Origin of the sequence: Comamonas odontotermitis (assembly GCF_020080045.1) — a bacterium.
Classification (GTDB): Bacteria; Pseudomonadota; Gammaproteobacteria; order Burkholderiales; family Burkholderiaceae_C; genus Comamonas; species Comamonas odontotermitis.
The window spans coordinates 5,001-118,041 of the sequence record NZ_CP083452.1 but is presented as its reverse complement, the minus strand read 5'-3'; the positions used below and the strand labels follow the sequence as shown (position 1 = coordinate 118,041).

103 protein-coding genes, 2 tRNA genes and 3 rRNA genes (2 of these 108 only partly in view) are annotated in these 113,041 nt (G+C 62.7%); 48 read left to right on the top strand and 60 right to left on the bottom strand.

Going from position 1 to position 113,041, the window contains the following annotated elements:
- The 8 genes from LAD35_RS20820 to LAD35_RS20785 form a co-directional block, all read right to left on the bottom strand.
- Positions 1 to 894, bottom strand: the 5' portion of a protein-coding gene (locus LAD35_RS20820) for an ABC transporter substrate-binding protein (protein ID WP_224153147.1). 405 nt of this gene lie to the left of the window's left edge; 894 of the gene's 1,299 nt are visible here — the first part of the coding sequence; the start codon lies at positions 892 to 894; its stop codon lies off the left edge, out of view.
- Between the two features lie 81 nt (positions 895 to 975).
- Complete coding sequence (locus LAD35_RS20815; protein WP_224153146.1) at positions 976 to 1,998, bottom strand: ABC transporter ATP-binding protein; 1,023 nt, start codon at positions 1,996 to 1,998, stop codon at positions 976 to 978.
- A gap of 137 nt (positions 1,999 to 2,135) precedes the next feature.
- A complete protein-coding gene (locus LAD35_RS20810) occupies positions 2,136 to 2,330 on the bottom strand; it encodes a DUF2905 domain-containing protein (protein ID WP_184705277.1) in 195 nt (64 codons plus the stop codon).
- Positions 2,331 to 2,379: 49 nt separating this feature from the next.
- Complete coding sequence (locus LAD35_RS20805) at positions 2,380 to 4,005, bottom strand: amidohydrolase (RefSeq protein WP_224153145.1); 1,626 nt, start codon at positions 4,003 to 4,005, stop codon at positions 2,380 to 2,382.
- Positions 4,006 to 4,093: 88 nt separating this feature from the next.
- The gene (locus tag LAD35_RS20800) at positions 4,094 to 5,026 is read right to left on the bottom strand and encodes an ABC transporter permease (protein WP_224153144.1); all 933 of its coding nucleotides are present in this window, start codon (positions 5,024 to 5,026) and stop codon (positions 4,094 to 4,096) included.
- A gap of 13 nt (positions 5,027 to 5,039) precedes the next feature.
- Positions 5,040 to 6,095, bottom strand: coding sequence for an ABC transporter ATP-binding protein (locus tag LAD35_RS20795; RefSeq protein ID WP_224153143.1), 1,056 nt, complete (start codon positions 6,093 to 6,095; stop codon positions 5,040 to 5,042).
- Between the two features lie 157 nt (positions 6,096 to 6,252).
- Entirely contained in the window at positions 6,253 to 7,386 is a 1,134-nt protein-coding gene (locus LAD35_RS20790) for an ABC transporter substrate-binding protein (protein ID WP_224153142.1), read from the bottom strand.
- A 255-nt stretch (positions 7,387 to 7,641) separates the two neighbouring features.
- Complete coding sequence (locus tag LAD35_RS20785; protein WP_224153141.1) at positions 7,642 to 8,610, bottom strand: TauD/TfdA dioxygenase family protein; 969 nt, start codon at positions 8,608 to 8,610, stop codon at positions 7,642 to 7,644.
- 366 nt (positions 8,611 to 8,976) lie between these two features.
- Between LAD35_RS20785 and LAD35_RS20780 the strand changes: the two genes are divergently transcribed.
- Positions 8,977 to 9,915, top strand: coding sequence for a hypothetical protein (locus LAD35_RS20780; RefSeq protein ID WP_224153140.1), 939 nt, complete (start codon positions 8,977 to 8,979; stop codon positions 9,913 to 9,915).
- Between the two features lie 35 nt (positions 9,916 to 9,950).
- Here LAD35_RS20780 and LAD35_RS20775 read toward each other — a convergent pair whose 3' ends face one another.
- Entirely contained in the window at positions 9,951 to 11,090 is a 1,140-nt protein-coding gene (locus LAD35_RS20775) for a class I SAM-dependent methyltransferase (protein ID WP_224153139.1), read from the bottom strand.
- Positions 11,091 to 11,102: 12 nt separating this feature from the next.
- Between LAD35_RS20775 and LAD35_RS20770 the strand changes: the two genes are divergently transcribed.
- The 7 genes from LAD35_RS20770 to LAD35_RS20740 all read left to right on the top strand — a co-directional run bounded on the left by LAD35_RS20770 (position 11,103) and on the right by LAD35_RS20740 (position 16,079).
- Positions 11,103 to 11,879 carry an SDR family oxidoreductase gene (locus LAD35_RS20770; RefSeq protein WP_224153138.1) on the top strand — a complete coding sequence of 259 codons (777 nt, stop codon included), beginning with the start codon at positions 11,103 to 11,105 and terminating at the stop codon, positions 11,877 to 11,879.
- Between the two features lie 28 nt (positions 11,880 to 11,907).
- A complete protein-coding gene (locus LAD35_RS20765; protein ID WP_224153137.1) occupies positions 11,908 to 12,282 on the top strand; it encodes a dihydroneopterin aldolase in 375 nt (124 codons plus the stop codon).
- 4 nt (positions 12,283 to 12,286) lie between these two features.
- Positions 12,287 to 13,285, top strand: coding sequence for a tRNA 2-thiocytidine(32) synthetase TtcA (ttcA, locus tag LAD35_RS20760; RefSeq protein ID WP_224153136.1), 999 nt, complete (start codon positions 12,287 to 12,289; stop codon positions 13,283 to 13,285).
- 188 nt (positions 13,286 to 13,473) lie between these two features.
- Complete coding sequence (locus LAD35_RS20755) at positions 13,474 to 14,151, top strand: hypothetical protein (RefSeq protein ID WP_224153135.1); 678 nt, start codon at positions 13,474 to 13,476, stop codon at positions 14,149 to 14,151.
- Between the two features lie 4 nt (positions 14,152 to 14,155).
- Entirely contained in the window at positions 14,156 to 14,797 is a 642-nt protein-coding gene (locus LAD35_RS20750; RefSeq protein WP_224153134.1) for a histidine phosphatase family protein, read from the top strand.
- Positions 14,798 to 14,842: 45 nt separating this feature from the next.
- Positions 14,843 to 15,031: a hypothetical protein gene (locus LAD35_RS20745; protein ID WP_224153133.1), complete on the top strand. Its 189-nt coding sequence runs from the start codon at positions 14,843 to 14,845 to the stop codon at positions 15,029 to 15,031.
- An 85-nt stretch (positions 15,032 to 15,116) separates the two neighbouring features.
- On the top strand, positions 15,117 to 16,079 hold the full coding sequence (locus tag LAD35_RS20740) for a LysR family transcriptional regulator (RefSeq protein ID WP_224153132.1): 963 nt from the start codon (positions 15,117 to 15,119) through the stop codon (positions 16,077 to 16,079).
- 71 nt (positions 16,080 to 16,150) lie between these two features.
- Here LAD35_RS20740 and ruvB read toward each other — a convergent pair whose 3' ends face one another.
- The 4 genes from ruvB to ruvA form a co-directional block, all read right to left on the bottom strand.
- Complete coding sequence (ruvB, locus tag LAD35_RS20735) at positions 16,151 to 17,230, bottom strand: Holliday junction branch migration DNA helicase RuvB (protein ID WP_224153131.1); 1,080 nt, start codon at positions 17,228 to 17,230, stop codon at positions 16,151 to 16,153.
- A gap of 27 nt (positions 17,231 to 17,257) precedes the next feature.
- Positions 17,258 to 19,135 (bottom strand): trypsin-like peptidase domain-containing protein, encoded by a 1,878-nt coding sequence (locus LAD35_RS20730; RefSeq protein WP_224153130.1) that lies wholly within the window; start codon positions 19,133 to 19,135, stop codon positions 17,258 to 17,260.
- A 203-nt stretch (positions 19,136 to 19,338) separates the two neighbouring features.
- Complete coding sequence (locus tag LAD35_RS20725) at positions 19,339 to 20,817, bottom strand: trypsin-like serine protease (protein WP_224153129.1); 1,479 nt, start codon at positions 20,815 to 20,817, stop codon at positions 19,339 to 19,341.
- Between the two features lie 207 nt (positions 20,818 to 21,024).
- Positions 21,025 to 21,597 carry a Holliday junction branch migration protein RuvA gene (gene ruvA, locus LAD35_RS20720; RefSeq protein ID WP_224153128.1) on the bottom strand — a complete coding sequence of 191 codons (573 nt, stop codon included), beginning with the start codon at positions 21,595 to 21,597 and terminating at the stop codon, positions 21,025 to 21,027.
- Positions 21,598 to 21,754: 157 nt separating this feature from the next.
- On the opposite strand from ruvA, the gene LAD35_RS20715 reads away from it, so the two are divergent.
- The 3 genes from LAD35_RS20715 (at position 21,755) to LAD35_RS20705 (ending at position 24,300) form a co-directional block, all read left to right on the top strand.
- Positions 21,755 to 22,714, top strand: coding sequence for a PhoH family protein (locus LAD35_RS20715; protein WP_224153201.1), 960 nt, complete (start codon positions 21,755 to 21,757; stop codon positions 22,712 to 22,714).
- Positions 22,715 to 22,782: 68 nt separating this feature from the next.
- Positions 22,783 to 23,241: an rRNA maturation RNase YbeY gene (ybeY, locus tag LAD35_RS20710; protein ID WP_224153127.1), complete on the top strand. Its 459-nt coding sequence runs from the start codon at positions 22,783 to 22,785 to the stop codon at positions 23,239 to 23,241.
- A gap of 309 nt (positions 23,242 to 23,550) precedes the next feature.
- Complete coding sequence (locus LAD35_RS20705) at positions 23,551 to 24,300, top strand: sulfite exporter TauE/SafE family protein (protein ID WP_224153126.1); 750 nt, start codon at positions 23,551 to 23,553, stop codon at positions 24,298 to 24,300.
- Here the strand turns inward: LAD35_RS20705 and LAD35_RS20700 are convergent.
- Entirely contained in the window at positions 24,278 to 24,748 is a 471-nt protein-coding gene (locus tag LAD35_RS20700) for a transcriptional regulator (protein WP_224153125.1), read from the bottom strand. The genes LAD35_RS20705 and LAD35_RS20700 overlap by 23 nt on opposite strands.
- A gap of 141 nt (positions 24,749 to 24,889) precedes the next feature.
- On the opposite strand from LAD35_RS20700, the gene LAD35_RS20695 reads away from it, so the two are divergent.
- Positions 24,890 to 26,926, top strand: a complete 2,037-nt coding sequence (locus LAD35_RS20695; protein ID WP_224153124.1) for a site-specific DNA-methyltransferase — start codon at positions 24,890 to 24,892, stop codon at positions 26,924 to 26,926.
- 238 nt (positions 26,927 to 27,164) lie between these two features.
- On the opposite strand, the gene LAD35_RS20690 is transcribed toward LAD35_RS20695, so the two are convergent.
- The 12 genes from LAD35_RS20690 to LAD35_RS20635 form a co-directional block, all read right to left on the bottom strand.
- Positions 27,165 to 28,079: a LysR family transcriptional regulator gene (locus LAD35_RS20690; RefSeq protein ID WP_224153123.1), complete on the bottom strand. Its 915-nt coding sequence runs from the start codon at positions 28,077 to 28,079 to the stop codon at positions 27,165 to 27,167.
- A 112-nt stretch (positions 28,080 to 28,191) separates the two neighbouring features.
- On the bottom strand, positions 28,192 to 29,367 hold the full coding sequence (locus LAD35_RS20685) for an acyl-CoA dehydrogenase family protein (protein WP_224153122.1): 1,176 nt from the start codon (positions 29,365 to 29,367) through the stop codon (positions 28,192 to 28,194).
- A gap of 16 nt (positions 29,368 to 29,383) precedes the next feature.
- The gene (locus LAD35_RS20680) at positions 29,384 to 29,779 is read right to left on the bottom strand and encodes a cupin domain-containing protein (protein WP_224153121.1); all 396 of its coding nucleotides are present in this window, start codon (positions 29,777 to 29,779) and stop codon (positions 29,384 to 29,386) included.
- Positions 29,780 to 29,861: 82 nt separating this feature from the next.
- Entirely contained in the window at positions 29,862 to 30,836 is a 975-nt protein-coding gene (locus LAD35_RS20675; protein ID WP_224153120.1) for a Bug family tripartite tricarboxylate transporter substrate binding protein, read from the bottom strand.
- Positions 30,837 to 31,021: 185 nt separating this feature from the next.
- Positions 31,022 to 32,500 (bottom strand): N-acyl-D-amino-acid deacylase family protein, encoded by a 1,479-nt coding sequence (locus LAD35_RS20670; RefSeq protein WP_224153119.1) that lies wholly within the window; start codon positions 32,498 to 32,500, stop codon positions 31,022 to 31,024.
- A gap of 23 nt (positions 32,501 to 32,523) precedes the next feature.
- Positions 32,524 to 33,531 carry a MurR/RpiR family transcriptional regulator gene (locus LAD35_RS20665; protein ID WP_224153118.1) on the bottom strand — a complete coding sequence of 336 codons (1,008 nt, stop codon included), beginning with the start codon at positions 33,529 to 33,531 and terminating at the stop codon, positions 32,524 to 32,526.
- Positions 33,532 to 33,704: 173 nt separating this feature from the next.
- Positions 33,705 to 34,976, bottom strand: coding sequence for an amino acid deaminase (locus tag LAD35_RS20660; RefSeq protein WP_224153117.1), 1,272 nt, complete (start codon positions 34,974 to 34,976; stop codon positions 33,705 to 33,707).
- A gap of 10 nt (positions 34,977 to 34,986) precedes the next feature.
- Positions 34,987 to 36,006 (bottom strand): ABC transporter ATP-binding protein, encoded by a 1,020-nt coding sequence (locus tag LAD35_RS20655; protein ID WP_224153200.1) that lies wholly within the window; start codon positions 36,004 to 36,006, stop codon positions 34,987 to 34,989.
- Between the two features lie 2 nt (positions 36,007 to 36,008).
- Positions 36,009 to 37,073, bottom strand: a complete 1,065-nt coding sequence (locus LAD35_RS20650) for an ABC transporter ATP-binding protein (protein WP_224153199.1) — start codon at positions 37,071 to 37,073, stop codon at positions 36,009 to 36,011.
- Between the two features lie 62 nt (positions 37,074 to 37,135).
- The gene (locus LAD35_RS20645) at positions 37,136 to 38,041 is read right to left on the bottom strand and encodes an ABC transporter permease (protein ID WP_224153116.1); all 906 of its coding nucleotides are present in this window, start codon (positions 38,039 to 38,041) and stop codon (positions 37,136 to 37,138) included.
- A complete protein-coding gene (locus tag LAD35_RS20640; RefSeq protein ID WP_224153115.1) occupies positions 38,041 to 38,991 on the bottom strand; it encodes an ABC transporter permease in 951 nt (316 codons plus the stop codon). The genes LAD35_RS20645 and LAD35_RS20640 overlap by 1 nt, the downstream gene beginning before the upstream one ends.
- A 30-nt stretch (positions 38,992 to 39,021) precedes the next feature.
- Positions 39,022 to 40,596 (bottom strand): ABC transporter substrate-binding protein, encoded by a 1,575-nt coding sequence (locus tag LAD35_RS20635; protein ID WP_224153114.1) that lies wholly within the window; start codon positions 40,594 to 40,596, stop codon positions 39,022 to 39,024.
- A gap of 135 nt (positions 40,597 to 40,731) precedes the next feature.
- On the opposite strand from LAD35_RS20635, the gene LAD35_RS20630 reads away from it, so the two are divergent.
- From LAD35_RS20630 to LAD35_RS20620, 3 genes are all read left to right on the top strand, one after another.
- Positions 40,732 to 41,118, top strand: coding sequence for a RidA family protein (locus LAD35_RS20630; protein WP_224153113.1), 387 nt, complete (start codon positions 40,732 to 40,734; stop codon positions 41,116 to 41,118).
- Between the two features lie 133 nt (positions 41,119 to 41,251).
- Positions 41,252 to 42,220 carry a 2-dehydro-3-deoxygalactonokinase gene (locus tag LAD35_RS20625; RefSeq protein ID WP_224153112.1) on the top strand — a complete coding sequence of 323 codons (969 nt, stop codon included), beginning with the start codon at positions 41,252 to 41,254 and terminating at the stop codon, positions 42,218 to 42,220.
- The gene (locus LAD35_RS20620) at positions 42,217 to 42,855 is read left to right on the top strand and encodes a 2-dehydro-3-deoxy-6-phosphogalactonate aldolase (RefSeq protein ID WP_224153111.1); all 639 of its coding nucleotides are present in this window, start codon (positions 42,217 to 42,219) and stop codon (positions 42,853 to 42,855) included. The genes LAD35_RS20625 and LAD35_RS20620 overlap by 4 nt, the downstream gene beginning before the upstream one ends.
- 72 nt (positions 42,856 to 42,927) lie before the next feature.
- On the opposite strand, the gene LAD35_RS20615 is transcribed toward LAD35_RS20620, so the two are convergent.
- The 3 genes from LAD35_RS20615 to LAD35_RS20605 form a co-directional block, all read right to left on the bottom strand.
- Positions 42,928 to 44,682, bottom strand: a complete 1,755-nt coding sequence (locus LAD35_RS20615) for a dipeptidase (RefSeq protein WP_224153110.1) — start codon at positions 44,680 to 44,682, stop codon at positions 42,928 to 42,930.
- 117 nt (positions 44,683 to 44,799) lie between these two features.
- Positions 44,800 to 45,744: a LysR family transcriptional regulator gene (locus tag LAD35_RS20610; protein ID WP_224153109.1), complete on the bottom strand. Its 945-nt coding sequence runs from the start codon at positions 45,742 to 45,744 to the stop codon at positions 44,800 to 44,802.
- 15 nt (positions 45,745 to 45,759) lie between these two features.
- Positions 45,760 to 46,734 carry a quinone oxidoreductase family protein gene (locus LAD35_RS20605; RefSeq protein ID WP_224153108.1) on the bottom strand — a complete coding sequence of 325 codons (975 nt, stop codon included), beginning with the start codon at positions 46,732 to 46,734 and terminating at the stop codon, positions 45,760 to 45,762.
- A gap of 181 nt (positions 46,735 to 46,915) precedes the next feature.
- Here LAD35_RS20605 and LAD35_RS20600 point away from each other — a divergent pair, with 181 nt between their 5' ends.
- Positions 46,916 to 47,464, top strand: coding sequence for a hypothetical protein (locus tag LAD35_RS20600; protein WP_184708821.1), 549 nt, complete (start codon positions 46,916 to 46,918; stop codon positions 47,462 to 47,464).
- A 144-nt stretch (positions 47,465 to 47,608) separates the two neighbouring features.
- Positions 47,609 to 49,306 (top strand): hypothetical protein, encoded by a 1,698-nt coding sequence (locus LAD35_RS20595; RefSeq protein ID WP_224153107.1) that lies wholly within the window; start codon positions 47,609 to 47,611, stop codon positions 49,304 to 49,306.
- Between the two features lie 115 nt (positions 49,307 to 49,421).
- Here LAD35_RS20595 and LAD35_RS20590 read toward each other — a convergent pair whose 3' ends face one another.
- From LAD35_RS20590 to dbpA, 4 genes are all read right to left on the bottom strand, one after another.
- Complete coding sequence (locus LAD35_RS20590) at positions 49,422 to 50,435, bottom strand: hypothetical protein (RefSeq protein ID WP_224153106.1); 1,014 nt, start codon at positions 50,433 to 50,435, stop codon at positions 49,422 to 49,424.
- 295 nt (positions 50,436 to 50,730) lie between these two features.
- Positions 50,731 to 51,225, bottom strand: a complete 495-nt coding sequence (gene dtd, locus LAD35_RS20585; protein WP_224153105.1) for a D-aminoacyl-tRNA deacylase — start codon at positions 51,223 to 51,225, stop codon at positions 50,731 to 50,733.
- Positions 51,226 to 51,346: 121 nt separating this feature from the next.
- Positions 51,347 to 52,276, bottom strand: coding sequence for a cation diffusion facilitator family transporter (locus LAD35_RS20580; protein ID WP_224153104.1), 930 nt, complete (start codon positions 52,274 to 52,276; stop codon positions 51,347 to 51,349).
- 48 nt (positions 52,277 to 52,324) lie between these two features.
- Entirely contained in the window at positions 52,325 to 53,737 is a 1,413-nt protein-coding gene (gene dbpA, locus LAD35_RS20575; protein WP_224153103.1) for an ATP-dependent RNA helicase DbpA, read from the bottom strand.
- A 131-nt stretch (positions 53,738 to 53,868) separates the two neighbouring features.
- On the opposite strand from dbpA, the gene LAD35_RS20570 reads away from it, so the two are divergent.
- The 3 genes from LAD35_RS20570 (at position 53,869) to LAD35_RS20560 (ending at position 59,007) form a co-directional block, all read left to right on the top strand.
- The gene (locus LAD35_RS20570) at positions 53,869 to 55,353 is read left to right on the top strand and encodes an AMP nucleosidase (protein WP_224153102.1); all 1,485 of its coding nucleotides are present in this window, start codon (positions 53,869 to 53,871) and stop codon (positions 55,351 to 55,353) included.
- Positions 55,354 to 55,693: 340 nt separating this feature from the next.
- A complete protein-coding gene (locus LAD35_RS20565; RefSeq protein WP_224153101.1) occupies positions 55,694 to 57,379 on the top strand; it encodes a tannase/feruloyl esterase family alpha/beta hydrolase in 1,686 nt (561 codons plus the stop codon).
- 290 nt (positions 57,380 to 57,669) lie between these two features.
- Positions 57,670 to 59,007: a hypothetical protein gene (locus LAD35_RS20560; protein ID WP_224153226.1), complete on the top strand. Its 1,338-nt coding sequence runs from the start codon at positions 57,670 to 57,672 to the stop codon at positions 59,005 to 59,007.
- Between the two features lie 140 nt (positions 59,008 to 59,147).
- Here LAD35_RS20560 and purT read toward each other — a convergent pair whose 3' ends face one another.
- Positions 59,148 to 60,377, bottom strand: a complete 1,230-nt coding sequence (purT, locus tag LAD35_RS20555; RefSeq protein ID WP_224153100.1) for a formate-dependent phosphoribosylglycinamide formyltransferase — start codon at positions 60,375 to 60,377, stop codon at positions 59,148 to 59,150.
- Positions 60,378 to 60,503: 126 nt separating this feature from the next.
- On the opposite strand from purT, the gene LAD35_RS20550 reads away from it, so the two are divergent.
- The 10 genes from LAD35_RS20550 to LAD35_RS20505 all read left to right on the top strand — a co-directional run bounded on the left by LAD35_RS20550 (position 60,504) and on the right by LAD35_RS20505 (position 67,432).
- A complete protein-coding gene (locus LAD35_RS20550; RefSeq protein WP_224153198.1) occupies positions 60,504 to 61,400 on the top strand; it encodes a 3-hydroxybutyryl-CoA dehydrogenase in 897 nt (298 codons plus the stop codon).
- A gap of 45 nt (positions 61,401 to 61,445) precedes the next feature.
- On the top strand, positions 61,446 to 61,820 hold the full coding sequence (locus tag LAD35_RS20545; RefSeq protein ID WP_224153099.1) for a hypothetical protein: 375 nt from the start codon (positions 61,446 to 61,448) through the stop codon (positions 61,818 to 61,820).
- 61 nt (positions 61,821 to 61,881) lie between these two features.
- Positions 61,882 to 62,685 carry an HpcH/HpaI aldolase family protein gene (locus tag LAD35_RS20540; protein ID WP_224153098.1) on the top strand — a complete coding sequence of 268 codons (804 nt, stop codon included), beginning with the start codon at positions 61,882 to 61,884 and terminating at the stop codon, positions 62,683 to 62,685.
- Positions 62,686 to 62,887: 202 nt separating this feature from the next.
- The gene (locus LAD35_RS20535; RefSeq protein WP_224153097.1) at positions 62,888 to 63,358 is read left to right on the top strand and encodes a MarR family winged helix-turn-helix transcriptional regulator; all 471 of its coding nucleotides are present in this window, start codon (positions 62,888 to 62,890) and stop codon (positions 63,356 to 63,358) included.
- 35 nt (positions 63,359 to 63,393) lie between these two features.
- Positions 63,394 to 63,804, top strand: a complete 411-nt coding sequence (locus LAD35_RS20530) for an organic hydroperoxide resistance protein (protein WP_184708797.1) — start codon at positions 63,394 to 63,396, stop codon at positions 63,802 to 63,804.
- Positions 63,805 to 64,208: 404 nt separating this feature from the next.
- Positions 64,209 to 64,538, top strand: a complete 330-nt coding sequence (locus LAD35_RS20525; protein ID WP_224153096.1) for a DMT family transporter — start codon at positions 64,209 to 64,211, stop codon at positions 64,536 to 64,538.
- Positions 64,539 to 64,599: 61 nt separating this feature from the next.
- Positions 64,600 to 64,938, top strand: a complete 339-nt coding sequence (locus LAD35_RS20520; protein ID WP_184708793.1) for a tRNA-binding protein — start codon at positions 64,600 to 64,602, stop codon at positions 64,936 to 64,938.
- Positions 64,939 to 65,023: 85 nt separating this feature from the next.
- Positions 65,024 to 65,776 (top strand): hypothetical protein, encoded by a 753-nt coding sequence (locus LAD35_RS20515; protein WP_224153095.1) that lies wholly within the window; start codon positions 65,024 to 65,026, stop codon positions 65,774 to 65,776.
- Between the two features lie 147 nt (positions 65,777 to 65,923).
- Entirely contained in the window at positions 65,924 to 66,847 is a 924-nt protein-coding gene (locus LAD35_RS20510; protein ID WP_224153094.1) for an aspartyl/asparaginyl beta-hydroxylase domain-containing protein, read from the top strand.
- A gap of 105 nt (positions 66,848 to 66,952) precedes the next feature.
- The gene (locus LAD35_RS20505) at positions 66,953 to 67,432 is read left to right on the top strand and encodes a glutaredoxin family protein (protein WP_224153093.1); all 480 of its coding nucleotides are present in this window, start codon (positions 66,953 to 66,955) and stop codon (positions 67,430 to 67,432) included.
- Between the two features lie 61 nt (positions 67,433 to 67,493).
- Here the strand turns inward: LAD35_RS20505 and rpoN are convergent, their stop codons facing one another.
- The 8 genes from rpoN to LAD35_RS20465 form a co-directional block, all read right to left on the bottom strand.
- Positions 67,494 to 69,128 (bottom strand): RNA polymerase factor sigma-54, encoded by a 1,635-nt coding sequence (rpoN, locus tag LAD35_RS20500; RefSeq protein ID WP_224153092.1) that lies wholly within the window; start codon positions 69,126 to 69,128, stop codon positions 67,494 to 67,496.
- Positions 69,129 to 69,230: 102 nt separating this feature from the next.
- Positions 69,231 to 70,007, bottom strand: coding sequence for an LPS export ABC transporter ATP-binding protein (gene lptB / locus LAD35_RS20495; RefSeq protein ID WP_377779608.1), 777 nt, complete (start codon positions 70,005 to 70,007; stop codon positions 69,231 to 69,233).
- A 23-nt stretch (positions 70,008 to 70,030) separates the two neighbouring features.
- Positions 70,031 to 70,699 carry a lipopolysaccharide transport periplasmic protein LptA gene (lptA, locus tag LAD35_RS20490; protein ID WP_224153090.1) on the bottom strand — a complete coding sequence of 223 codons (669 nt, stop codon included), beginning with the start codon at positions 70,697 to 70,699 and terminating at the stop codon, positions 70,031 to 70,033.
- A 293-nt stretch (positions 70,700 to 70,992) separates the two neighbouring features.
- Complete coding sequence (locus LAD35_RS20485; RefSeq protein ID WP_224153089.1) at positions 70,993 to 71,637, bottom strand: thiol:disulfide interchange protein DsbA/DsbL; 645 nt, start codon at positions 71,635 to 71,637, stop codon at positions 70,993 to 70,995.
- Between the two features lie 57 nt (positions 71,638 to 71,694).
- Positions 71,695 to 72,417 carry an SPOR domain-containing protein gene (locus LAD35_RS20480; protein WP_224153088.1) on the bottom strand — a complete coding sequence of 241 codons (723 nt, stop codon included), beginning with the start codon at positions 72,415 to 72,417 and terminating at the stop codon, positions 71,695 to 71,697.
- Between the two features lie 26 nt (positions 72,418 to 72,443).
- A complete protein-coding gene (gene argS, locus LAD35_RS20475) occupies positions 72,444 to 74,150 on the bottom strand; it encodes an arginine--tRNA ligase (protein WP_224153087.1) in 1,707 nt (568 codons plus the stop codon).
- A gap of 36 nt (positions 74,151 to 74,186) precedes the next feature.
- Positions 74,187 to 74,633 carry a DUF2214 family protein gene (locus LAD35_RS20470; RefSeq protein ID WP_224153086.1) on the bottom strand — a complete coding sequence of 149 codons (447 nt, stop codon included), beginning with the start codon at positions 74,631 to 74,633 and terminating at the stop codon, positions 74,187 to 74,189.
- Positions 74,630 to 75,562, bottom strand: a complete 933-nt coding sequence (locus LAD35_RS20465) for a LysR family transcriptional regulator (RefSeq protein ID WP_224153085.1) — start codon at positions 75,560 to 75,562, stop codon at positions 74,630 to 74,632. The genes LAD35_RS20470 and LAD35_RS20465 overlap by 4 nt, the downstream gene beginning before the upstream one ends.
- A 143-nt stretch (positions 75,563 to 75,705) precedes the next feature.
- Here LAD35_RS20465 and LAD35_RS20460 point away from each other — a divergent pair, with 143 nt between their 5' ends.
- Positions 75,706 to 76,950 carry a sensor histidine kinase gene (locus LAD35_RS20460; protein WP_224153084.1) on the top strand — a complete coding sequence of 415 codons (1,245 nt, stop codon included), beginning with the start codon at positions 75,706 to 75,708 and terminating at the stop codon, positions 76,948 to 76,950.
- Positions 76,951 to 76,971: 21 nt separating this feature from the next.
- Positions 76,972 to 77,658, top strand: a complete 687-nt coding sequence (locus LAD35_RS20455; protein WP_224153083.1) for a response regulator transcription factor — start codon at positions 76,972 to 76,974, stop codon at positions 77,656 to 77,658.
- Positions 77,659 to 77,827: 169 nt separating this feature from the next.
- Here the strand turns inward: LAD35_RS20455 and LAD35_RS20450 are convergent, their stop codons facing one another.
- Both LAD35_RS20450 and LAD35_RS20445 read right to left on the bottom strand, forming a co-directional pair.
- Positions 77,828 to 78,187 carry a hypothetical protein gene (locus tag LAD35_RS20450; protein WP_224153082.1) on the bottom strand — a complete coding sequence of 120 codons (360 nt, stop codon included), beginning with the start codon at positions 78,185 to 78,187 and terminating at the stop codon, positions 77,828 to 77,830.
- Between the two features lie 419 nt (positions 78,188 to 78,606).
- The gene (locus tag LAD35_RS20445; RefSeq protein ID WP_224153081.1) at positions 78,607 to 78,966 is read right to left on the bottom strand and encodes a hypothetical protein; all 360 of its coding nucleotides are present in this window, start codon (positions 78,964 to 78,966) and stop codon (positions 78,607 to 78,609) included.
- Between the two features lie 447 nt (positions 78,967 to 79,413).
- Here LAD35_RS20445 and LAD35_RS20440 point away from each other — a divergent pair, with 447 nt between their 5' ends.
- From LAD35_RS20440 to LAD35_RS20425, 4 genes are all read left to right on the top strand, one after another.
- A complete protein-coding gene (locus tag LAD35_RS20440; RefSeq protein ID WP_224153080.1) occupies positions 79,414 to 81,609 on the top strand; it encodes a malate synthase G in 2,196 nt (731 codons plus the stop codon).
- A 178-nt stretch (positions 81,610 to 81,787) separates the two neighbouring features.
- A complete protein-coding gene (locus LAD35_RS20435) occupies positions 81,788 to 82,480 on the top strand; it encodes a CsgG/HfaB family protein (RefSeq protein WP_224153079.1) in 693 nt (230 codons plus the stop codon).
- A gap of 5 nt (positions 82,481 to 82,485) precedes the next feature.
- On the top strand, positions 82,486 to 82,860 hold the full coding sequence (locus LAD35_RS20430) for a DUF4810 domain-containing protein (RefSeq protein WP_224153078.1): 375 nt from the start codon (positions 82,486 to 82,488) through the stop codon (positions 82,858 to 82,860).
- Between the two features lie 64 nt (positions 82,861 to 82,924).
- Positions 82,925 to 83,530 carry a DUF799 domain-containing protein gene (locus tag LAD35_RS20425; RefSeq protein ID WP_396022798.1) on the top strand — a complete coding sequence of 202 codons (606 nt, stop codon included), beginning with the start codon at positions 82,925 to 82,927 and terminating at the stop codon, positions 83,528 to 83,530.
- 116 nt (positions 83,531 to 83,646) lie between these two features.
- Here LAD35_RS20425 and LAD35_RS20420 read toward each other — a convergent pair whose 3' ends face one another.
- Genes LAD35_RS20420 through LAD35_RS20410 form a run of 3 tightly spaced genes read right to left on the bottom strand, consistent with a single transcriptional unit; the run spans position 83,647 to position 87,164 of the window.
- A complete protein-coding gene (locus LAD35_RS20420; RefSeq protein WP_224153077.1) occupies positions 83,647 to 83,829 on the bottom strand; it encodes a hypothetical protein in 183 nt (60 codons plus the stop codon).
- Entirely contained in the window at positions 83,826 to 85,013 is a 1,188-nt protein-coding gene (locus LAD35_RS20415; protein ID WP_224153076.1) for a PepSY-associated TM helix domain-containing protein, read from the bottom strand. The genes LAD35_RS20420 and LAD35_RS20415 overlap by 4 nt, the downstream gene beginning before the upstream one ends.
- A gap of 3 nt (positions 85,014 to 85,016) precedes the next feature.
- Positions 85,017 to 87,164 (bottom strand): TonB-dependent siderophore receptor, encoded by a 2,148-nt coding sequence (locus LAD35_RS20410; RefSeq protein ID WP_377780319.1) that lies wholly within the window; start codon positions 87,162 to 87,164, stop codon positions 85,017 to 85,019.
- A 173-nt stretch (positions 87,165 to 87,337) separates the two neighbouring features.
- Between LAD35_RS20410 and LAD35_RS20405 the strand changes: the two genes are divergently transcribed.
- Positions 87,338 to 88,174 (top strand): ChaN family lipoprotein, encoded by an 837-nt coding sequence (locus LAD35_RS20405; RefSeq protein WP_224153075.1) that lies wholly within the window; start codon positions 87,338 to 87,340, stop codon positions 88,172 to 88,174.
- A 75-nt stretch (positions 88,175 to 88,249) separates the two neighbouring features.
- Here LAD35_RS20405 and LAD35_RS20400 read toward each other — a convergent pair whose 3' ends face one another.
- From LAD35_RS20400 to LAD35_RS20370, 7 genes are all read right to left on the bottom strand, one after another.
- Positions 88,250 to 89,245, bottom strand: coding sequence for a Bug family tripartite tricarboxylate transporter substrate binding protein (locus LAD35_RS20400; protein WP_224153074.1), 996 nt, complete (start codon positions 89,243 to 89,245; stop codon positions 88,250 to 88,252).
- Positions 89,246 to 89,325: 80 nt separating this feature from the next.
- Positions 89,326 to 90,900, bottom strand: coding sequence for a galactarate dehydratase (gene garD, locus LAD35_RS20395; RefSeq protein ID WP_224153073.1), 1,575 nt, complete (start codon positions 90,898 to 90,900; stop codon positions 89,326 to 89,328).
- 10 nt (positions 90,901 to 90,910) lie between these two features.
- Positions 90,911 to 92,206 (bottom strand): TRAP transporter large permease, encoded by a 1,296-nt coding sequence (locus LAD35_RS20390; protein WP_224153072.1) that lies wholly within the window; start codon positions 92,204 to 92,206, stop codon positions 90,911 to 90,913.
- 17 nt (positions 92,207 to 92,223) lie between these two features.
- Positions 92,224 to 92,706, bottom strand: a complete 483-nt coding sequence (locus LAD35_RS20385) for a TRAP transporter small permease (RefSeq protein ID WP_224153071.1) — start codon at positions 92,704 to 92,706, stop codon at positions 92,224 to 92,226.
- Positions 92,707 to 92,822: 116 nt separating this feature from the next.
- Entirely contained in the window at positions 92,823 to 93,788 is a 966-nt protein-coding gene (locus tag LAD35_RS20380) for a TRAP transporter substrate-binding protein (RefSeq protein WP_224153070.1), read from the bottom strand.
- Between the two features lie 75 nt (positions 93,789 to 93,863).
- Complete coding sequence (locus tag LAD35_RS20375; protein ID WP_224153069.1) at positions 93,864 to 94,775, bottom strand: SMP-30/gluconolactonase/LRE family protein; 912 nt, start codon at positions 94,773 to 94,775, stop codon at positions 93,864 to 93,866.
- Positions 94,772 to 95,602, bottom strand: a complete 831-nt coding sequence (locus LAD35_RS20370) for an NAD-dependent epimerase/dehydratase family protein (protein ID WP_224153068.1) — start codon at positions 95,600 to 95,602, stop codon at positions 94,772 to 94,774. Before LAD35_RS20370 ends, LAD35_RS20375 begins: the two co-directional genes overlap by 4 nt.
- 65 nt (positions 95,603 to 95,667) lie before the next feature.
- Here LAD35_RS20370 and LAD35_RS20365 point away from each other — a divergent pair, with 65 nt between their 5' ends.
- The 11 genes from LAD35_RS20365 to LAD35_RS20315 all read left to right on the top strand — a co-directional run bounded on the left by LAD35_RS20365 (position 95,668) and on the right by LAD35_RS20315 (position 107,243).
- Entirely contained in the window at positions 95,668 to 96,474 is an 807-nt protein-coding gene (locus LAD35_RS20365) for a FadR/GntR family transcriptional regulator (protein ID WP_184708732.1), read from the top strand.
- Positions 96,475 to 96,759: 285 nt separating this feature from the next.
- Positions 96,760 to 97,734: a Bug family tripartite tricarboxylate transporter substrate binding protein gene (locus LAD35_RS20360; protein ID WP_224153067.1), complete on the top strand. Its 975-nt coding sequence runs from the start codon at positions 96,760 to 96,762 to the stop codon at positions 97,732 to 97,734.
- 55 nt (positions 97,735 to 97,789) lie between these two features.
- Positions 97,790 to 98,698 carry a 5-dehydro-4-deoxyglucarate dehydratase gene (gene kdgD / locus LAD35_RS20355; protein WP_224153195.1) on the top strand — a complete coding sequence of 303 codons (909 nt, stop codon included), beginning with the start codon at positions 97,790 to 97,792 and terminating at the stop codon, positions 98,696 to 98,698.
- A 47-nt stretch (positions 98,699 to 98,745) separates the two neighbouring features.
- Positions 98,746 to 99,732, top strand: coding sequence for a 2-hydroxyacid dehydrogenase (locus LAD35_RS20350; protein WP_224153066.1), 987 nt, complete (start codon positions 98,746 to 98,748; stop codon positions 99,730 to 99,732).
- 23 nt (positions 99,733 to 99,755) lie between these two features.
- Positions 99,756 to 101,093: an enolase C-terminal domain-like protein gene (locus LAD35_RS20345; RefSeq protein ID WP_224153065.1), complete on the top strand. Its 1,338-nt coding sequence runs from the start codon at positions 99,756 to 99,758 to the stop codon at positions 101,091 to 101,093.
- Between the two features lie 70 nt (positions 101,094 to 101,163).
- Positions 101,164 to 102,612: an aldehyde dehydrogenase family protein gene (locus tag LAD35_RS20340; RefSeq protein WP_224153064.1), complete on the top strand. Its 1,449-nt coding sequence runs from the start codon at positions 101,164 to 101,166 to the stop codon at positions 102,610 to 102,612.
- Complete coding sequence (locus LAD35_RS20335) at positions 102,609 to 103,586, top strand: DMT family transporter (protein WP_224153063.1); 978 nt, start codon at positions 102,609 to 102,611, stop codon at positions 103,584 to 103,586. Before LAD35_RS20340 ends, LAD35_RS20335 begins: the two co-directional genes overlap by 4 nt.
- 57 nt (positions 103,587 to 103,643) lie before the next feature.
- Positions 103,644 to 104,606: a DHH family phosphoesterase gene (locus tag LAD35_RS20330; protein WP_224153062.1), complete on the top strand. Its 963-nt coding sequence runs from the start codon at positions 103,644 to 103,646 to the stop codon at positions 104,604 to 104,606.
- The gene (locus LAD35_RS20325; RefSeq protein WP_224153061.1) at positions 104,603 to 104,845 is read left to right on the top strand and encodes a cysteine-rich CWC family protein; all 243 of its coding nucleotides are present in this window, start codon (positions 104,603 to 104,605) and stop codon (positions 104,843 to 104,845) included. The genes LAD35_RS20330 and LAD35_RS20325 overlap by 4 nt, the downstream gene beginning before the upstream one ends.
- Before the next feature lie 104 nt (positions 104,846 to 104,949).
- A complete protein-coding gene (locus LAD35_RS20320; RefSeq protein ID WP_224153060.1) occupies positions 104,950 to 106,419 on the top strand; it encodes an MFS transporter in 1,470 nt (489 codons plus the stop codon).
- A 56-nt stretch (positions 106,420 to 106,475) separates the two neighbouring features.
- Complete coding sequence (locus LAD35_RS20315) at positions 106,476 to 107,243, top strand: class II glutamine amidotransferase (RefSeq protein ID WP_224153059.1); 768 nt, start codon at positions 106,476 to 106,478, stop codon at positions 107,241 to 107,243.
- A gap of 62 nt (positions 107,244 to 107,305) precedes the next feature.
- On the opposite strand, the gene sstT is transcribed toward LAD35_RS20315, so the two are convergent.
- From sstT to LAD35_RS20285, 6 genes are all read right to left on the bottom strand, one after another.
- Positions 107,306 to 108,523 (bottom strand): serine/threonine transporter SstT, encoded by a 1,218-nt coding sequence (sstT, locus tag LAD35_RS20310; protein WP_224153058.1) that lies wholly within the window; start codon positions 108,521 to 108,523, stop codon positions 107,306 to 107,308.
- Positions 108,524 to 108,653: 130 nt separating this feature from the next.
- Positions 108,654 to 108,766, bottom strand: a 5S ribosomal RNA gene (rrf, locus tag LAD35_RS20305).
- Positions 108,767 to 108,914: 148 nt separating this feature from the next.
- Positions 108,915 to 111,791 (bottom strand): 23S ribosomal RNA (locus tag LAD35_RS20300).
- A gap of 406 nt (positions 111,792 to 112,197) precedes the next feature.
- Positions 112,198 to 112,273: transfer RNA gene (locus LAD35_RS20295), tRNA-Ala, on the bottom strand.
- 157 nt (positions 112,274 to 112,430) lie between these two features.
- Positions 112,431 to 112,507 (bottom strand) — tRNA-Ile (locus LAD35_RS20290).
- Positions 112,508 to 112,694: 187 nt separating this feature from the next.
- Positions 112,695 to 113,041 (bottom strand): 16S ribosomal RNA (locus tag LAD35_RS20285); it runs 1,184 nt beyond the window's last position.
- Together the 16S, 23S and 5S rRNA genes with 2 tRNA genes alongside form the textbook arrangement of a ribosomal RNA operon.

The following is a 113,041-nucleotide window of genomic DNA, read 5'->3' as shown; positions in this document are numbered from 1 at the left end:
GATCTGGCCCACGCCGAAATCGAACTTGGCGTTGGCCTTCAGGTTGGTCAGGTTGCCGGTGGTGGTAATGATGATGGCGGCCTTCTTTTCCATGAAGTCCTTGGGGGTGGTGCCCCACTCGACCACGCCCTTCGGATGCACGCCTTCCTTGGTCAGGTTGACCCAGAAATCCAGTGCCTCGATGACCTTGGGGTTGTCGAAGGTGACCTTGGTGCCCGCCTCGTTGGCCAGCAGCACGTCGTTGGGGGTGGTCAGGGTCTGCAGCATCCAGTAGGCAAAGCCGGTGGATGGAATCTGGATGCCGTACTGCGTGACGTTGCCATTGACATCTTTTTTGGTGAGCTTCTTGGCAGCCTCGTTCAGCTCCTTCCAGGTGGCGGGGGCCTTGTTCGGGTCCAGCCCCGCTTCCTTGAAGGCATCCTTGTTGTAGTACATCACCACCGTCGAGCGCTGGAAAGGCACGCCCCAGGTCTTGCCGCCGGTCTGGCTGTTGGCCATGAAGGCCGGGTAGAAGCCCTTGAGCCAGGCCTTGTCGGCGTCGGTCTTCACAAAATCGTCAATCGGCGCAATGGCGTCTTCGTCGATCAGCGTGAACATGTCGGTGGACAGCAGCACCGAGGTGGCTGGCGCCTTGCCCGATTTGTTGGCCGTGAGCGCCTTGACGATGGTTTCCTGGTAGGTGCCCGCATAGATCGGCGTGATCTTGTACTGGGGATGCGCCTTGTTGAAATCCGCTGCATAGCCGTCGATCACCTTGGTGATCGGGCCACCCACGGCCACCGGGTAGTAGAACGGCACTTCCAGCGGATCGGCTGCGTGGGCGACCGTGGCGGTCAGGCCCAGCATGGCGGCGCTGGTGGCGAGAATGGTTTTCAAGAACGTATGGCGTTGCACGGGATCACTCCTGTTATCGGCAAAAAAGCAAAGGGCGAAAGACCAAAAAGGTCAGAAAAGGGAACCGAAAGCTGGGCGGCCTCACTGCATGCGCCGGCCTTCGGCGTCAAAAAAGTGCATGTCTTCCACCTGCCAGGCCAATGGCATGGCCTGCCCGGTACTGTTGTGGTGCTGGCCGGGCGCGCGCACGGTGATCTGCTCGCTGCCGATTGCGCAGCGCAGCACCACATCGGCGCCCAGGTATTCCTGCCCGGCAAGCTGTGCGCTCACGCCGCCCTGCCCCAGCGCCACGGCTTCGGGCCGCAGGCCCAGCCAGGCAGCGCCCAGCGGCGCGGCCAGGCGCACGTCGCTGCCGGCAATGGCACCGTCGTCGAGCTTGAGCAGGTTCATGGCAGGCGTGCCGATGAAGCGCGCTGCGAACGTGGTGGCGGGCCGCGCATACATGTCGCGCGGCGCGGCGCATTGCTCCACCCGGCCCTGGTGCAACAGCACCACCTGGTCAGCCATGCTCATGGCTTCGGCCTGGTCGTGCGTCACATAGACCACCGTCAGCCCCAGGCGCTGCTGCAGTTCGCGCAGCTCGGCGCGCATCTCCTGGCGCAGTTGTGCATCCAGGTTCGAGAGCGGCTCGTCCATCAGGCACACATGGGCTTGCGCCACCAGCGCCCGCCCGAGCGCCACGCGCTGCTGCTGGCCGCCCGAGAGCTGACCGGGCCTGCGGTCGAGCAGGTGCGACAGGCCCAGCAGATCAGCCGCGTCCTTGAGGCGCTTGTCGGCTTCGGCCTTGGGCACCTTGCGCACCGACAGGCCAAAGCCGATGTTCTCGGCCACGCTCAGATGGGGGAACAGCGCATAGTTCTGGAAGACCATGGCAATGCCGCGCTGCGCTGGCGGCAGATGGGTGACGTCCTTGCCGCCGATCAACACCTTGCCGGAGGTTGCGCTCTCCAGCCCCGCAATGATGCGCAAGGTGGTGGATTTGCCGCAGCCCGATGGCCCTAGCAGCACGCAGAAGCTGCCCGGCGCGATCTTCAGATCCACGGAATGCAAGGCCGTGGTGTTGCCCCAGGACTTGGCAACCTGCGTTAACTCAATGGATGACATCACCCCAGTGTATGAAGGTACGATGACAATTTGTTTACAAACTTTCCCGCATATCCGTGCGATATCAAGGCGCAGACATTCTCAGCCGCCTTTCGCATGCGTCACGAATATGACAGTTTCAAGCCGAAGGGCAGCCACTACAGGTACCTGGCAATGCCCGCCGCCAGCATGCTCAGCAACACCGTGGTGGCAATCGGTAGCCAAATCTTTTTCCCAAAGACCGTGATCTCGAAATCGCCCGGAAGACGCCCGAGGCCGATCTTGCGCAGCAGCGCAGAAAAGCCGTTGAGCAGCAACAGAGCAAGAAAGACGACGATCAGCCAGCGGAACATGGCTGCCATGTGTAGAACTTTCGCAGCCTTAAGAACGTATTTACGATCTCTACGCAGCCGCGTACACCTGCTCGCCAGCCACCCAGGTGGCATCGACACGCAGCGTGCCAATGTCTGCCACAGGCACGCTGAAGATGTCGCCGCTCAGCACGGCAAAGCTCGCTTCAAAGCCCGGGGCGATCTGGCCGAGTTGCCCGTCAAAGGGCGAGAGGCTGGCTGCGCGGGCGGTGTAGAGCAGCACGGCCTGCGGCACGGTCAGCGCCTGGCTGTCCACGATGGGCGCGCCGTTGTAGGCGCGGCGCTGCACGGCTGCCTGGATGGAGACGAAGACATTGTCCGGATCGGCCCAGGTGGTGGCCGGTGCATCGGACGACAGCGCCACGTGCGCAATCTGCTGGTAGAAGGTTTTGAGCGCGTAAGACTGCTCAAACTCCGCATCGACCAGGTTCTCGGTATAGGCGTCGTACTCGGCAAACATGAAGATGATCTGCGTGGCCACGCCCCATTGCATGGGCATGGCGTTCATCTGCGCAATCTGCGCGGGCTTGAGCAAGGTGGCGTGCTCCAGCCGCACCGACGGGATGCCGCCAGGCAGCCAGGGCTGCTTGTCGGCAAAGAAATCGATCACCAGTTGCAGCGCGGCATCGCCCATGGCGTGCACGGCCATTTGCGCGCCGTTGGCCCGCGACCATTCGTAGGCCTGCTCCAGCGCCGCGCTGGTGAGCAGCGACATGCCAAAGAGGCTGCCGGTTTGGCTGCCAGTATGTTTGTAGGCGCAACTGCACCAGGCGGTCTTGCCAGAGATGGAGCCATCGGCAAACAGTTTGATGCCTGCAATCTTGACGCGCCCCTCCTTTTGCGCGGCCTGCAGGCCTGCCAGCAGATCGCCCTTGCAGGGCTCCCACGAAAAATACAGCGCCGCCTGCTGCCGAAAGCCTGCCTGCGCTGCATCGCGGTACACATAGAGGTGGTGAAACGGCTGGGTGAAGGCCATCATGTCGGTCACGGCGACGATGCCGCGTTCGCTGAAGCGCTGCGAGGTGCGCGCCAGGCTGCCCACGGCCTGCGCGTAATCCTGCACGGCCTTGGCGCGCTGCACCACGCTGTTGGCGGCCAGCTCGGTCAGCACGCCGTTGGGCGTGCCGTCTGCGTCGCGGCCAAAGTGGCCGCCAATGGGATCAGGTGTCTCCCGGCCAATGCCTGCCAGCTGCAATGCCCGGGTGTTGCAGATGCCCGAGTGGCAGTCGGAGCGCCCCACATAGACCGGTTGCGTGGTGGAGACTTGATCGAGGTCATGCCGCGTAGGCGTGCGCCCTTCCTTCAGCTTGGATTCGTCATAGCCCCAGCCTTCGATCCAGTCGTTCGGGCCCATGCCCGCCTTGGGGTGTTTGCGGAGCGCGGCAATCAGGCCCGGAATGTCTTCGACCAAGGGTACGGTGCAGGGCACCGCATCCACAATCTGCGACAGGAACGTGGGGTGGGTGTGCACATCGATGAAGCCCGGCACGACAGTCTTGCCCTGCAGATCGACCTGCAAGTCTGCGGCGGGCTGCTGGACATCGCCTGCATGACCCACCCAGGTGATCTTGCCGCCTCTGGCGGTAAAGGCGGAGACAAACTCGGTTTCGCTGCGCCCGGTGAAGACTTTGGCATTGGTGAACAGGCAGGAAGACATGGCGGAGGCGGTGGTTCAGAAAGCTGCAAAAAAGCGGACAAGGTACTCAAGCAACCATTGTCCGCGAATCCACCACCCGATAACCGGTTTACCGCTGCACGCCCCAGCGCCTGACGGTGACCCGCTCCAGCTGGTGAAAGCCCAGCGTTTCCACCAGAAGACCAATGATGATGACCAGCGCCAGCCCGGCGAACACCTGGTCGGTGTAAAGCTCGTTGCGGCTTTGGAAGATGTACCAGCCCAGGCCCCCCTTGCCCGATGAGGCGCCGAACACCAGCTCTGCCGCGATCAGGGTGCGCCAGGCAAAGGCCCAGCCAATCTTGAGCCCCGACAGGATGGAAGGCAGCGCCGCAGGCACCAGAATCTGCAGCACGTAGCGCACACCGCGCAGGCCATAGTTGCGGCCCGCCATGCGCAAGGTGTCGGGCACGGACTGAAAGCCCGCGTAGGTGGCCAGCGCCAGCGGCCAGAGCACCGAATGCACCAGCACCACCAGCAGGCTGCCTTGCCCCAGGCCAAACCACAGCAGCGCCAGCGGCAGCAGGGCAATGGCGGGCAGCGGGTTGAACATGCTGGTCAGGGTGGTGAGCAGATCACGCCCCCACTGGCTGGAGACGGCCAGCACCGTGAGCAGCAGCGCCCCCGCCACACCCAGCACATAGCCTTGCACCAGAATGCCGAGCGACACCGCCGCCTTGGCCAGCAGCTCGCCATTGGCCAGATCGCGCACCAGGGTGGCGGCGGTCTGGGTGAAGGTGGGCAGCAGCAGATCGTTGTCCTGCCAGCGGGCGGCTACCTCCCATACCAGCGCCAGCACGGCCAGGATGATGGCCTTGCGCAGCAGCGGGTGCTGCAACAGCCTTGTCGCCAGCGGCAGCGCGCGCGCCTGGATGTCGGCGGGCGCAGCAGGCAGCGCGTATTCGGCCTCGGGCCGGATGGGCGGCTGCTGCGGGCCGCTGCCGGATGCAGAGGAAGGTGCGCCGCCGGAAGGGGTGATTGCGGCAATCGTGACGAATGTCATGGGAGGATACCTTTCATGCCGCGCGGCGCAGGCCGCCGCCCTGGGTATGGGGGATGTCTTTAGCCACTGGCTCAGAGCTGGCGGGCGCATCGTCGTCCGCATGGATAGCAAGCTCTTCGTCAAACAGCAGCCGGTGAATGCGCTGGTGCGCGGCCTGGAAGGCGGCGCTGCCGCTGCTGGCCAGATCAAAGCTGTGGGCGTTGATCTCGGCGCGCAGGCGCCCGGGGTGCGGCGAGAGGATGGCGATGCGGTTGCCCACCACCAACGCCTCTTCGATCGAGTGGGTGACGAACACCAGGGTGAAGCGCAGCTCGTCCCACAGCGCCAGCAGCTCCTCCTGCATGCGGCGGCGCGTCAGCGCGTCGAGCGCGGCAAAGGGCTCATCCATCAGCAGCACCTGGGGGTGCATGGCCAGCGCGCGCGCAATGGCCACGCGCTGCTTCATGCCGCCTGAGAGCTGGTGCGGGTGCACATCGGCAAAGCGGGCCAGGCCCACCTTGTCCAGGTACCAGTCGGCGCGTTCACGGGCCTCTTGCCGGCTGGCACGGCGCGAGGCGAGCAGCGGAAACATCACGTTCTCGCGCACGGTCTTCCACGGCGGCAGCTGGTCAAATTCCTGAAACACCATCACCCGGTCCGGCCCCGGGCCGTGCACCGGCGTGCCGCCCAGGCGAATGGCGCCCTCGCTTACCGGCACAAACCCCGCCATGGCCTTGAGCAAGGTGGATTTGCCACAGCCCGAGGCGCCCAGCAACACAAAACGGTCGGCCCCGTGCACGCCAAAGCTCACCTGGTGCGTGGCCCGCACCACGCGCTCGCGGGTGGTGTAGTCGATGCTGACCCGGTCCACCTCCAGCAGGGCGCCACTGCGCTGCGGCTCCGAGCCCGCTTGTGGATAAGTTTGTGCAGAAGCCGAGAGGCGACCCGCCAGCTCCGCCTCTGCCTGGCTGGCAAAAGGCTCGGCCGCGCTGCGCAGCCAGGCAGAGGCCCCCACGGCCACATCGCTGTCCTGCCCGCCTGCATCACGCCCCAGACCACCCAGATTTCCAAAAGCAAAATTTCGCCACATATATCTGTTCTCCATCATGCTGTGCGCCGCAAGCAGCACATCCAACCGGCGTCGCCCATCTGCGAGACAGCGAGGAAGCGCCGCCGCGCACCGAGGCTGTCGTCTCCCTGCCCGCTTTGCGCAAGCAAGGCGAGAGCGCCTCAGAGGGGTGCTCCGATCAACTCCCTCCGGCAATGCGTGGGTCGTCAAAGAAGTAATCCTTGGCGGCTTCCGGCCGGGTCTTGATGACGCCGACCTTGTACAGAAACTGGCCCAGGCCCACCGTGTTCTGCGGCTGGATGATGAACTGCACCAGCGGGTTCTTCAGAATCTGCAGTACCAGTGCCTTGTCCACCTTGCCGCCGCCACCGCTCTTCAAGAAGATGTCGGCCGCCTTGTCCGGGTTGGCCTTGATGAACTGTGCCGATTCGTCGAGCGCATCGACAAAGGCGCGGTAGGTCTTGGGGCTCTCCTGGCGGAACTTCTCGGTTGCGTACAGCACCGTGGATGAAGCGGGGCCGCCCAGCACGTCGTAGCTGTTCAGTACGATGCGGGCGTTGGGGTTGCCCGCCAGCTCCAGCTCCTGGAAGGGCGGGTTGCCAAAGTGCGCGCTGATCTCGGTGCCGCCCTTGATGATGGCTGCCGCTGCATCCGGGTGCGGCAGGGCCACCTGCAGCTTGTCGAGCCGCTGGTATTCCTTGTCGCCCCACAGCTTGGCCGATGCGTACTGCAGTACGCGCGACTGCACCGAGACACCCACCGCCGGTGTGGCGATGCGGTCCTTGTCGGTGAAATCGGCAATCGTCTTGACGGCCGGGTTGTTGCTGACCAGGTAATACGGAAAATTGCCCAGCGACGCCACGCCCTTGACGTTCTGCTTGCCCTTGGTGCGATCCCACAGCGTGAAGAGCGGCGCAACCCCTGCCCCCGCGATATCGACGTTGCCGGACAGCAGCGCGTCATTGACCGCAGGCCCGCCCGAGAACTGCAGATAGTTGACCTTGATGTCCACGCCCTGGGCCTTGCCGTGCTTCTCGATCAGCTGCTGGTCCTGCGCCACATTGAGCAGCAGGTAGACGATGCCGTACTGCTGGGCAATGCGCAGCTGGCCTTCGGCCGCCTGCGCCACGCCGGTGCCCAGCCCCCACAGCAGTGCCGTGGCGGCCAGCACGGCGGCCGCGTTCTTGCGGGCACCACGCAGGGCGCGGCGGCGGCTGGCGGCAGAGGATGGCTGCGCGCTGTCCGCTATGGTTTTTGAATGTTCTTGCTTCGATTGGCGAGCGGTAGGCGCCCATTGGTTGTTGAATTTCATGGCTTAAATACGATGCGAGGGGTAAATGGCCCCGGCAGGCGCACCTTGCGAAGTGCGAGGAGGCGCGTGAAGGTACGTGCCGGGGGCAGGGCGTCAATCGCCGCGAAGAGGCAGGAGGTGAAAGCCGTTGAGGGGCCGCAATGGCCGCGCTTTCCATCTGGCATCAACACGCGGCAGCCATGCACATCGACATCAAAAACAGGAGCTGCCCGCGCTTGCTGGATGGGCGCGATAGGTTGTTTTCATTCAAATTCTTCATACCGGCACATCGCCTTCGATGGTGGTGCGGTAAAGCTTGCGGCGCTGCCCCTCGGGCACGCCGGTGGCCAGGTGCAGCACGGCGCGGTTGTCCCAGAACAGCAGATCGTGCGGCTGCCAGTGGTGGCGGTACACAAACTGCGGCTGCGTGCTGTGCGCAAACAACTCGGCCAGCAGCGCGTCGGACCTGGCCTGCGGCAGCCCGACGATGCGGGTGGTGAAATGCTCGCTGACAAAAAGCGCCTTGCGCCCGGTTTCGGGGTGCGTGCGCACCACCGGGTGAATGGCGGGCTTGACCTCGGCCACCTGCTCATCGCTCAGCTTGGGGCGGAACGGGTTGCGCGCGCGCAACTCTTCGTACTTGAGCAGATAGCTGTGCTCGGCAAGCAGGCCCGCCAGTTGCTGCTTGAGCGTGTATGGCAGCGCGTCGTAGGCTGCCACCTGGTCGGCAAACAGGGTATCGCCGCCCACCTCGGGCAGCTCCTGCGCGTGCAGGAGCGAACCCAGGGCTGGCTTGGGCTTGTACGACAGGTCGGAATGCCAGTACGCCCCGGCATCCCCCAGCCCCGTGGGCTGGCCGCCTTCGATGATGTTGGAGACCACCAGAATCTCGTCATGCTGATCGAGCTTGAAATTGCGCAGCACATGGCGCTGCAGCGGGCCAAAGCGGCGGCTGAACGCAATGTGCTCGGCCGGGGTGATGCGCTGGTTGCGATACACCACCACGCTGTGCTGCAGGTGCGCCTCGTGTAGACGGGCAAAATCGTCGCTGCCAAGCGGCTCGGCCAGATCGAGCCCCGCCACCTCCACCCCCAGGCGGCTGCTGGCGCCATCGGGCTGGCTGATGGGGCGCACTTCAAACGCGGGACCGGCAGCGCGCGCTGGCGCCTGGCGCAGGGCCGAGTCCGGCACCGGGCGGCGGAAGGAGAACGGGTGAGCGGTCAGGGCATCGAACAGGGCAGACATGGCGGCTTCCTCAAGGGGCGGTGGCAAATCCATCGCGGTGATGCCACTGTAGAAGCCACTCCATAAAAGCAAAACGAATAAAAATGGCTATCTTTATGCAAATTTTGCAGAATGCGGCCGTACCCCTGCCTGCCTCGTCATCGCCCTTTCATGTTGGGCAGCCATACTGGAGGCTGCCGGTGCGCAATGAGCCATTCTGTACGGCACCAGACGCCCGCCTCGCCTGCTCCGCGTGCGGCGCTGGCGCGGTATGTCAGGGCTCTGCACCGGAAGCCAGCGAATGCTTACCAATTTTCGTCAAAAAGGCAGGTTAATTGCCACTCATAACGACATAATGCATTTCATTCCTCCATGAATGCGTGTGTTATGACGAATTTCACCCCATCTTCGCCTCCATCCACGGCCCAGAGTCGGCGCCAGTTTGTCCGCCAGATGGCTGCGGGCGCCTTGCTGACCGCCGGGGCGGGCCTGGGGGCTGGACAGGTGGGCGCCGCGCAGGAGCGCCTGTTCGCCAATCCGTGGTTCAAGACCATGCAGCGCAGCCTGGGCGACAACACGCAGGTGGCCCTGCTGTGGTGGACGGTGGCCACGCACGTACAACGCGCAGCCCATACCATGGGTTGCGCCCTCGGACAGCAGCGGCTGGCGGATATGGAGTGGGAAACCCTGTTTCAGGTCAGCATCGACCAGGATGCCCGGCAGTTCCATCTGCTGCCAGCCATCCAGCAAAGCTATGTACAGCCCTGGGGTCTGGCTGCAGAGGCCGCCTGGAACACACTCGACGCCACCTTGCAGGCCCGCTGGACGATGTGGCTCAACTCTGACCTGGCCGCGCCTGTCTTCAACAGCCTGCGTGCCGAAGAAATCACCCTCTCCTGGGGCCAGCCCAACTGGCCGATCGACCCGAGAAGCGGCATGGTGGTGGCAGCCCCGATGCTGGCGGCAGCCCATGCGCTGCGCCAGTTGGGCATGCACCATGCCGTCACCGAGGTGATCCGCCAGCTCGATGCCGGCGTCGCCCAGGCCTGGCTGCAATTGCACCCCGGGCGCCAGCTGACGGTGGACGACCGCCGCTGGCTGCACCCGCTGGCATCGGCATTGCAGCAACTGGCTCCGGTCATCACCCAGGGCTTGGCGCAAACCGCCAACCAGCAGTGGCCCCAGCGCATCGACTGGCTGCAAGGCCCGCTGGGCATGGTGCCTGCCCAGTGCAGTTTTGTGACGCGCGGCGTCGTGGCCGCGCCCATGCTGTCCGCCGATTTTGTGCCCACCACGCTGGGACGCTACTGCAGCAGATTGGGATAACGCCCTCCGCCCGGGCTCGGAACGTGTTGATGTTCTCAGAGCCGGTGCATCCGGTCGCCCTGCACAAAACCTGCGGCATCCCAGAATGGCACGCCCTTGGCCAGCATGATGGCCTTGAAGAACTCGCCCATCTCGTGCTCCAGCATCAGCTTGGCGGCCTTGCTGCGGGCGATGACGTCGAGCGTCTCCATCTTGGCGGCCAGCCCGCAGTTGATGAGGAAATGCGCCTGGCTGGTGTAGCCCAGCACGTCAAAGCCCGCATCCTGCGCTGCCACGGCAATGCCGGTGAAGTTGACGTGGGCCGTGAGGTCCTTGAGGCCGATCAAGGCGAGTGGGTCGCTGTCCACCTGGTGCAGGTGGTGGCAGACCAGGGTGCCCATGTGGCGTTGCGGGTGGTAGTACTCGCTCTCGCCAAAACCATAGTCGATGAAGATGGCCGCGCCGCGCGTCATGCGGTCGCCCAGGGTGGCGACAAAGGCTTCGGCCTGGGGATGGATTTCGGTCAGATAGTCGGCATCGGCAGGCAGATCGGGCTCCACCGGCGGGCGCAGTGCGGTGGGGCGCTCGGCCCAGCCGAAGCTGATGGCGTCGCCCTCTTGCGCGGCCACCACCACGCCGCGCTCCAGCCAGACGCCCTGGCGGCGCAGCAGCAGCTTGACGGGCATGGCATCGAGCACCTCGTTGCCCACCACCACGCCCTGCAGTTGCGCAGGCAACTCACTCGCCCAACGCACTTTATCGCCAAAGCGGGCCAGCCGCTCCTGCTGGCGCGCGCGCAGGCTGCCCGACAGATCGACAATGGTGTAGCCCGTGCAGGCATCGCCCAGCGCAGACAACATCTGCTCGGCGAGCGCACCCGTGCCCGCGCCAAACTCCCACACCTCGCTCGTCTGGGTATGGGCAAAGGCGTCCTGCACCTGCGCGGCCACCAGCTCGCCAAACACGGGCGAGAGCTCGGGCGCGGTGACAAAGTCGCTGCCCTCCTCAGGCATCACACCGAACTTGCTGCGCGTATTGGCGTAATAGCCCAGGCCCGGCTCGTACAACGCCATGCGCATGAACTCATCAAAAGCCAGCCAGCCGCCAGCCTGGGCAATAGCCTCAGCTGCGCGTTTGGCGAGCACAATCGTTAAACTAGAGGGTTCTGTATTCACCCCCCTATTGTCGCTGTTCATACAGTGCCTGCCATGCCTTTGCCCTCTTCGACCCCACGCACCGTACTGGTCACCGGCGCTGCCAAGCGCCTGGGGCGGGCCATTGCGCTCGATCTGGCCGCCCACGGCTGGCAGGTGGCCGTGCACTACCGGGGATCGAAGGCAGACGCTATCGAAACTGCAGCTGCTTGCGCAGTGCTATCGGGCGCCAGCGGCCATTTTGATGCAGATTTTGAGGACGAATCGGCCGTGCGCGCGCTGCTGCCCCGGGTGGTAGATCAGCTCGGGCCGGTCGATGCCGTGGTCAACAGCGCCTCGCTCTTCGAGCACGACACGGCTGCAGACTTTGGCTACGCCGCACTGGAGCGCCACATGCGCAGCAACACGGGCGCGCCGCTGGTGCTGGCCCAGGTGCTGCACCAGCACATCGCCCAGCGCGGCGGCAATGCGCAAGGCGTGGTGGTGAACCTGCTCGACCAGAAGCTGTGGAACATGAACCCCGACTTCGTCAGCTACACGCTCAGCAAGGCCGCGCTGGAGGCAGCAGGCACCCTGCTCGCGCAGGCGCTCGCGCCGCTGCTGCGCGTGGTGGGTGTGGCCCCGGGCCTGACCCTGACCAGCGACTACCTGACAGACGACAAGTTTGAAGCCCTGCACCGCATGAGCCCGCTGGGCCGCTCGTCCACCCCGGATGATGTGGCAGCCACCGTGCGTTTTGCGCTGGAGAACCGGTCGATCACCGGCACCACCTTGCTGGTGGACGGCGGCCAGCACCTGATGCGGTTTGACCGCGATTTTTCGATGATGTGACGGCAACAACGCCACAACGTCTGCTTTTATGACAACATTTGACACCGGGTTGCAAACCCTGACGCTGACCGGCCTGCGCTTTGATGCCAATCTGGGCATCCTCGCGCACGAGAAGGTAGACCCCCAGCCCATCCAGGTCGATGCCGAGCTGAACCTGGGCCAGCAGCCGCTGGCCCCCAGCGACGACGACATCATGCATGTGCTGGACTACCGCAAGGTGCGCCAGATCATCATCGACGAATGCACGGCCGAACACGTGAACCTGCTGGAGACCCTGATTGGCAAGCTGGCGCAGCGCCTGATGCTGCTGCCCAATGTGCGCGGCGTGCGCATCAAGATTGCCAAGCTGGAGATTTTTGACGATTGCGAAGTTGCAATCCGCACCGAAACCGGACAATGGTGACCCCATGAACGCACCCACTGACACCGCACAACTGCAAGCTGCCGCCAGCCAGGGCTGGAATTTTGACGACGAGGCCGACCAGGCCGAAGGCCAGGCGGGCGATGCCGTCTCGAACGAGAAGCGCCTGAAGATCCAGCGCGAGAACCACAAGCTGGAAAAGCGCCTGTGCCGCGAAGTGGCCCGCGCCATTGGCGACTACAACATGATCGAGGACGGCGACAAGGTGATGGTCTGCATGTCCGGCGGCAAGGACAGCTACACCCTGCTCGACATCCTGATGAAGCTGCGCGCCCGCGCACCGATCAAGTTCGACATCGTGGCCGTCAACCTCGACCAGAAGCAGCCGGGCTTTCCCGAGCATGTGCTGCCCGAGTACCTGAAAAGCGTGGGCGTCGATTTCCACATCGAGAATCAGGACACCTACAGCGTCGTCAAGCGCGTGGTGCCCGAGGGCAAGACCACCTGCGGCCTGTGCTCGCGCCTGCGCCGCGCCATCCTGTACAAGGTGGCCGATCAGCTGGGCTGCAACAAGGTGGCCCTGGGCCACCACCGCGACGACATCGTGCAGACCTTGATGCTCAACATGTTCCACGGCGGCATCATGAAGGCCATGCCCCCCAAGCTCGTGAGCGACGACGGCAAGCATGTGGTGATCCGCCCGCTTGCCTATGTGCCCGAAAAAGACACCGAGCGCTGGGCGCAGTACCGCGATTTCCCGATCATCCCCTGCAACCTGTGCGGCAGCCAGGAAAACCTGCAGCGCCAGATGATCGGCGACATGCTGCGCGAATGGGACAGAAAGCACCCCGGCCGCGTGAACAACATGTTCCGCGCGCTGCAGCATGTCATTCCCACCCATCTGGCCGACACCAAGCTGTATGATTTTCAGAATGCCAAGCCCACCGGCGTGGCCGATGAAAACGGCGACAAGGCGTTTGACCACGACGAATTGCCCGCCGCCCCCAGCCTGCCCGGCGGCATGCAGGTGATCCAGCTGGGCTGACACACCATGGCCTTGCAGCATCCACGCTCTCCCCGGACTGACAGATGCTGCGCCTTGTACTACCGCGTCCTTTTGCATGCGCTGCGCCCTCTGGGGCCGGCGCATTTGCTTTTGGTGCCGGGCGCGGGTGCCCCGGAGGTTGGCATACAGGCGGAGAATCTCCAGAATCGCGTTTTGAAGGAGGCGATATGAACCTATCCCTACCAGGCGGCCAGACCGGCAGCCTGCATCGCAGTGTGCTTGCCTGCACATTGCTGCTCTCGGCCCTGTGGCTGACCGGTTGCGCCAGCGTGCGCAATGTGGAAAGCGAAGTGCAGAGCTATTCCACACTGGCCGAGTTGCCCAAGCCCCCCACCTACCGCCTGCAGCTCCTGCCATCGCAGCAGGCGCAGGGCACCGCCTTTGACAACGTGGTGCAGCAGGCGCAAACCTCGCTCGCAGGCGTAGGCCTGCAGCGCGATGATGCCCAGGGCACCCTGGTGGCCCAGATTGCCGCTGAGGCGCGTTACATTCCTGACAGTTGGCTGCTGCCCGGCAGCCCCTATGCACCCTATGGCCCCTACGGCGGCTTTGGCTGGGGCGCCGGGTTTGGCTGGCGCGGCGGCATGATGTGGCGCGACACCGGCCCCTCGCTGCACTACCGCGCCGTGCAACTGACCTTGCGCGATTTCCAGACGCAGCAGGTGGTGTACGAAACCTCGGCCCGCTACGAAGACGTGTGGGTGGACGACAAGGTGATCTACCGCATCCTGTTCGACTCTGCACTCAATGGCTTTCCCAAGCCGCCCACTGGCGTGCGCAAGGTGACCGCCACCGTGGGAGCGCCCCCTGCAGGCAACGCCGCACCAGCGGTAGTGAAACCCTGACGACATGAACGCCACCCGGATCATTGCCATTCGCCACGGCGAAACCGACTGGAACCTCGGCGCCCGCATCCAGGGCCACACCGACATCGCACTCAACGGCACGGGCCGCAGGCAGGCCCTGCAGATGGCGGCCGCCCTGGCCGACGAGCCGCTGCACCACATCTACAGCAGCGATCTGCAGCGTGCGCTCGCCACGGCGCAGGCCCTGGCAGATGCCAACGGCGCCCCGCTGACCATCGACGCACGCCTGCGCGAACGCTGCTTTGGCAGCTATGAAGGCCAGCGCTTTGCCGATATCGAAGTCTCCGACCCCGATGCTGCACTGCGCTGGCGCAAACGCGATCCGGCCTTTGCACCGCCCAGCGGAGAATCCCTGCAGGATATGCAGGCACGCGTAGCCCATGCCGTCGACGCACTGGCCCGGCAGCACCTGGGCCAGCAGATTGCCATCGTGGCCCATGGCGGGGTGCTCGACACCCTGTACCGCCTGTCCACACGCCAGGGCCTGCAGGCTCCCCGCACCTGGGAGCTGGCCAACACCAGCATCAACCGCCTGCTCTGGACCCCCGACAGCGGCCTCGCCCTGGTGGGCTGGGGAGACACCAGCCACCTGCAGCAGACCGGTCTGGACGAACTGGCCGGGTGATGCAGCCGGATGATGCGGTCGGGGTGGGCCCTTTTGCAGAAACGGATGGCGGCGAAGCAAGTATTAACAATTTTCAATGAGGGGTGCGCCCAACCATTGCTTTTGTGCACATCAGCATCATTTGCGATTCAAGAAGAGATTCCGATGGAATTACCGCAATTTATCTCCAATGGCGATATGAAAATCGATGTATATTTGCAATTGAACGCAGGAATAACACTCGATTACTTTTGACAAAACATGCTGCTTGCACCTGGAGGCGCCCAGTGCCACCATGCCGCAGCATGCCTGCTTGTCGTACTGAACCGATCTGGCTTTTATGACCGACGCTGAACCGCCTCGCAAATCTGCACCAACGCCCTCGCTGCGCCAGTTGAGCTGCTTCAAGGAGGTGGCCAATCACCGCAGCTTCAGCCGTGCCGCGCAAGCGCTCTCCATGAGCCAGCCCGCGTTGTCGTCGGCGATCCGGGAGCTGGAGAACCTGCTGGGAACACCTTTGTTCGACCGCAGTACCCACCATGTGCGGATGACACCCGCAGGCGAGGCCGTGCGCCCGCAGGTGGAGTGGATGATCAACAACTTCGTTCAGGGCGTGCAGGATCTGCAGCAGTTGCTCAAGTACCAGGCCGACACGGTACGCGTCAGCTGCATTCCGTCGGCCATCCATCTGCTCGCCCCATGGCTGGCGATCTGGCAAAAGGAAAATCCGATGGTTGACCTGCAGTTGCAGGACCTGCGCAACGAGGATTTGCTGCAGTCGGTGGCCAATGGGGGCTCCGACATCGGCCTGGGCCTGGAGTTCACCGTGCCCTCGACCGTGGATACCCAGTTCGTTACCGAAGACGAAGTGATGGCCGTGATGCCCGCCAGCCACCGCCTGGCCAAGATGCCCGAGCTGCGCTGGACGGACCTGAACGACGAGCCGCTCGTCATCCTCTCGCGCGGCAGCACCTATGAAATGATCGTGTCGGTGCTGGAGCAACAGGGCGTGGGCATCAGCCACACCGAAACCCTGACCTACACCGAATCGCTGTACGCCCTGGTGCGCAGCGGCCTGCGCATCGGCCTCATTTCGCGGCTCTACACCCAGTGCCACGTCGACAACGACCTGGTCACCATGCCGCTGAAGGCGCCCCTGCTGTCGCGCCGCATCTGCCTGATGACGCGCAGCGCCCATGGCAACCGCCGCCCGGTGGTGCAGCAATGCTGGGATTACCTGTGCAGCAACATGGGCAGCAGCGTGCCCAGCCCCAAGACCAGCAAGCGGGGCCACGGCCTCTGAACACGGGCTGCGGTGAGCGCCGCAGCGCTGCGTTCACACCTTCTGGCTAATGAAGGTGCAGCCCGCCCGGCCTACACCAGCGAGCCTTGGCCGCCCTGCCCTGGCGCATCTCCCCCAGCCAAACCCAGGTGCCGGTAGGCGGCCTGCGTGGCGATGCGGCCACGCGGCGTGCGCTGCAAAAAGCCTTGCTGGATCAGGTAAGGCTCGATGACATCCTCGATCGTGCCGGGCTCCTCGCCAATGCTGGCCGCGATATTGTCCAGCCCCACGGGCCCTCCGTCGAAGCGGTGAACCACCGCCTCCAGCAGCTTGCGGTCCATGATGTCGAAGCCCAGTGGGTCCACATCCAGCATGGCGAGCGCACGGTTGGCCATGTCCTGCGTGATGCGTCCATTGCCTTTGACATCGGCGTAATCGCGCACCCGGCGCAGCAGCCGGTTGGCAATGCGCGGGGTGCCGCGCGAGCGCCGCGCAATCTCCTGCCCGCCTTCATCGTCAATCGGCGTGTTCAGCAAGCCGGCACTGCGCATCACGATCTTTGTCAGCTCGGCCGTCGTGTAGAACTCCAGCCGGGCCACGATGCCAAAGCGGTCGCGCAGCGGATTGGTGAGCATGCCGGCGCGCGTGGTGGCTCCCACCAGGGTGAAAGGCTGCAGATCGAGCTTGATCGAGCGGGCCGCCGGGCCTTCGCCGATCATGATGTCGATCTGGTAATCCTCCAGCGCGGGGTAGAGAATTTCCTCCACCACCGGAGAGAGGCGGTGAATCTCGTCGATGAAGAGCACATCATTGCGCTCCAGATTGGTGAGCAGCGCCGCCAGGTCCTTGGGCTTTTCCAGCACCGGGCCGCTGGTCTGGCGCAGATTGACACCGAGTTCTGCCGCGATGATGTGCGACAGGGTGGTCTTTCCGAGACCGGGTGGGCCAAACAGCAGCACATGGTCCAGCGCCTCGCTGCGCTTCTTGGCCGCACCGATGAAGATCTCCAACTGCTCGCGTGCCTTGGCCTGGCCCACGTACTCGTCCAGCAGCTTGGGACGCAGCGCGCGCTCCAGCGCTTCTTCCTGTGATGAGGTCGGGCTCGCAGAGATCACCCGGCTGTCAGGCTGTTTGGTGAAAGAAGTGTCGAAAGAATCGGTGTGGATGGTCATGTGTCAGCAGCGTGCGCCGCGATCCGGTCACGGCGCAGCCCACACATAATAAGCCAGTCCGTCGTACAAAAGGTCCGGATTGCCCAGCCAGGCATCGCGCATTGCAGGATCGAGCGCATAGTGGTGGGCGCCGGTGCTGTACTGGTAGGAGCGGTAGACCGGCACCGCGCCATCGCCGCCCTGCTCGGGGACCCACCAGGCAATGCCATCTTCCTGCCATGACGGGTGGTATTGCCGCACGAACTGGCGCTCGGCCTCGCTGGTGGTGTAGAAATGGGCCACCACCTCAGGATTGAAATAGCGGTACACCGCCAGCATCCGGGGACGCTGCTGGGCAGATGCGTAGAACGCAATCCCCGTGTAGTGGAGTGCGTCCGGCAGCCCGGCAATCACCGCATCGCGCTCCTCGGCGGAGATCGTATAGAAATCCGCGCCAGACCTCGGAATATGGAAGCGGTAGACCGGCGCCGCCATGCTGCTGTGCAATGCAGCCGATGTGCCCAGCCAGGGCGAAAAGGTGCTGGCAACCGCCTGATCCAGGCGCCCATACACCACACCATTGGCGGGGCACCAGTTGTCGCCCCCCGTCAAGGTGCCCACCACGCGGCCATCGACGAACAGGGCCGATCCACTGCTTCCCCCTTCTATGCCGCCGCTGTCCACGGCCACGCGGTAGAACCCGCCATCCACCGCGGCGCCAGGAGTACAGCTGAGGGATGGTCGGGAAACGGTGTAGTCAAGATAGCAGGACGCCAGCTCCTGAATTCGGCCTTTGGTGATCATCTGCATATCCCCGTGCGGATGGTGAAGGCCTGCCGCCGCTGTGGCCATAGGCAGAGCTAAGGCATCCCAGCCCGCAAACAGGGCACCGGCAGGCGGGGCTTCATTGAGCTGGAGCAGCGTCATGTCATTGCCATAGCTGGTCGCCAGCCAGCGTGCGCCGCCATAGCGCTCGGTATGGCTGGCAGCCAGGTTCTCACTGTTGCACGACTGCGAGTAATAGAACCACATGGTCTGCAGCGTGGACGCCATGGCTTGGTCCCTCGCACAGTGCGCTGCTGTCAGCACATAAGGCGTTTGGTCCTGCTTGAGGTTATTGACCAGGGTGCCGGTGCACTGAAAGGTGTTGGTGCCGTTCACATACACCATGCGGATCACCGCGTCCCGCTGGTCCAGCAAGGCGGCCTGGCAGTTCACATCCTGCTGGCAATTGTTGGAGAGCCGCTTGGCAGGCTCTGCCTGCGCTGGCGCCAGCGGCGTGGGAGGCTCCACCACTTGCGACACCCACGGAACAGCGAGTGCAAGCTGCGCGTCGTCTACTGTCGCAGGCAACAGGATTTCCAGTACCGACGTGGGGCCCAGATCCGGCGTCCACCACGTACGCGCACCGGTGGCAGGGTCGAGCGGCAGGCGCTCCAGCAGCGCTGCGCCGGTTACTTCATAGCTGGCTGGGGACTGCGGCGAGGCATACATGCGAAACACCGCCGCCTCGGGCAATGCAGTAAACACGACTCCCAGCCGCAAGCCATAGGCACCATCAGGCGCCCATTGCAGGGCTGCAGCCCGGCCCCCATTGGGCAAACGGTTCCATGCCAGCAAATTGCGCGTCTGGTCTGGCGTCTGCAAGCTGGCAAGTGGTCGCCCTACACCAATCTGACGTGCGCCATCCGCTTGCAGCAACTCTGCCTTGGCTGCATCCCAAGGCGGCATCTCGACCTGGGCCACCCGGCTCGCCACCAGAGCAGTTGCATGCCTGAGTACGCCAGTACCCTCCTGCGGCTCCATACGAAGCGCATCCACTTGCACACCGGCCTGAGCCGACGATGCAACCACGCCCAACCAACACAATGCCGCCAGCAATGCGCCGCGACGCAACCCCAAAAACACTGCACAAAAAGACATCATGGCCTCCTCCTCAGTGCTCGTCACAGTACCAGCGCAGCCCCTCCCCCTATCGTGAACAATTTGCCCATAGATGGCAATTTAGACCCACCTCAAATAAATAGCAAACACCCACACCAATAGAAAAGTAAATCTGGATACGAAAAGAAAAAAGGACCTGCAAACAGGTCCTTTTGACATTGATACCTTGTGATTGACGGCGGCACTCAGCCTGCCAGCCAGCTCCAGATCTTGCTGTTGAAGACCTTGTCGAAGCGGCCATAGTTGTCCGTGCCATTGAGCGCAGTGCACGCGCTGGAGCCGCCATACAGGGTGCCGATGACCCGGCCATTGCTGAACAGGCCCGATCCGCTGCTGCCGCCTTCGGTCACGCCCTGGCTCCAGCGCACGGAGTAGAAATTGCTCTGTGCATCGCCTGCGGGGCACGAGACGCTGGTGCCTCCGGCCGAGACGCAGTTCGTGTAGCCATTGATGGCGCCCACGCTGTACTTCAGCAGATCGCCGTCCGGGTGGTGCAAGCCGTAGATGGCGGTGCCTTCCGTGGCGGTGTTGCGCGCATCCCAGCCTGCCAGCGTCACGCCTGCAGGTGGCGTGTCATTGAGCTTGAGGAAGGACGAATCCGTGCTGGCCGTGGCATACAGCAAGGTGGCCCCGCCATTGCGGCTGGCAAAGGTGCCCGGAATGCCCGAATTGCAGCTGCTCGAACGGTAGAACCAGCTGGTCTGCAGCGTTGATGCCGAGGTCTGCGTCGAGATGCAGTGGTTTGCCGTCAGGAAATACGGGGTGAAATCCTTCTTGGTGTTGTTGACCAGCGTACCGGTGCACACATACGAAATGCCGTCGGCAGCGACGTAGACCATGCGCGCCACGGCGTTGCGCTCCAGCTGGTAATTGCTGGTGCAGCTGGCATCCAGATTGCAGGCGCCGGCCTTCTTCTCCACGTCGGCCATCTCTGCCTCGGTTGGTAGGGACAGGTTCTGGTAGATGTGCGAGACCGAAGGGATCGCAATGCGCACCGCCTCGGCAGCCGTGCCCGCAGGCAGCACGACTTCCAGCGTGGCATTGCCTGCGCCCACATCGGGTGTCCACCAGGTGCTTGCAGCCTGGCCACCCTCGCCTGCCTTGCGGTTCTGCGCCAGCAGCGCATTGACGGAGGCGCCGCTCACCTGCACCACCGCATCGGGGTGCTCGTCGCTGTAGATGCGCAGTTGCGCGGCATCGGGCAGGCTGTCGACCAGCACGCCCATACGCAGTCCATATGCGCCTTCGGACGCGATATGCACGGCGGCAGCGGTGCGGCCGTCCGGCAATGGCTGCCATTGCAGCGCCGCCTGGGTCTTGGCAACCGATGTGGTCTGCGCCACCGCGCGCGGCACGCCGATCTGCATGGCAGGCTGGCCCAGCCCCGCCTGCTCGGACTTGGTGGTGTCGAGCTGCGGCAGCGCGATGCGCGTGCTGCGCAGCGTCACGCCCAGGGGTTGCACCTGGGTTTCGGCCTGGGCCTGGGCCTTGGAGCCCGGCAGCACGATCGAATCCAGCACGAAGGCAGTGGGGCTGGTGGGTGTTGTCGGATTACCACCATTGTCGTCGTCGCTGGAGCCACCGCCGCACCCTGCGACGGCCATCACTGCGGCAATGCCGCAGGCCCACGCCAGGCCACGCATTGCGTGCTTGGAATTGTTCATGGTCTTGCTACCTCTCGTTGTTGCCATATCAAAGGAAACCTGTGCCGAACCCGCAGGCCCGCGCGCCGCTTCAGAACGTGTTTACGATCTCCTCGCGCCGCGACAGTGATTTTGCGGGATGGGATGCGAGGCGCAGCGTGCAGCCAATAGCCCACCTATTGGCAAGCGCTGCAACGATGCAGACCGCCCGCAAAATCACTGTTCCGGTCATTTTGCCAGGGCCTTGAGCGCCTGCTTGATACCCTCTGCCACGCCGATGTCGGCCGGCAACACCTTGAGCGCGGCTGCCGCATCCTTGTCACTGTAACCCAGCGCGATCAGCGCCTGCAGGATATCAGCCTGCGCGTCGTTCACCGCCACCGCCTTGGCGCCAATGTCTGCGCCCAGCTTGCCCTTGAGCTCCAGCAGCAGGCGCTCGGCGGTCTTCTTGCCGATGCCCGGCACCTTCACCAGGCGCCCGGCCTCTTGCAGCGACACAGCCTGCGCGAGGTCATTCACCCCCAGGCCGCTCAGGATGGAGAGCGCCGTGCGCGGGCCCACGCCCGATATCTTGATCAACTCGCGGAAAGTCTGGCGCTCCTGCGCCGTACCAAAGCCGTAGAGCAGCTGCGCATCCTCGCGCACGATGAACTGGGTCAGCACCACCACCTTCTCGCCCACAGCAGGCAGGTTGTAGAAGGTGCTCATGGGCACCTGCACCTCGTAGCCCACGCCGTTGCAATCCACCATCACTTCGGGGGGGTTCTTTTCCACCAGGGTTCCGCTCAATCGGCCTATCATTCGTATCTTTCCTTGTTACGGCTCATGCAAACCAGGCTCCGGCAGGACGGCTGCCTGATGACAACGGACAATGCGCTGCGTGCATTCTGGTCTGCCTGAGTTGCGCCTGTTTTGTGCCAAGGCACAAGCATACTGATTTTTGGATGGAACCCACCGCGTGATCCTGCGCCACACCTTTACGCCCCACGACAACAACCGCCTGTCCAACCTGTGCGGCCCGGCCGACGCCCATCTGCGCCAGATCGAAACCCATCTGGCCGTGAAGATTGCGCACCGCCACGAGCAGTTCAAGATCGACGGCCCCAAGGCCGCTGCGAATGAGGCGCTGGAGCTCCTGCAGGCCTTGTACGAGATGGCGGATGGCCCGATCAGCGAAGACCATATCCAGCTGATGCTCGCGGGCGACGCCGAGCTGATGACCGCGCCCGAAGGCGCCATGGTGCTCAATACCCGCCGCGCCGACCTGCGCGCGCGCACCCCCAACCAGAATATCTACCTGGAAAACATCGCCGCGCACGACATCACCTTCGGCATCGGCCCTGCCGGCACCGGCAAGACCTACCTCGCCGTGGCCTGCGCGGTCGATGCGCTTGAGCGCAGCAACGTGCAGCGCATCGTGCTCACGCGCCCCGCTGTCGAGGCGGGCGAACGCCTGGGCTTTCTGCCCGGCGACCTGTCGCAGAAGGTCGATCCCTACCTGCGCCCGCTGTACGACGCCCTGTACGACCTGATGGGCTACGACAAGGTGCAAAAGGCCTTCGAGCGCAACGCCATCGAGATTGCGCCGCTTGCCTTCATGCGCGGGCGCACCCTCAACAACTCCTTCATCATCCTGGACGAGGCGCAGAACACCACGCCCGAGCAGATGAAAATGTTCCTCACCCGTATCGGCTTTGGCGCCAAGGCCGTGGTGACGGGCGATGTGAGCCAGATCGACCTGCCCAAGGGCCAGATGAGCGGCCTGATCGATGCCGAACAAGTGCTCAAGCGCGTCAAAGGCATTGCGGTGACCCGCTTTACCAGCGCCGACGTGGTGCGCCACCCGCTGGTGGCCCGCATCGTGGACGCCTACGACAAGCAAAGCCGCCCGGCGCGCGCGCACAGCCGCAGAGACTGAGAACTCACAAATCAATAGCTGGTAGCGCAGAACCCACCTGCGCCAGCCGCCAAAAACATTCAAAAACCATGGCACTGAACCAACTCACCCTCTCCCTGCAGTTTGCCCGCTTTGACGGCGTGGCCGAGCACCGCGCCGCGCTGGGGCGCAGCCAGGTCACGCGCTGGATCCGCCACGCGCTGGCCGATGACGCCGAAATCACCGTGCGCATCGTGGATGCGGAAGAAGGCCAGGCACTCAACCGCGAATACCGCAAGAAGGACTACGCCACCAATGTGCTGACCTTCGACTACCAGCAGGAACCCATCGTGCTGGCCGATCTGGTGCTGTGCGCCCCGGTGGTCGCGCGCGAAGCCCAGGAGCAGAACAAGACACTTGAGGAGCACTACGCCCACCTGCTGGTGCACGGCACCCTGCACGCCCAGGGCTGGGACCACGAAACCAGCGAGCAGGACGCCCAGGAGATGGAAGACTACGAAACCGCCATCATGCAGGAGCTGGGGTTTGAAGACCCCTACAAGAAATAAAAATAGAAAGTAGAAGAATCTGACCTGCAGCACATGCCTGTCATGCGCACCAACTCCTGATTCTGTAGCAAAAACAGGCCTGTGGCTTGCAGCATTCAGCCCGGGTACCGGTAAGCAGTAATGACTTTTGCGCGACCAATCCAATGGTCGCAGCGCAGCATTCGCACCTAGAATCCTCCTAAAACAGCCTGCACCCTCCGTCGTCGTTCCGCAAGACGGCGCTGGGAAGCGGCCCGCTGCGCACGGCAGGTGCCTGCCAGACATGTGGCACAAGGCCCCTGCGCAGCCTCTACAACAGGAGACTCCCCCATGGCCGATATCGCAATCCTGCTGGCTGCCGCCTTTGTGGCTGGCGCGCTCAATGCCGTCGCCGGTGGCGGCAGCTTTCTCACCTTGCCGGCACTCGTGTTCACCGGCGTGCCCCCTGTGGTGGCCAATGCCACCGGCACGGTTGCACTGCTGCCGGGCTACGCGGCAGGTGCCTGGGGCTTCAAGGATGACATGGCATCGCCGCCCGGCCTGTCCATGAAGGCCGTGGTCGTACTGGCGCTGGCGGGGGGAGCGCTGGGCGCGGCGCTGCTGCTGTTCACCCCCGACGCCACCTTCCGCAAGATCGTGCCCTGGCTGCTGCTGGCTGCCACGGCCATGTTCGCCTTTGGCCCGCAGCTGCGCGCCTGGGCTTCGCGCCGCAATGGCGGAGGCGCGGGTACGCCGTCGGCGATGAAGGCCGGGCTGGGCATGCTGGCTGTCTCCATCTACGGGGGCTACTTCAATGGCGGCCTGGGCATTCTGCTGCTGGCCTTGCTCGGCCTGCTGGGCCAGACCAACCTGCATGCCATGAACGGCACCAAGAATCTGGTCTCCGCCCTCCTGACCGCCATTGCCGTCGCCATCTATGCCGCAGGCGGCGTGGTGCAGTGGAAGCAGGCGCTGATCATGATGGTGGCAGCCACCCTGGGCGGTTACCTGGGCGCGCGCGTGGCACGCAAGATTCCGCCCTCATGGCTGCGGGGCGGCATCGTGACCACCGGCCTCGTCATGGCTGCGCTTTTTTTCTGACAGCGGCGTCCGCCGCCACTTCATAGGCAGGCGAAGGCTCGGCGGCCATCACCTCTGCATTGCCGTGCACCTTGGCGAACGTGAGAATCACCTCGCGCACCACCTTGCGCTGCGGCGGAGGCAACTGCAGGAATGCATCAAAAGCCTCGCGCTCCAGATAACCAACGCCCACATCCCAGCGCTGCCGGTATTCCTGCGCCGAGCGGCGTACCTCTTCCCCAAAACGCAACACTTCCGGCTCGATCTTGAGCAGGCTCGCCAGCACCACCAGCTTGTCCTGCGCGGGGATTGATTCGCCCTTGAGCCACCGCGACACCGCCTGAAACGTGACGGAGCGGCCCCAGTAGTGGGTGTTGAACAAGGTCAACAGCACACCGGGCCTCGGCTCCAACCCTGCCGCCTGCATCGCATCGCGCAGTCGTTGGGCAAATTCAAGCTTGTTATCCATCCCCTGAAATTAAAGTTCTGTAGAATTCAGATTCAACTTCTTGTTGAAAAATATATTGAATTATCACTTTAATCGATAGATCGCGTGCTCTCGGTCATTCGAATCCCCACTCGGATGCAAGCAAGGTGCCGCCCAGTACCCATGCCCCAGTCACTCATCGAACAGCTTCCGAACATCATTGCCCAGGGACGCAGGCAAGCGCAGCGCATCCTTGAAAGCCTGGACACCTGTGAGCGCGTTCGCCTCCAGACGCGCGAAGTGGTGCGGCCAGATGGCAAAGGCGCCTGCGCGGACGCCCGCCCACCCGGCCCGCGATGGATGAACCGCCTGATCCATGGCGACAACCTGCTGGCCATGGCGGCGCTGCTCGCAGGCGACGAGGAGACACCCAGCCTGCGCGGCAAGGTCGACCTGATCTACACCGACCCGCCTTTTGACAGCAAGGCCGACTACCGCACCAGGGCCACCTTGCCCGGCATTGAACACGAACACCGCCCCACCGTCATCGAGCAACTGGCCTTCTCGGACACCTGGAGCGAAGGCACGGCCGCCTACCTTGCCATGATCACGCCGCGCTTGATTCTGATGCGCGAGTTGCTGGCCGACACCGGCTCGATCTACGTGCACCTGGACTGGCATGTGGGGCACTACGTCAAGATCGTGATGGACGAAGTCTTTGGCAAGGACGCCTTCCTCAATGAAAACATCTGGCACCGCGCGGCCACCGTCGGGAGAATGGGGCCAGAGCACCAGCGCAAGTTCGACAGTGTCACCGACGGCATCTACCTGTACAGCAAGAGCGGTCGCCACACCTTCAACCAGCTGCGGCGGGCACTGAACAGCCAGCAGGAGGCCGCCTACAACAAGGTGGAAGCGGCCACCGGCCGCAGATTCAAGCTGGTGACACTGGGCAACTACTGCGAGGCAACCATCCAAAGCATGCATGCGCAAGGCCTGATCCATGAAACACCGTCAGGCAGCCGGTACAAGAAGTACTACCTGGACGAAGCCAGCGAGGTGATTGGCAACCTCTGGACGGACATCAGCACCTCCACCGCCTCGCGCGCGAGCGAAAGCGTTCACTACGCCACCCAGAAACCCGCCAAACTGCTGGAGCGGATCATCCAGGCCTCCTCTGCCGAAGGCGCCCTCGTCCTTGACGGATTCGGCGGCTCGGGCACCACCGCAGCCGTCGCGCAAAAGCTGGGGCGCCGTTGGATCAGCATTGATATCGGCAAGCCCGCGTGCATGGTCACCCGCAAGCGCCTGATGTGCCAGGGTGCAGAACCATTTGCCTGCCAGACCATCGCCAGCTACCCGGAGGAAGCCGCCCGGGCCCATTTTGGCAAGCGCGATTTCTGCGTGGACGAACTCTCGCAGATGGTGCTGTCGCTGTATGGCGCGGCCCCGTTGCCGCCGGGCCTGCACCCGCAGTACCCACTGGGGCAGGTCGCGCGCCGCGTCACTTCGGGCGCGCAAGGTGGCAAAACCTTGGTGCTGGCCGACAGCCCCGACAGGACAACCTGCGCTGCCACATTGCACATGGCCCAGTCCCTGCGCGATCACCTGCCCGGCAGTTGGAACCGATGGGGCCGCTGGGACCGGGTGGTGGTGCTGGGCTGGAATTTCGAGCCCTCAATCAGCCAGACGATCACCGCGCTCCATGACAGCCGTCTCGAAGTGCTGGCCATTCCACCCGATCTGCTCGACTGCCTGCACAGAAAGGGCGGCGTAGACAGGTTGCGCGGCCAAGTGCGGTTCTCGTCACTGGCACACCTGACATTGCACCCCGTGCAATGCCAGCCGCAGGGCCTGCACGACATTCTGTCCGTGCGCCTGAAAGACTATGCACTGCTCTCGCCAGACGCCATCCCCCTGCAAGGCGCCAACCGCGCCAAGCTCCAGGCCGTGGCCCGTGCCGAGCCGTTGGCCTTGATCGAGTATTGGTCCGTCGACCCCAGTTATGACGGGCGGGTCTTCCGGCCCGCCTGGCACGACTACCGGGGCAACACCGCCCATGTGGCCCGCATTGCCAACGGCAGTGATGCGCTGCGCGTGAGCGCACAAGCCATATTGACCGTGCCTGCACATGCCCCGCCGCGCGTGGTGTGTGTGCGGGCGGTGGATGTCTTGGGATTCGAAGCAGAAGTCACCACCATCCTGGGCGCACCGCTCTGAGAACGTGTTTACGATCTCTACGCAGCCGCGTTGGAGTGCAATCGGGATGAGTTCGAAGCGCTGGGCCACAGCTTGCACCGGGGTGCAAGCAAGGGCCAGCGCGCAGAAATCGCCCGATTTCACTCCAACCCAGAGGGACAGTGGGTTTGCGGGCGCCCCGCAAAGCCACTGTCGCGGCGCGAGGAGATCGTAAACACGTTCTGAGCCTGGCACCGCTGCTGCAATGCAGCAAGCACCGCTATTGCGCCGTGGGCGCCTGCCCCTCGGCAGCAGGCCCGCGCACCACGTCAATGAACGCCTGCAGCGGCGCCGATACCGCCTGCGGATGCCACACAAAGGCCCCTGCCGTATGCGCAGCCAGGCTGTTGCTGCTTTGCAGTGGCACAAAACGCACGCCAGCCATGCCCGCGCGCTGCAGGCACGAAGGCACCAGCGCCACGCCCTGGCCGATGGCCACGAGGGCAATTACCGTGAGCCACTGGCGCACCGCATGGCTGGTGCGGGGGTGAATGCCTGCGTTGTGCAGGCAGGCGATGACATTGTCGTAGTTGGCAGGGCTGACCTCGCGCACAAACATCACAAAGCGCTCATGCGCGAGGCTGCGCAGGTCAATGCTGGCCTGCTGCGCCTGGGGGTGCGCCTCGGGCAGGCAGCACACCAGGGTGTCGGGGGCGAGAGGCCACAGCGCCAGCCCCGGCGCGGGCGTGATGATGTTGACGAAGCCACCCTGCAGCTGGCCGCGCGCAATGGCTGCCTGCTGCTCGGTGGTGGACATTTCGTGCAAGGTGATGTCGATATCGGGGCGCTGGGCGCCAAAGGTCTGCATCACGCGCGGCAGGTCGCGGTAGATCATCGAGCCGGTCACGCCGATGGCCAACTGCCCCTGTTTGCCCTGCGCCACATTGCGCGCCACATCGGCGGCGCGCTGTATCTGCCCCAGCACCAGGCGCGCCTCGATCAGAAACGCAGCGCCCGCATCGGTCAGCCGCACCTGCTTGGCATCGCGCTCCAGCAGGCGCACGCCCAGGTCTTCCTCCAGCGATTTGATGGCGACCGACAGCGGCGGCTGGGTGATGGCCAGGCGCTCGGCGGCACGGCCAAAATGCAGCTCTTCGGCCAGCACCACAAAGTAACGCAGCAGATGGGTTTTCATCTGCGTATCATGCCCCAGCCTGTGCAGCCCCGCCGGTTTTCGACGGGTTGAAGGCCCTGTGGCGCGCGTATCCATCGTGACCGCCTCGCCCGGCGTACCAGTCAGCAATACATCAATACGACTTGGGCAGGCCCAGCACCTTCTCGGCAATGAAGCACAGGATGAGCTGCGGGCTCACTGGCGCGAGGCGCGGAATCCAGCTCTCGCGCATGTAGCGCTCCACATGGAATTCCTTGGCGTAGCCCATGCCGCCATGCGTGAAGATCGCCGTCTCGCAGGCGCGAAAACCCGCCTCTGCCCCCAAGTACTTGGCCGCATTGGCCTCTGCGCCGCAGGGCTTGTGCTGGTCGTACAGCCAGGCGGCCTTCATGGCGAGCAAAAAGGCGGCTTCCAACTCGATCCAGCGCTCGGCCAGCGGGTGCTGAATGCCCTGGTTCTTGCCGATGGGGCGGTTGAACACCTCGCGCTCACCGGCGTACTTGGCAGCGCGTGAGAGCGCAGCGCGCCCCAGGCCGATGGCTTCGCAGGCAATCAGGATGCGCTCGGGGTTCATGCCGTGCAGGATGTACTCAAAGCCTCGGCCCTCCTCTCCAATGCGGTCTTCCACCGGAATGCGCAGGCCGTCGATGAAGAGCTGGTTCGTGTCCACGCACTTGCGGCCCATTTTGGGAATCTCGTGCACTTCGATCTTGCTGCGATCAAAGTCGGTGTAGAACAGCGACAGGCCTTCGGTGCCCTTGCATTCCTCCACCGGCTTGGTGCGCGCCAGCAGCAAGATCTTGCTCGCCTCCTGCGCAGTGGAGATGAACACCTTCTGGCCGTGCACCAGGTAGTGATCGCCTTCGCTGTCCGTGCCGCGCACGGCGCGGGTCTTGAGCTTGAGCGTGTTGAGGCCGGTGTTCGGCTCGGTCACACCAAAGCAGGCCTTGTCCTTGCCCGCGATCAGCGGCGGCAGCATGCGCGCCTTCTGCTCCTGCGTGCCGTACACCACGACCGGGTGCAGGCCAAAAATGTTCATGTGCACGGCAGAGGCCCCCGAGAGGCCCGCGCCCGTGGCGGAGATGGTGTGCATCATCAGCGCCGCCTCGGTGATGCCCAAACCCGCGCCGCCAAACTCCTCGGGCATGGCAATGCCCAGCCAGCCCGCATCGGCCAGCGCACGGTAGAAGGCCTCGGGAAACTCGCCGTCGTCATCGCGCGCATGCCAGTAATCGGCATCAAACGGTGCGCAGACTTTCTCGATGGCATCGACGATCTGCTGCTGCTCTTCGGTCAGTGCGAAATCCATGGTGTGTTCCTCAATATCAGTGGCCGGAGCCTTCCGGGCGACGGACGCGCGCCGGGTTTTCGCCATAGGGCGGGCTGTAGATCACCAGCAGCTTCGCGGGCGTGTCGCTGGTGGTCTGGAAGATGTGCATGGCATCGGCAGGAAAAAAGCAGGTATCGCCCGGCACCATCTCGAACGATTCGCCCTCGACCTCGACATGCGCCGTACCCTCGAGCAGGTAGCAGGCCTGCTCCATGCCCGGGTGGGCATGCGGCAGCGCACCGCCCCCCTTGGCGATTTCGCCCAGCACCACCTCCATGTGCTGCGCGCCCACATTGGCGCTGCTGACGAGGCGGCGGTTGAAGGTGCCGGTGTGGTTGGCCGGGCTGTACGCCGGCACATCGGCGGCGCGGATCAGGTATTTGGAAACCATGGTGAGGACAACCGAATTACTACAAAATCAATAGCTAATGGCGCCTGATGGGAAAGCGCCAAGGGCTGTTTTCATTCAAAATTCACTGCGCAGGAATGTCTGCCTGCTTGACCAGCTTGCCCCAGTACTGCAACTGGTCGGCCACATAGGTGGCGAACTCCTGCGGCGTCTTGGTGGGCCAGACCTCGAAGCCGATCACCGCCAGCTGCTTCTGCACCTCGGGGTCGGCCAGCACGGCCTGCAGCTCGGTGTTGATCTTGTTCACCACGGCGGGCGGCGTGCCCGCAGGCGCAAAGATGCCGTTCCACGAAGTGATGTCAAAACCCGGCAATGTTTTGCCGACGGGTGGCACGCCCGGCAACTGCGACGAGCCCTTGGCCGCCGTCACGCCCAGCGCGCGCACCTTGCCCGCCTTGAGCATGCTGCCGCCCGAGCCCAGATCCACCACATACATCTGCACCTGGTTGCCCATCAGGTCAGTCAGCGCCTGCGGGCTTGATTTGTATGGCACGCCCACGATGTCGGTCTTGGTCAGAAAGCGCAGCGTCTCGGACGCCACGAGCGAGGTGCTGTTGGGCGTGGCGTACGAAATCTTGCCCGGATGGGCCTTGGCGTAGTCGATCAGCTCCTGCACCGACTTGATGGGCGAATCCACGTTCACCGCCAGCGCGAACGGCAGCTCGCCCACACGGGCGATGGGCGTAAAGTCCTTGATCGGGTCGTACTTGAGGTTCTTGACCAGCCAGGGATTGGCCGAATGCGAGGTGTTGGTGGTCATGAACAGGGTCTGCCCATCCGGCTTGGCCTTGAGCACCGCCGCCACGGCAATCTGCGCATTCGCGCCCGCGCGGTTGTCCACAATGACCGGCTGCCCCAGCCGCTCGCCGAGCTTCTGCCCCACGGCGCGCGCCACCGCGTCGGTGCCGCTGCCTGCCGCGAACGGCACGATCATCGTGATCGGAGCACTCGGGTAGCTCCCCTGGGCGCGGCTCACCGGCGCAGTCACAGCCGCAGCCAGCGCGGCGGCTGCCCATACCATTGTCTGGCGTCGTTGCATCGTGTTGTCTCCTGTGCAGTTGTGCTTGAGCCTCTGTGGGCTTTATCGATGGTGCAAGGTTTGACGATTCACGTCCAATGTTTTGTAAGGATGGTTTGATTCACAAATCGAATGATTGACCGGGTGTGCCACCAGCAACAAAAAGCGCCCTCGTGGGGCGCTGCTGCATTCGGGTAGCCAGCCGGTCAGGCCGTGGCGCGGCGCACAAAGCGCCCGCCGCGCTGGGGCAAGGCCCCATCTTGCTCGGTATAGCTGAGCACCCCGTTGACCCAAACTGCCTCCACCCCCGCGCTCAGTTGCTTGGGGTCTTCAAACGTGGCGCGGTCCTGGATGCGCGCCGGGTCGAACACCACCACATCGGCCGCCTTGCCAGCGGCCAGCACGCCGCGCCCGGCCAGGCGAAAGCGCTGCGCCGACAGCCCCGTCATCTTGTGGATGGCCTGCGCCAGGCTCAGCACGCCCTTGTCGCGCCAGTACATGGCCAGCACGCGTGGGAACGCCCCCCACAGGCGCGGGTGCGGGCGCTCGTCGTTGGGCAAGCCGTCCGAGCCGATCATCGACAGCGGGTGGGTGATGACGCGCTGCACGTCGTCTTCGCGCATCTGGAAATAGCAGGCATTGCCCGGCTTGAGCTGCACGCAGGTGTCGTACTCGCTCTGCCCCCACGCAGCCGCAATATCGCGCAGGTAGCGGCCCGCCACCTCGGGGTGGGTTTCGCTGCGGGTGATGAGGATATCGATCACGCCATCCACCAGGTCTTCGCGCAGCACGGTGGAGCCCGCCGTGTACGGGTACACGTCCATCGACAGCTCCTGCTGCTGGGCCAGCTTTTCGGCCAGCGGCAAGGTTTGCAGCGTGCGGCCCCAGTTGGCCGAGCCCGCACACTTGTGGTGCGACAGCACCAGAGGCAGCCCCGATTGCTGGGCCGTGCCTGCCGCCTCCAGCATGGCTTCCAGAATGCCTTCCAGCTCATCGCGGATGTGCGTGGCGTACACGCCGCCATGGCGGGCCGCCTCGGTCGCCACTGCCACCAGCTCCTGCATGTCGGCTGCATAGGCTTCGCGGTAGAAAATGCCGCTCGACAGGCCCAGGGCCCCCGCCTCCATGGCTTCGCGCATGTCGGCCGCCATTGCTGCGCGCTCGGCCTCGTTGGCAGGCCGGTTCAAGTCGGACATGTGCTTGATGCGCAGCGCCGTGTGGCCCAGCAAAGCCGCAATATTGATGGCAGGCTGCGCTGCATCCACAGCCGCTGCATAGTCTTTCATGGTGGAAAAGCGGAACTGCCGGTCGCCCAGCAGCGACAGCGGCGCCATCGGCGCATCGGTCACCACCGGCGCCAGCGAAATGCCGCAGTTGCCGGCAATCACCGTCGTCACCCCTTGCGAGAGCTTGGGCAGCATGCCCGGGTTGTTCAGCGCGGCAGCGTCGTCGTGGGTGTGCACATCGATGAAGCCCGGGGCAATCACCTTGCCGCTGCAGTCAATGGTCTGCGGGTCCTGCTGCTGCCAGGCCGCCACAGCCTCGGCCAGGGCCGCATCGGCGGGTGCATCTTTCGCAAGCACGCCCACAATGCGATCGCCTTGCAACCATACGTCGCCCACAAATTCGGCGCTGCCGGTGCCATCTACCACCAGACCATTCTTCAACCACACTTTGCGATCCATGCTCTGCTTTCCAAAAGCTCTCTTCAATCCTGCTTGCGCGCCTGCTTGCGGCCCTGGCCGCCGTCCTTTTGGGCGCTGGCGCTTTTCTTGCGCGGCACGGGTGCGGGCTCTGCGCCCAGCGCTGCGCTGCGGCGCTGCTGCGCGGGCTGCTGAAAACCCATGTATTCGTAGCTGTCGAAACCATGGGTTTCGAGCAGCCGCTTGTACTGCTGCATGCCGGTGATGACGCGCGGGCCCAGAATCTGCGCCAGCCGCACCATCAGAATCTCGATCACCACCAGGTGCGCCAGATAGGCCTCGGTGCCCACGCGCATCACCGCATCCTGCGGCACGGTGACGGCCAGCACATGGTCGGCCAGCTCGGCCAGCGGCGTGCCCGGCTGGGTCAGCGCCACCACCGTGGCGCCCTGCTGGCGTGCAAACTGCGCGGCCTCCAGCGTGAAAGGCATGCGCCCCACGTGCGAGATGACAAAGGCCACGCCCTTCTTGCCCAGCGTCGAGGCCGACACCAGCTGCTGGTGCGCATCAAAGATCGCGTTCGATGTCAGCCCCAGGCGGAACAGGCGGCTTTGCAGCTCCTGCGCCATGAAGGACGATGCGGCGCCTACCGAATAGCAGTCGATGCGCGTGGCCGCTGCCATCTTGGCCGCCACCTCGTCGATCAACGCGGCATCGAGCTTTTGCCCCAGGTTGGCAATCGCGCCCGCTGCGGCATGCACGATCTTGCTGACCACATCGCCCGTGGAGTCGTCCTCGCGCACACTGCGGTGCAGGTGCGAACCCGACACTGCCAGCGTCTGCGCCAGCGCCACCATGAACTCGCGCACCGAGTCATAGCCAAAGCGGCGGCACATGCGCACGATGGTGGGCATGGACACATGGGCCTGCGCAGCCAGCTGCTCCACCGTGGCGAGCACAGCAGCGCCCGGGTCTTGCAGGATGACATCAATCACCTGGCGCTGCGCCAGCGGCAACGCGGACTGCTGCTGCTGCAGCACCTGCAGGGTGAGAGCCGGACGATTCATCACCATGTCAACCATCCATGGCGTAGCGCATGAGACGGGCATGGCCCATGCGCGGGCAGCCGAGCAAGGGCCGGGGCCGGCCGCGCCGCCCCGCAGCGAGGGCTGCGTCCCCCTTCCCATGCGCCGCATGAGAGAAGGGGGAAGGCGCACAGCGCCTCAGGGGGTTGTATTCTGCACATTCAGAACCTTGTTTCGATGGCATCCACCAGGTTCCAGGCGTCGTCCACCACGGCAATCCAGCGCCACTTGTCAAACGTGGTGCAAGGGTGCGAGATGCCCAGCGACACGCGATCGCCCACGGCGGGCGCGCCCTGTGTGGGATCGAACCGCAGGTAGGCGTGCTGGTCGTTGAGCGCGCTGATCTTCCAGCCGGCAGGCGCGGCCTGCGCCGTGGTGCTGCCGCGCACGGCAAGGCGCTGCACCGAAGGCATCTCCAGGTCGTACGAGATATCGCGGCGGCCGCAGGTCAGCAGCGCCAGGCCCGGCTCGGGCACGGACTGCACCACCGACCAGACCTCCAGCGCCGCCTGCAGCGAACCCTGCAGGCCTTCGCGCTGCTCCACCAGCTTGAGCAAGCGCTGGTAATTGCCATGGTCGTGGGTGATGTAGCAGCCCGAGCGCAGCACGCCCATGAAGCTGCGCGACAGGCCCGCGCCCTGCAACAGCGGCACCACCAGGTCGAAAATGGCTGAGCCGCCCGCGCTCAGAATCGGCTGCGCATCGGGCAGCAGGCCCTGCGCATCGCAGGCCTTGGCAATATCCACCACGCGGTGCACCATCTCGGCCACCGCTGGCACATCATGCGCAGAATTGCATTGGGCCAGCCCCCCCTCGTAGCATTCGATACCGCCCAGGCGCGCCGCTGGCGATGCATGCACGGCCTGCGCCAGCGCCACGGCTTCCTCCAGCGTGCGCACGCCAGTGCGCTGGCCAGGAATGCCCACTTCGATCAGCACATCGAAGGCGCGCTGGCTGCCACGGGCCTTGGCCCAGTCTTCAATGCAGCGCAGCTGCGCAATCGAATCGACGAGAAACCACACCCGCAGATCGCTGTGCCGCGCCAGCAGGGCATCGAGCCCATCCAGGTCGGCAGGCGCCACCACCTGGTTGGCGATGATGGCACGGCGCATGCCCGCCTCCACCCCAACTGACAACTGGTAGATCGTGGCAAAGGTCAGGCCCCAGGCGCCGCCCTTGAGCTGCATGTCAAACAGCTGGGGCGACATGGTGGTCTTGCCATGCGGCGCAAACTGGATGTTGCGGCGCGCGGCGTAATCCTGCATCCAGCGCGCGTTGTGCTCCAGCGCCGACCGGCGAATGACGGCCAGCGGGTACGGCAGGTCATCACGCAGCACATTCCAGCCGCGCGCGGCCAGTTGCGAGGCCTGCATGGGCGCAGCGGTCAGTGGATAGCTCTTGCAGCGGTGGTCCACAACAAAATCGGGTTGCATCTCAAACTCCTCAGTCTTGTACTTTCCAGCAGGCCTGCAGGTGGCCCGTATGGCTGCCGCCCACGGCACGCAGCTGCATATCGGCCTGCGCACATTGGCTCTCCGCCTGCGGGCAGCGGGTACGGAACACGCAACCACTGGGCGGATTCTTGGGGCTGGGCAGGTCGCCGGACAGCAGCGGAATCGTGCGGCGTTGCGCCGGATCGGGAATCGGCGCAGCCGCCAGCAGCGCCTGTGTATACGGATGGCGTGGCCGGGCGTACAGGGTCTCGGTGGGAGCAACCTCCACCACGCGGCCCAGGTACAGCACCACCACGCGATCACACAGGTATTCCACCACATCCAGATCGTGGGAAATGAACAACAAGGTCAGCCCCAAACGGTCTTTCAGATCGCCCAGCAGGTTGACCACCTGTGCCTGGATCGACACATCGAGCGCCGACAGCGGCTCGTCCGCCACGATGAAGCGCGGCTGCACGGCCAGCGCACGGGCAATGCCGATGCGCTGGCGCTGCCCGCCCGAAAACTCGTGCGGAAAGCGCTCGGCATGCTCGGGCCGCAGGCCCACCTGCTCCAGCAGCTCTTCGACGCGCTTTTGCCGCGCTGCGCCAGTCGCCATGCCGTGGGTGGACAAGGCCTCGCCCAGCACATCGCGGATGCGCATGCGCGGGTTCAGGCTGGCATACGGGTCCTGAAAAATGATCTGGATATCGGAGCGCAGGGGCCGCAGCTCGCGCTGGCTCAGGTGCGCCAGATCAACCACCTTGCCGTCCTTGCGGTACTGCAGGCTGCCGGCGGTGGGCTCGATCAGGCGCGTGAGCAGACGGCCAATCGTGCTCTTGCCCGAGCCCGACTCGCCCACCAGGCCAAGTGTTTCGCCTGGAAAGATGTCGAACGAGACGTTGTCGACCGCGCGCACCGGGTGCGCGCCCGAGCCAAATTGCTTGCTCAGCTGCTGGATGCGGACCAGCGGCTCTGCGGCGGCGGCTTCGGGCGCACTGCCAGCGGCGCGGTCCAGGGTATCGGTCATGCTCATGCGCTTTCTCCCGCGCGGATGCAGCGCACCTGGCGCGCGGGCCAGCTGTCTGCGTTCAATACATCCAGGCCCGGCATGGCGGCTTCGCAAGCGGGCAGCTTCAGGCTGCAGCGTGGTGCAAAGGCGCAACCGGGAGGTGGGCTCAGCAGGCTGGAGACCTGGCCGGGAATGGCGTCAAGCCTGCGCTTGGGCACGAAGGCGGGCTTGCCGCCTGCGCGCATGGCAGAGGCGGCAGCCTCCAGCTCGCGCTTGCGCGCCATGCCCGGCAGGCAGCCCAGCAGGCCCTGGGTGTAGGGGTGCTTGGGCGCGGCAAACAGATCGTGCACGCTGGCGGTCTCAACAATGCGGCCGGCATACATCACCGCAATCGCATCGGCGTACTGCGCCACCACGCCCAGGTTGTGGGTCACAAACAGAATGCTCATGCCCGTCTCCTTCTGCAACCGCCCCATCAGCGCCAGAATCTGGGCCTGGATCGTCACATCGAGCGCCGTGGTGGGCTCGTCGGCGATCAGCAAGGTCGGGTTGCAGGCCATGGCCAGTGCAATCATCACCCGCTGGCGCATGCCGCCCGAGAGCTGGTGCGGATACTCATGCACGCGCTGTGCCGCAGCCGGAATCTCGACCAGTTCCAGCATGCGCTGCGCGTGCTTCAGCGCCCCGGCCTTGTCCAGCCCCATGTGCAGGCGCACCGATTCGGCAATCTGCTCGCCCACGGTAAGCACCGGGTTCAGGCTGGTCATCGGCTCCTGAAAGACCATGGCCATTTCATTGCCGCGCAGCGCGCGCAGGGCGGCATGGTCCAGCCGGAGCAGATCGACCGTGCGGCCATCGCGCAGCACAAAATGCGCCTCGCCCTGCACCTGCGCGTGCGAGGTCTTGGCGTGCAGGCCCATCAACGACAGGCTGGTGACGGATTTGCCCGAGCCCGACTCACCCACCAGGGCCAGCGTCTGGCCCGGCATGATGCGAAAGCTCACATCCGAGACGCTTTGCACCCGCCCGCCATCGGTGGCGAACGAGGTCGACAGCGAGCGCACATCAAGCCGTGGCGTGGCCATGGCGGGCTGCTGAGCGCTGGCTGCGTGGGCTGCAACAGCAGCGGTTTGCGTGGCGGTGCTCATCATGATTTCTTCTTCAGCTTGGGGTCGAGCAGGTCGCGCACGCCGTCGCCCAGCAGTTGCAGCGACAGGGCCGTGAGCACAATGGCGATGCCGGGTGTCAGGATCGTCCAGAAGGCCTTGTCCGCGTATTCCAGGCTGCCGGCGATCATGGTGCCCCAGGTGGGAATCTCGGGCGGCACGCCCACGCCCAGGAACGACAGGCCCGCCTCGGCAAGGATGGCATAGGCAAAGATGAAGGTGACCTGCACCAGCACCGGCGAGAGCAGGTTGGGCAGGATGTGACGCCACAGGATCATCGGCGTGCTCACGCCCAGCGCCTTGGCCGCATCGACAAACAGCAGCTCGCGCAGCACCAGGGTCGATGCACGCACCACGCGCGCCACCCGGGGCGTATAGACGATGGTGAGCGCGAGAATCACGTTCCACAGCGAAGCGCCCAGGATGGACACGAGCGCAATGCCCAGCAGAATGTCGGGGAAGGCCATCATCGCGTCCACCAGGCGCATCAGCGGCGCATCGAGCCTGCGAAAGTAGCCTGCCAGCATGCCGATGAGGGTGCCCAGCACCACTGCGCCCAGCGCGGTGAAAAAGCCGATCATCAGCGAATAGCGTGCGCCGAAGATGATGCGCGCCATCACGTCGCGGCCCAGCTCGTCGTTGCCCGCCCAGTGCGCCCACGACGGCGCATGCAGGCGCATGCTGATGTTCATGTCATTGGGGTCGGCATCGGTCAGCAGCGGGTAGCACACGGCAGTCGCCACGATCAGGAGCAGCACGATGGCGCTGGCCAGCACGATCTTGCGGGCAAACAGGCGCTTCAAGGTTTTCACCCATGCAGCGCTCGCCCAGCCTGCGCCAGCAGCTACAGAAAGAGGAGTGGATGCGGAGGAGGTTGGTGCGTTCATCACTTGCTCTCCAGGCGGATGCGCGGATCGACCACGGTGTACAGCAGGTCGATGGCCAGGTTGATGAACACGTAGATGGCAGCAATCACCAGCAAGGTGCCCTGGATGACCGGGTAGTCGCGCCGCAGCACGGCGCGCACCACCAGGTTGCCCACGCCCGGCAGGTTGAACACGGTCTCGGTCACCACGGTGCCGCCGATCATCAGCGCGAGCGTGAGGCCCAGCACGGTGACGATGGGCACCAGCGCGTTGCGCAGCACATGCTTGCACAGCACCACGCCCTCGGCCAGACCCTTGGCGCGGGCGGTGCGTACGTAGTCTTCACCCAGAATGTCGAGCACCGAAGCACGGGTGAAGCGGATGATCAGCGCCGAATTGAGCACGCCCAGCACCAGCGCGGGCAGCAGCAGGTGCTGCAGGCGCTGGGCCAGCGTCGAATCCGGGTCGCCATAGCCCGACGCCGGAAACCAGCCCAGGTGCACGGCAAAGATCTGGATCAGGATGAGCCCGAACCAGAAGCTGGGAATGCTGGCGCCCAGCATGGCCACGGTGCTGACGATCTGGTCTGCCCAGCTGCCGCGCCACACGGCCGCAGCCATGCCGCAGGGCACGCCGATCAGCGCTGCAATCGATACCGCAAACAGCGCGAGGAACAAGGTGGGCTCGGCACGTTCGAGCAGCGCATGGGTGACCGGCATCTGCAGAAACAGCGACTGCCCCAGATTACCCTGCAGCACCTGGCCGATCCACAGCACGAACTGGGTGGTGAGCGGCTTGTCCAGCCCGTACTGCACGCGGGCGGCAGCAATATCAGCAGCAGTGGCCTGGTCGCCCAGCAGCAGGGCCACCGGGTCACCCGACGCAAGGCGCGTGAGCAGAAACACCAGCACGGCGACGATGGCAAGCACCACCAGCGCGCCGCCCAGGCGCTTGAGTAAGAAATGCAGCATGGAAAACCTCGGAGCCTCTGGGCGCGCTGTTTACTTGGCGAGCGACGTGTTCCAGAAGAACGGCCACGGCATGGCGGTATAGCCTTGCAGCTTGGACGAGCGCGCCGACAGCGCGTTGAACTTGCCCACTTCCACAAACGGCACTTCGTCGTAGATCAGGCCCTGCACCTTGCCCCACAGCGGTCCGCGCTTGGCCACATCAGGCTCGCTGTTGAACGCGGTGAGCGCCGCCTTCTTGGTGTCGGTTTCCCACCAGCCGGGGGCGCCGCTGCCCATTTGTGGGGGCGAGAGCATGGGCTCGGGGAACAGGCCCGAGTGCGTCACATACACATCCCACAGCTTGGCGTCGTTGCGGCGCTGCACCAGCGTTGCCCAATCCACCACCTGCAGATCGGTCTTGAAGCCTGCGCGCTTGAGGTGCTCGGCCATCACCAGCGCCATGTTGTAGTGGAACTCGTACTGGCGGCTGGCCATGATGCGGATCGGCTCGGCCTTGTAGCCCGCCTTGGCAGCCTGGTCCTTGGCCACTTGTGGATTCTTCTGGTTGTACTGCTTGGCACCGGCGTCCGAATAGTACGGTGTGCCCTTGGGGAAGAAATTGGGCTCGGCGGTGAAGAAGCGCTTGTCGCCAAAACCGGCCTGCAGCATCTCGGCCGGGCCCATGGCCGTCTGCGCCGCCAGGCGCAGCTCCTTCTTGGCGAGCACGCCTTCCTTGGTGTTGAAGACGATGTAGGGGAAACCGAAATTCTGCGTCACGATGGGTACCACGTTCGGCGCGCCCTTCTCGATGCGCCCCATCGACTCGACCTGCAGCAGGTCGGAGTACTGGAACTGGCCCGACAGCACGCCCTCCACCCGCGTGGTGGCGTTGGGCACGGGCACAAAGCGCAGTTCATCAAGCAATGCCTCGCGCTTGCCCGCGTAACCGCTTGCCGGCTCGCTGCGGGCCGCATATTTGTCAAAGCGCGCCAGCACGGTGAACTGGTCTGGCTTGCGCTCCTTGAGCTTGTAGGGGCCCGTGCCGATGAAATCCTTGAGCACCGGCGCAATCGCCTCCTTGGGCATGATGCCTGCCATGCCGCTGGGCATGGCCAGGTGCGCCAGCAGCGGCGCGTACACGGCCTTGAGCTTGATCTCGACCGTAGTGACATTCTTGGCCGTCATGCTGGCAATTTCCTGCGCCACGGCCTTGCCGCGCGCCGACACATCCATCCAGCGCTGCAGCGAAGCCACCACGTCATCGGCCGTCATGTCCTTGTCGTTGTGGAACTTGACGCCCTTGCGCAGGGCAATGGTGTAGGTGAGGCCATCGGCCGAGATGGTGGGCATGCCTTCAGCCAGCATCGGCTTGATGTTCCACTGCGCATCAAAGGTGTAGAGCGGCTCGAACACGTGCTGCATGATGGTACCCACCAGATCGGTGGAGCTGACCATCGGGTCGAGGCTCTGCGGCTCACCAATCATCGCCAGGTTGGCAGCACCGCCCTTGGCGCCCGCCTGCGCCCAGGCGCTGCCCGCCGGCAGGCTGGCGCAACCTGCCGCCACCAGGGCGGCAGCCAACAGTTGGCGACGTGATGTCCGGGGAAGCAGTGCGAAGGCGTTCATGGTGCGGGCTTTCATCAAGGGCGTTTAATAAGGAAAATTCTTTACATCACAACCCCTAAAAACCGGCCTTTCGTCAAAACATTGACAGTTTTTGGTGTTGTTGATGTAATATCTTTACACAAAGGAGATGAAACCATGCCAGTAGTTACCCTAGGCCAATCCCCCTTCGCGTCCGACCGTCTGGCGCGCCCGCTCTCGCCCGCCGTGCGCGCTGGCGACTTTGTTTTCGTATCGGGCACCGTGCCGACCGACGACCAGGGCCAGGTCGTGCAAGGCGGCATCGAAGCGCAGACGCGCCAGGTCTTCAAGCGCCTGGAAGAAGCGCTGGCACTGGCTGGCTGCACGCTGCAGGATGTCGCCAAGGTCAATGTCTGGCTTGACGATCCGCGCGATTTCGGCAGCTTCAACCGCGTGTACATGGAATGCTTTGGCGAGCACCGCCCCGCGCGCTCCACGGTCGAATCGCGCCTGATGATCGACGCCAAGGTCGAGATCGATGTAACGGCGTACAAGCCGCTGTGATGTGCCACGGGCAACGCGGCCCACGAGCGCTGTAAGGGTCTTACACGCGACGCCGCTTTGCAGCACCCACTTCTACAATCCGCACCAGCGCCTGCACCGAACGCTGGTGCGTTGTTTTTTCTGAGCTCGCCCCATGCCTCGTCCACCCTCCTTCACCGCCCGCACACCGGGCGATAACCGCCCGCGCCTCATTGCCATCGACTGGGGAACCACCTCGCTGCGCGGCGTGCTCATCGATGCGCAGGGCCACATTGCACAGCAAAGGGCCTTGCCGCAAGGCATTCTGCAGGTGGAACCCGGCGGCTTTGCCGCGGCCTTTGACAGGCACTTTGGCGACTGGCTTGCGCTGCAGCCCGATATGTGCCTGCTCTCGGGCATGGTCGGCAGCCGCCAGGGCTGGCAGGAAGCCGCCTATTGCCCCTGCCCCGCAGACTTTGGCGCGCTGTGCAGCCAGCTGCTGTGGCTGGAAGTTGCACATGGCATTCCCACCGCCATCGTGCCGGGCATGAGCGTGGTGCCGCAGGCCGGGGTAGATGCAGCGCATGGCGTGCCCGATGTAATGCGTGGTGAAGAGATTCAGTTGATTGGCGCGCTGCAGCTGATGGGGCAGGACAGCGGCCTGCTGGTGCTGCCCGGCACACACAGCAAATGGGTGCAGGCGCAGGGGCGCAGCATCACCGGTTTCAAGACCTTCATGACCGGCGAGCTGTTTGCCGTGCTGGCCCAGCACTCCATTCTGGGCAAGACGCTGGACAGCAGCGCGCCGCTGGAAGAAACCGCATTTGCACAGGGCCTGGAGCGTGCACGCAGCAGCGATGCGCTCAGCCACCTGCTGTTTGGCACGCGCGCCCTCAGCCTGTTTGGGGCGCTGAGCCCCGCGCAATCGGCCAGCTACCTCTCGGGCCTGTTGATCGGCCAGGAAATGGCCACCATGCAGCCTGCTGCCGGTACGCGCGTTGCGCTGATCGGCTCTTCTGCACTCGTGCAGCGCTACACGCTGGCATTGCGCCACGCGGGCTGCGAGGCCGTGGCCTTTGGCGATGAAGCCACCTGGGCCGGCCACCAGGCCATTTACCAATATCTGACAGGTACCCTATCATGAATCTGCTCACCCGTTTTCAGACCCTGCAGGCGCAACTGCCGCTGATCGCCATTCTGCGCGGCCTGCAGCCTGCCGAGGCGGTAGAAATCGGCGCCGCGCTGCACAGCGCAGGCTTTGGCCTGTGGGAGGTGCCGCTGAACTCGCCCGATCCGCTTCGCAGCATTGCCGCCATGCGCGCCGCCTATCCCGATGTGCTGGTGGGCGCAGGCACGGTACTGACGGCGCAGCAGGTGCGCGATGTGCATGCTGCAGGCGGCCAACTCATCATCTCGCCCAATTGCAACCCGGCGGTGATCGATGAATCGGTCAAGCTCGGCCTCATCAGCCTGCCCGGGGTGCTGACGCCCACCGAGGCGTTCACGGCGCTGGCGCATGGCGCGCATGGCCTGAAGATCTTCCCTGCCGAGCTGGCTTCGCCCGCTGTGGTCAAAGCCCTGCTGGCCGTGCTGCCACAAGGCACCGGCATCTACCCCGTGGGCGGCATCTCGCCCGACAACATGGCGCCGTGGCTGCAGGCCGGTGCAGCTGGTTTTGGCATCGGTTCATCGCTGTTCAAGCCCGGCAAGACGGCCGCGCAGGTGGCCGCCGATGCGCAGGCGTTTGCCAGCCACTACCGGGCTCTGCACAAGGCCTGAGCCTTCGCTTTCCAATAAAAAGGCCCGCTGCGCTGGTGAAGCGCGCGGGCCTTGCTACTAAAAACGGAGTGATTACTGCATCGACTGCAGGTTGCCGATGCGCACCAGCATTTCGGTGAACATCTGCATGTCGGCCTGCAGGTCAGGCAGCTCCTTGTACTCCAGCGCGTTGTGCGCGGTGTACTTCTTGCCAGGCATGGCGGGGCCAAAGTTGATGGCGTTGGGCATCAGCTTGGCGGTGGTGCTGCCAGCGGTCGGCACCGGCTTGGCGTCCAGCCCCGTGGTATCGCCAAAGATGTTCAGCAAGGTTGTCAGCCACGCGCCCTTGGGGTCGCGCGCCATCCAGTTGCCTTGGGTGTAGTCGATCTTCACCGGCACCTTGGCAGCGGCACTCCAGTTGGCAATGCCCTTTTCCACTTCGGCCTTGAGCTGCTCGGGCGTCTTGCCGCGCGGCATGCGGGCGTTGGCCGTCACCTCCAACTGGCCGCCTGCCGCCTTGATGAAGTTGGGCGAAATAGTGAGCGGGCCCATGAAGTCATCGGCATACGCCAGCCCCAGGCCCTTGCCAAAATAATCCAGCCCGTACACGCCGTTGATGTAGCGCACCGCATCGCTGTACTGGTTGCGCGCCACCAATGGCTGCGCGCCGTCGGCCATCAGACTCTGCTGCAGGAACATCGCCAGGCGCGGCACCGGGTTCACGCCCTCTTCGGGGCGCGAGCCGTGAGCCGAGTTGCCGGTGACCTTGATGTCGATCTTGTTGGCGGCAGGCGCAATATCGATGCTGAACTTGCCGTACTGCTGGTTCTGCGCCACATAAGCATCCTTGGCCGCCTGCAGTTTCTGCGCGACGGCTGCCAGTGCAGCGGCGTTACCCGCCTCGATGCTGGCCGTTGCGGTCTGCGCAATCGCGTTCGATGAAGCCGCACCCACCATGGCGGTGATTGCGGGCTGCTGGCCGTCGGTCTTCACATCGGCAAAAAAGGCCTTGATCGCGCCCGTACCCTTTTCGGCCACCACGGCCGGGTATTTGCTGTCTAGCACAATGTTGTACTCGGGCAATTGGGTCTTGGCGCGGTAGTACTTCATGGCGTCGCCACCGGTTTCCTCGGTGGTTTCGATCATGAGGCGAATGCCGCGCTGCAGCGGCAGCTTGGCGTCTTTCACCGCCTTCATGGCGTACATCACAGTGGCAATCGATCCCTTGTCGTCAATCGTGCCACGCCCGTACAGCTTGTCGCCAATGCGGGTGACCTTGAAAGGATCAAGCTGCTTGCCGTCGATCACCCATTCCGCAGGCACCACGGGCACCACATCGGCATGGGTGAGGATGCCGAACTCCTGCCCCCCGGCCTGTGCCGCCGTCGCCGGTAGGGTCACTTCAAAAATGCGGTTGTCCACGTTGCGGTACTGCAGGCCAAAGTCCTTGGCCATCTTTTCCACCAGCGCGCCAAAGTCGATGATGGCCTGGCTGTCGTGTGGTGCAACCTTGGCGTCGCGCACGGTCGGCAGCGCCACCATTTGCGTGATGCTGCCCAGTACCTGGGTTTCCTGCGTCAGCCGCGTGTACAGCCCCAAGAGGCGCGCCACATTGGTCAGGTCGTCACCCTGCAACGCCTCGCCAGCCACGTAGCGTTGCACAGCACCTGCCACGCTCGCATCCTGCTTGGCTGCGTTCTGCAAGAACTGTGGGAAGGTCGCTGGCGTCTTGATCGCCTCGGCGGCAATCGCATCCAGTGCGGGCTTTTTCAGGGTGTCGGCCTGGGCTGCGGCACAGGCCAGCGCAATGCTGATGGCAAGCGCGGTGTGGCGAAATACGGTCTTCATAGGATCGGTCTCTTATGGGGAAAGCGAAAGAATAGCGGCTTTGCACTGCCCATGAAGGGAAAATGCCCGGTTTTATCCGCTGCGAGAGTGCTCCATCGCCGCAGCGCATGCCACACCTCAGGCAGTCGCGCTGCGCCAGGGCGCTGCCGCAAATGCCTGCGCCAGCCATTGCTTGAGCGCCGCCATGGCCGCCGTGCTGTATTGCGCCGATGGGCGCACAAGGTAGATGCCGCCTGCGTCTCCAAGCGTCCATTGCGGCAGGATGCGAACGAGTGCGCCAGTTTGCACGGCAGGCATCAGGTGCCAATCGCTGCCCGAGACGATGCCAACGCCCTTGAGCGCCGCGTGCAGCAGTGCCTCGTTGTCGTTGCTCGTCATGGAGCCGGTCACTCGCACCGATTCTGCAAGCCTCGCCCTTCCCTTTGCAGCGGGCTGCACCAGCGTCCATTCCGGAAAGGAGCGCAGCCCGGTGTAGCCCAGGCAGTTGTGGCGGGCCAGGTCTGCCGGTGTCTTGGGCGCTTCGTGGCGCGCCAGGTAGCTGGCCGAGGCGCACAGAATGCGGTGCTGGTCGCACAGCCGCGTGGCCACCAGCCCGCTGTCAGGCAGATGGCCGATGCGGATGGCGGCATCAAAGCGCTCCCCCACCACATCGGCGATCCGCTCGCTGTACTCCACCTCCAGCGCAACCTGCGGATGGGCCAGGGCAAAATCCGCCAGCATCGGGCTGATCCAGCGCCGCCCCATCGTGGCGGGCATCGACAGGCGCAGACGACCCCGCATGTCGCGCGCGCCCTGCGCCGCCTCCTGCTCGGCGTCGCGGATCAGGGCCGTGGCCTGCCGCACCTTGTCGACCAGCAGCCGGCCTTCGCTGGTGAAGTGCAGCTGCCGCGTGGTGCGCTCCACCAGCCGCACGCCCAGCCTGCGCTCCAGGGCCTGCATGCGTTTTGAGAGCACCGAGGGGTGGCGCTCCAGCGCACGCCCTGCCGCAGCAAACGAGCCCTTGTCTGCCAGCGCAAGCAGTGTGGCCAGCTCATCGGCGTGCTGGCTGTCAAGCATCTCCATGGTTTCCTTCCACAATCAAGGTTTGAGAACGATCGCGCCTTGCGAGCGCCCTTGCTCCAGGTCTGCGTGCGCCTGTGCCACCTCTGCCAGCGCATAGCTTTTCCAGATGCGGGGCGTGAGTATGCCACTCGACACGGCGCTCAAAACATCGCGCGCGCGGCTCTGGTATTCCTCTGCCGTGGCCGTATGGGCTGCCAGTGATGGGCGGGTGAGAAACAGCGAGCCCTTGGCGTTGAGCGTTCCTACCTCGATTGCGGGCGGCAGGCCCGATGTCGCGCCCAGCGACACCATCAGCCCGCGAGGGCGCAGGCAGTCGAGCGATGTGAGAAAGGTCGCCTTGCCAATGGAGTCGTACACCACATCCACCTTCTGGCCCTGCGTGGCTTGCGCCACCTGCGCGGCCAGCGTTTGGGCATCGAAAACAAACACCTCGTCGCAGCCTGCTGCCCGCGCGCGCTCCACACTGGCCGCCTTGGACACCACACCCAGCACATGCGCGCCCAGATGCTTTGCCCACGCGCACATGAGCTGCCCCAGGGCACCCGCTGCGCCATAAATCAATACCCGCGAGCCCTGGCCGACCTGCCCCGTGGCCTTGAGCAGGTACTGTGCCGTGATGCCCTTGAACAGTACCGCCGCAGCGGCATCGTCGCCAAGAGCATCAGGCAGCTTGACCAGACGCTCTGCCGGAAACACCCGCGCACTCGCATATGCGCCCAAGGGGCCGGTGGCGTAACCCACGCGGTCGCCCACATGCAAGCCCTGGACCCCCGCGCCAACGGCGGTAACCGTTGCAGCCCCTTCCAGCCCCAACCCGGAAGGCAGCGCAATCGCAACCGCCCCTTTGCGCTGGCTGACATCCAGCGGGTTGACGCCGATGGCGGTCTGCGCAAGCAATACCTCGCCCGGCCCTGGCGATGAAAGATGCACCTCTTCCATCTGCATGACATCAGGCGCACCTGTGCTGTGAATTCGAATCGCTACGGCCATGGCTTCTATCCCTGAAAAACAATGAGAAGGTGATCCTATGCACATCGAATTTATGCATCAATATGGCCAGGTGCAAATGTTAAATGCACTATATGCAGCAATAAAGACATGCAGAAATGGCCGTCGTCCTACCTCAAAATCGAGCCGGGCACGTGATGGTCATGACTGATGGAGATAAAGAATGGGGAAGATTTTCAAATCTGTTGCCGATGCCGCGCTGCGCAGCGTGGAGGGCGAGGTATGCCAGCAGTGCGAACGCCGCGAGGTGCCCGCTTACCGCTACAGCGGCGAGATCATCGACCCCCGAAAAGCTGCTGACACCCTACTGGCGCAAGAAGAGCCCGAAGTGCATTACCTGTGCGCAGAGTGCATCCATGGCGGCAACGTGCGGCGAACCGACACCTGGGCTGTCGAGCACACCGTCCAGCGCCTGGCTCAAGACCCGCAAAAGGCGTGGCGCGAATTTCACCAGCTGCCCGATGCGCCGCTTTTTCTTCAGGGAAGGTTGGACTGGCCGCTCTGTTGCGACACCTGGTGCGAATTTATCGCCTGCCCAGCCAGCTTGCAGGAGCTGCTTGCCGTGCAGCAAACCCACCAGTACTGGGAGAATGGCCCCGGTGCCAAGCCCCGAGACTTTCGCGCTAGCGGCCCGCCCGAATCGCTGCGAGAAATATCCCTGTTTGCCTGCGCCTCTTGCGCCCGCCATTACTACACCGATCAGTACAGCTGAGAAGGCGCTGAATGCGCGTTGCGCCCGCGCTGTATAACGCTTTGCAAAATACCGGGCATGATATTTGAGGCAATGGCTAGGGGCACCCCTCCACTTTCTGAAAAATCGCCCCTCTATACTGCCTTCCAAACCATGGGAGACAACGTGCCAGACACCCGCAATCCGATTCTGAAAAAAACCATCGCTGCCGCCGCAATGGCATTCACTCTGGCAGCCAGTACCGCCAGCTGGGCCGCACGCGACTTCACGCCCCAGACGGGCACCTGGGTCATCAGCGAAGAGCTGAATGGCAAACCCGGCCGGGGCCTGGCGATTGACGTGCAAGGCAACACCTTCTTCATGCAGGTGTTTGGGTACGAGAACAATGGCGACGCCACCTTCTACACCGCCACCGGCCAGATGCAAGGCAATGGCGTGACGGCGCCGCTCATGCGCTACCAGGGCGGGCGCAGCTTTGGCAGCGAGGCGCGCGATGCCGTGGAAGACAAATCGTTGGGCCATGTGACGGTAAGCTTCAAAAACGGCCTCACGGGCACGATCCAGTTCCCCAACGAGCCAGCCATGGCGATCGAGCGACTCCTGGTGCAAAGCGATGGGCCCGCAGCCACCAACCCACGCATGCAAAACGGCATCCGCGTCGTGCAGTTGCTGGTACAGAATCCACAAGGAGATGTTGCCTACGACTGGCGGCTGGACATGCTCCGGAACGAGGACAACAGTGTCCACCTGTATTTGTCGCAGCCCGCCGATCGAAGGACTGACCGGGTTGTCTACACCACGTTTCAAGAGATGGCGTGCCAATTGGTCGGCACACGCGCGCGTTTTTCATGCGCCGCCATTGGCAAGCCTCCTTATATCAATACCAATATGTCTCCAGAGCCCGTAGCTAGCCCCTGGGTGGACCGCATGCAGTTCGAGCTGGTGGGCTACGAAGTCACCGGCATGGTGCACATGGGGGACAAGCAAGCTGGCATATCGATGCCGGCCACCGGCTACAACGCAGGGGCAGATGCATTCGGCCCGCAGAACGGTAGCGATACCACGCTGTGGAAGACGCATGTTCAGCAGAACTACCTGCAAAGTCATTTCTCGTGGGGAGGCGCTACCTGTGCCGTCTGTGTGCCCAATAAATACCTCCATACCTTGATGCCCATCAACGGCACCTGGATCGTGGAAGACGAGCTGACCGGCAAGCCAGGGCGAGGTCTGGCTTTGGATATCCAGGGCAGCACGGCCATCTTGCAGGTCTACAACTACCGCGCCGATGCACGGCCCACCTTTCACATGGGAAGCGCTGCGTACCTGAGCAAAGGTGCGAACCCACCGACAACAGCCGCCACCATTCCCATGGACGAATATGCAGGTGGCCGCAGCCTGGGCGGAGCCAAGCAATCGGCGCAGCTTCGCAATCGCGCGGGCGACGCGCAACTGGAGTTCGCCTACCAACGGTCCGACGACCAACCCCTGGAAGAATGGATGTGGTGGACGGTAGGCCAGCTGCAACTGCCGCAGGAAGCTCCCGTGCGCATTCGCCGGCTGCAGCTTGAAAGACCGGCCAACTTCGCAGAAGACATGCTGGGGCAGTGGTTCCTGCCGGTCGTTCAGAAAACCATCACCCTCACCCGCGCAGATGGCGACACCGTGACGTCGGCAGACGGCCTGGTGGTCTGCACACCCATCACCAACCGCAAGGGCGTCGATGCGAGCTGCGGGCAGCCGGGAGAAAAAGGCGCATGGGTGTGGCACCAGTTCCTGAGCAAGCCGCTGATGAACCGTGGAGGCACCATGGTCCGCTTACGCGACCGCCATGGCAATGCGGTGGGGTTGGGGCAGTTGGATTGAGTGTAGATATAGTGCGTCTTACGTCCTATTGAGGACGCTGAAGCATAGATGTGCTTTTGTTGAAATTTGGCGCTTCGTTAGGCAAGGCGAAGTGAAATATTCGCCATTGCGTATATCACCGCTTACATTGCTCCGGAGTGACCCCGGTTGTCTTCAAAACCAACCGTCTTGCGTCACCAACAAGCTGCAAACAAGACGTTGGGTATTGCGCCAACAATTCTGAAATTTGTTGAAAATCAGCCTCACCAACAGAACTCACTTCCATTCCCACCAATGGCGTTCTATAAGAATTTCCGGTTTCCGGGTTCCACAATAGCATTGCACTGGAAGAGGACAAGACCGTTCGCCCCACCCGGAAAAAAGGCTTGCCAGCATCCAGCGATGAAATCAAGACACATTCAGCTTGGACGACATCCCCCTCGTCATCCCTATTGCGCCCCTTGTCTCGTAGCGTCATGCGCACTGTACGATTTGAAGGCGTTTCACATTGCGTAGGCTGCACCACATTCTTATCGACGTAAGAAATCCCCATGAAATACCCTAATAGAGGCAAATACAGTAGCAAGGTAAGGATTGCCCATATAAATACAGCACCAAGAAAAAGCGCTACCCCACTCAAAAATCCTGCCAATACAGAGCCCGTTGCAGCCAACGTTACCGATTTGGCAAATGAATTTTTTGGGTTGATCCAAGCTCTGGCGCGTTGGCTCCATCTGATAAATCGGGTAACCTCAGGTAGTCTCGCTATGAGCAAGCAAAAGACGACTGCAGCTGTAGCACAGGGAATAACGAATGTCTGGCGGAAAATATCCCAAAATACATCGGTAGATAAAAATTTTCCCAATGACACGGCGACCATTAATACCGCCGGCCAAACCATCGTGATCAAATCCAGCCCGGAGCTGATCATTGTTTCATGATTCTGTCCGAATCTGTGCGCAACTCCCATCACCGCGCCATACCCGACGACCGAGATAAGAATCGACATCAAAGCAGCTGCAGATACCCATTGTGCCAGCCACGAGCCGGTTCCTTTCTTTGACGGTTCCATTGGCCGAGAACTCACATATCGGCTCTTTTTCCCTTTGACGATAGCTGCATCACTCGATAATTGCACGCGTCTGCGCATATTTTTCCTAAGAATTAGCACAAGAGCTCAATAGGATACATTGCTTGTAAAGTAGTGGCAGTATTTTTTGGCACCGATAATTGCGATAGATCTAGTAGAGTGCATATATAGAAAAGTACGCCAAGCTTCGGCATCACTTGTTTCAAGTAGCCATAGTGCAATGCACTGAAGGTGCAGAGGTAGGAAAAGTTGCAATTCACATTGAAAGTGTGTGAGCGGTAAGAATCGATATATTTTCATTGAAAGCTATCTGCATTCGGTCCGATAAAGCACTTCCAAAAAGATGGGACTTGCACTAGTAAGGCTGGCCGCTCCTGGCCAACAACCGCCTTTTCTCACCCCCAGCAGCCGGCGCCACCCGCAGCGGAATCGTCACCGGCCCGTCGTTCATCAGATACACCTTCATATCCGCCGCAAAGCGGCCTGTGGCGACCACCGGGTGGGCAGCGCGGGCCTGGGCCACCACGTAGTTGTACAGGCGCTCTCCTTCGGCGGGCGGCGCTGCGTTGGTGAAGCTCGGGCGGTTGCCGCCGCTGGTGTCGGCGGCCAGGGTGAACTGGCTCACGATGAGCAGGCCGCCTGCCACATCCTGCACGCTTTTGTTCATCTTGCCGGCCTCGTCCTGAAAGATGCGCAGTTTGAGCATCTTGGCCAGCAGTTTGTCGGCCTCCGCTTCGGTATCGCCTTTTTCCGCGCATACCAGGGCCAGCAGGCCCTGGCCTATCTGGCCGATCACTTCACCATCGACTTCGACGCGCGCCTCGCGCACGCGCTGCAATACGCTGATCATTCCAACTCCTCTGGCAAGAGCGTGCGATCTGCGCACTACAAGGTATGCGCAGCTTTCTGCTTCAATCTGCTTTAATCGAATGCTCTGTTATTGATAGCTTATAGCGCTTACACAGTAAGCGCTAAGGCATGTTTTTTTCCGCAACCTCGCTCTGCGTCTGTACGCCAATGGGCAGTACTTCGACGGTGATGCGGGCATTGGGTACGTCGCGCAGCAGGGCTGCTTCGAGCTCCATGCGCAGGCGGGTGGCGTGGGCCAGGCTCCAGTCGCCGGGCATGTGCAGGTGCAGGTCGACAAAATTGAGCGCACCGGCGCGGCGTGTGTTGAGCCTGTCGCTGTGCACGGCGCCGCCCCTCTCAGCTTCAAACCGGCGCACGCAGGCATCAATGGTGGCCAGGGTGTCGGCGTCGATGGCTTCGTCCATCAGGCCTTGCGAAGAGGTCCACACCAGCTTGCCGCCTTCCTTGAGAATGTGCAGCGCCACGGCAATGCCCAGCACGGCGTCCAGCCAGTGCCAGCCGGTCCACATGGCCAGCAGCAGGCCCAGCACCACGCCAACGGATGTCCATACGTCGGTCAGCAGGTGGCGGCCATCGCCCTCCAGCGCGGCAGAGCGGTGCTGCCGCGCGGCGCGCAGCATGACCATGGCCAGGCCGCCGTTGAGCGCGGTGCTGATGAGCGAGAGCACCAGGCCCCAGCCCAGCTGTTCGAGCGGCTGCGGGTGCAGCAGCCGGTCGACAGATGCCCACAGGATTGCCATGGCCGCGCCGAAGATCAGCAGGCCTTCAAAGCCAGCCGAGAAGTATTCGGCCTTGGTGTGCCCGTAGGGGTGGTCGTCATCTGCCGGGCGCTTGGCGATGGTGACCATGCCCAGCGCGAACAGCGCGCCCACCAGGTTGACGAGCGATTCCAGCGCATCGGACAGCAGGCCGACGGAGCCGCTGACGGCCCAGGCCACGGTTTTGAACGCGATGGTGGCAATGGCCACGACGACCGAGATGCGCAGCAGGTTCTCGGGCGTGGTCCAGCGGGATGGCGTGGTGTCGGTCATTAAAAATGATAGCTATTCGCGCTTGTGGGGTAAGCGCCAGCAGCTAATTTACAACAAACGCGCCTTCACGCTCTTGCCTTTGACGCGGCCACTGTTGAGTTTGTTCACGGCCTGCTGGGCAATGCCGCGCGCCACGGCCACGTAGGTGGAGAAGTCGTTGACGTTGATCTTGCCAATCTGCTCCTTGGTGTAGCCAAAGTCGCGCGTCATCGCGCCCAGCACGTCGCCCGCGCGGATTTTCTCCTTGCGGCCGCCGATGATCTGGATGGTGCGCATCGCAGGCACCATGGGCTCGCCGGGCGCCGGTTTCAGCTCCGACAGCGGATGCCACTCCGATTCGCGGCCCTGCAGCAGCTCGATCTTGCCGACCGAGCCCATCTCGTCCATGCTGGCGAGCGACAGCGCCAGCCCTTCGGCATCGCCCCGGCCGGTGCGGCCGATGCGGTGGATATGCACTTCGGGGTCAGGGGTGGTGTCGACATTGATCACCGCTTCGAGGTTGGCGATGTCGAGGCCGCGCGCGGCCACGTCGGTGGCCACCAGCACGCTGCAGCTGCGGTTGGCAAACTGCACCAGCACTTCGTCGCGCTCGCGCTGCTCCAGTTCGCCAAACAGGGCCAATGCGCTCACGCCCTGCGCCTGCAGCACGTCCACAAGATCGCGGCACTGCTGCTTGGTGTTGCAGAAGGCAATGGACGATTCGGGCCGGAAATGCGCCAGCAGCTGCGAGACCGCATGCAGGCGCTCGCCTTCGCTCACCTCGTACCAGCGCTGCGCGATCTTGTGCGCGCTGTGCTGCGATGCGACCTTGACCGTCTGCGGGTCGCGCATGAAGCGCTGGGCCAGCTGGGCGATGCCCTCGGGGTAGGTGGCCGAGAACAGCAGGGTCTGGCGTTCTGCCGGGCACTGGCTGGCTACGGTCACGATGTCGGCGTAGAAGCCCATGTCCAGCATGCGGTCGGCTTCGTCCAGCACCAGGGTGTTCAGCGCCGCCAGGTCGATGGCGCCGCGCTCCATCAGGTCCATCACGCGGCCGGGCGTGCCGACGATGATGTGGGCGCCGTTTTCCAGGCTGGCAATCTGGTTGCGGGAAGGCACGCCGCCATAGACGGTAACGACCTTGATGTTTTCCTCGGCCCGCGCGAGGCGCCGGATTTCGGTGGCCACCTGGTCGGCCAGCTCACGCGTGGGGCACAGCACCAGGGTCTGCACGGCAAACCAGCGGGGGTTCAGGCGGGCCAGCAGCGCCAGGCCAAAGGCGGCCGTCTTGCCGCTGCCGGTGCTGGCCTGGGCGATCACGTCCTTGCCCTGCAGCGCCAGCGGCAGGCTGGCGGCCTGGATGGCGGTCATCTGCGTGTAGCCCAACTGCTGCAGGTTGGCCTGCATGGTGGCGCCCAGCGGCAGTTGGCTGAAAGAAGTGGCATCCGCTGCATGGGCGGATGTGTTGGATGGTGCATTCATGCCCCAATTATCCCGTGCGGGCGGTTTTCAGACCTGCCCACTGGCGCTTACCCCTGCATCTGCCAGCGGGTGCCCCGACCCATGCCACCGTTTTGTCATGCGGGGCACCCGGGGTCGTTGCACAATGGTGCATGACCCATACCAAACCTGCTTTTATCGCACCGACCAGCCACCGCACGGCGGAAGCCGCGCTGGCGCAGGTGCAGGCGATCTACGCTGAACAGATCAATTTCCTGCGCTCGGCCATGCAGCGCTTCGTGGCGGGCGAGACACCCGCAGCGCCTTACCGCGCCTGCTACCCCTTTGTGCGCCTGCACACACGCACCGTGGCACGCGCCGACAGCAAGCTCGCCTACGGCTTCGTGGAAGGCCCCGGCCACTACGAAACCACGCTGACGCGGCCCGACCTGTTTGACAATTACTACGCCGAGCAGTTTCGCCTGCTGATCGCCAACCATGGCGTGGAGCTGGAAGTGGGCACCAGCAACCAGCCCATTCCCATCCATTTTTCCTTTGCCGACAACGACCATATCGAAGGGCAGTTGAGCGCCGAGCGGCGCCTGCTGATGCGCGACGTGTTCGACCTGCCTGATCTGCACGCCATGGACGACGGCATTGCCAATGGCACCTGGGAGCCGCTGGCGGGCGATCCGCAGCCGCTGTCGCTCTTTACCGCGCCGCGGGTGGATTATTCGCTGCAACGCCTGCGCCACTACACCGGCACCCTGCCCGAGTGGTTCCAGAACTTTGTGCTGTTCACCAACTACCAGTTCTACATCGACGAATTCATCCGCCTGGGCCGCGCCGAGATGGAGAACCCGGACAGCGAGTTCATTGCCTTCATCGAGCCGGGCAACGTGGTGACGCGCCGCGTGGGCCTGCCCGCCCAGAGTGCCGATGCGCTGGGCAACCCGCCGCCCCGCCTGCCGCAGATGCCCGCCTACCACCTGGTGCGCGCCGACCAGTCGGGCACCACCATGGTCAATATCGGTGTGGGCCCGGCCAATGCCAAAACCATTACCGACCATATCGCCGTGCTGCGCCCGCACGCCTGGATGATGCTGGGCCACTGCGCAGGCCTGCGCAACAGCCAGCAGCTGGGCGACTATGTGCTGGCCCATGCCTATGTGCGCGAAGACCATGTGCTCGACGAAGAGCTGCCGCTGTGGGTGCCGATTCCTGCGCTGGCCGAGATCCAGCAGGCACTGCAACAGGCCGTGGCCGATGTGACCCAGGTGCCCGAGGCCGACCTCAAGCGCTTCATGCGCACCGGCACCGTGGCCAGCACCGACAACCGCAACTGGGAGCTGCTGCCCAACAACACGCCGCAGCGCCGCTTCAGCCAGAGCCGCGCCGTTGCGCTGGACATGGAAAGCGCCACCATCGCCGCCAACGGCTTTCGCTTCCGCGTGCCTTACGGCACCTTGCTGTGCGTGAGCGACAAGCCGCTGCATGGCGAGATCAAGCTGCCCGGCATGGCCAACCACTTCTACCGCGAGCGGGTGGACCAGCACCTGCGCATCGGCCTGCGTGCAGTCAATATCCTGCGAGCGGGCGGGGTGGATCGCCTGCACAGCCGCAAGCTGCGCAGCTTTGCGGAAGTGGCATTCCAGTAACACTGCCGCACCGCGAGACCACTCGCAAAAAGAGAGCTGCTGGCGCTGATGGATAAAGCGCCAGTGGCTCTTTTTTATTCAATTTCGCCGCCCGATGTGGACAGCCTATGCGTTGGCTGCACACGACTGGACGACAAACCCTGTGGAATTCTGCTCCCCGCCACTCCACAATGGTGCATGGGCAGCCCTGCCCACAGCCTAGGGAATCTAGGGAACCTGGGGCTCCTCTGCAAAATTCTCTTCCGTAGTCTGAGCGCGGTCTCGGGCGATCCGCATCCATCACGATGGCAAGGGTTCTGCAGAGGCTCCCTGAACCAACACAACAAGTCAGGAATCGCCCGTGTCCAACCATCCATCCCCTGCTTTTCGCCTGCTGGCCGTTGCCAGCGCGGCGCTCGCGCTGACTGCCTGCAGCACCGTCCGTTTTGATGCAAGCGCCCTGACGGGCCAGCAGGTTGCCGCCGACAAGATCGGCCTGCCCACCAGCGGCGCCACGGTTACCAAGGTCGAGGCCGTCACCGCCGCCGATCCGGCCAAGGGCCCGCAGCCCCCTGCAGCCTTGCGGGCCGATGTGAGCATTGCCCCCGTTGACCCTGCAGCGCCCGCCATCAAGATGGCGCTCATCCTGCCGCAGGAATGGAACGGCAAGGTCGTGATGCTGGGCGGCGGCGGCTACAACGGCACGCTGCCCAATCTCTTCAGCTACCCGGCAGCGCCTGCAAGCCAAGGGCCGTATCCGCTGCTCTCGCAAGGCTACGCAGTGTTTGCCAGTGATTCAGGCCACCAGGCGGGCCCCGCAGGCAGCCGCGACGGCAGCTTTGGCATGAATGACGAGGCGGTGGCCAATTTCTCGGGCGCCGCGCTCAAGAAGGTGAGCGATGTGGGCGACGCCCTCATCACCCGCTTTTACGGCAAAAAGCCCAGCAAGCGCTATTTCATTGGCGGCTCCACCGGTGGCCGCGAGGCGCTGGCCGTGGCCCAGAAATGGCCCAGGGAGTGGGATGGCATCGTCGCCTGGTACCCCGCCTGGAACGCTGCCAGCCTGGATCTGCAGTTTGGCCGCATCAGCCGCGCCTTTGCCCAGCCTGGCGCCTACCCAAGCCTGGCACAGCGCAAGCTGCTGCGCCAGGTAGCCATTGCGCAGTGCGACGGACTCGACGGCGTGGTCGACGGCATCATCAGCAATGTGCCCGCATGCAACGCGCAGTTCGACCCCGCCAAGGCCCAGTTCGAGGGCAAGCCACTGCGCTGTGCCAGCGGAGGCAACGAGAGCGACCAGTGCCTGAGCGATGCCATGATTGCCGCCTTGAAGGTCTATGACAGCGAAATCCGCTTTGGTGCCAAGCTGGGCAGCGGAGAGACGCGGTACCCCGGCTTCAACATCTGGGGCACCGAACTGGGCGAGGAAGGCACGAGCCCGCTGCAACCCACGGTGAACCTGCTGGCCATGAACACCACGCCCCCCGCAAGCCCCGCGCCGCTCACCGCGCCGTACTGGGCGGTGTTCTGGGACCAGTGGGTGCGCCATTTCGTCACGCGCGACCCAGCCTTCAACAGCCTCACCCTCGACCCGCAGAACCCCGGCCCCTGGGCAGAGCGCATCAACCAGCTCGCCCAGTTGCAGGACATCAACAACACCGACCTGACGGCATTCAACAAGCATGGTGGCAAGGTGCTGATGGCGCATGGCGCGGCGGATGCCCTGGTCAGCACCCGCGCAACCGAGCAGTATTTCGACGGGGTCATCAACAAAATGGGCCGCCAGGTGGTGCGCCAGTTTGTGCGCTACTACGAAGTGCCGGGCTATGGCCACGCCGTCAGCACCACCTTCAACGCCAACTGGGACTCGCTGGCCGCGCTGGACCACTGGAGCACGACGGGCAAGCCACCGGAAAACCCTGTGGTGACCGATGCGAGCGGCGTGCCTGGCCGCACCCGCCCCCTGTGCGAATACCCGTTCTGGCCGCGCTACAAGGGCACGGGTGATGTGAACAAGGCCGAGAGCTTTATGTGCTGGATGGAGTGATTGCGCTTCATCCGTTGTCATTGAGAGAACTGCATGCGCCCTGCGGCAAGGGCCATGCAGTTTTTTTTCGCCACGCTACGGGAAGAAACGTATTACGGAAATTGTGACAATGTGCTGCAATTGATTCAATATATCTATTTATTGATAGTTTATGACAATTGACTTATATATTTCAATTAAATAATGGACGCCATCAGCAATTGATACGCACCGGTACCAACGCCCTGCCTTGCGTTCACATGCACGTTCAATTGCACCCTTGCTCATCTTTGTTATTGACCACGTAAACCATGTCCCCATCTTTCTTCCAGCGTGATGGCATGCGCCCAGCGCTGCCGGCAGCAGCGTTGCTCGCACTGTGTCTGGCCAGCGGCGGTGTCCATGCCCAGACCATCACCTATACCCCTGCAGCCCCACAAGCCGCCCCTGATGTAGTGCCTGCTGGCGTTGGCGCCATCAAGGTCATCGTCCGAGGCGGTGCGGGCGGAGCGGGTGCCTACGACGGCATCGTGGGGGGCAAGGGTGCAGCAGGCACGCAGGTGGACGCCATCATCCGTGTGCAGCCGGGTCAAACCATCACGGCAGTGGCCGCTGGTGGTGGGCAAGGTGGCGCTACCTATGGGCGTATCCGCAGCCTGAGTGGTGGCACCGGCGGCAGCGGCGCGGGTGCTGGTGGCAATGGCGCCGCCATGGGCCCCAGTTTTGTCAGCGGCGGCGGCGCAGGTGGCGGTGGCGCATCCTTTCTGAACGTGGGTGGCGCCTGGGTGCGTGCCGGCGGCGGCGGCGGTGGTGGTGGCGACTCCTTCCAGGCCGCCCCTGTGGCTGATGCATCGGCAGTCGCGCTGTTCACGCCCGAAGTGGCTGCATGCGCAACGCCCGCACCAGGCAATGCAGGTATCCAAGGCCCGGGTGACGGCGGCGGTGGCGGTGGCGGTGGTGGCGGCTACCAGGGCGCCGCAGGTACCGGCGGCACTTTTGGCATCGACACGTCACAAAGCGCAGGCTCCGGCGGCATGGGCGGCTCCTGCACCTATAGCGCCGCACTCAACACGATCAGCAGCCCAGTAGCAACGGTTCCGGGCTCGCCTACAACGCCGCCTCCCAATACCGACCCTGCCCCCAATGGCGTGGATGGCCTGGTGTCGTTTGAATACATCTACCAGCCCACCATCACCATCGCATGCGATAAATCGGCCCTGACGGACAGCGCCAACCAGCAATCGGTCTGCACCGTCACGGCCAGCACCCCGGCTCCGACCGGCGGTCTGTCCGTTCCATTCACCATTTCGGCAGCAGATCCGCAATACAGCACCCAAAGCTGCAACAGCCCGGTCGTGATCCCCGAAGGCCAGACCCAGGCGCCCGCATGCACCATCATTGCGAACGACAACCAGGTGGCGGGCGAAGCGCCGGTGACGGTCACCCTGCAAGTCACCGACAGCAACGATTACCTCACCGGCAATCCTGCGCAGGCGAGCGTCGTCATCACCAATGACGACAGCGGCACGGTCACGCCTCCGGCAACGCCGCAGCCCGTTCCATCGCTGGGCGGCTGGGCCACCTTGCTGCTGACCGGCGTGCTGGGTGTGCTGGTATGGATGCGCCGCAAGGCATTCATGAGTCTCTGAGCCAGATCGCTATCCAATCAATAGCTGCCTGCGCGCCACCAATGGGCGCCAGGCAGCTTTTTTCATATGCACCGCCGCAGCCTGGGCGGTTGCACTTCTTGCGCTTGCTTGCCGGTCATGCTGGCGGCGGAGGCGTCCGCTCACTCCGCCACGCGGGGGCGAACCAGCGCAGCCGCCTTCTTGGCATTGTCACGTGCGGCATCCGTATCTGCAGCACGCGCCAGCGCCACGCCCATGCGGCGGCGCTCAAAGCTCTCGGGCTTGCCGAACAGGCGCACTTCGGTACCCGGAATCTGCAGCGCAGCGTCCACACCATCGAACACGATGCCCTGCGCCTCGACGCCGCCATAGATCACGGCGCTGGCACCGGCGGTTTTCAGGCTGGTGTCCACCGGCAGGCCCAGGATGGCGCGGGCATGCAGCTCGAATTCGTTCTGCCACTGGGTGATCATCGTCACCATGCCGGTATCGTGCGGGCGGGGGCTGACTTCGCTGAACCAGACCTGGTCGCCCTTGACGAACAGCTCCACGCCAAACAGGCCCAGGCCGGCAGGCTCGTCATTCAAGCCACGGCCCAGATCGGTGGTGATTTCGCGGGCAATGTCCTGCGCCAGCGTGAGCGCAGCAGGCGCCATGCGGGCGGGCTGCCAGCTCTCCACATAGTCGCCCTTGACCTGCACGTGGCCGATGGGTTCGCAGAAATGGGTTTCGATCTGACCGGCAGCATTTTTCGCGCGCACGGTCAGCAGGGTGATTTCGTAATCAAAGTCGATGAAGCCTTCCACGATGATGCGGCCGCCCTGCACGCGGCCACCTTCCATGGCGTAGTTCCAGGCTTTTTCCACATCGGCGGGGCCGTCGATCTTGCTCTGGCCCTTGCCGGAACTGCTCATCACCGGCTTGACGACGCAGGGGTAGCCGATGCCGTTGTCGATGGCGGCCTGCAGCTCGGCCAGCGAATCACAGAACTGGTAGGGGCTGGTGGGCAGGCCCAGGGTTTCGGCAGCCAGGCGGCGAATGCCTTCGCGGTCCATGGTGAGGCGCGTGGCGCGGGCGGTGGGCACCACGCGCACGGTGCCAGCAGCTTCCAGCGCCTGCAGCGCGGGCGTGGCGATGGCCTCGATCTCGGGCACCACCATGTGCGGCTTTTCGGCCTCAATCAGCGCGGTCAGCTGGGCCGGGTCGCTCATGGCGATGGTGCGCGCATGGTGGGCCACCTGCTGGCCGGGGGCGTTGTCGTAGCGATCCACGGCAATGGTCTCCACACCCAGGCGCTGCAGCGCAATCAGCACTTCCTTGCCCAGCTCGCCACTGCCCAGCAGCATGACTTTGGTTGCGTTTTTGGAAAGCGGGGTGCCGAAGGTGGTCATATCTAGCCTTGTCGATGAAGGGCTGCAGCGCAGCGATGCGGGCGATTTTAGGTGCCCGGGCTTACCCCAGCGGCCCTGTCACCCAGTTTATGCGGCGGTGCAGCAGGGGCCGCTATGATGCTGGCGATGGCGGCGCAGCCGCTTTGGCCCAACAGCAAATCCAAAGGAAGACAGATGACGATCCAGACCGTAGGCGTGATTGGTGCAGGCACCATGGGCAATGGCATTGCGCAGACCTGCGCGGTGGCGGGCCTGCAGGTGGTGATGGTGGACATCTCCGACGCCGCCGTGCAAAAGGGCCTGGCCACGGTAGGCGCCAGCCTGGACCGCCTGATCAAGAAGGAAAAGATCACCGAAGCCGACAAAGCCGCCGCACTCGCCCGCATCAAGGGCTCGACCAGCTACGACGACCTCAAGGCCGCGCAACTGGTGATCGAGGCCGCAACCGAAAACTACGAGCTCAAGCTCAAGATTCTCAAGCAGGTGGACGACCTGCTGGCCCCCGAGGTGCTGCTGGCATCGAACACCTCGTCCATCTCCATCACCCAGCTGGGCGCAGCCACCAAGCGCGCGGACAAATTCATCGGCATGCACTTCTTCAACCCCGTGCCGATGATGGCGCTGGTGGAAGTGATCCGTGGCCTGCAGACCAGCGACGCCACGCATGACGCCGTCAAGGCCATGGCCGAGAAGCTGGGCAAGTCGCCGATCACGGTGAGGAACTCCCCCGGCTTTGTCGTCAACCGCATTCTGGTGCCGATGATCAACGAGGCCTTCTACGTGCTGGCCGAAGGCATTGCCTCCGCGCAGGACATCGACGACGGCATGAAGCTCGGCTGCAGCCACCCCATCGGCCCGCTGGCGCTGGCTGACATGATTGGCCTCGACGTGTGCCTGGCCGTGATGGAGGTGTACCTGAAAGACTTTGGCGACAGCAAATACCGCCCCTGCCCGCTGCTCAAGGAAATGGTGGCCGCAGGCCATCTGGGCCGCAAGACCGGCAAGGGCGTGTACCAGTACTGACCAGGGCCTGCCCTGGCGCACGCGCAGGGCTCCCGATCCACAGCCATGACCGCAAACGGCAAGCCATCCACCCTGCGCAAGGGGGTTCGGCTTGCCGTTGTGCTATTGGTGCTGGCGGGGCTGCTCGTGGGTTTTCGCCTCTGGAAGACCTCGCTGGAAAATGCCCCGGTGGATGCGAGCTACCGCGATTTCCTGGAATACGTTACCGCGCAGTCGCCTGCTGCACGGCTGTACCTGGGCCGCTACTACCAGCGGTATGCGCGCGATACCGTCGCCGCGCGCCACTTCTACCAGGTGTGCAGCAGCGTCACCCACCTGGCAGACCGGGACGGCGTGGATCTGCGAGGTAGCGCCTGGCACACCATGACCGATGCCTGCCGCAGGCCCATGACGGACGATGACATCCACATCCTGCCCTGACGCCAACGGGCAGTGAAGTCAGGCAGTGAAACCAGGCAATGAAGACAACCGGAGACAAGCCATGCCCAACAAGAACCTCTTCAAGCAAGCACTGGCAGCTGGCCAGACCCAGATCGGCCTGTGGTCGGCGTTTCCATCGCCGTATGTGGCCGAGCTGCTCGGCGGCAGCGGCTATGACTGGGTCATGCTCGACACCGAGCACGCTCCCAACGATGTGCCGCAGGTGATGGCGCAGTTGCAGGCGCTGGACGCCGCGCGCCAGCCGCGCCCCACCAGCGCCGTGGTGCGCCCGGCGTGGAACGATCCGGTGCTCATCAAACGCTACCTCGACATTGGCGCGCAGACCTTGCTGCTGCCCTTTGTGCAGAACGCGCAGGAGGCGCAGGCCGCCGTGGACGCCATGCGCTACGGCCCCGTGGGCATACGCGGCATGGGCGGATCGACCCGCGCCAGCAACTTTGGCCGCGATGGCGCCTATATCGCCGACGCGCACCGCGAGCTGTGCCTGCTGGTGCAGGTGGAAACCCGACAGGCGCTGGGCCAGATCGAAGCCATTGCCGCCGTGGATGGCGTGGATGGCATCTTCATCGGCCCGGCCGACCTCTCGGCGAGCATGGGCTACCCGGGGCAGATGCGCCACCCCGAGGTGGACGCTGCCATCAACCAGGCCATTGGCCGCATCCGCGCGGCTGGCAAGGCGCCCGGCATTCTGATGGTGGACGAGGCCCGCGCCCGCGAATGCATTGCGCTGGGCGCCCAGTTTGTAGCCGTCGGCATGGACCTGATCCTGCTGCGCACCGCCGCCGATGCCGTGGCAGCCCGCTTCAAGGACCAGAGCGGCATGGTGGTGCAGACTGCGTACTGATCCGGTACTGCCCAACGCATTGCAAAGGCATTGCAGAAGGTGATGCAGACGGCGGGCCGGGCCGCCCGTCGGCCAACGGGCCACAGCGCTCCTCCAGCCACTGAAAAGCCCGCTGCCAGCGAGCGACGCATCGCCCCTTTCCGGTTCATGGTCTTGTTCAATTAAATTGCACACAATTTAATTGCTGGCGATAATAACAGCCATGTCCAACGCCACCCCCACCACATCCAACGCGCTGCAGCTCGATCACCAGCTGTGCTTTGCGCTGTATTCCAGCTCGCTGGCAATGACCAAGCTCTACAAGCCCTTGCTGGAACCGTTGGGTTTGACCTACCCGCAATACCTCGCCCTGCTGGTACTGTGGGAGCACGATGGCTGCATGGTTTCGCAGTTGGGCGAGCGTTTGTTTCTCGACTCGGGCACCCTCACCCCGCTGCTCAAGCGCATGGAAGCTGCCGGTTGGCTGCAGCGCCAGCGCGATGCGCAGGATGAACGGCGCGTGCGCGTCACCCTCACGGACGCGGGCCGCGCCCTCAAGACCCAGGCCGCCGCCGTGCCCGCCTGTGTGCTGGCGCGCAGCCAGTGCACCGTGCAGGAGCTGCAGGCCCTGACCCAACAGATCCAACAGCTGCGCGATCGTTTGACCGCGCAGCCGTCCACCGCTTCGTTGTGAAGCACTTTTCGCCCATCCTCAACCAGGAGTTCACCATGGCCAATCTCGACAAAGTTCTGTACACCGCACGCGCCCACAGCACCGGCGGGCGCGAAGGCGTCTCGCGCAGCGACGACGGCAAGCTCGACATCACCCTGACCGCCCCTGGCGGCAAGGGCGTCAACCCCGAGCAGCTGTTTGCCAGCGGCTACTCGGCCTGCTTTCTGGGCGCGATGAAGGCCGTCGCCGGTCGCCAGAAGATCACCCTGCCAGCCGACACCTCGATTGACGCCGAAGTCGATCTGGGCCCCGTGGGCGACGTGTTCGGCATTGCCGTGCGCATGACCATCCACCTGCCCGGCATGGACAAGGCCGCCGCCGAAAAGCTGGTGCACGATGCCGACCTGGTCTGCCCCTACTCCAACGCCACGCGCGGCAACATCAACAAGACCTTGACCGTGGGCTGATGGCCCGCCAGCGCTAAGAACGTGTTTACGATCTCTACGCAGCCGCGTTGGAGTGCAATCGGGATGAGTTCGAAGCGCTGGGCCGCAGCTTGCACCGGGGTGCAAGCAAGGGACAGCGCGCAGAAATCGCCCGATTTCACTCCAACCCGGAGGGACAGTGGTTTTGCGGGCGGTCTGCGTCGTTGCAAATCCTCGCAATAGCGGGGCTATTGCTGCGGTATTGCGCCTCGCATCCCCTCCCGCAAAGCCACTGTCGCGGCGCGAGGAGATCGTAAACACGTTCTAAACTCTCAAATCAATAGCAGCCTGCGCTTGCCTTTGGGGCGGCGCAGGCCTTTTTGTTCAATTTTTCCACCCTGTACACCCATGCCCCTCTTCACTCCTGCGCACGGCGCAAGCGCCCCATGAGCTGGGTGTATCTGCTCACCGCCATCGTGGCGGAAGTCATTGCCACATCGGCCCTCAAGGCAAGCGACGGCTTCAGCAGGCTATGGCCCTCGGTCATCACCGTGGCGGGCTACACGGTTGCGTTCTACTGCCTGTCGCTCACCCTGCGCAGCATTCCGGTGGGCATTGCCTACGCGATCTGGTCGGGCCTGGGCGTGGTGCTCATCACCATTGCCGCCTGGGTATTGTTTGGCCAGAAGCTGGATCTGCCTGCACTCATCGGCATGGGGCTGATCGTGGCAGGCGTGGTGGTGATGAATGTCTTCTCCAAGGCCGTGGGGCATTGACCGCAGCCCCCCTCAAGCGTTTCTCGACAGTTGGCGCACCGCGCTGCGGCAAGATGGCGGCATGAACGACATCAGTTTTGACGATTTTCTGAAGGTGGAGCTGCGCGTGGGCCGGGTGCTCGCCGCCGAGGTGTTTGCCGAGGCGCGCAAGCCCGCCTACAAGCTGCAGGTCGATTTCGGCCCCGAGATCGGCATCCGCAAATCCAGCGCGCAAATCACCCAGCTCTACCAGCCGCACGATCTGGTGGGCAGGCTGGTGGTGGGCGTGGTCAACTTTCCCAAAAAACAGATCGGGCCGCTCATGAGCGAGTGCCTGATCACCGGCTTTCACAACGCCGACGGCCATGTGGCGCTGTGCGTGCCCGATGGCGATGTGCCCCTGGGTACTCGCCTGCTGTAGCGCTGTTGTCCCTGCACGACAGGGCGGCAGCGGCTGAGAGCGCCCTTTTACAATGCAGCCACACTATCCATAACAAGGGTTGCATATGCCGTATCTGGGCGCGGGCGCACACATCATCATTGCCATTTTCTTTGCCATTCATGCCGTGCGCACCGGGCAGAACAACTATTGGCTGTTCATCCTGCTGGCATTTCCGTTTCTGGGCAGCGTGGTGTACTTCTTCGCCATCTTCCTGCCCAGCTCGCGTCTGCAGCGCCACGCGCGCCAGCTGGCCAGCAGCGCTGTCAAGGCGCTGGATCCGACGCGCGAAGTGCGCGAAGCCCAGGCCGCCTACGACTACAGCCCCACGGCGCAGCATGAAATCCGCCTCGCACAGGCACAGCTGGCCGTTGGCAATGCTCAGCAATCGCTGCGCCACTTTGAAGCGGCAATGAAAGGCCCGTTTGCCACTGACCAGGACATCCGCTGGGGCGCCGCGCAAGCCGCCTACCATGCGGGTGAGCCCCGCACCGCGCTGCAATACCTCAAGACCATTGCGCAGACCGATGTGCACTACCGCGCAGAGCCCGTGGGCCTGCTGATTGCCAAGTCGTACGCGATGCTGGGCGACCAGGAGATGGCGCGCAAGAGCTTTGATTTCGTGCGCGAGCAATCGGGCGGCTTCGATGTGATCGCCGAATACGCAATCTGGGCCGCAGAGCAGGGCGACTGGGCCACGGCCAACCGCCTCAAGGCCGACGCCGACAAGGCCATGACGCACTGGAGCGGCCAGCAACGCCTGCTGAACAAGGAAATGCTGCTGCGCCTCAAGGCGGCGTTTGCCAAGCAGGGCAAGTAAAGCAGCACTCGGTAGCTATTGAGGCTGTTTTTGGCCTCCAGCGCTTATCCACCAAACGCTATCAGCTATTGTTTTTGATATTACGAAACGCCCGTGCTTTGCGCTTGCACAGCACGGGCCGCAATGCCCTCGGTAAAATCGGCGGCTATGGCAAAAATCATTGTTCTGGCCCTGGTGCTGCTCTTCTTTGGCTGCGGCCTGTACATGCACCTGCGTGGCAAGGTGCGGCACAAGGTGCTGCGCCAGCTGTTTGACCACTCCACCTTCACGGCGCCGTTCAACGTCTTCATGTTGGTGTTCAGCAAGGTGCCACGCACACCCTACCTGCCCACCAGCACCTTCCCCGAGCTGGCACCGCTGCAGGCCAACTGGCGCGAGATCCGCGAAGAAGCCATCAACCTGCAGAAAAACATGCAGATCAAGGCGGCGGCCAACAACGACGACGCGGGCTTCAACTCCTTCTTCAAGACCGGCTGGAAGCGCTTCTACCTCAAGTGGTATGGCGACGCCCACCCCTCGGCCATGGAGCTGTGCCCCAAGACCACGGCGCTGGTCAAGGCCATCCCCAATGTGAAGGCCGCCATGTTTGCCGAGCTGCCACCCGGCGCCAAGCTCAACCTGCACCGCGATCCGTACGCGGGCTCGCTGCGCTACCATCTGGCCGTGCTGGCGCCCAACGATGACCGCTGCATGATCGAAGTCGATGGCCAGCCGTACAGCTGGCGAGAGGGCGAAGGCGTGATCTTCGACGAGACCTATATGCACTGGGCAGAAAACCGCAGCGAAGGCAACCGCATCGTGCTGTTCTGCGATGTGGAGCGCCCCATGACCAACGGCTTTGCCCAGTGGCTCAACCACTGGCTGGGCAAGAATGTGGTCGCTGCCGCCAGCTCCCCCAACAACGAGGGCGACCCGCGCGGCTTCATCAGCCGCATCTTCAAAATCTCGTTCTACATGGGCCAGTGGCGCCGCCGCTACAAGGCCTGGAACAAAACCGCCTACAAACTCACCAAGTTCGGCCTGATGCTGGCCGTGGCAGCGCTGTTTGTATGGTGGCTGTGGCCCGCTTGAAGGGCCCAATCTTGATCACTGCAAAAAGCCACTGGTGCGCAAACGCCCAGCGGCTTTTTTCTTTTATATGATTGGCTTGGCCCCCAGCGCCTCCCTGGAGACTCCATGCGTTCCTTTTGTCTTACGTTGTTGTTGATTGCAATCTACCCGTTCGCAGGTGCGCAGACGCTGTACAAAACGGTGGGGGCCGACGGCAAGGTGGTCTACAGCGACCGGCCCCCTGCCGAAGGCAACGCCCAGGCCCTGCAGCAGGAGCAATTGCCGATCAGCATCGTGCCGGGCATGCCACCGGCACCCGCAGGCAAGGCGACCGCGAAGAAGGCGGTGGTGCAGCATGGCCAGGCCGTGCTGTACATGGCGCAATGGTGCGGCTACTGTCGGCTCGCGCGCGCCTATCTGGCCAAAAACCAGATCGCCTACCGTGAAATCGATATCGACACGCCAGACGGCAAGGCCGCTTTTGCAGAGATCGGCGGCCGGGGCGTACCGGTGCTGCTGGCAGACGGCCAGCGGCTGGCGGGGTTCCGCGAATCCAGCTATGACGCGCTGTTTGCCAAGCGCAAGGCTGCAGCGGGCAAGAAATAAGGCAAAACTGGCCCCTGGCACCCGCCCATCAAGCGCGATACGCTACACAAATAATAGCAACCTACAAGGTCTTGCGCAGGCTGGCCGCCGGAATACGCAAGGCTTCGCGGTACTTGGCGACCGTACGGCGCGCGCACTCGATGCCCTGCTCCTGCAGCAGATCGGCGATCTTGGCATCGGACAGCGGCTTTTTCGGGTTTTCCTCGTCCAGCAGCTGCTTGATCAGCGCCTTCACCGCCGTGCTGGAGGCGCTGCCCCCGGTTTCGGTGCCCAGGCCCGAGCCAAAGAAGTACTTGAGCTCAACCGTGCCCTGGGGCGTTGCCATGTACTTGGCCGTGGTCACGCGGCTGATGGTGGATTCGTGCAGGCCCAGCTCATCGGCGATCTCGCGCAGCACCATGGGGCGCATGGCAAGCTCACCATGTACGAAGAAGTTGCGCTGCCGCTCCACAATGGCCTGCGACACCCGCAGGATGGTGTCGAAACGCTGCTGGATGTTCTTGATGAACCAGCGCGCCTCCTGGAGCCGTTGCTGCAGTGCACCATGGCCTTCGCTGCCCTTGTGGCTGCGCAGGGCGTTGGCGTACACCTCCTGCACGCGCAGGCGCGGCATCACTTCGGCATTGAGCTGCACGCTGAAACCCGGCACAGGCAGGCCGCGCTCGTTGCTGGGGCGCACGATGATGTCGGGGATGATGGCGTTGCGGTCAACGTCTGCATATGGGCGGCCCGGGCGTGGCTCCAGCTTTGCAATCACCGCCAGCGCGCTGCGCACGGCAGCTTCGCTGCAACCCGTCAGCTGCATGAGCTTGCGCACATCGCGGCGCGCCAGCAGGTCGAGCGATTCCTGGCACACGAGCAGCGCAGTCTCCAGGGCCAGCGCATCGGCCTCGGGGTCGGCGGAGCCTTCGTCGTCCAGCAGACGCTGGCGGGCCTTGATCTGCAGGGCCAGGCATTCTGCCAGCGTGCGGGCGCCCACGCCCACCGGCTCCAGGCTTTGCAGCAGGCGCAGCGCCACGGTCAGGTGGTGCAGCAGCGCGTCATAAGCGTCTGGATCACTGGCGTCCCCAAAGCTCTGGGCCAGCTCGGCCAGGGTCTCTTCGAGGTAGCCGTCGTCGTTCAGCGATTCGATCAGGAAGTACAGCGCAGCGCGGTCTTCCGGGCACAGCCGCAGCGACAGCGCCTGGCGGTGCAGCACATCCTGCAAGCTGATGTGGACCGAGCTGCGGTCCGATGCGGGAGTTTCTTCTTCGTCATCTGCCGCGCTGGCACGGGCTGGCACATCGCCGCCCCATTCTTCCCAGTCGGATGCAGAGTCGCCCGCAGCCGCTTCGGCGTCTGCACCGGTTTCCTTGCCTGCGGCAAAGTCCAGGGTTTCGCCGCCAGCGTAATCTGGTTCAAAATCAGATTCAGTGCTTGCTGAATCTGCAGAAGAAGCTACTTTTTCAGGAGCATTTTCTGCGCGATCATCGCCTGCGTCCGCGCTGGCGCCCGGCACATCGGCAGGTGCCGCTGCAGCGTCCGGCTCCGCAGCAGCCTCGTCCGCATCCCGCTCCAGGAACGGGTTTTCGTCGAGCATCTGCTCCACTTCCTGCGACAGCTCCTGGGTGGACAGTTGCAGCAGCCGGATGGACTGCTGCAGCTGCGGCGTGAGCGTGAGGTTCTGCGAGACGCGCAGTGACAGCGAGGGCATCATAGCGAGCCCCCTTGCATGGCAATGTATGCGCTTGCTATGAAACGGTTGTGTGACCGGCCAGCCACCGCGCGAACAACGCGTTGCCAGCCAGGTCTGCGTGCATCACATGCGGAAATGCTCACCCAGGTACACCCTCCTCACATCGGCGTTTTCCACAATCTCTTGCGGCGTCCCGGCTGCCAGCACCTTGCCATCACTGATGATGCAGGCGTGGTCGCAAATGCCCAGGGTTTCGCGCACGTTGTGGTCAGTAATCAGCACGCCGATGCCACGGTCTCTCAAAAAAGCGACGATACGCTGGATCTCGATCACCGCAATCGGGTCAATGCCCGCAAACGGCTCGTCCAGCAGAATGAAACGGGGCTGCGTGGCAAGCGCCCGTGCAATCTCGACACGGCGACGCTCGCCGCCGGAGAGTGCAACGGCCGGCGACTCACGCAAGTGCTCTACACGCAGCTCCTGCAAAAGCGCCGTCAGCTGGCGCTCCACCTCATCGCGTGGCAATGGCTTGCCATTGGGGCCTTTTTGCAGCTCCAGCACGGCGCGCACATTGTCCTGCACGCTGAGCTTGCGGAAGATCGATGCTTCCTGCGGCAGATACGACAGGCCCAGCTGCGAGCGCTGGTGAATCGGCATGTTGGCCACCGAGTGGCCGTCGATGCGGATGTCACCGCCATCGCTGCGCACCAGGCCAACGATCATGTAGAACGATGTGGTCTTGCCCGCGCCATTGGGGCCGAGCAGGCCAACGACCTCGCCCTTGCGCACCGACAGCGACACATCCTTGACGACCTTGCGGCTGCCATAGGATTTTTCGAGGTGCAGCACTTCGAGCTGGCTGCGATGGTCGCTGGCTGCCGCCTTGGCGTTGACCGAGATTCCCGACGAAGTTTCAGCCACGGTCACTTGGCTCCGTCATTGAGTTGGGTGCTCGGGCGCAGCTTTTCCTTGTCGTCCGCAGCGGGCTTGGCCTTGCCTGCGTCCGCTTTCGCATCGGCCTTTTCATCGGCCTTGGGCGTCAGGATCACGCGTACGCGGCCATTCTTGGGCGCACCGGGCTTGGTTTCTGCCGTCTGCTCGCCCTTCTGGCCATTCACGGTAAAGGTGTCGGTCAGGTTGTTGTAGACGATGACCGAGCCGCTGACCTGGTCGGTCAGGGTGGTTTCACGGTAGCGGCGCAACTCGCCCCGGCGCTCGAAGTGCACGGTATCGTCGCGACCGTTGTAGGTGATGACTTCGCCTTCGCCTTCGACAAACTCGGACGGCGCGCCAGGTGCGGTGTCGCGCTTCTGGCGGAAGAACGCCAGCTTGCCGGGCGCCGCCGTCACCACACCGTGCTGGTAGCCATCGCGGTCCTGGCTGACGGTCAACTGGGCGCCGCGAATGATGATGGTGCCCTTGGTCACCACGACATTGCCGGTGAAGACGCTGGTCTGCTTGAGCTCATCGTGCGTACCATTGTCCGCCTCGATGTTCATGGGCTTGGTGCGGTCGGCGCGCTCGGCGTGCGACAGCAATGGCAGCGCCAGCACAGCCGCCATCAACAGGGTGGAAAAAATACTAGGTCTCATAAGGCATGAATCTTGCTCTTACCCATTGTAGCCATGCTGAGGGGCCTGCCGCCAGCGCTGCGGAAATCACCCATGTTCCCTGCGATGCAGAGGCGCCGGAATGTCCGGAAAGCCTGCTTGACCGCCCCCGATCCGCCTGCTTACAGCAGGCAATGGCTTTTGCTTGGCCGTGTCAGCCTGCCGCCTTTTGCGACACGGGCGCCTTTCAAGGCACAGCCCCCAGCGATGAAAAAAGCCCGCATGTTGCGGGCTTGGCGGTGTGGTTCTGCACGATATCCGTATTCGGTATCGGATCAGCCCTGGGTTGCCAGGAATTCCACCACCTGCAGCACATTGGTCATCGAGCCTGCGCGCGTTCCATCGGTGTAGTACTTGCCTGCCACGCCCATGGCTGGCACGCCTTCCACGCCGTAGGATTCCTGCAACTGCGTCGCCTTGCGCACCTGGTTGGTGACCGAGAACGAGTTGTAGATGTCCTTGAACTTCTTGATGTCGACGCCGTTCTTCTCCATCCAGGCGAAGATTTCGTCGTCCTTGTTCAAGCGCTGGCGCTCCACGTGAATGGCGCGGAAAACCTTGACATGCACGTCAGGGATCAGGCCCATGGTTTCCAGCGTGTAGTAGATCTTTTGCTGAGGAATGAAGGTGTTGTTGAACGCGACGGGCACGCGGCGCACCTGCAGGTTCTTGGGCGCGGTCTTGGCCCAGGCTTCGAACTGGGGCTCAAACGCGTTGCAGTGCGGGCAGCTGTACCAGAAGAACTCGATCACGTCGACCTTGCCGGCCGGCGCATCGGGGTTCACGGGCTTGGCCAGCTTGAGGTAGTCCTTGCCTTCCTTGAACTTGGCCTGGGCTTGTGCGCCAGTGGCAAAAGGCAGGCTGATGGCAGAGGCGGCCACTGCCGAGGCAGCGGTGGCGGAAAACGCACGACGTTTCATGTTTTGTTATCTCCAGTAGCGGGTTGCGAGGTAGGAGTCGCTGTGGTTTGAAAAAGTTCAACGCTGCACGCGCACAATTTGCGCGTCGACGCCAGCGCCATCCAGTTTACCTTTGAGGCCATCCGCATCGTCACGCTTGTTGAAGGGGCCCACGCGCACACGGTAGACCGTGCGACCGTTGACCTCGCGCTCAGTCACGCGGGCTTCCCAGCCCATCATGGCCAGCTTGGCGCGCTGGGCATCACCGTCGGACTGGGTACGGAAAGCCCCTGCCTGCACGAAATACTGGAAACCATCCGAGCCATCCGCACCGCGCGATTTGGCCAGATCACCCAGCGGATCGGTGGCCTGCCCGGCCTTGGGGTCGAGCTTGGCTACCTGGGTCTTGTCTGCGGGTTTGTCAGCAGGCTTGCCATCGGCGGTGGTCGTCTTGCTGTCGGGCAGCACCACTTCGGGCTTGGGGGGCTTGGTGTCGGCAGGCGGCTTGGTGTTTTCAGTCACCGTCTTGGGCGGCTCCGGCACGACCACGCCCTGCGCGGCAGGGGCTGCGGGCGCGGGGTTTCTTGCGGGGTTCTTGCCGTACAGCGGCGAGTTCGGGTCCCAGTTCTGGTTGCGCTCGGCTTCGGCCTTGTCCTTGGCTTCGCCGCGCACATTGCCTTTGTTGACAAACGGCACCGGTACGTTGGTCACATAGACAGCCACGGCCAGGGCCGCGCCTACGCCAATCAGCAGCCCCAGAATCAGGCCCAGAATCGTTCCACCACGTTGATGTCGTCGCATTGCAGTTTTTACCTTTGTTCGCAAAATCACATGCGTTCTGGCGCACCCACGCCCAGCACTGCGAGGCCATTGCGCAACACCTGCGCCGTGGCAGCCACCAGCGCCAGACGGGCCAGCTTGACGGGCTCATCGTCCACCAGAATGCGTTCAGCATCATAGTAGCTGTGGTAGCTGGCAGCCAGATCACGCAGGTAGAACGTAACATCGTGTGGCGCGTTGCCGTCAGCGGCAGCCGTCAGCATCTCGGGGTACTTGGCAAGCAGCTGCATCAGCGCCTGGGCCTGCGGGCCCTGCAGGGCAGACAGATCCACATCCTTCAATGCCGCAACCACCGCGCCGGACTCCTGCCACGCGCGCAGCACCGAGCATATGCGCGCATGGGCGTACTGCACGTAGTAGACGGGGTTGTCGTTGTTCTGGGCCACGGCCAGGTCGACGTCGAAGGTGTATTCGGTGTCGGGCTTGCGCGAGAGCAGGAAGAAGCGCACCGCGTCCTTGCTCGTCCACTCGATCAGGTCGCGCAGGGTGACGTAGCTGCCTGCGCGCTTGCTGATCTTCACTTCTTCCCCATTGCGCACCACACGCACCATGGTGTGCAGCACGTAATCGGGGTAGCCCTGGGGAATGCCGACGTTGGCTGCCTGCAGGCCGGCGCGCACACGGGCAATGGTGCCGTGGTGGTCGGTTCCCTGGATGTTCACCACCTTGCCGTAGCCACGCTTGAATTTCTGGATGTGGTAGGCCACATCGGGCAGGAAGTAGGTGTAGTTGCCGTCGGACTTGCGCATCACGCGGTCCTTGTCGTCACCAAATTCGGTAGATTTGAGCCACAGCGCCCCGTCCTGCTCGTAGGTATAGCCGCTGTCGATCAGGCGCTTGACGGTGTCTTCCACATAGCCATTGGTGTACAGGCTCGACTCCAGGTAGTACTCGTCGAACTTGAGGTTGAAGGCCTGCAGATCCTTGTCCTGCTCATTGCGCAGGTAGGCCACCGCGAAGTTGCGGATGTTGTCGTAGTCTTCGACGTCGCCATTCGCGGTGAATTCGCGGTCGTCGGCCTTGACGGTTTCCTTGTTCAGGAAGGCCTGGGCGATCTCGGCAATGTAGTCACCGTTGTAGAAGTTCTTGGCCAGCGGGTTCTCGGCATCGGTAGGCCAGCATTCGTCGCCCGGCTTGAAGCCCTTGGCACGCAGCTGTGTGCTCTTGGTGAGCGTGTCGATCTGCACGCCAGCGTCGTTGTAATAGAACTCGCGGTGCACCTTCCAGCCCTGGGTGGAATACAGGTTGCTGATGGCGTCACCAATGGCGGCCTGGCGGCCATGGCCCACGTGCAGTGGGCCTGTGGGGTTGGCCGAGACGAACTCGACGAGAACGTTCTCGCCCCGGTCAGCCTGGTGGCCGAAGCGGTCGCCCTGCGCGAGCACTTCGCGCACGATCTGCTGCTTGGCAGCGGGCTTGAGGCGCAGGTTCAAAAAGCCGGGGCCGGCGATTTCCACCGCGTCCACCCATTGCTGGAAGGGCGCTGTCGCCTCCAGCGCTGCCTTCAATTGCTCGCCCAGTGCGCGCGGATTCGCCTTGAGCGGCTTGGCCAGCTGCATGGCAGCGGTCACGGCATAGTCGCCATGGGCGGCCACCTTGGGCGTCTCGAACGCGGCGCGCTCGCCCGCGCCGGGCGACAATTTATCCAGCTCACCAGCCAGGGCTGCGAGCAAATCCTTTTTGACTTGCAACATATTTAGAAATTCTTGGGAGGCTGGCAACCAGCTGGGCTACCAACCCCGGGCATAAAACACGGCCACTGCGGCGATCACGGGAATCAGGTGGGCCTGCCACATGATCCATTTGCGGGTGGACTGCACCTCGGCCGCCGCAGGCAAGCTGCCATTGTCGCGCAATTGGCGTAACCAGCGCCGGAACACGACTGTCGGCTTGAACGAGAGCAGCGCCCCGGTGATGAACAGGGCCATCTTCAAGTGGAACAGCGGCTGCGACACATACCAACTCGCGCCCTTGGCCCCCAGGAAGACGCGCATCAGCCCAGTGGCCAGCACGGCGACAGCGGCGATGCCGAAGATCATGTCCAACCGTGCCAGGCGTTGCACGACGGCAGCATTCATCCACTCGGTACGGCACAGCGCCGCCTCGCTGGAGAGAAAAACCACCATCGTGAGCAAGGCCAGCAGGTGGATACAGGCCAGAAAAGCTTCCAAAGTCATCGTGATACTCCGTTTTTCCAGAAATCGGCTTGCTCGTAGTGGTGTTTGACAAAATCGATCCACAGGCGCACGCGAAGCGCCAGGTGCTTGCGCTGCTGAAACACCACATAAATACCGTTGGGCGGCGCGGCAAACTCCTCCAGCACCGGCACCAGGCGGCCTGCGGCAATCTCGGCCTCCACCTCCCAGGTGCTGCGCCATGCAATGCCCCAGCCCTGCAGGCACCAGTCGTGCAGCACTTGGCCGTCGGAGCAATCCAGCGGCCCGCCCGGCTTGAAATGCATCACTTCGCTCGTACCACCATCGACCGGCATGCGAAATGCCCAGCCGCGGGTCTGCGAGGCCTCGCTCGACAGGGTCAGACAGTCGTGCTGGGCCAGATCGCTCGGGTGGCGGGGCGTGCCACGGCGGCGCAGGTACTCGGGCGTGGCCACGCACAGACGCCGGTTGTCGGCCACGCGCACACTCACCAGAGATGAATCGGGCAGGTCGCCAACGCGGATCGCACAGTCATAGCCTTCGCCAGCCAGATCCACCAGGCGATCGCTCAGGTTGAGCGAGGCCGTTACCTCGGGGTGGCGGGCATGGTAGAGCGGCAAGAGCGGCGCCACATGGCGACGGCCAAAGCCCGCCGGGGCCGTGACCCGCAAATGCCCGGTGGCCTTGACGCCGCCCGCGCTCACGCTGGCCTCGACATTGGCCAGATCGGTGAGCAGGCGCTGGCAGTCCTCCAGAAAGGCGATGCCTTCATGCGTGAGGGTGAGCTTGCGCGTGGTGCGCACCAGCAGCTTGACGCCCAGGCGCTCCTCCAGCGCATCGAGACGACGGCCCATGATGGCGGGTGCCACGCCTTCGGCCTTGGCGGCGGCGGTGAGGCTGCCGCGCGTAGCAATGGCGACAAATGATTCGAGCTGCTTGAGACGATCCATAGCAAGATTGGCCCGGGCCGTGCCAACCATGGCAACGCGCCCCCGGTCTGCCTATTATCATCGGGGCTCCAAACCGCACCAGCCTGCGCGGCGACTTTGTACGTCCAACCAGCTGCGCTGTTGCGCCCTCGCTTTCAATCACCATGTCCGCCAGCTCCAGCGCCACCTTGAACACCAATGCCGATGCCCTGTGGTTTGCCCCCGCGCAACTGCTGCGCCTGTTTGGCAACAGCCCGGTCGCCATGGCCTACTGGGGGCATGACCAGCGCCTGCGCCTGGCCACGCCCCAGTGGTGTGAGTGGTTCGGCATTCCCAGCACCGGCGTGGCCGGCCAGCTATTGGCCGAAGCCCTGCCCGCCGCCTTTCTGGACGCCCACCGCGATACGCTGCAGGCCGCAGCCCTCGGCCAGCGTCAGCAATTTGATGCGAGCAAGACTGATGCCCATGGCGCCACCGCCTGGCGCCGCATCAGCCTGTCGCCTTATATCTGGCAGGGCAAAGCCAGCCCCAAGACTGCCGATGGCGTGCTGATGCTCATGCAGGACTGCACTGCCGAGTACCGCGCTCGTGCCGAGGAGGCCCTGCTGCATGCGCAACTGGCCGCGCTGTCGTCCACCGAGCAGGAGCGCACCGAGGAGAAGGGCGAACTGCTCAAGCTGCGCACCCTGCTGGACTGGCGCACCGCCATGCTGGCCGAGCACAGCGACATGCTCCAGCTTCTCTCGCACGAGATCCGCCAGCCGCTCAACAACGCGTCAGCCGCCATGCAGGCCACGATGAAGGCCATTGCCGACCTGCATCTGGAACAGACCACCCCCGCCAGCAAGGCCTTGCTGCGGGCAGAGCATGTGCTGCAGCAGGTGATCGGCACCCTGGACAACACGTTGGCAGCTGGCACCATTTTGGCCGTGGGCGGCAAGGCAGGCGCCTCCACCGACACCGACTTGCCCACCCTCGTCAACCTGGTGCTGCACGACATCGCGGCAGACAACCGCCCGCGCATCCAGGTGGTGTGGGACGCCGATGCGCGCACGGTGCAGCTGCACCCTGCCCTGATGCGGCTGACCATCCGCAACCTCTTGAACAATGCGCTCAACTACGCGCCCGCCGACACGCCCGTGCGGCTGCGCATCGCCGAATCGGACGATCCGCTGGCGCTGATCATCGAAGTGATCGACGAGGGGCCGGGGATTTCTGAAGAACTGCGGCCACGCCTGTTCGAAAAAGGCTCGCGCGGTGCAGAGCACCGCCACCGCGCAGGTGCCGGGCTGGGTTTGTTCATCGTGCGCTCTGTGGTGCAATTGCACCAGGGCACGGTGCAAGCCTTGCCGCGCGAACCGCATGGCACCATCATGCGGCTGGAATTGCCCCAAGGTCTGGACGACTGATTCCCCACTACTGAAGACACCATGCTCCCTGCCACGCTTGCCCTGGTCGACGACGACACCGAATACTGCGAATTCCTCGCCCAGCACCTGCGCAACCAGGGCGTGAGGGTTCAGGCCTATGGCGACAGCAGCGACCTGCTGGCCGACATCGAGCCCTATCGTTTCGATTTCTATGTGCTGGATCTGATGCTGCCCGGCGTGGATGGTGCCGAGCTCATCCGCATTCTGCGCAAGCGCACGCAGGCGGGCGTTCTGATTGTCTCGGGGCGTCTGGGGCCGGAGGTGTTTGCCGAAGTCATCAACGCGGGCGCCGACATGTACCTGACCAAGCCGGTCACCTTCGAGCAGGTGGAGCTGGCTATCCGCGCCGTGCATCGCCGCATCATGACCACGGCCAAGACCGCCACTGCCTGGAGGCTCGACAGCCGTCGCAGCGTGCTCACCGCGCCTGACGGCCAGATTGTGGAACTGAGCCCGACGGACCTGCTGCTGATGGAATGCTTTCTGCAAGCCCAAGGCGAAGTGGTGAGCCGTGATCAGATTCGCGATCTGCTGGGCCACAGCAGCGCCGCCGACTCGGACAATAGCCTGCACGCCACCATCTACCGCCTGCGCCGCCGGATTGAAAAAGTCACTCCGCTGGCCGTGCCGCTGCAATCACAGCAAAAGGTCGGCTACCAGTTTCGCGCGCCGCTTGTAGCAGCGTGACATGCCGACTACCAGCGTCACAACACCTGGCATTTTTGGCGCAATAGGCCGCAATAGCCCGCAACAACCGCCTTTTCACCGCATACAGCTGTCAAAATTGAGTAATTTACAAAAAAAACGAGCCATGGCTCGCTTTTTTTGACCCCGCGTGATCCGGGTCGATGGCCGATTACATGGTCATCTTGCTTTCCACGTCGGCCACCTTGCGGCGAGCCAGAGCCAGATTGGCGCGGGCGTTGTCCAGCACGTAGTACACAAAGATGCCCGACAGACGCTGCGATGGGCGGATCAAGTGGTACTGCTTGCCCAACGTAATCAGAATGTCCTCGATGTTGTCGTTCAAGCCCAAGGCCTTCATCGTCTTCATCTTGGCGCGCACCACTTCGGTGTTACCGGCAGCAGCCAGTTCCAGATCCACACCAGTACCGATGCTGCCCAGCATCATGCCGCTGTTGTAATCCACCACGGCAGCACACATGGCGCCGTCCATCGTCATCAGATCATTCAAGCTGTCGTTCAGATTTGCCATGGTTTCCCCACTTTGTTTGACGTAGATCAGTTTCATCACCTTGTTAAGGTGTTAGTGATTCTATTGAGTCACTTCTGACCAGATCAATCATTGAAGATGTTTTGCATTCCGCAAACTGCGACTTTGGGGCCCTGGGCTGCGGAATTTGATAGCAGTTTGGCAAATATGGATATGCGCGGAAAGCGCTTTTTTGCACCGCAACATCGCCCACCACAATCGTAACAAAGCGTGTGTTATTTACGACGATCTGCGCAAGGCCCTATGGCGCTCCTATGCAGCTCGGCGCTATGAAAGCCCGCCCCGGCCACAAGGGCGACGCTGCCTCTGGTGCGTGATTGCTATATTTTCAAAAGCAATAAAGCAAATAAAAACGGGCCTCAAGGGCCCGTTTGAAGAATGACAGGGCTAAGCCCAGGCCATTACATGGTCATTGCACCTTCCACATCGGAGACCTTGCGGCGAGCAAGCGCCAGGTTGGCACGCTTGTTGTCCAGCACGTAGTACACAAAGATGCCGGCCAGCTTGGCCGATGGACGAATGATGTGGTACTGCTTGCCCAGCGTGATCAGGATGTCATCGATGTTCTCGTTCAGACCCAGGGCCTTCATGGTCTTCATCTTGGCGCGCACCACTTCGGTATTGCCAGCGGCGGCCAGTTCCATATCCACGCCAGAGCCAGCACTCGCCAGCATCATGCCGCTGTTGTAATCCACCACGGCAGCGCACATGGCACCGTCGAGGGACATCAGATCGTTCAAGCTATCGTTCAGATTTGCCATGCTTTTCTCCTGTGGGATGAGCGAGCTCTGTGAAAAATTACCGAGCCTCAATGAAAGTGATCATATCTGATCATTTCTGATCTGTATCAACAAACACATTGTTTTGCAGTTGACTCTTCACTCTTTGCACAGGTGGCTTTCAATTTTCATAGCAAAAATCCAATTTAAATCAATGCACTTATAGGATTTATCGCAATTTTTCCAGCTGTTTCATTTGCGATACAACTTGAATATTTGCCCGAAAAACTGACTTTTTATTTCTCTTCATGATCAGAACTGATCATCAACATAGATCTGCTTATGACCGCGAACGGATGATTGCACACTAAAAAGTCATATATCTACGCTTTTTTTGTGGATTGATCACTCCGCAGGTATGCAATACAGTGTTCTGACAGGGTGCCGACAGGTACCGTTTGCTCAGAGACATTGACCGAGGTAGAGACCATGACTGATCGCACCGCCATCCACGGCCTGCAAGTGGCCACCGAGCTGTACAACTTCATCAACCAGGATGTGTTGCCTGGCACCGGCGTGGACCAGGCCGCTTTCTGGCAAGGCTTCGACGCCATCGTGGCCGACCTGGCCCCCAAGAATGCCGCCCTGCTGGCCGAACGTGACCGCCTGCAGGCCGAGCTGGACACCTGGCACAAGGCCAATCCCGGCCCGATCAAGGACATGCAGGGCTACCGCAAGTTTCTGGAGACGATCGGCTATCTGGTGCCACAACCCCAGGGCGCGAAAGCCACGACCGAGAACGTGGACGCAGAGCTGGCCATTCAGGCTGGCCCCCAGCTGGTGGTGCCAATCCTCAATGCCCGCTACGCCCTCAACGCCGCCAACGCCCGCTGGGGCTCGCTGTACGACGCGCTGTATGGCACTGATGTGATCGGCGAAGAAGGCGGCGCCGAAAAGGGCAAGGGCTACAACCCGGTGCGCGGCGCCAAAGTGATCGCGTTCGCACGCGATTTTCTCGATCAGGCCGCGCCTCTTGCATCAGGCTCGCACAAGGATTCGACCGCTTACGCCGTTGAAGGTGGCAAGCTGTCGGTCACGCTCAAGGACGGCAGCAAGACGGGTCTGAAGGACGCTGACAAGTTCGTGGGCTTCCAGGGCGACGCCGCAGCTCCCACGTCTGTGCTGCTCAAGAACAACGGCATTCACATCGACATCGTCATCAACAAGTCCACCCCCATCGGCCAGACCGATGCAGCCGGCGTGTCCGACGTGGTGGTGGAAGCCGCGCTCTCCACCATTCTCGATCTGGAAGACTCCGTGGCCGCCGTCGATGCCGAAGACAAGATCAACGGCTACGCCAACTGGCTGGGTATCCTCAAGGGCACACTGACCGAGTCCTTCGACAAGGGTGGCAAGACCGTGACCCGTGGCCTGAACGCGGACCGCCAGTACACCGGTGCCGATGGCAAGCCCGTCAGGCTCCATGGCCGCTCGTTGATGTTCGTGCGCAATGTGGGCCATTTGATGACCAACCCTGCCATCCTGTGGGGCGCAGACAAGAAGGAAATCCCCGAAGGCATTATGGACGCCGTGGTGACCACCGCCATCGCCATTCATGACCTCAAAGGCAATGGCGCCAACGGCATCAAGAATAGCCGCACCGGCTCCGTCTACATCGTCAAGCCCAAGATGCACGGCCCCGCCGAAGCCGGCTTTGCCAACGAGCTGTTCGGCCGCGTCGAGAAACTGCTGGGCCTGCCCGAGAACACCGTCAAGCTGGGCATCATGGACGAAGAGCGCCGCACCACGGTGAACCTGAAGGCCGCCATTGCCGCTGCACCTGCACGCGTCGCCTTCATCAACACCGGCTTCCTGGACCGCACCGGCGACGAAATGCACACCGCCATGTACGCCGGCCCCATGGTGCGCAAGGCCGACATGAAGGCCAGCGCCTGGTTGCCAGCCTATGAAAAGAACAACGTGCTGGTGGGCCTGGGCCTGGGCCTGCGTGGCCGCGCCCAGATCGGCAAGGGCATGTGGGCCATGCCCGACCTGATGAAAGCCATGCTGGAGCAGAAGATCGCCCAGCCCAAGGCAGGCGCCAACACCGCCTGGGTTCCTTCACCTACCGGCGCCACGCTGCACGCGCTGCACTACCACCAGGTCAACGTGGCCGAGGTGCAGAAGGAGCTGGAAAAGACCAATGCCGACGGCGAGCGCGACAACCTGCTGGGCGCCATCCTGCAGGTACCCGTCTCCAGCAACCCGAGCTGGAGCGATGCCGAGAAGCAGCAGGAAGTGGACAACAACGTGCAGGGCATCCTGGGCTATGTGGTGCGCTGGGTCGACCAGGGCGTGGGCTGCTCCAAGGTGCCCGACATCCACAACGTGGGCCTGATGGAAGACCGCGCCACGCTGCGCATCTCGAGCCAGCACATTGCCAACTGGCTGCAGCACGGCGTGGTGACCGAGGCCATGGTGCGTGACAGCTTTGCCCGCATGGCCAAGGTGGTGGACGAACAGAACGCAGGCGACGCCGCCTACAAGAGCCTCGCAGCCAACCCGCAGGGCGCCGCCTTCCAGGCCGCGCTGGACCTGGTGTTCAAGGGCAAGGAACAGCCTTCTGGCTACACCGAGCCACTGCTGCACGCCTGGCGCCTGAAGGTGAAGGCTGGTCATCATTGATCAAGCCTCCCGAACGAGGGCGATTCACAACCTCCAAAACGGCGCCTTGGGCGCCGTTTTTTTATGCATTCGGTCAACAAAAAACAACTCGCCAAATGGTCACATATAAACGTAAGGCAACAGTAAGATTGGTTATTGATACTTAATTGATTTTCGAAACTAAATATCTAAAAACTATATGAAAGCTCGCTTCTACGCTGCCACACTTGCGCTGGTCGGAGGCACATTCCTTCTGGCTGGCTGTGCCACTGAATCAAACCAACCCGTCGCAGTTGCAAAAACACAATCCGCAGCACGCACTTACCAAGGGCCGCGCAGCCCCATCGCAGTGGGTCAATTCAATAATCGCTCCAGCTACCTGCGTGGAGCTTTTTCCGATGGCGTTGATCGTCTTGGAGGACAGGCCAAGACGACGTTGATCAGCCACTTGCAACAAAGCAATCGGTTCAATGTGCTTGATCGCGACAACATGGCTGAAATCAAACAGGAAGCCAGCCTTCAAGGAACAGCGCAGCAACTCAAGGGAGCAGATTACGTAATCACTGGCGATGTGACCGAGTTTGGCCGCAAGGAAGTCGGAGATAAACAGCTTTTCGGCGTCTTGGGGCGGGGCAAGACACAGGAAGCTTATGCCAAAGTGACGCTGAATGTGGTCAGCATCCGTACTTCTGAAGTCGTGCACTCGGTGCAGGGCGCCGGAGAGTACCAACTATCCAACCGCGAAATCATCGGCTTCGGCGGTACCGCGAGCTATGACTCAACCTTGAACGGAAAGGTGCTCGACCTTGCCATTCGGGAAGCCGTGGATCGCCTGGGCGAAGCCATTGACGCCGGCCTGCTCAAGCCTGCTGCAACTACGCCATCGAGGTAAGCCATATGCAATCGATGGCCTCCTTCACCCGCACCACCCAGTTGGCCCTGCTTTTGGCCATTTTTGCCCTGACCGGATGCGCAACACAAAAAACGCTGTATGCCTGGAACGACTATTCGCCTCAGGTATACCAATATCTCAAAGAAGGCGGCGGATCCGCTGATGGACAAGTCCTCGCCTTGGAAAAAGGCATTGAACAGGCATCAGCGCAAAACGCAAAGTTGCCCCCTGGCTATTACGCACACCTGGGTCTGCTGTACCTCAATACAGGGCACAGCGATCAAGCCATTGCCGCGTGGAATCGGGAAAAGGAGCTTTTTCCAGAGTCTGCCCAGTACATCGACTACCTCATGAATAACATGAAGAAAAACGGAAGCTGACATCGTGTTGAGACATATCGCCAGACTCGCAGCATGGGCTGCAACATTTGCCTTGCTTTCGCAACTGACAGCTTGTACTACAGCTCCCAAAATTGACCGCACAGCATTCCAGACGGCAAAGCCAGCCTCCATCCTCGTGCTTCCCCCTGTCAACGATGCGCCAGACGTCAATGCGACACCCAGTGTGCTTTCGCATGCCACGTACCCGTTGGCTGAAGCTGGCTACTATGTAACGCCGGTCACGCTGGTAACTGAAACATTCCGCCAGAACGGGATGGCCATACCCAGCGATATCCATGACGTGCCATATACCAAGCTGCGGGAGATATTTGGCGCAGATGCCGCGCTGTATATCAAAGTCAATCGCTATGGCACCAGCTATATGGTCATCAGCAGTGCAGCGGTGGTGCAAGTGCAGGCACAGTTGATCGACCTCAAAACTGGCCAGGAGCTATGGAAGGGCCAAGCCAGTGCATCCAGTGAGGAAGGCGGAAACAGTGGCGGAGGCTTGGCAGGGATGCTGATCACTGCAGTGATCAAGCAGGTAATCAACAGCACGACCGATGCATCCCATGGTGTAGCCGGGGTTGCGACCTCCAGATTGCTGGCAGCTGGACGCCCCAACGGCGTACTCTACGGCCCGCGTTCGCCGCTATACGGCAAAGATTGACATGACATGACTTGCCTCGCACGCTCGCTGATGCAGCGTGCGTCATGCATCCATCGAAAAGCACCATCGAGGTGCTTTTCTTTTTGGAGCCGACTGCTCAAATCATGGAAGCTGATTCAGCCCCGCCGCAGCCAGCCAAACCAGATGCACGCAGCCGTTGGAATGCCCAGGGTGAGCCACGCCAGCATGTCGCCAAGGCCGCCGTCGCTGAACAGCGCAGATACCAGTCCGATGCAGGTGAGCAGGCCCATGGCGAGGGGCCAGCCCCACAGCGCCCAGAAGGGGTGGTGCGGCTTCATGGCGAAGTCTCCAGCGATTTTTTCAGCGTTGCCAGGGCAGGCGTCGCCCCATCCGCCTCGGTGGCACTCTCGGCCTTGCGTTCAGGGACGGTGTTGCCCTTTCTGAGCCACAGGTACAGACCGCTGCCCAGCACGATGATGGTGGCGATGTCGAGCAGTGCCCAGAGGATCTGCATCGGCATGCCGCCGTAGTCGCCAAAATGCAGCGGCTGCGACACCAGCAGCGCTGTCAGATACCAGGGCAGTTGGGGCGCCGCCGTCATTTCGGTCGTCTTGGCATCCACCAGCACGGGTTGCAGCAGCTTGGATGTGAAGGGTTCATTGCCCTTGAGAAAGAAGGTGGTGTGGTGCGGGCTGGAGAAGGCCGTGCCGGGGAAGGCAATGAAGGAGAGCTTGGTCTGCGGCGCCTGGGCCTGCGCCACTTCCATCGAGCGCTGCACCGAGCCGCGCTCGGCCACCGGCACGGTAGGCTGGCCCTGGTAGGGCACCATGAGCGCGCTGAGCTGGTCATACTGCCAGTACTTGATGACCAGATCCGCCCAGGTGTTGATCATGCCCGTGGCGCCCACCACAAAGAGCCACACCAGCGTGACGATGCCCAGCAGGTTGTGCAGATCGAGCCACTTGAGGCGTGTGCGCCTGTCGCGCCGCACCGTGCCGAAATCGAGCTTGCGCATGAAGGGAGCGTACAGCACCACGCCGCTGACGATGGCCACCAGAAGCAGCAGGCCCATGAAGCCCAGAAACAGCTTGCCAGGCAGGCCTGCGAACAGGTCGACATGCAGCTTGAACATCACGTACATGAAGCCTTCGTCAAAGCGCGGCTGTGCCAGCACCTGAGCCGTTCGCGCATCGATGGCCACCGAGCGGAAGTCCTCCGTCGGCTCCGGCGTAGGCGTCAGGGTGATGAACCAGAGGTTGTCGTCGTCCGCATCCTTGGAGGCGAACTGCACCACGCGGTCGGGGTGCTGGGCGCGCGCCACTTCCAGCACCTTGTCCAGGCTGGCGTGCGGCGTGCCGGGCGCCATCTTGGGGGTCTCCACCTCGGTGCCCAGCAGGTGGCCGATCTCGTGGTGAAAGATCAGCGGCAGGCCGGTCAGGCATAGCAGCAGCATGAAGACGGTGCAGACAAGGCTGCTCCACTTGTGCAGCCATGCCCAGGTCTTGATGGTTCGGCTCTGCATGGATCAGAACCTGTAGGTGGCGCTGGCCACCACGCTGCGCCGCGCGCCCCACCAGCAGTCACCACGGGCCAGGCAGGTGCTGAAATAAGCCTTGTCCGTTGCGTTGTTGATGTTGAGCGCGTAGCGCCAGTGTTCCGAATCGTAGGCCACCATCAGGTCAAGCAGCGCCACAGAGGGCATGCGAGGGCCACGGTCTGCGCCTTCGATGTCCTGGAAGCCGCTCAGATAGCGCACGCCCGCGCCTGCCGAGAAGCCCGTCACCCCGGCAATGGCAAAGCGGTACTTGCCCCACACCGATGCCTGGTTGCGCGGCATGTCGGTGAGCTTGCGGTCCACATTGGTGTAGTTGTAGTTGGCGATCAGGTCGACGGACTTGGCCAGCGTGGTCTTGAGCTCCAGCTCCAGCCCCTTGTTTCTGGTTGCGTCAACCTGCCGGCCATAGTTGGGGTTGGTGGCGTCGGCAACAATGCGGTTCTTTTCCTTGAGCGAATAGACCGACGCGGTGAAGCTGGTAACCGAGCCTTCGGGCTGGTACTTGACGCCAGCCTCCACCTGCTCGCCGCGCAGCGGCTTGAACAGGCTGCCCGCCACATCGGTGCCCGCCTGCGGCGTGAATGATTCGGTATAGCTCAGGTACGGCGACCAGCCCGAGGGCAGCGCGTACATCACACCCAGGCGTCGACTGTTGGCAGTGGTGGTCTCCGATGCGCTGCCTTCTGAGCCGCTGGTGCTGCGGTCATGGCGCAGCCCGGCCACGAAGATCCACTGGTTCCACTTCATCTGGTCCTGCAGGTAGATGCCCGCATTGCGCTGCGTGGTGCGCGGCCGGTCGGTCAACTCAGTCACCGGCACATAGCCAACGCCATAGACCGGATTGTAGGCATCGATGGTGCTGTAGGCGGAGCCTTCGCGCTTGTCCTGGCGCTGGCGCGAGTATTCAGCCCCCACCAGCAGGGTGTGCTGCACTGCCCCCGTGCCGAAATGGCCTTCGACATGGTTGTCGATGGCGTTCATGCGGGTCCATGCCAACGATTTGTCGTTGTAGCGCCCCAGCAGGCGCTGGCCCGCCGGGTCCTCCTTCCAGCCGCCGGGCAGCGCGAAGGAATCGGCGTAGTGGTAGTGCGAATCGTTGAAGGTGCGCGCAGTGCGCGCATTCTGGCGATAGCTCCACTGGTCATTGAAGCGGTGCTCGAACTGCCAGCCGAAGGTCTTGCGCGTGGTGTCATAGCCATCGCCCGGCTCTCCGATGAAACGGCTGCTGGGCAACTGTCCATTGACGTTGGGCAGAAAGGTACCCTGCCAGGGCAGGAACTGCGCGGTACTGCCGGTCTTGTCCTTCTGCCACAGGCCTTGCAGCGTAAGCGAGGTGGCAGCGCTTGGCCGCCAGGTGAGCGAAGGCGCCAGCAGCGAGCGATCATCGGGCACATAGTCCACCTGGGTGTCAGACTTGCGCTGCAGCGCAATCAGGCGGTACGACCAGGCACCATCGGCACTGAGCGGGCCGGTCAGATCAGCCTGAATCTGCTTGCGGCCGAACGAGCCAAATTGCACGCCCACTTCGCGCGCAGCCTCTGCCTGCGGGCGCTTGCTGACCATGTTGACCACGCCGGCCGCCGTACCGGCACCGAACAGCATGCCCGCCGGCCCGCGCAGCACCTCCACCCGCTCCAGCGTATACGGATCAGGCCGTGCGGTGGCCGTGTACCAGCCAGAGGAATACATCTGCAGCCCATCCAGGTACAGCGACGGCTCGCTGCCCCGGATCAGAAAACTGTCGGTGCGCGAGTCGATCCCATAGGCGTCGGAGCGCACGCCCGCGGCGTAGGTCAGCGCATCCTGCAGGTTGGTGGCTCCCTGGTCGAGTATCTGGTCGCGCGTCACCACCGTGACGGACTGCGGCGTTTCGGCCAATGGCGTGTCGGTCTTGGTAGCGGTGGCAGCATTTCGGGCCCGATAGCCGATCACGGACGAAGTCGCCGTCTCGGCCTCTGTGGATGCGTTGACCCGCACTGTCGGCAGGGTTGCCTCGGCAGGTGTTGCTGCAGACGGCTCCTGCGCCATCGCGACCGAACCCGCAGACAGCGCGACTATCGCGGCCGCAGAATGCACGGCCAGACGCGTGCGGCTGGCAATCGGAAATGAGGAAGCCATTGATGTTATAAATATTAATGAGAATAATTCGCATTCTAATCAAATTATTGAATCAATGCACCTACCGCGCGGGCTTGGTTCATCGGCACAGCCATTGGCTGACTTGCGCTGAAACCCGCACCCAATAGGCCGATGCATTGAAAGTGCATGCCCGCGCCGCTAGCATGCGCACCATGTGGAAAACCAAGACACTCCCGCCCGCCCTCCTGGCCGCTGGCTCGCTCGTTTTCATGCTGGCTGGCTGCGCCAGCAGCGCTTCGCCCCCCGCCACTCCGCTGGGGGACTGGAAGCGCCAGCTGCTACTGCAACACCCGCCAGATGTGCTGTTGCTCGGCGAACAGCACGATGCCCCGGAACACCAGCAGTGGCAGCGCGATACCGTAGCGCAATGGGCCGCGCACGGACGTCTGACTGCCGTGGTGCTGGAGATGGCCGATGCAGGCAACAGCACGCAGGGCCTGCCCGCATCGGCAAGTGAAGCCGAAGTGCAGAAGGCCCTGGCCTGGAATGATGCTGGCTGGCCGTGGAAGAGCTATGGCCCCGCCGTGATGACGGCTCTGCAGGCCGGTGTGCCGGTGTTGGGCGGCAACCTGCCGCGCGCAAAGATGCGCGAGGTGATGCAACAGCCGCAATGGGACACCCACTTGCCGCAACCCGGCTGGCAGCGCCAGCTGGACGCCATCCGCGACGGCCACTGCGGCCTGCTGCCCGATGCGCAGTTGGCGCCAATGGCACGCATACAGCTCGCCAAGGATGCGAGCATGGCCCGCACGGCGCAGCAACAGGTGCAGACAGGCAAGACGGTGATACTGATTGCCGGACGCGGCCATGTGCTGCGCAGCATTGGCGTGCCCAGCTGGCTGCCGCCGGGTACGCGCTCGGTGGTGGTCATCGGGCAGGCAGGCGATGCAGAGCAAGCCCCGCAAGCCGACCGGGACTCGGTCCACTACACCCCCGCCATTGCCGCCAAGGACCATTGCGCCGAGCTGCGCGCCAAGTGGAAGAAATAGGGGCAACGGCAGCGCCTGCGCCAGATCAGGCGGCGCGAAGATCGCGTCAAGCGGGCGAGCGGATGGACAACCGGATCAGCCGTCCACTTTCACATTCGCCTCCTTGATCACTGCCGCCCATTTGGCAACTTCGGCCTTCTGAAAATCTGCCACCTGCGCGGTACTCATCGTCGAGGCATCCATGCCCATGGATTTGAGCCGCGCCTGCATGTCGGGCGTGGCGATGATCCGGGCAATCTCCTGGTGCAGCCGCTGCACAATGGCATCGGGTGTGCCGGTCGGCGCAAAAATCGCCTGCCACGAAGTCACCTCGAAATCACCCAGCCCGTTGATGCCCGATTCGGCCACCGTTGGCACATCCTTCAGCGCCTCAAGCCGCTGCTTCGACGTCACCGCCAGCGCACGCAGCTTGCCGCTTTGGATGTGCGGCGCAGCCACCACCGTGGTGTCGAACATCATGTCCACCTGTCCGCCCATCACATCCTGGATGGCCGGGCCGCTGCCCTTGTAAGGTACATGGGTGAACTTGACGCCCGATTTCCAACCCAACATCTCCAGCGCCAGGTGCTGCGAAGTGCCGGTACCTGCCGATGCGGAAGACAGGCCGCCCTGCCTTTTCTTCGATGCCTCCAGCACGTCCTTCAGACTCTTGTAGGGGCTGTTGGCCGCCACCACCAGCACGAGCGGATTGGTGCCGATCAAGCTGATGGGAGTGAATGATTTGACCGGGTCATACCCCAGCTTGGGGTAGAGACTGATGTTGATGGCGTGCGAGCTGATGGTGCCGCCCAGAATGGTGAACCCATCGGGCTGGGCGCGCGCCGCCAGTTCCGAGCCCACGCTGCCACCCGCCCCGCCCTTGTTCTCGACCACCACCGTGGTGCCCAGCGCCGGGCCCAGTTGCTGCGCAATCAGGCGGCCCAGCGTATCGGTGGTGCCGCCGGTGGCAAACGGCACCATGTAGGTAATAGGCTTGCCCTTGGGCCAGTTACCCTGCGCGCGCACAGCGGCGGGCAGGCAGGCCAGCGCCAGGGGGACGGCAGCGGCTTTCAACAGTTGACGGCGTTGCATGTCTGTCTCCAATCGTGTGGTTCAAAAAGGGGGATGCACCCGTCTTGCTGCGGGTTGGAATGGCTCTTCAAAATATGCACTCAGGTCACTGGCGCCGGGTTGAACAGCACGAGCGCGTTGTACAGCTTCCAGTGCTCGGCCCAGGTTTTTTTCTTGCCGCTGGCCACATCCAGCATCAGGTGAAACAGCTCCCAGCCCAGGTCTTCGATGCTGGCCTCACCATCGGCAATGCGACCCGCATTCACATCCATCAAGTCGTGCCAGCGGCGCGCCAGATCACTGCGCGTGGCCACCTTGATCACCGGGCACTCCGCCAGTCCGTATGGCGTGCCGCGACCCGTGGTGAAGATGTGCAGGTTCATGCCTGCTGCCAGTTGCAAGGTTCCGCAGATGAAGTCGGACGCGGGCGTGGCTGCATAGATCAAGCCCTTTTGCTGCAGCTTTTCGCCGGGTGCCAGCACACCGTCGATGGGTGCCGAGCCTGATTTGACGATGGAGCCCATGGCCTTTTCCACGATGTTGGACAGGCCGCCCTTCTTGTTGCCGGGCGTGGTGTTGGCGCTGCGGTCGGCACTGCCGCGCGCCAGGTAGGCGTCGTACCAGGCCATCTGCTCCACCATGGCCTGCGCCACCTGCGGCGTGCGGGCGCGCGAAGTCAGCTGGTCAATGCCGTCGCGCACCTCGGTCACTTCCGAAAACATCACGCTCGCGCCAGCGCGCACCAGCAGATCAGTTGCAAAACCCACAGCCGGATTGGCCGTGACGCCGCTGAAGGCATCGCTGCCACCGCACTGCACGCCCACCACCAGCGCGCTCGCGGGCACGGTCTGGCGGCGGCGCTGGTTCAGCTTCCGCAGATGCACATCCGCCTGGCGCACGATGGAGTCGATCATGCTCATGAAGCCCACATGCTCTTCGGCCTGCAGGCACACCACATCCAGATTGGCGGCGGACGCAGGGGGTGCGGCTGCATCGCGCTTCAAAGGCAACAACGGCGCTTCGAGCGGCAGCAGGCGCTCGGGCTGCAGCTTTTCGCAGCCCAGGCTCACCACCATCACCTCGCCGCCAAAATTGGGGTTGTGGCTGATGTTGCGCAGGGTACGGATCGGGATCACGGCATCGGGCGCATCAATCGCCACGCCGCAGCCGTAGGTGTGCTCCAGGCCCACTACATCATCGACATGCGGATAGAGGGGCAGCAGCTCCTTTCGGATGCGCGCCACTGCCACATCCACAACACCCGATACGCACTGCACCGTGGTGGTGATCGCCAGAATATTGCGCGTACCCACCGAGCCGTCGGCGTTGACGTAGCCTTCAAAGGTATGGCCCTCAAGAGGCGGCTGCACAGGCGGCTTCACCGTTGCCATGGGCAGGCCATGCAGTTCTGGCGCGGTGGGCATGCGCAGGGTCTGCTCGTTGACCCAGCTGCCGCGCGGCAAGGCGCGGCTGGCATAGCCGATGACCACGTTGTAGCGGCGTACGGCATCGCCTTCGGCCAGATCGGCCAGCGCCACCTTGTGGCCTTGCGGCACCTTGTCCACGAGCGTCATGCCGTCGGCAAACAGGGTGCCCGCAGGCAGGCCACCGTCGTTGGCGACAATGGCCACATTGTCTGCCGGGTGCATGCGGATGTAGAGCGGTTGGTTCGTCATCACGGCGCCCTCACTTCACGGTCATGAACAGGCCGGGCAGCCAGGTGGTGAATGCAGGCACGAAGGTGACGAGCGCCAGCGCAAAGATCAGCGCACCATAGAACGGCCAGATGGTGCGCATCACCGTGCCGACCGAGACCCCGCCAATGGCGCAGCCAACGAACTGCGTGGTGCCCACGGGCGGCGTGTTCAGGCCCAGCGCGCAGTTGATGAGCAGCACGATGCCGAACTGCACCGAACTCATGCCGTAGTGCTGCGCAATCGGCAGGAAAATTGGCGTGCACAGCAAGATGGTGGCAGCCATGTCCAAAAAGGTGCCCAGCACGAACAGGATGACGTTGATCAGCAGAAAGATCATCCACGGTGTGGTGGTGATCTCGGAGAGCATCTGGCCCGTCAGCTCGGCCACGCCATACAGGCTGATCAGGTAGCCGAAGGTGCTGGAGATGCCGATCAGCAGCAGGATGATGCCGGTGTTGCGCACCGCCTTGGAGGCCGCCTTGACAAAGTGCTCCCACTTGATCGACCGGTACACCAGCACCGTCAGCGCCAGCGCATACAGCACTGCCACCACAGCCGATTCCGTGGCGGTAAATACGCCGGACAGGATGCCGCCCAGGATCAGCACCACCACCAAGAGGCCCGGCAGCGCCGCCGCAAAGCTGCGCGCCACAATGTGCCAGCCGGGAAAGGTGCCCGCAGGGTAACCGCGCCTGCGCGCCACCCAGTAGGCCGCTGCCAGGTTGGACAGCGTCAGGATCACGGCGGGGAGGATGGCCGCAAGGATCAGCGCCGCAATCGATACCTTGCCGCTCGCTGCCAGCGCATAGATGATGATGTTGTGGCTGGTGGGCATGAGCGCGCCCACAAGGGCGGCGTGCGTCGTCACGTTCACCGCGTAGTCGGCGTGGTAGCCCTCCTTCTTCATCATCGGAATCATCACCGCGCCCATGGCCGAGACATCGGCCACTGGCGAACCGGAGACGCCGCCAAACAAGGTGCAGGCCACCACGTTCGACATGCCCAGGCCGCCGCGCACATGGCCGATCAGCGCCCGGGCAAAGTTGACGATCCGGTCTGCAATGCCGCCGTACAGCATCAGTTCACCGGCAAAGATGAAAAAGGGAATGGCGAGGAAGGAGAAAACGCTCATGCCCGCCGTCATCTGCTGAAAGCCGACTTCCAGCGGCAGGCCTTCATAGGCCAGTGTGGCCAGCGCCGACAGGCCAATCGAGAACGCCACGGGCACGCCCAGCAGCAGCAGGAGTGCAAACGAGATGCACAGAATCAACAAGGGGGTTGTCATCGCAAGACCTCGGCTGCTCAGTTGGCTTCCACTTCGCGGCCCTGCGCGAGTGCAATGATGTGTTCAATGGAAAACAGCACGATCAGGCTGCCTGCGATAACGGCTGGAATGTATTTCCAGCCCTCGGAGATGCCCAGGGTGGGCAGGCGGTATTCCCACACCGATTCGGCCAGCGACGCGCAGCTGTACGCCATGCAGGCGCCAAACAGCAGCACCAGTGCGTGGATCAGGTATTCCATCTTGGTGCGCAACCAGTCCGGCGCCAGCACCAGAAACGATTCCAGCCCGATATGGCCGGAGTTGCGCACGCCTACGGCAACGCCAAACATGGTGACGTACAGCACCAGCAGCAGCGACAGGCTCTCGGCCCAGGTCGGCGTGTTGTTGAGCACATAACGGCCAAACACCTGCCAGCTCACCGCAGCAATCAGGAGCACCAGGCCCAGCACCCCCAGCCACATGCACCAGCGGGACAATGCGCTGCAAATTTTGGTATACATAGTTTTCAGGCCAGATCAAACCCCAGCGCTTGCACAGCAAGCGCCAGCAGCTATTGTTTTTGATACCGAATCGCCCGACGAGGCTTGCACCAGCCAGGCAACCGTGGCTGTGCTGGTTATTGGGTTTCCTGCGTGCGCTTGACCAGATCCTTGAGCTTGGCATCGGTGATGAACTTGTCGTACACCGGCTTCATCGCGGCCTGGAAAGGCGCCTTGTCGATCTCGATGATTTCGGCGCCGCCAGCCTTCACGATGGCCAGTGATTTGGCTTCGCGCTCGGCCCACTGCTTGCGCATATAGGGCACCGACTCCTTGGCCGCCTGGCGGATCCAGCCTTGCTCCTCGGGCGAGAGTCTGTCGAAGGTGCGCTTGGAGAACAGCAGAATCTCGGGCGCCATCGAATGCTCGGTCTTGGTGAAGTACTTGGCCACCTCGAACGAGCGCGAGCTTTCATAGGTCGGGTAGTTGTTTTCGGCTGCATCGATCAGGCCGGTCTTCAGGCCCGTGTAGACCTCGCCCATCGGCATGGGGGTGGCATTGGCGCCCATCGCTTCGAGCATGCTCACCCACAGATCGGACTGCTGCACGCGCACCTTCATGCCCTTCATGTCGGCAAAGGATTTGACCGGCTTCTTGGCGGTGAACATCGAGCGCGCGCCGCTGTCGTAAAAGCCCAGGCCGACAAAGCCCTGCTTTTCGCAGGCCTTCAGAATCTCCTCACCCACCGGGCCATCAAGCACCTTGTGCATGTGCTCCACCGAGCGGAAGAGAAACGGCATGGTCGGCACAATGGTTTCGCCACAGACATTGTTCATCGCGCCGACGTTCACGCGCACCATGGCGAGCGCGCCGATCTTGGCCTGCTCGATGGTTTCCTTCTCTCCACCCAGCGCTCCGTTGGGGTAGACGCGGATGGTGTGCTTGCCACCAGACAGCGCCTTCAGGCGCTCCCCCATGAACTTGACCGCCTGCACGGTCGGGTAGTCGTCCGGGTGGATATCGGATGAGCGGAATTCCGTTGCGCTGGTAGCCAGCGACAACACACTTGCGGCCAAGGCCACCCACAGTTTGTTGGCTTTCATTTGTCTTCCTCTTTCTCAACAGTTTTCTTTGTCAAACAGCGCCCCACGCTCCGGCGCAGGCCATACCTCAAAAACCTAGCCTCCGGCAAAGGCAGGCTCGGGCAAGCCCTGTACGCCCGGCTGCAGCGCAAACACGCCCCCTGCAAGCGGCTGCTCGGCCAGATCCACGCCATCGGGCCGGATCGATGTGACGTACAGCACATCCAGATTCGCGCCGCCAAACGCACACATCGCCGGTTTCTTGACAGGAACGGCAAGCGACCGGTCCAGCCTGCCATCGGGGGTGAAGCGGTGCACCAGCCCCGCGTCGTTGCCGCAGATCCAGTAGCAGCCATCGGCGTCCACCGCAGCCCCGTCGGGTCGGCCAGGCATGAGCGTCATGTCCACGAACACCCGGCGGTTGCGCGGCGTGCCCGTGGCAATGTCGTAGTCGAAGGCCCAGATCGTCTGCACGCTGGGGTGTGAATCGGACAGGTACATGGTTTGACCGTCAGGGCTGAACGCCAGGCCATTGGGCGTGATCAGCGGCCCCAGCTGTAAATCAGTGGCAGCGCCTGCGGCCAGCTCGCCCGCCCCCAGCCGGTACACCTTGCCCACGGCCTGCGCAGCGGCCATGTCCATGAACATGGTGCCCGCAACAAAGCGGCCCTGGCGGTCGCAGCGGCCATCGTTGAAACGCATGCCGGGCAAGGCGTGCTGCACGGCAGCGAGTGGGCGCACCTGCGCGGCCTCCGCGCCCTCTTCTGCGGTCACCTCGTAGATGCCGTCTTCCAGCCCCGCCACCCAGCGCCGGCCATCGCCATTCCAGGCCGCCATGCAGGCCAGCATCTGCGGCAGTTGCCACTGCGTATGCTGCACCTTGCCTGCCAGCCAGCGGTGGAGAACGCCACGCGGAATATCAGCCCAGTACAGCGCCTGCTCGCAGGCCCGCCACACCGGGCTCTCGCCGGTGGCGTTGCGTGCATCCAAAACGAGTTCGGCACTCATGCCGGCTGGCCTTCAGCGTCACCAAAAGGGCCTTGCGCCGTAAAGGCACCGCCTTGGTAGACCGCCACCGGGTCATTGGCCGCGGGTGCGGGCTGCGCTTCGACCTTGGCGCGCCAGGGCTCGGAGCTGTCCTTGGGCACAAAGCCCAGGTGGGCCGCGGCATGGTTGTCCCACCAGGCGTCGCGGTTGTCGGATGCGCCATACACCACCGTGTGGCCGACGCTCGGGGTGAACAGGCCTTTTTCGATCAGCTGCACCAGGTCGTCGTAGCTGAGCCAGGTGCTCATCATGCGGCGGTCCTTGGGCTCGGGGAAGGACGAACCGATGCGCATGCTGACGGTTTCGATGCCGTAGCGGTCAAAGTAGAAGCTCGCCATGTCCTCACCAAAGGATTTGGACAGGCCGTAGTACCCATCAGGGCGGCGGCGCACATGGGCGTCGAGTCTGTCGCTCTGCTTGTAAAAGCCGATCACGTGGTTGGAACTGGCAAACACCACGCGCCGCACGCCGTGGCGGCGTGCGGCCTCATACAGGTTGAAGATGCCTTTGATGTTGGCTTCCAGCACTTCTTCAAAGGGGCGCTCCACCGATACACCGCCCATGTGCACAATGGCATCGCACCCGGCCACCAGCGCGTCAACCGCCTGCTTGTCTGCCAGATCGCAAAACACCACTTCCTCGCTCGTATCACGAGCGGGCGCCATGCCTGCCACGTCCGACAGGCGCAGCACCTCGGCATAGGGGCGCAAGCGTTCGCGCAGCACTCTGCCCAGACCGCCGGCAGCGCCGGTCAACAACAAACGATGCACTCTCAAAGGCTGGCTCATAAATGTTCAACATCCGGGGTTAGTGATATGTTGTCATACAACATGTTGCGATTATCATCAGAGCCATGAGCAAGCCGACTTCGGAATTACCCCAATCTCCTGCAATTTTTTCCAGCCCGGATGCTGGCGCCCTGCGCAACAAGGCCAACCGGGGCAGCCGCAACCTGGCCAACCTGTTGTCCGAAGAGTTTGAAACCAAGATCCGGCAGGGCCTGCTGGGTGAAGGCGACAAGCTGCCCACCGAGTCGGAACTGGTGCGCAGCTACGATGTCAGCCGCACCGTCGTGCGCGAAGCGCTGTCCAAGCTGCAGGCGTCGGGCCTGGTGGAGACGCGGCACGGCATTGGCACCTTTGTGTTGCCTGCGCGCCAAAGCCCGGGCCTGGTGCTGAGCGCCAGCGAGTTGAGCGAGTCGGTTGACGTGCTCGCCGTGCTGGAATTGCGCATCAGCCTGGAGACCGAGGCTGCGGGCCTTGCCGCCCAGCGCCGCCAGCCTCAGCACCTGCACGCCATGCTGCAGGCGTTGCAAGCCTTCGAGATCAACTTTGCCGCCGGGGCAGAGACCGTCAGCCACGACCTCGCATTCCACCTGAGCATTGCCCAGGCAACGGGCAACCGTTACTTCCAGGATATCTTGCAGCACTTTGGCAGCATGCTGATTCCGCGCACCCGCATTGCGTCCATCGACAAGCCCGCACGCGATCCGGACTATCTGCGCCGCGTCAATCGTGAGCATGAAGAGATTTATGCCGCCATCGAACGGCAGGACGCCGATTCGGCCCGTGCCGCCATGCGCATCCACCTGACCAATTCACGCGAACGCCTGCGTCTGGCACAGCGCCAAAGCGCAGGCGCCACCTCCCAGGACGCCTGATCCAAGAACGTGTTTACGATCTCCTCGCGCCGCGACAGTGGCTCTGCGGGCTGGAGTGAGATCGTAAACACGCTCTAAGCAGCAAACCCTTCGGATCGGGCAACCAAGGGCTCCGGGCGCGCATACAAACCCGCCCAGAGCCTGTAGCGCCTTTCTGCAGCGCCTTCCTCCCGGTCTTTCATCCGCTGATTCGAGCAATCTAGGTGTTAACCTGCAGATGCGGTGCCTTTACATTCTGATTTTAAGTTGTATGATGACTTACAACAACTCAGGAGACAGCACCCCATGATCACCCGCGCCCGGTTTCTCCATACCGCGCTGGCCTTTGCAGCCAGCGCCGCACTCGGCCCGGCTCTGGCTGCCGATGCCTGGCCAAGCAAGCCCATCCGGCTGGTTGTGCCCTATCCGCCCGGGGGCAGCTCCGACATCATTGCGCGCTCGATCGGCCAGCTGATCTCGCAGGAGTTGAAGCAACCGGTTGTCATCGACAACAAGCCCGGCGCCAATGGCAACCTGGGCGCCGAGCTGGTAGCCCGGGCCCAGCCCGATGGCTACACCTGGCTGCTGTGCGATCTGGGTGCGCTGGCCATCTCGCCATCCATCTACACCAAGCTGGCTTTTGACCCGAGCAAGGACTTGCGCGGCGCCGCCATGCTGGCCTATTCGCCGCACATGCTGGTGGTGCACCCTTCGGTACAGGCAAGCAACCTGCAGGAGCTGGTGGCACTGTCGAAAAAGCAGGACTTGAATTTTGCCGTGACGGCCACCGGCAGCGCCCCACACCTGGCGGGGGTGGAGCTGGCCCGCATCACCGGCGCCAAGTGGGTGTATGTGCCCTACAAGGGCGGTGTGCAATCAGTGCAGGACACCGTCGCCGGCCAGACCCAGGTGCTGATGAATGGCATGCTGGCCACCTACCCACAGGTGCAGAGCGGCAAGCTCAAGCTGCTGGGTATCTCCAAGGAAAGCCGCATGCCGTTGATCGCCGATGTGCCCACGCTGGCCGAGCAAGGCGCCAAAGGTTTTGCATCCGGCACATGGCAGGGCGTGGTGTTGCCCGCCAAGACGCCGGATGCCGTGGTCCAGCGCGTCAACCAGGCGCTGCTGGCAGCCATCCGCACGCCCGATGTGCGGGCCCGCCTCACCGGCCAGGGCGCCGAGGTCGTCACGATGACACCGGCCCAGACCGACCAGTTCTTCAACGCCGAACGCCAGCGCTGGCGCACGGTTGTTCAATCCGCCAACCTGCAGCTGGACTGATCACCACTGCGGTTGCTCCCCCTTACTCGTTCTTGAAAGATTTTCTATGACCACCATGAGCCCCCAGGATGTGAAGCACGTGATGAGCTCCGGCCTGCTGTCCTTCCCCGTGACCGATTTTGATGCGCAGGGCAACTTCAACGCCAAGGGCTATGCATCGCGCCTGGAATGGCTGGCGCCCTATGGCGCAAGCGCACTGTTCGCTGCGGGCGGCACGGGCGAATTCTTCTCGCTCACGGCAGACGAATACCCAGAGATCATCAAGACCGCCGTCGACACCTGCAAGGGCAAGGTGCCCATCATTGCAGGCGCTGGCGGCCCCACGCGCTTTGCAATCCAGTGCGCGCAGGCCGCAGAGGCAGCTGGCGCCCATGGCATTCTGCTGATGCCGCATTACATGACCGAGGCCAGCCAGGAAGGCCTTGCCGCACACGTGGAAGCGGTCTGCAAGAGCGTGAAGTTCGGCGTCATCATCTACAACCGTGGCCAGAGCAAATTCACGCCCGAGACCGTGGCGCGCCTGTGCGAGCGCAACCCCAACCTGGTGGGCTTCAAGGATGGCGTGGGCGACATCGAGGCCATGTCGGCCATGTACCTGACGATGGGCGACCGCCTGGCCTACCTGGGCGGCCTGCCCACTGCGGAGGTGTATGCGGCCGCGTACAAGGCACTGGGCACTCCGGTGTACTCGTCTGCAGTGTTCAACTTCATCCCCAAGACTGCAATGCGCTTTTATGAAGCCGTGCGCACCGACAACCATGCCACCCAGCACCAGTTGCTCAAGGACTTCTTCATGCCTTACCTGAAGATCCGCAACCGCAGCGCAGGCTATGCCGTCTCCATCATCAAGGCCGGGGCCAAACTGGTGGGCCACGACGCAGGCCCGGTACGCACACCACTGGCCGATTTGAAGCCGGAAGAGGTCGACATGCTCGCAGCCTTGATCAAGAAGGTTGAAGGCTGAACCTGCCACCACTGCCTGCCCGCAGGGCAGGCGCACCCCTTTTCACCATGACTGAAGCCACCCGTCCCCGTGTCCTGCAAATGGGCAAGATGCCCTTGCCCGCGCTGGATGCCGATCTGGCGCGCGAATTTGACATCACCGTTCTCAGCGAGCAGCCGGACCCGGCGCAGTTTCTTGCACGGCATGGCGCGGAGTTCGAATACTTCGTCACCTCTGCCGGCATGGGCGCGCCCGCCCAGGTGATTGAGGCCCTGCCCCGCCTGCGCTGCATCAGCAGCTTTGGGGTAGGCTTTGATTCGCTGGACCAGGCCTCCATCCTTGCGCATGGTGCCCGCGTGGGCTACACCCCCGGCGTGCTGGACGATTGCGTGGCCGACATGACCTTTGCCCTGCTGCTGGACGCCGCACGCCACGTGTCTGCCGCCGACCGCTTTGTGCGCGCAGGCTTGTGGCCGCAGCAGCGCTTTGGCGTCTACACCCGAGCATCGGGCAAGCGCCTGGGCATTCTGGGCATGGGCCGCATCGGCCTGCAGGTGGCGCGGCGTGCCAGCGGTTTTGACATGCAGGTGGCCTACCACAACCGGCGCCCGGTAGCAGATTCCGCGCACCGGTACCTGGCCTCTCTGCAAGAGCTGGCGGCGTGGTGCGATTTCCTCGTCATCACGGCTGCGGGCGGCAGCGCAACGCAGCACCTCGTCGATGCCAAGGTGCTGCAGGCGCTGGGGCCGCAAGGCTTTCTCATCAATGTGGCGCGCGGCAGCGTGGTGGACGAGGCCGCGCTGTTGCATGCCTTGCAAAACGGCACCATCGCCGGGGCGGGCCTTGATGTATTTGAAGATGAGCCTCGCCCACTGCCCGGCCTTTTGCAGCAGGACAATGTGGTGCTGGCCCCGCATATTGCCAGTGGTACGCAGGAAACGCGGCGCGCCATGGCAGATCTGGTGCTCGCCAACCTGCGCAGCTTTATCGCCCACGGCAGCCTGGTGCAGGAAGTTCCCTGGTCGCAAGCCGCTGCTGCAGCACGCACCGAATGACAGAACCGCAGAGAGACACGCCCATGGCTCCAACACCCACCATCACCGAGATCGAAGTCATTCCCGTAGCAGGCCGCGATGGCATGCTGATGAACCTGAGCGGCGCGCATGCGCCCTTCTTCACCCGCAACGTGGTGCTGGTGCATGACAGCAGCGGCCACACTGGTGTGGGCGAGGTGCCGGGCGGCGAAGGCATACGCCAGGGGCTCGAAGACAGCAAGGCCGCGCTGCTGGGCCAGCCCATTGGCCAGCACCTGCAATTGCTGCAGAAGGTGCAGCTGCTGCTGTCAGGCCGCGACAGCGGCGGCCGAGGCCTGCAGACGTTTGACCTGCGCATCGCCATCCATGCCGTCACGGCGGTCGAATCTGCCTTGCTCGACCTGCTGGGCCAGCATTTGGGAGTGCCCGTGGCAGCCTTGCTGGGCGAGGGCCAGCAGCGCTCGCGCGTCGAAATGCTGGGCTACCTGTTCTTCGTTGGTCCGTCCGAGAAAACCGACCTACCCTACATCCAGCCGGGCGATGACCACACGGACAACGACGCCTGGAGCCAGACCCGCCACCTGACGGCCATGACGCCCGAGGCCATCGTGCACCAGGCAGAGGCCGCGCATGCGCGCTATGGTTTCAACGATTTCAAGCTCAAAGGCGGTGTGCTGTCGGGCGAAGAAGAGGTACAGGCAGTGACCGCGCTGGCGCAACGCTTTCCACAAGCGCGTGTCACGCTCGACCCCAATGGCGGCTGGCTCCTGAAGGACGCCATCCGCCTGATGCGCGACATGCACGGCGTGCTGGCCTATGCGGAAGACCCCTGCGGGGCGGAAGGCGGCTTTTCGGGCCGCGAGGTGATGGCCGAATTTCGCCGCGCCACCGGCCTGCCGACGGCCACCAACATGGTGGCGACCGACTGGCGCCAGATGGTACATGCGCTGTCGCTGCAGTCGGTCGACATCCCGCTGGCCGACCCGCACTTCTGGACCATGGCCGGCTCCGTGCGCGTAGGCCAGACCTGCCGCGACTGGGGCCTCACATGGGGCTCGCACTCCAACAACCATTTCGACATTTCGCTGGCCATGTTCACCCACGTAGCCGCAGCCGTTCCCGGCAAGGTCACCGCCATCGATACGCACTGGATCTGGCAGGACGGCCAGTTCCTCACGATCAACCCGTTCCAGATCAAGGATGGCTTCGTCGATGTGCCCCAGACCCCGGGGCTGGGCGTCATCGTCGACCGTGCAGCACTGCAGCGCGCCAATGCCTTGTACATGGAGCATGGCCTGGGAGCACGCAACGATGCCATGGCCATGCAGTACCTGATTCCCGGCTGGCAGTTCGACCCCAAGCGCCCGTGCATGGTGCGTTGATTACTATTTATTTCATAGCATTCTGCGCCAACCTATCGGGCGCCAGAGGCCTTTTTATCAAAATACCACCATGACGATCTACAACAACCTCATCAACGGCAACTGGACTGCGGGCCATGCCACCACACCCAACACCAACCCCAGCGATCAGGCCGATGTGATTGGCGAATACGCGCAAGGCGATGCAGCCGATGTGAATGCAGCGGTGGCTGCGGCGCAGGCGGCTTTTCCCGCCTGGAGCACCTCGGGCATCCAGGCACGCCACGATGCGCTCGACAAGATCGGCAACGAGATTCTGGCCCGCAAGGACGAGCTGGGCGACCTGCTGGCACGCGAGGAAGGCAAGACCCGCCCTGAAGCCATTGGCGAGGTGGCGCGGGCAGGCCAGATCTTCAAGTTCTTTGCGGGCGAATGCCTGCGCCTGGCCGGTGAGAGCCTTCCATCGGTGCGCCCCGGCATTGGCGTGGAGATCACGCGCGAGCCCATTGGCGTGGTGGGCCTGATCACGCCGTGGAATTTTCCCATCGCCATTCCGGCGTGGAAGATTGCCCCGGCGCTGGCCTTTGGCAACTGCGTGGTCCTCAAGCCTGCCGATCTGGTGCCGGGCAGCGCCTGGGCGCTGGCCGACATCATCCACCGCAGCGGCATCCCTGCGGGTGTTTTCAACCTGGTCATGGGCCGGGGTCGCGTCATTGGTGAAGCCCTGGTACAGCACCCCGATGTGGCTGCCATCAGCTTCACCGGGTCGGTAGGCGTGGGCCGCGGCATTGCCGAAGCCTGCGTCAAGAGCGGCAAGAAGGTACAGTTGGAGATGGGAGGCAAGAACCCCCAGGTGGTGCTGGACGATGCCGACCTGGCCCAGGCCGTGGAGCTGTCGGCGCAAAGCTGCTTCTACTCCACCGGCCAGCGTTGCACAGCATCGAGCCGCCTGATCGTGACCGAGAAAATCTACCCGGCCTTCATCGCAGCCTTGCAGGCCCGCATGGCCAAGCTCAAGGTGGGCGATGCGCGCGCAGCAGGCACCGACATTGGCCCCGTGGTCAGCCAGGCACAGCTGGAGCAGGACCTGAGCTACGTGGAAATCGCCAAGGCGGAAGGCGCCGTGCTGGCCGCTGGTGGCGAGCGCATTGGCTGCCACACGGGCAGCGGCAAGCAGGGCTTTTTCCTGCAACCCGCCTTGTTGGTGGACAGCACGCCTGCCATGCGCATCAACCGCGAAGAGGTGTTTGGCCCGGTGGCCAGCGTGATCCGCGTGCGCGACTATGACGAGGCGCTGGCCGTGGCCAACGACACGCCATTCGGCCTGTCGGCAGGCATTGCCACCACGAGCCTGAAATACGCCACGCACTTCAAGCGCCATGCGCAGGCTGGCATGGTGATGGTGAATTTGCCCACGGCGGGCGTGGATTACCACGTGCCCTTTGGCGGCCGCAAGGGCTCAAGCTACGGCCCGCGTGAGCAAGGCCGCTATGCGCAGGAGTTCTACACCACCGTCAAAACGGCATACACCCTGGCATGAGCACGGCAAGTACCGGCCACGCACCGGCGCCTGTGACATCGACATGGCGCAGCCCTGCCGTGGTGGCCGGTGTGGCGCTGCTGTGCTGCCTGCTATGGGGCAGTTCGTATCCGGCGATCAAGGGCGGCTATGCGCTGTTCTCCATCGCGCAGTCCGATCTGCCTAGCAAGCTGCTGTTTGCAGGTTGGCGTTTTGTGATGGCGGGCGGCTTTGTGCTGCTGGTGGCAGCTGCCATGGGCAAGCCTGCGCTGCAGACGTTTCGCGCACATTCGCGCCAACTGCTGGTGCTGGGCGCTACGCAGACCAGCCTGCAATACGTGTTCTTCTACCTGGGCCTGGCCTACACCACTGGCGTCAAAGGCGCCATCATGAACGCCACGGCCACCTTTTTCAGCGTGCTGATAGCACATGGGTTCTACGCCAACGACCGGCTCACGCCTGCCAAGGCTCTGGGCTGCGTGATCGGCTTTGCTGGCGTGCTCACGGTAACGCTGGGCGGCAGCGGCGAGCTGGGTGGGGCTTTCAGCTGGCTGGGCGAAGGCTCGGTGGTGCTGGCGGCGCTGATCCTGGCGGCATCCAGCATCTACGGCAAGCAACTGTCGCAAACCGTGGATGCCATGGCCATGACCGGCTGGCAACTGGGACTGGGCGGCGCGCTGCTGGTGCTGATAGGCTGGGGCAGCGGCGGCCAGATGGGCCTGCCTTCCTGGCAGGCGCTGGCGCTTCTGGTGTATCTGGCCCTGCTGTCCTCGGCCGCCTTCACCTTGTGGAGCCTGCTGCTTAAGCACAACCGGGTCAGCCAGGTGACGATCTACAACTTCACCGTGCCCGTTTTTGGCTCCGTGCTGTCGGCGTGGTTTCTCGGGGAGACTCTGTGGGCTTGGCACTATGTGCTGGCCCTCGCCATGGTGTGCCTGGGCATCTGGCTGGTGACGCGAGAAGCACGGGGAGCGCGCAAATCGGGAAACGCATAACCCGGGCCAGAAATAGCGCGCACACTCGGGTACTGCAGCTGGCGGAAAATAGCGGGCATGAAACTCCTGCCCGACCTGTCTCTGCCGGTAAGCGCCGACATCAACGACCCCAAGCCGTTCATCCTCTACCACGGGCGCAGCTGCCCTGATGGCTATGGCGCCGCGCTGGCAGCCTGGCTGTTCTTTGGCGGCAAGGCAGAGTTCCGCGGCCTGGACCACGGCGAAATCCAGACAGTGGACGACCTGGGCGACCTGAATGGCCGCACCATCTACATCCTCGATTTCGCCTTTGGCCCCGAGCTGCTGGCCGCCATTGAAGCCAAGGCCCACAAGCTGGTGCTGCTGGACCACCACAAGAGCGCCGCAGAAAAGCTGACCGGCTACCGCTGCACCTGCGGCGTGGTGCACTTTGACATGAACAAGTCCGGTGCGCGCCTTGCGTGGGAGTTTTTCCACCCGTCCGAAGCGATCCCAGCCCTCATCCTGCACATTGAAGACCGCGATATCTGGCGCTGGCAGTATCCCGAGAGCGGCGCTTTCCTGGCGGCGCTTGACATGGAGCCGCGCACATTCGAGCGCTGGGCCGAGATTGCTGCCTTCACGCCCGAGCAGCTGGCAGCCTTCATGGCACGCGGCGGAGCCATGGACGAAAAGTACCTGAAACTGTGCAGCGATATCGCCGAGGGAGCGCAGCCTGTTGTCTTCAACGGCATTGCAGGCCTGATGGTGAACGCCCCCGGCATGTTCCACAGCCAGGTGGGCGATATTCTGGCCAAAAAGAGCGGCAGCTTTGCGCTGATGTGGAGCGCCAACGAAAAAGGCGTGAAATGTGGCCTGCGTTCACGCTCCGATTTCAACTGCATTCCGCTCGCAGAAAGCATGGGCGGTGGCGGACATGCGCAGGCCTGCGGTTTTCGCATGGGTGCAGACCGCCTGCCGGAGTTGCTGGCTGGCAGCCTGACCGCGCGGCCCGAGGACGCCCTGCCAGCCCCCCGCCCCGCACCTGCAACCGCAGCATGAGCAATACCAGCCCCCAGGCGCAGCGGTGTCCGCTCTGCGGACAGCACAACCAGTGCGCTGTCGCCCAGGGCCTGCCAGCAGAGCAATGCTGGTGCATGACGGCGCAGATCAGCCCGGAAGCACTGCAGCGTGTACCTGCCGCCGAACGCGGCCAGCGCTGCATCTGCCCCGCCTGCGGGCAAGCCACCGTTGGCTTGGACACAGCAGGCGCTGGTGCTCAGGCGCCAAAGTTGCGATAATTATTGCCACTCAACGCAAGCCTGCCAAGCGCACCAAGCTATTAAATTCATAGTATCTCGTACGCAAGGGCGATCCAGGTTTGCGCCGTCGCACGCCATCCATCATGCATATCAGCAACCACAATGCCCAAGATCTGCGCGCCCTGTACGGCGAGCGCTTCCGCTGGTATCTGCTCTTTACCGTGATGATCGGCACGATGGCGTCGATCATCTCGTCCACCATCTTCAATGTGGCCATTCCGGCCATGAGCCACCATTTCCAGCTGGGCCAGTCGCGCGCGCAGTGGGTGACATCGTCGTTCATGGTGGCCACCACGGTGGCAATGCTGACCACCCCCTGGCTGCTGACGCGCTATGGCTACCGCAACACCTATCTGGGCGCCGTCGTCCTGCTGATGCTTGGCGGCATCGGGGGCGGCTTCAGCACCGATTACAACCTGGTGCTGGTCGCACGCGTGGTCGAGGGCCTTGCCGCTGGCGTGATTCAGCCCATTCCGGCCATCATCATCCTGCACGCCTTTGCACCCAATGAACAAGGCCGCGCCAATGGATTGTTCGGCATGGGCATTGTGCTGGCGCCTGCCATCGGCCCGAGCGTGGGCGGATTGCTGGTGGACTGGATGGGTTGGCGCTCGGTGTTCTTCATGGTGGTGCCGCTGTGTCTGGCCTCGATCTGGTTGGGTCTGCGGTACGTGCCCATCAATGCTCCAGGCGGCGCATCGGCCGACCGCAAAGGCAAGAGCCTCGACTGGATTGGTCTGGGCATTGCCACGGTGGGCACCATCTGCCTGCTCAACGGCCTCGTCGCACTGCATGGCACCAGTTGGCAGGAAAGCGCTGTGCTGCTTGCCATCGCCCTGGCATGCTTTCCGGGGTTTGTGGCATGGGAAAAGCGCATGCTGGCCCGTGGCGAAAAGCCGCTGATGGATCTGCGCCTGTTTGCCTGTAAGCCCTTTGCCGCCGGCTGTATTGTCGCCTTCATCTACGGCACCGCGCTGTTTGGATCCACCTACCTGCTGCCGGTGTTCATGCAACTGGGGCTGTCTTACTCTGCTTCAGTGGTGGGAACCACCATGCTGCCCGCAGGCCTGGTGCTGGGCGGCGTGATCGCCCTGGCGGGCCGCATGGCCGACCGCACACCGGCCCATTGGCTGGTGATAGGCGGGCTGGCGCTGCTGGCACTGTCATTTGTGCTCACAGGCGTGCTGCAGCCCGGCTCGTCACTGTGGCTGCTGGTGGGCTACACCGTGCTGGGCCGCATTGGCCTGGGCTTTATCCTGCCCTCGCTCACCCTTGGCAGCATGCGCCCGCTGGACAAAAGCCTCATCTCGCAAGGCTCCAGCACATTCAGCTTTCTGCGCATGCTGGGTGGTGCGGCTGGCGTCAGCCTGTGCGGCATCTTTCTGGAGTGGCGCGTGGGCTACTACGCTGCGCAATCGGCGGCGGTAGAGATTGCCATGGCAGAGCGCGTGTCCGCTTTCCGCGATACCTTTGCCTTGCTGGCTGTTGTGTGCGTGCTCGCAGGCATCGCCGCGCTCCAGCTGCGCGCACGGCCAACGCCTGCGGCGCACTGATAGCGGCTGAGGATGGTCTACACTAGGTCTTCAGTGCGTTTTGAGAGTGTTCTGCCATGTGCCAATTGCTGGGGATGAACTGCAACACCCCCACCGATATCAACTTCAGCTTTACCGGCTTTTCGCAGCGTGCCGGCAACACGGACCACCACAGTGACGGCTGGGGCATTGCCTTTTTCGAAGAAGGCGGCCTGCGCCACCTGGTGGATCACCACCCGGCCGCGGATTCGCCGATGGCGGAGTTGATCCGCCGCTACCCCATCAAAAGCCGCAATGTCATTGCACACATCCGCAAGGCGACACAAGGCCGCGTGCTGCTGCAGAACTGCCACCCCTTTGTACGAGAACTCTGGGGCAAGAACTGGGTCTTTGCCCACAATGGCGATCTGAAGGACTTTCGTCCGCGTCTGCATGCACATTTCCGCCCTGTTGGAGATACCGACAGCGAACACGTGTTCTGCTGGATCATGCAGGAACTGTGGAAATCCCACGCAGGCACGCCAAGCATCGCAGAGCTCACACACACTCTGCGCGATCTGGCGGCCCGCATTGCGCCGCATGGCACCTTTAATTTTCTGCTCTGCAACGGCGATGCACTCTGGGCCCATGCCACCACATTCCTCTGCTACACGGAGCGTGCACACCCGTTCTCGCATGCGCACCTGAGCGACGAAGACCTCAGCCTCGATTTCTCCACCTGCACCACGCCACAGGACCGCGTCGCCGTCGTTGTCACAACCCCTCTCACCACCAATGAAGAATGGACGCACTTTCAACCCGGTGAGCTAATGGTATTTGACCAGGGACGGCGGCTATTTCTGTAAATGTGCTGAGCATTAAAAACGGCTCCTTCCAGGAGCCGTTGCCAACCGCCACAATCAAACCATCAGGCCTGTTGCAGTCGATCAGCGCGCATGCAAGCTGCTGCGGTAAAGAGCACATCGGTGGACGAATTCAGCGCGGTCTCGGCAGAGTCCTGCACAACGCCGATGAGCATCCCCACCATCACGACCTGCATCACCACATCGTTACTGATACCAAACAGACTGCAGGCCAGCGGAATCAGCAGCAGCGAGCCCCCTGCCACACCGGATGCACCGCATGCGCACAGCGCCGACACAACACAGAGCAGTATTGCAGTCGGTAACGCCACCTGAATACCCATGGTGTGAGCCGCCGCCAGTGATAACACGCTGATCGTGATGGCAGCACCTGCCATATTGATCGTGGCACCCAGCGGAATGGCAATGGAATAGGTATCCCGATCCAGGCCCAGCTTTTCGGCCAATGCCAGGTTGACTGGAATGTTGGCCGCTGAGCTACGCGTGAAAAAAGCCGTCACCGCACTCTCGCGCAAGCAAGTCAGAACCAAGGGATAAGGATTCGCACGAATGACTGCTCCCACAATCAAAGGGTTCACCACAAGAGCAACAAAAAGCATTGCACCAACCAACACCAGCAGCACACGCACATAGCCCACCAGGGCATCGGCGCCTGCCTCTGCAAAGGTAGACGCAACCAATCCCAAAACACCAAGGGGCGCCAGGCGAATCACCCACTGAATCACCTGCGTGATTGCCCCTGCGGCATCCTGGATCATTTGCCTGGAGCTCTTCGCCGCATGACGGAATGCAAAACCCAAAGCGATCGCCCAGGCGAGCACTCCAATATAGTTACCCGCCATCAAAGCGTGCACCGGGTTATCTACCACCTGCATCAGCAGATCCAGCATGACTTGCGAGACATCCTTGGGCGCCTGGCTCACATCGGCAGCGCCTTCCAAATGCAAAATGGTAGGAAAGAGCATGCTGGCAGCAACACCTACAAGCGCTGCAGCGAAAGTGCCCACAAGATAGAGAGCCAACACGGGCCGCATATGCGTCGCGGCACCCTTGCGCTGCCCACATATCGCAGCCATAACCAAAATGAGTACAAGAATCGGTGCCACCGCCTTGAGAGCCGAAACAAACAATTTGCCCAGAATGGACAATCCACTTGCGCCCTCTGGCGTCAGGTATCCAATGGCTACGCCCAATACCATCGCGCACATGATTTGTGCCACCAGGCTGGTTCGCAGCACCACACGCGTCAACGAAGAAAACATAATCAGTCAAAAATCTGCAAGCGCGATCCGCGCAAATACCATGAGGTTTTGCCCCTAAATAATCCGCCTGTTTCGAGCCCGTAAAAGCAAAACCCCCGCAGTCGAAGACTGAGGGGGTTTAGGAATAAAAGCCTGACGATGACCTACTTTCACACGGGAATCCGCACTATCATCGGCGCGAAGTCGTTTCACTGTCCTGTTCGGGATGGGAAGGAGTGGTACCAACTTGCTATGGTCATCAGGCATAACTTTTTGCTTTGCTGCCAGGTTTGTTAGGCAGCGCAGCGAATTCATAGAGTCTTATCAGCTAAATTTGATTGCGCTTTGGGCATAACTGCAGTTGCAGTGTCTTTGCATGCATCCCATCTAAGGGAGGGATCATCAAAGTTATAGGGTCAAGCCGCACGAGCAATTAGTATTGGTTAGCTTAACGCATTGCTGCGCTTCCACACCCAACCTATCAACGTCCTGGTCTAGAACGACTCTTTAGGGGGTCAAGCCCCCGGCAGATCTCATCTTGAGACGAGTTTCCCGCTTAGATGCTTTCAGCGGTTATCTCTTCCACACTTAGCTACTCGGCAATGCCACTGGCGTGACAACCGATACACCAGAGGTGTGTCCACTCCGGTCCTCTCGTACTAGGAGCAGGCTCTCTCAAATCTGCAGCGCCCACGGAAGATAGGGACCAAACTGTCTCACGACGTTTTAAACCCAGCTCACGTACCTCTTTAAATGGCGAACAGCCATACCCTTGGGACCGACTACAGCCCCAGGATGAGATGAGCCGACATCGAGGTGCCAAACACCGCCGTCGATATGAACTCTTGGGCGGTATCAGCCTGTTATCCCCAGAGTACCTTTTATCCGTTGAGCGATGGCCCTTCCATACAGAACCACCGGATCACTATGTCCTGCTTTCGCATCTGCTCGACTTGTCAGTCTCGCAGTTAAGCACGCTTATGCCATTGCACTATCGTCACGATGTCCGACCGTAACTAGCGTACCTTCGAACTCCTCCGTTACGCTTTGGGAGGAGACCGCCCCAGTCAAACTGCCTACCATGCACTGTCCCCGATCCAGATCATGGACCAAGGTTAGAACCTCAAACACACCAGGGTGGTATTTCAACGTCGGCTCCAGGTGAACTAGCATCCACCCTTCAAAGCCTCCCACCTATCCTACACAGATCTGTTCAAAGTCCAATACAAAGCTACAGTAAAGGTTCATGGGGTCTTTCCGTCTTTCCGCGGGGAGATTGCATCATCACAAACATTTCAACTTCGCTGAGTCTCAGGAGGAGACAGTGTGGCCATCGTTACGCCATTCGTGCAGGTCGGAACTTACCCGACAAGGAATTTCGCTACCTTAGGACCGTTATAGTTACGGCCGCCGTTTACTGGGACTTCAATCAAGAGCTTGCACCCCATCATTTAATCTTCCAGCACCGGGCAGGCGTCACACCCTATACGTCCACTTTCGTGTTTGCAGAGTGCTGTGTTTTTATTAAACAGTCGCAGCCACCTATTCTTTGCAACCGCTTTGGGCTCCATTTGTTCAACTTCACCTACTTGCGGCACACCTTCTCCCGAAGTTACGGTGTCAATTTGCCGAGTTCCTTCTCCTGAGTTCTCTCAAGCGCCTTAGAATACTCATCTCGCGCACCAGTGTCGGTTTGCGGTACGGTCGTGTGTAGCTGAAGCTTAGTGGCTTTTCCTGGAAGCTGGGTATCACTCACTTCGTCTGCAAGCAGACCCGTTATCACCCCTCATCTTAGCCCGGCGGATTTGCCTACCGAGCACGACTACAGGCTTGAACCAACATATCCAACAGTTGGCTGAGCTAACCTTCTTCGTCCCCACATCGCACTACACATCGGTACAGGAATATTGACCTGTTTCCCATCAGTTACGCATCTCTGCCTCACCTTAGGGGCCGACTCACTCTACGCCGATGAACGTTGCGTAGAAAACCTTGCGCTTACGGCGAGCGGGCTTTTCACCCGCTTTAACGCTACTCATGTCAGCATTCGCACTTCTGATACCTCCAGCATCCGTTACCAGACACCTTCTCAGGCTTACAGAACGCTCTCCTACCACGTGCAATAAATTGCACATCCGCAGCTTCGGTAACTGGCTTAGCCCCGTTACATCTTCCGCGCAGGACGACTCGATCAGTGAGCTATTACGCTTTCTTTAAATGATGGCTGCTTCTAAGCCAACATCCTGACTGTTTTAGCCTTCCCACTTCGTTTCCCACTTAGCCCGTTTTAGGGACCTTAGCTGGCGGTCTGGGTTGTTTCCCTCTTGAGTCCGGACGTTAGCACCCGGTGCTCTGTCTCCCAAGCTGTACTCTGCGGTATTCGGAGTTTGCATAGGTTTGGTAAGTCGCCATGACCCCCTAGCCTAAACAGTGCTCTACCCCCGCAGGTAATACTTGAGGCACTACCTAAATAGTTTTCGGAGAGAACCAGCTATTTCCAAGTTTGTTTAGCCTTTCACCCCTATCCACAGCTCATCCCCTAGTTTTGCAACACTAGTGGGTTCGGACCTCCAGTACCTGTTACGGCACCTTCATCCTGGCCATGGATAGATCACTTGGTTTCGGGTCTACACCCAGCGACTTGTCGCCCTATTCGGACTCGATTTCTCTACGCCTTCCCTATTCGGTTAAGCTTGCCACTGAATGTAAGTCGCTGACCCATTATACAAAAGGTACGCCGTCACCCCTAAGGGCTCCGACTTTTTGTAAGCATGCGGTTTCAGGATCTATTTCACTCCCCTCCCGGGGTTCTTTTCGCCTTTCCCTCACGGTACTTGTTCACTATCGGTCGATGATGAGTATTTAGCCTTGGAGGATGGTCCCCCCATGTTCAGACAGGGTTTCTCGTGCCCCGCCCTACTTGTCTGCAGCCTAGTACCACCAATGCGTTTTCACATACGGGGCTATCACCCACTATGGCCGGACTTTCCATTCCGTTTTGTTAACACACTGACTATCACTGCAAGGCTTCTCCGAATTCGCTCGCCACTACTATCGGAATCTCGGTTGATGTCTTTTCCTCTGGGTACTTAGATGTTTCAGTTCTCCAGGTTCGCTTCACTGAGCTATGTATTCACTCAGTGATACCTATTGCTAGGTGGGTTCCCCCATTCAGATACCTCCGGATCAATGCTTATTTGCCAGCTCCCCGAAGCTTTTCGCAGGCTATCACGTCTTTCGTCGCCTATCATCGCCAAGGCATCCACCACATGCTCTTAGTCACTTGACCCTATAACTTTGACCTCTATCTCTAGAGAACATCGCTACACTCTCAAGCAACTGCTTTGCGAGGTCTCTCACCTCGCGCGTTATGCCGTAATGTGAATATCTTTGCCGTAGACCTGGTCTCCCAGATCCACATTCTTGAAGAATATTCGTCATTACTGAATAAAAATTGCTCATCGCAAAGTTTCATTCGTTTTGACGCAATCAAATTGTTGCTGGTGGCACGGTCTGCACTAAACCTTTACGAATGTGCAGTTTCCACCAGCAACGCTGATTTCGACTCTATGAATTTTTAAAGAACAGCCGCTTGATCCGGGAATCCGGTATCAACAACAAAACAGTCTCTTGCGAAACCGCTTTGGTGTTGAGTGATAAGTGTCTATCGGACGCTAGTTTTGACAACCAGGTATTGGTGGAGGATGACGGGATCGAACCGACGACCCCCTGCTTGCAAAGCAGGTGCTCTCCCAGCTGAGCTAATCCCCCTGATTGCCTATAGCCTGCGCATTGCTTCGTTGCCTGCTGCTCACACACATCAGTGTGCTTCGCATCAGACGCCTCGCACTGCTTGGCTCTAGTCAATCAGCATTTCACTGATCAACCAAAGCGGCATAAGCTCAACCTCTAATCCGTTGGAAGCTTTTGGTGGGTCTAGTTGGGCTCGAACCAACGACCCCTGCGTTATCAACACAGTGCTCTAACCAGCTGAGCTACAGACCCATTCCAATGCCTAGTAGCTACTGCGTCTTGTGTGACTCAGTCTCTACAAAGCCTTGGCTTGTGTTCCAACAACCGATAAGTGTGGGCGTTCAATCTTGATTGCTTTTTTGGCTCCTGCCGTGCCGATGGCACTTCACTTTGTTTGCACAAAGTGAGCATCCACCGAAACAGCGAAGCTGTTTTCCAGAAAGGAGGTGATCCAGCCGCACCTTCCGATACGGCTACCTTGTTACGACTTCACCCCAGTCACGAACCCCGCCGTGGTAAGCGCCCTCCTTGCGGTTAGGCTACCTACTTCTGGCGAGACCCGCTCCCATGGTGTGACGGGCGGTGTGTACAAGACCCGGGAACGTATTCACCGTGACATTCTGATCCACGATTACTAGCGATTCCGACTTCACGCAGTCGAGTTGCAGACTGCGATCCGGACTACGACTGGCTTTATGGGATTAGCTCCCCCTCGCGGGTTGGCAACCCTTTGTACCAGCCATTGTATGACGTGTGTAGCCCCACCTATAAGGGCCATGAGGACTT

What these genes read in the sequence shown, in the direction of transcription:
- LAD35_RS20785 (WP_224153141.1), bottom strand. Translation starts at nt 8,610, where the DNA reads ATGTCTGCCCTGTTCGATGCCCTGACCGCTCACCCGTTCTCCTTCCGC.
- rpoN (WP_224153092.1), bottom strand. Translation starts at nt 69,128, where the DNA reads ATGATGCCCTCGCTGTCACTGCGCGTCTCGCAGAACCTCACGCTCACG.
- ttcA (WP_224153136.1), top strand. Translation starts at nt 12,287, where the DNA reads ATGAACGCACCCACTGACACCGCACAACTGCAAGCTGCCGCCAGCCAG.
- LAD35_RS20315 (WP_224153059.1), top strand. Translation starts at nt 106,476, where the DNA reads ATGTGCCAATTGCTGGGGATGAACTGCAACACCCCCACCGATATCAAC.
- LAD35_RS20515 (WP_224153095.1), top strand. Translation starts at nt 65,024, where the DNA reads ATGCCGTATCTGGGCGCGGGCGCACACATCATCATTGCCATTTTCTTT.
- LAD35_RS20650 (WP_224153199.1), bottom strand. Translation starts at nt 37,073, where the DNA reads ATGGCCACGCCACGGCTTGATGTGCGCTCGCTGTCGACCTCGTTCGCC.
- LAD35_RS20440 (WP_224153080.1), top strand. Translation starts at nt 79,414, where the DNA reads ATGACTGATCGCACCGCCATCCACGGCCTGCAAGTGGCCACCGAGCTG.
- LAD35_RS20545 (WP_224153099.1), top strand. Translation starts at nt 61,446, where the DNA reads ATGACCGCAAACGGCAAGCCATCCACCCTGCGCAAGGGGGTTCGGCTT.
- LAD35_RS20330 (WP_224153062.1), top strand. Translation starts at nt 103,644, where the DNA reads ATGAAACTCCTGCCCGACCTGTCTCTGCCGGTAAGCGCCGACATCAAC.
- LAD35_RS20690 (WP_224153123.1), bottom strand. Translation starts at nt 28,079, where the DNA reads ATGAAAACCCATCTGCTGCGTTACTTTGTGGTGCTGGCCGAAGAGCTG.
- LAD35_RS20470 (WP_224153086.1), bottom strand. Translation starts at nt 74,633, where the DNA reads ATGACTTTGGAAGCTTTTCTGGCCTGTATCCACCTGCTGGCCTTGCTC.
- LAD35_RS20410 (WP_377780319.1), bottom strand. Translation starts at nt 87,164, where the DNA reads ATGGCTTCCTCATTTCCGATTGCCAGCCGCACGCGTCTGGCCGTGCAT.
- LAD35_RS20810 (WP_184705277.1), bottom strand. Translation starts at nt 2,330, where the DNA reads ATGTTCCGCTGGCTGATCGTCGTCTTTCTTGCTCTGTTGCTGCTCAAC.
- LAD35_RS20670 (WP_224153119.1), bottom strand. Translation starts at nt 32,500, where the DNA reads ATGGATCGCAAAGTGTGGTTGAAGAATGGTCTGGTGGTAGATGGCACC.
- LAD35_RS20360 (WP_224153067.1), top strand. Translation starts at nt 96,760, where the DNA reads ATGATCACCCGCGCCCGGTTTCTCCATACCGCGCTGGCCTTTGCAGCC.
- LAD35_RS20615 (WP_224153110.1), bottom strand. Translation starts at nt 44,682, where the DNA reads ATGAAGACCGTATTTCGCCACACCGCGCTTGCCATCAGCATTGCGCTG.
- LAD35_RS20370 (WP_224153068.1), bottom strand. Translation starts at nt 95,602, where the DNA reads ATGAGCCAGCCTTTGAGAGTGCATCGTTTGTTGTTGACCGGCGCTGCC.
- LAD35_RS20560 (WP_224153226.1), top strand. Translation starts at nt 57,670, where the DNA reads ATGTCCCCATCTTTCTTCCAGCGTGATGGCATGCGCCCAGCGCTGCCG.
- LAD35_RS20405 (WP_224153075.1), top strand. Translation starts at nt 87,338, where the DNA reads ATGTGGAAAACCAAGACACTCCCGCCCGCCCTCCTGGCCGCTGGCTCG.
- LAD35_RS20590 (WP_224153106.1), bottom strand. Translation starts at nt 50,435, where the DNA reads ATGCGCAGACGCGTGCAATTATCGAGTGATGCAGCTATCGTCAAAGGG.
- kdgD (WP_224153195.1), top strand. Translation starts at nt 97,790, where the DNA reads ATGAGCCCCCAGGATGTGAAGCACGTGATGAGCTCCGGCCTGCTGTCC.
- LAD35_RS20765 (WP_224153137.1), top strand. Translation starts at nt 11,908, where the DNA reads ATGACAACATTTGACACCGGGTTGCAAACCCTGACGCTGACCGGCCTG.
- LAD35_RS20520 (WP_184708793.1), top strand. Translation starts at nt 64,600, where the DNA reads ATGAACGACATCAGTTTTGACGATTTTCTGAAGGTGGAGCTGCGCGTG.
- LAD35_RS20635 (WP_224153114.1), bottom strand. Translation starts at nt 40,596, where the DNA reads ATGAACGCCTTCGCACTGCTTCCCCGGACATCACGTCGCCAACTGTTG.
- ruvB (WP_224153131.1), bottom strand. Translation starts at nt 17,230, where the DNA reads ATGACCATCCACACCGATTCTTTCGACACTTCTTTCACCAAACAGCCT.
- LAD35_RS20445 (WP_224153081.1), bottom strand. Translation starts at nt 78,966, where the DNA reads ATGGCAAATCTGAACGATAGCTTGAACGATCTGATGTCCCTCGACGGT.
- LAD35_RS20400 (WP_224153074.1), bottom strand. Translation starts at nt 89,245, where the DNA reads ATGCAACGCCGTCAACTGTTGAAAGCCGCTGCCGTCCCCCTGGCGCTG.
- LAD35_RS20805 (WP_224153145.1), bottom strand. Translation starts at nt 4,005, where the DNA reads ATGTCTTCCTGCCTGTTCACCAATGCCAAAGTCTTCACCGGGCGCAGC.
- LAD35_RS20700 (WP_224153125.1), bottom strand. Translation starts at nt 24,748, where the DNA reads ATGGATAACAAGCTTGAATTTGCCCAACGACTGCGCGATGCGATGCAG.
- LAD35_RS20645 (WP_224153116.1), bottom strand. Translation starts at nt 38,041, where the DNA reads ATGAACGCACCAACCTCCTCCGCATCCACTCCTCTTTCTGTAGCTGCT.
- LAD35_RS20345 (WP_224153065.1), top strand. Translation starts at nt 99,756, where the DNA reads ATGGCTCCAACACCCACCATCACCGAGATCGAAGTCATTCCCGTAGCA.
- LAD35_RS20390 (WP_224153072.1), bottom strand. Translation starts at nt 92,206, where the DNA reads ATGACAACCCCCTTGTTGATTCTGTGCATCTCGTTTGCACTCCTGCTG.
- LAD35_RS20570 (WP_224153102.1), top strand. Translation starts at nt 53,869, where the DNA reads ATGACCCATACCAAACCTGCTTTTATCGCACCGACCAGCCACCGCACG.
- LAD35_RS20775 (WP_224153139.1), bottom strand. Translation starts at nt 11,090, where the DNA reads ATGAACAGCGACAATAGGGGGGTGAATACAGAACCCTCTAGTTTAACG.
- LAD35_RS20815 (WP_224153146.1), bottom strand. Translation starts at nt 1,998, where the DNA reads ATGTCATCCATTGAGTTAACGCAGGTTGCCAAGTCCTGGGGCAACACC.
- dtd (WP_224153105.1), bottom strand. Translation starts at nt 51,225, where the DNA reads ATGATCAGCGTATTGCAGCGCGTGCGCGAGGCGCGCGTCGAAGTCGAT.
- LAD35_RS20750 (WP_224153134.1), top strand. Translation starts at nt 14,156, where the DNA reads ATGAACGCCACCCGGATCATTGCCATTCGCCACGGCGAAACCGACTGG.
- ybeY (WP_224153127.1), top strand. Translation starts at nt 22,783, where the DNA reads ATGGCACTGAACCAACTCACCCTCTCCCTGCAGTTTGCCCGCTTTGAC.
- sstT (WP_224153058.1), bottom strand. Translation starts at nt 108,523, where the DNA reads ATGTTTTCTTCGTTGACGCGTGTGGTGCTGCGAACCAGCCTGGTGGCA.
- LAD35_RS20625 (WP_224153112.1), top strand. Translation starts at nt 41,252, where the DNA reads ATGCCTCGTCCACCCTCCTTCACCGCCCGCACACCGGGCGATAACCGC.
- LAD35_RS20740 (WP_224153132.1), top strand. Translation starts at nt 15,117, where the DNA reads ATGACCGACGCTGAACCGCCTCGCAAATCTGCACCAACGCCCTCGCTG.
- LAD35_RS20385 (WP_224153071.1), bottom strand. Translation starts at nt 92,706, where the DNA reads ATGTATACCAAAATTTGCAGCGCATTGTCCCGCTGGTGCATGTGGCTG.
- LAD35_RS20540 (WP_224153098.1), top strand. Translation starts at nt 61,882, where the DNA reads ATGCCCAACAAGAACCTCTTCAAGCAAGCACTGGCAGCTGGCCAGACC.
- LAD35_RS20415 (WP_224153076.1), bottom strand. Translation starts at nt 85,013, where the DNA reads ATGCAGAGCCGAACCATCAAGACCTGGGCATGGCTGCACAAGTGGAGC.
- purT (WP_224153100.1), bottom strand. Translation starts at nt 60,377, where the DNA reads ATGACCACCTTCGGCACCCCGCTTTCCAAAAACGCAACCAAAGTCATG.
- LAD35_RS20800 (WP_224153144.1), bottom strand. Translation starts at nt 5,026, where the DNA reads ATGACATTCGTCACGATTGCCGCAATCACCCCTTCCGGCGGCGCACCT.
- LAD35_RS20780 (WP_224153140.1), top strand. Translation starts at nt 8,977, where the DNA reads ATGACGAATTTCACCCCATCTTCGCCTCCATCCACGGCCCAGAGTCGG.
- LAD35_RS20790 (WP_224153142.1), bottom strand. Translation starts at nt 7,386, where the DNA reads ATGAAATTCAACAACCAATGGGCGCCTACCGCTCGCCAATCGAAGCAA.
- LAD35_RS20465 (WP_224153085.1), bottom strand. Translation starts at nt 75,562, where the DNA reads ATGGATCGTCTCAAGCAGCTCGAATCATTTGTCGCCATTGCTACGCGC.
- LAD35_RS20665 (WP_224153118.1), bottom strand. Translation starts at nt 33,531, where the DNA reads ATGGTGATGAATCGTCCGGCTCTCACCCTGCAGGTGCTGCAGCAGCAG.
- LAD35_RS20675 (WP_224153120.1), bottom strand. Translation starts at nt 30,836, where the DNA reads ATGCAACGACGCCAGACAATGGTATGGGCAGCCGCCGCGCTGGCTGCG.
- LAD35_RS20685 (WP_224153122.1), bottom strand. Translation starts at nt 29,367, where the DNA reads ATGGATTTCGCACTGACCGAAGAGCAGCAGCAGATCGTCGATGCCATC.
- LAD35_RS20460 (WP_224153084.1), top strand. Translation starts at nt 75,706, where the DNA reads ATGTCCGCCAGCTCCAGCGCCACCTTGAACACCAATGCCGATGCCCTG.
- LAD35_RS20365 (WP_184708732.1), top strand. Translation starts at nt 95,668, where the DNA reads ATGAGCAAGCCGACTTCGGAATTACCCCAATCTCCTGCAATTTTTTCC.
- LAD35_RS20695 (WP_224153124.1), top strand. Translation starts at nt 24,890, where the DNA reads ATGCCCCAGTCACTCATCGAACAGCTTCCGAACATCATTGCCCAGGGA.
- LAD35_RS20660 (WP_224153117.1), bottom strand. Translation starts at nt 34,976, where the DNA reads ATGCAACCCGATTTTGTTGTGGACCACCGCTGCAAGAGCTATCCACTG.
- LAD35_RS20600 (WP_184708821.1), top strand. Translation starts at nt 46,916, where the DNA reads ATGGGGAAGATTTTCAAATCTGTTGCCGATGCCGCGCTGCGCAGCGTG.
- LAD35_RS20620 (WP_224153111.1), top strand. Translation starts at nt 42,217, where the DNA reads ATGAATCTGCTCACCCGTTTTCAGACCCTGCAGGCGCAACTGCCGCTG.
- garD (WP_224153073.1), bottom strand. Translation starts at nt 90,900, where the DNA reads ATGACGAACCAACCGCTCTACATCCGCATGCACCCGGCAGACAATGTG.
- LAD35_RS20525 (WP_224153096.1), top strand. Translation starts at nt 64,209, where the DNA reads ATGAGCTGGGTGTATCTGCTCACCGCCATCGTGGCGGAAGTCATTGCC.
- LAD35_RS20320 (WP_224153060.1), top strand. Translation starts at nt 104,950, where the DNA reads ATGCATATCAGCAACCACAATGCCCAAGATCTGCGCGCCCTGTACGGC.
- LAD35_RS20655 (WP_224153200.1), bottom strand. Translation starts at nt 36,006, where the DNA reads ATGACCGATACCCTGGACCGCGCCGCTGGCAGTGCGCCCGAAGCCGCC.
- LAD35_RS20755 (WP_224153135.1), top strand. Translation starts at nt 13,474, where the DNA reads ATGAACCTATCCCTACCAGGCGGCCAGACCGGCAGCCTGCATCGCAGT.
- LAD35_RS20610 (WP_224153109.1), bottom strand. Translation starts at nt 45,744, where the DNA reads ATGGAGATGCTTGACAGCCAGCACGCCGATGAGCTGGCCACACTGCTT.
- LAD35_RS20335 (WP_224153063.1), top strand. Translation starts at nt 102,609, where the DNA reads ATGAGCACGGCAAGTACCGGCCACGCACCGGCGCCTGTGACATCGACA.
- LAD35_RS20430 (WP_224153078.1), top strand. Translation starts at nt 82,486, where the DNA reads ATGCAATCGATGGCCTCCTTCACCCGCACCACCCAGTTGGCCCTGCTT.
- LAD35_RS20480 (WP_224153088.1), bottom strand. Translation starts at nt 72,417, where the DNA reads ATGCGACGACATCAACGTGGTGGAACGATTCTGGGCCTGATTCTGGGG.
- lptA (WP_224153090.1), bottom strand. Translation starts at nt 70,699, where the DNA reads ATGAGACCTAGTATTTTTTCCACCCTGTTGATGGCGGCTGTGCTGGCG.
- LAD35_RS20420 (WP_224153077.1), bottom strand. Translation starts at nt 83,829, where the DNA reads ATGAAGCCGCACCACCCCTTCTGGGCGCTGTGGGGCTGGCCCCTCGCC.
- LAD35_RS20325 (WP_224153061.1), top strand. Translation starts at nt 104,603, where the DNA reads ATGAGCAATACCAGCCCCCAGGCGCAGCGGTGTCCGCTCTGCGGACAG.
- LAD35_RS20770 (WP_224153138.1), top strand. Translation starts at nt 11,103, where the DNA reads ATGCCTTTGCCCTCTTCGACCCCACGCACCGTACTGGTCACCGGCGCT.
- LAD35_RS20375 (WP_224153069.1), bottom strand. Translation starts at nt 94,775, where the DNA reads ATGAGTGCCGAACTCGTTTTGGATGCACGCAACGCCACCGGCGAGAGC.
- LAD35_RS20350 (WP_224153066.1), top strand. Translation starts at nt 98,746, where the DNA reads ATGACTGAAGCCACCCGTCCCCGTGTCCTGCAAATGGGCAAGATGCCC.
- argS (WP_224153087.1), bottom strand. Translation starts at nt 74,150, where the DNA reads ATGTTGCAAGTCAAAAAGGATTTGCTCGCAGCCCTGGCTGGTGAGCTG.
- LAD35_RS20505 (WP_224153093.1), top strand. Translation starts at nt 66,953, where the DNA reads ATGCGTTCCTTTTGTCTTACGTTGTTGTTGATTGCAATCTACCCGTTC.
- LAD35_RS20340 (WP_224153064.1), top strand. Translation starts at nt 101,164, where the DNA reads ATGACGATCTACAACAACCTCATCAACGGCAACTGGACTGCGGGCCAT.
- LAD35_RS20730 (WP_224153130.1), bottom strand. Translation starts at nt 19,135, where the DNA reads ATGATGTCTTTTTGTGCAGTGTTTTTGGGGTTGCGTCGCGGCGCATTG.
- LAD35_RS20640 (WP_224153115.1), bottom strand. Translation starts at nt 38,991, where the DNA reads ATGCTGCATTTCTTACTCAAGCGCCTGGGCGGCGCGCTGGTGGTGCTT.
- LAD35_RS20725 (WP_224153129.1), bottom strand. Translation starts at nt 20,817, where the DNA reads ATGAACAATTCCAAGCACGCAATGCGTGGCCTGGCGTGGGCCTGCGGC.
- LAD35_RS20580 (WP_224153104.1), bottom strand. Translation starts at nt 52,276, where the DNA reads ATGACCGACACCACGCCATCCCGCTGGACCACGCCCGAGAACCTGCTG.
- LAD35_RS20605 (WP_224153108.1), bottom strand. Translation starts at nt 46,734, where the DNA reads ATGGCCGTAGCGATTCGAATTCACAGCACAGGTGCGCCTGATGTCATG.
- dbpA (WP_224153103.1), bottom strand. Translation starts at nt 53,737, where the DNA reads ATGAATGCACCATCCAACACATCCGCCCATGCAGCGGATGCCACTTCT.
- LAD35_RS20630 (WP_224153113.1), top strand. Translation starts at nt 40,732, where the DNA reads ATGCCAGTAGTTACCCTAGGCCAATCCCCCTTCGCGTCCGACCGTCTG.
- LAD35_RS20795 (WP_224153143.1), bottom strand. Translation starts at nt 6,095, where the DNA reads ATGTGGCGAAATTTTGCTTTTGGAAATCTGGGTGGTCTGGGGCGTGAT.
- LAD35_RS20380 (WP_224153070.1), bottom strand. Translation starts at nt 93,788, where the DNA reads ATGAAAGCCAACAAACTGTGGGTGGCCTTGGCCGCAAGTGTGTTGTCG.
- LAD35_RS20455 (WP_224153083.1), top strand. Translation starts at nt 76,972, where the DNA reads ATGCTCCCTGCCACGCTTGCCCTGGTCGACGACGACACCGAATACTGC.
- LAD35_RS20435 (WP_224153079.1), top strand. Translation starts at nt 81,788, where the DNA reads ATGAAAGCTCGCTTCTACGCTGCCACACTTGCGCTGGTCGGAGGCACA.
- LAD35_RS20745 (WP_224153133.1), top strand. Translation starts at nt 14,843, where the DNA reads ATGGCGGCGAAGCAAGTATTAACAATTTTCAATGAGGGGTGCGCCCAA.
- LAD35_RS20535 (WP_224153097.1), top strand. Translation starts at nt 62,888, where the DNA reads ATGTCCAACGCCACCCCCACCACATCCAACGCGCTGCAGCTCGATCAC.
- LAD35_RS20530 (WP_184708797.1), top strand. Translation starts at nt 63,394, where the DNA reads ATGGCCAATCTCGACAAAGTTCTGTACACCGCACGCGCCCACAGCACC.
- LAD35_RS20510 (WP_224153094.1), top strand. Translation starts at nt 65,924, where the DNA reads ATGGCAAAAATCATTGTTCTGGCCCTGGTGCTGCTCTTCTTTGGCTGC.
- LAD35_RS20550 (WP_224153198.1), top strand. Translation starts at nt 60,504, where the DNA reads ATGGCGGCGCAGCCGCTTTGGCCCAACAGCAAATCCAAAGGAAGACAG.
- LAD35_RS20705 (WP_224153126.1), top strand. Translation starts at nt 23,551, where the DNA reads ATGGCCGATATCGCAATCCTGCTGGCTGCCGCCTTTGTGGCTGGCGCG.
- LAD35_RS20485 (WP_224153089.1), bottom strand. Translation starts at nt 71,637, where the DNA reads ATGAAACGTCGTGCGTTTTCCGCCACCGCTGCCTCGGCAGTGGCCGCC.
- LAD35_RS20450 (WP_224153082.1), bottom strand. Translation starts at nt 78,187, where the DNA reads ATGGCAAATCTGAACGACAGCTTGAATGATCTGATGACGATGGACGGC.
- ruvA (WP_224153128.1), bottom strand. Translation starts at nt 21,597, where the DNA reads ATGATAGGCCGATTGAGCGGAACCCTGGTGGAAAAGAACCCCCCCGAA.
- LAD35_RS20680 (WP_224153121.1), bottom strand. Translation starts at nt 29,779, where the DNA reads ATGGTTTCCAAATACCTGATCCGCGCCGCCGATGTGCCGGCGTACAGC.